Annotated in this window: 111 protein-coding genes, 2 tRNA genes, 2 other RNA genes and 1 CRISPR repeat array (2 of these 116 cut by a window edge); of the genes, 89 read left to right on the forward strand and 26 right to left on the reverse strand. The window is 51.4% G+C overall.

Going from position 1 to position 115,343, the window contains the following annotated elements; genetic code table 11:
- The 14 genes from recJ to AACZ64_RS01405 all read left to right on the forward strand — a co-directional run.
- Positions 1-209 carry the 3' end of a single-stranded-DNA-specific exonuclease RecJ gene (gene recJ / locus AACZ64_RS01340; RefSeq protein WP_293614399.1) on the forward strand. 1,522 nt of this gene lie to the left of the window's left edge, so the window shows 209 of its 1,731 coding nt (coding positions 1,523-1,731); its start codon lies off the left edge, out of view; the stop codon is at positions 207-209.
- Between the two features lie 72 nt (positions 210-281).
- Complete coding sequence (locus AACZ64_RS01345; protein WP_293614398.1) at positions 282-1,256, forward strand: WYL domain-containing protein; 975 nt, start codon at positions 282-284, stop codon at positions 1,254-1,256.
- Between the two features lie 95 nt (positions 1,257-1,351).
- The gene (locus tag AACZ64_RS01350) at positions 1,352-1,702 is read left to right on the forward strand and encodes a hypothetical protein (protein WP_293614397.1); all 351 of its coding nucleotides are present in this window, start codon (positions 1,352-1,354) and stop codon (positions 1,700-1,702) included.
- A 189-nt stretch (positions 1,703-1,891) separates the two neighbouring features.
- On the forward strand, positions 1,892-4,129 hold the full coding sequence (locus tag AACZ64_RS01355; protein ID WP_293614396.1) for a CRISPR-associated endonuclease Cas3'': 2,238 nt from the start codon (positions 1,892-1,894) through the stop codon (positions 4,127-4,129).
- 37 nt (positions 4,130-4,166) lie between these two features.
- Complete coding sequence (gene cas5c, locus AACZ64_RS01360; RefSeq protein ID WP_293614395.1) at positions 4,167-4,844, forward strand: type I-C CRISPR-associated protein Cas5c; 678 nt, start codon at positions 4,167-4,169, stop codon at positions 4,842-4,844.
- Positions 4,841-6,715, forward strand: a complete 1,875-nt coding sequence (cas8c, locus tag AACZ64_RS01365; protein WP_293614394.1) for a type I-C CRISPR-associated protein Cas8c/Csd1 — start codon at positions 4,841-4,843, stop codon at positions 6,713-6,715. Before cas5c ends, cas8c begins: the two co-directional genes overlap by 4 nt.
- On the forward strand, positions 6,712-7,581 hold the full coding sequence (gene cas7c / locus AACZ64_RS01370; protein WP_339639615.1) for a type I-C CRISPR-associated protein Cas7/Csd2: 870 nt from the start codon (positions 6,712-6,714) through the stop codon (positions 7,579-7,581). The genes cas8c and cas7c overlap by 4 nt, the downstream gene beginning before the upstream one ends.
- Before the next feature lie 160 nt (positions 7,582-7,741).
- Positions 7,742-8,011, forward strand: coding sequence for a ribbon-helix-helix protein, CopG family (locus tag AACZ64_RS01375; RefSeq protein ID WP_339639616.1), 270 nt, complete (start codon positions 7,742-7,744; stop codon positions 8,009-8,011).
- Between the two features lie 310 nt (positions 8,012-8,321).
- Positions 8,322-8,936 (forward strand): CRISPR-associated protein Cas4, encoded by a 615-nt coding sequence (cas4, locus tag AACZ64_RS01380; RefSeq protein ID WP_293614391.1) that lies wholly within the window; start codon positions 8,322-8,324, stop codon positions 8,934-8,936.
- A complete protein-coding gene (gene cas1c, locus AACZ64_RS01385) occupies positions 8,933-9,949 on the forward strand; it encodes a type I-C CRISPR-associated endonuclease Cas1c (RefSeq protein WP_293614390.1) in 1,017 nt (338 codons plus the stop codon). The genes cas4 and cas1c overlap by 4 nt, the downstream gene beginning before the upstream one ends.
- Positions 9,950-9,953: 4 nt before the next feature.
- Positions 9,954-10,247 carry a CRISPR-associated endonuclease Cas2 gene (cas2, locus tag AACZ64_RS01390; protein WP_293614389.1) on the forward strand — a complete coding sequence of 98 codons (294 nt, stop codon included), beginning with the start codon at positions 9,954-9,956 and terminating at the stop codon, positions 10,245-10,247.
- A gap of 176 nt (positions 10,248-10,423) precedes the next feature.
- A CRISPR array of direct repeats spans positions 10,424-12,848; the repeat unit is 32 nt; unit sequence GTCGCGCCCATCACGGGCGCGTGGATTGAAAC.
- 181 nt (positions 12,849-13,029) lie between these two features.
- Positions 13,030-13,278, forward strand: a complete 249-nt coding sequence (locus AACZ64_RS01395; protein WP_293613606.1) for a type II toxin-antitoxin system Phd/YefM family antitoxin — start codon at positions 13,030-13,032, stop codon at positions 13,276-13,278.
- A complete protein-coding gene (locus tag AACZ64_RS01400) occupies positions 13,275-13,700 on the forward strand; it encodes a type II toxin-antitoxin system VapC family toxin (protein ID WP_293613607.1) in 426 nt (141 codons plus the stop codon). Before AACZ64_RS01395 ends, AACZ64_RS01400 begins: the two co-directional genes overlap by 4 nt.
- Before the next feature lie 120 nt (positions 13,701-13,820).
- Positions 13,821-14,309: a hypothetical protein gene (locus tag AACZ64_RS01405; protein WP_293613608.1), complete on the forward strand. Its 489-nt coding sequence runs from the start codon at positions 13,821-13,823 to the stop codon at positions 14,307-14,309.
- A gap of 92 nt (positions 14,310-14,401) precedes the next feature.
- Here the strand turns inward: AACZ64_RS01405 and AACZ64_RS01410 are convergent, their stop codons facing one another.
- From AACZ64_RS01410 to AACZ64_RS01420, 3 genes are all read right to left on the reverse strand, one after another.
- Positions 14,402-14,773: a hypothetical protein gene (locus tag AACZ64_RS01410; RefSeq protein ID WP_293613609.1), complete on the reverse strand. Its 372-nt coding sequence runs from the start codon at positions 14,771-14,773 to the stop codon at positions 14,402-14,404.
- Positions 14,774-15,106: 333 nt separating this feature from the next.
- Positions 15,107-17,005: an ATP-binding cassette domain-containing protein gene (locus AACZ64_RS01415; protein WP_339639618.1), complete on the reverse strand. Its 1,899-nt coding sequence runs from the start codon at positions 17,003-17,005 to the stop codon at positions 15,107-15,109.
- A gap of 69 nt (positions 17,006-17,074) precedes the next feature.
- Entirely contained in the window at positions 17,075-17,689 is a 615-nt protein-coding gene (locus AACZ64_RS01420) for an arylesterase (RefSeq protein WP_339639619.1), read from the reverse strand.
- A gap of 69 nt (positions 17,690-17,758) precedes the next feature.
- On the opposite strand from AACZ64_RS01420, the gene AACZ64_RS01425 reads away from it, so the two are divergent.
- Both AACZ64_RS01425 and AACZ64_RS01430 read left to right on the forward strand, forming a co-directional pair.
- Entirely contained in the window at positions 17,759-18,448 is a 690-nt protein-coding gene (locus AACZ64_RS01425) for an ABC transporter ATP-binding protein (RefSeq protein WP_339639620.1), read from the forward strand.
- A complete protein-coding gene (locus AACZ64_RS01430) occupies positions 18,445-20,952 on the forward strand; it encodes an FtsX-like permease family protein (protein WP_339639621.1) in 2,508 nt (835 codons plus the stop codon). The genes AACZ64_RS01425 and AACZ64_RS01430 overlap by 4 nt, the downstream gene beginning before the upstream one ends.
- A gap of 5 nt (positions 20,953-20,957) precedes the next feature.
- Here AACZ64_RS01430 and AACZ64_RS01435 read toward each other — a convergent pair whose 3' ends face one another.
- Positions 20,958-21,338: a hypothetical protein gene (locus AACZ64_RS01435; RefSeq protein WP_293613613.1), complete on the reverse strand. Its 381-nt coding sequence runs from the start codon at positions 21,336-21,338 to the stop codon at positions 20,958-20,960.
- A 253-nt stretch (positions 21,339-21,591) separates the two neighbouring features.
- Between AACZ64_RS01435 and prfB the strand changes: the two genes are divergently transcribed.
- The 3 genes from prfB to AACZ64_RS01450 all read left to right on the forward strand — a co-directional run bounded on the left by prfB (position 21,592) and on the right by AACZ64_RS01450 (position 25,644).
- A protein-coding gene (prfB, locus tag AACZ64_RS01440; protein WP_293613614.1) for a peptide chain release factor 2 occupies positions 21,592-22,687 on the forward strand; the annotation gives its coding sequence in 2 pieces (ribosomal slippage) (positions 21,592-21,663 and positions 21,665-22,687; 1,095 coding nt in all).
- A 45-nt stretch (positions 22,688-22,732) separates the two neighbouring features.
- Complete coding sequence (gene lysS / locus AACZ64_RS01445) at positions 22,733-24,259, forward strand: lysine--tRNA ligase (RefSeq protein WP_293613615.1); 1,527 nt, start codon at positions 22,733-22,735, stop codon at positions 24,257-24,259.
- 191 nt (positions 24,260-24,450) lie between these two features.
- Complete coding sequence (locus AACZ64_RS01450) at positions 24,451-25,644, forward strand: GGDEF domain-containing protein (protein ID WP_293613616.1); 1,194 nt, start codon at positions 24,451-24,453, stop codon at positions 25,642-25,644.
- A 24-nt stretch (positions 25,645-25,668) separates the two neighbouring features.
- Here AACZ64_RS01450 and AACZ64_RS01455 read toward each other — a convergent pair whose 3' ends face one another.
- The 4 genes from AACZ64_RS01455 to AACZ64_RS01470 form a co-directional block, all read right to left on the reverse strand.
- Positions 25,669-28,458, reverse strand: coding sequence for a valine--tRNA ligase (locus AACZ64_RS01455; RefSeq protein WP_293613617.1), 2,790 nt, complete (start codon positions 28,456-28,458; stop codon positions 25,669-25,671).
- Between the two features lie 92 nt (positions 28,459-28,550).
- A complete protein-coding gene (locus AACZ64_RS01460; protein ID WP_339639622.1) occupies positions 28,551-28,991 on the reverse strand; it encodes a hypothetical protein in 441 nt (146 codons plus the stop codon).
- Positions 28,992-29,043: 52 nt separating this feature from the next.
- Positions 29,044-29,469, reverse strand: a complete 426-nt coding sequence (locus tag AACZ64_RS01465) for a DNA polymerase III subunit chi (RefSeq protein WP_339639623.1) — start codon at positions 29,467-29,469, stop codon at positions 29,044-29,046.
- On the reverse strand, positions 29,466-30,953 hold the full coding sequence (locus AACZ64_RS01470) for a leucyl aminopeptidase (protein ID WP_339639624.1): 1,488 nt from the start codon (positions 30,951-30,953) through the stop codon (positions 29,466-29,468). Before AACZ64_RS01470 ends, AACZ64_RS01465 begins: the two co-directional genes overlap by 4 nt.
- Positions 30,954-31,060: 107 nt before the next feature.
- Between AACZ64_RS01470 and lptF the strand changes: the two genes are divergently transcribed.
- Positions 31,061-32,188 (forward strand): LPS export ABC transporter permease LptF, encoded by a 1,128-nt coding sequence (gene lptF, locus AACZ64_RS01475; RefSeq protein ID WP_339639625.1) that lies wholly within the window; start codon positions 31,061-31,063, stop codon positions 32,186-32,188.
- Positions 32,185-33,273: an LPS export ABC transporter permease LptG gene (lptG, locus tag AACZ64_RS01480; protein ID WP_293613622.1), complete on the forward strand. Its 1,089-nt coding sequence runs from the start codon at positions 32,185-32,187 to the stop codon at positions 33,271-33,273. The genes lptF and lptG overlap by 4 nt, the downstream gene beginning before the upstream one ends.
- A gap of 27 nt (positions 33,274-33,300) precedes the next feature.
- On the opposite strand, the gene AACZ64_RS01485 is transcribed toward lptG, so the two are convergent.
- Positions 33,301-33,804, reverse strand: coding sequence for an RDD family protein (locus AACZ64_RS01485; RefSeq protein ID WP_293613623.1), 504 nt, complete (start codon positions 33,802-33,804; stop codon positions 33,301-33,303).
- A gap of 305 nt (positions 33,805-34,109) precedes the next feature.
- Positions 34,110-34,757: a phasin family protein gene (locus AACZ64_RS01490; protein ID WP_293613624.1), complete on the reverse strand. Its 648-nt coding sequence runs from the start codon at positions 34,755-34,757 to the stop codon at positions 34,110-34,112.
- A gap of 142 nt (positions 34,758-34,899) precedes the next feature.
- Between AACZ64_RS01490 and AACZ64_RS01495 the strand changes: the two genes are divergently transcribed.
- Together AACZ64_RS01495 and AACZ64_RS01500 are read left to right on the forward strand one after the other, a co-directional pair.
- Positions 34,900-35,547, forward strand: a complete 648-nt coding sequence (locus tag AACZ64_RS01495) for a TetR/AcrR family transcriptional regulator (protein WP_293613625.1) — start codon at positions 34,900-34,902, stop codon at positions 35,545-35,547.
- 66 nt (positions 35,548-35,613) lie between these two features.
- Positions 35,614-35,889 (forward strand): polyhydroxyalkanoic acid system family protein, encoded by a 276-nt coding sequence (locus tag AACZ64_RS01500; RefSeq protein WP_293613626.1) that lies wholly within the window; start codon positions 35,614-35,616, stop codon positions 35,887-35,889.
- Between the two features lie 30 nt (positions 35,890-35,919).
- On the opposite strand, the gene AACZ64_RS01505 is transcribed toward AACZ64_RS01500, so the two are convergent.
- From AACZ64_RS01505 to AACZ64_RS01520, 4 genes are all read right to left on the reverse strand, one after another.
- Complete coding sequence (locus AACZ64_RS01505; protein WP_293613627.1) at positions 35,920-36,795, reverse strand: ankyrin repeat domain-containing protein; 876 nt, start codon at positions 36,793-36,795, stop codon at positions 35,920-35,922.
- A 95-nt stretch (positions 36,796-36,890) separates the two neighbouring features.
- Entirely contained in the window at positions 36,891-37,328 is a 438-nt protein-coding gene (locus AACZ64_RS01510; RefSeq protein WP_293613628.1) for an RDD family protein, read from the reverse strand.
- A 167-nt stretch (positions 37,329-37,495) separates the two neighbouring features.
- Positions 37,496-39,052: a cation:proton antiporter family protein gene (locus AACZ64_RS01515; protein ID WP_293613629.1), complete on the reverse strand. Its 1,557-nt coding sequence runs from the start codon at positions 39,050-39,052 to the stop codon at positions 37,496-37,498.
- A 154-nt stretch (positions 39,053-39,206) separates the two neighbouring features.
- The gene (locus tag AACZ64_RS01520; RefSeq protein WP_293613630.1) at positions 39,207-39,380 is read right to left on the reverse strand and encodes a hypothetical protein; all 174 of its coding nucleotides are present in this window, start codon (positions 39,378-39,380) and stop codon (positions 39,207-39,209) included.
- A 500-nt stretch (positions 39,381-39,880) separates the two neighbouring features.
- On the opposite strand from AACZ64_RS01520, the gene AACZ64_RS01525 reads away from it, so the two are divergent.
- Positions 39,881-41,242, forward strand: a complete 1,362-nt coding sequence (locus tag AACZ64_RS01525) for a tyrosine-type recombinase/integrase (protein ID WP_293613631.1) — start codon at positions 39,881-39,883, stop codon at positions 41,240-41,242.
- Positions 41,243-41,293: 51 nt separating this feature from the next.
- Here the strand turns inward: AACZ64_RS01525 and AACZ64_RS01530 are convergent, their stop codons facing one another.
- Positions 41,294-41,509, reverse strand: a complete 216-nt coding sequence (locus AACZ64_RS01530; protein WP_293613632.1) for a hypothetical protein — start codon at positions 41,507-41,509, stop codon at positions 41,294-41,296.
- A 154-nt stretch (positions 41,510-41,663) separates the two neighbouring features.
- Positions 41,664-42,083 (reverse strand): hypothetical protein, encoded by a 420-nt coding sequence (locus AACZ64_RS01535; RefSeq protein WP_293613633.1) that lies wholly within the window; start codon positions 42,081-42,083, stop codon positions 41,664-41,666.
- A 578-nt stretch (positions 42,084-42,661) separates the two neighbouring features.
- Here AACZ64_RS01535 and AACZ64_RS01540 point away from each other — a divergent pair.
- The 18 genes from AACZ64_RS01540 to AACZ64_RS01625 all read left to right on the forward strand — a co-directional run bounded on the left by AACZ64_RS01540 (position 42,662) and on the right by AACZ64_RS01625 (position 60,929).
- Entirely contained in the window at positions 42,662-43,042 is a 381-nt protein-coding gene (locus AACZ64_RS01540; RefSeq protein ID WP_293613634.1) for a BlaI/MecI/CopY family transcriptional regulator, read from the forward strand.
- Positions 43,043-43,047: 5 nt separating this feature from the next.
- A complete protein-coding gene (locus tag AACZ64_RS01545; protein WP_293613635.1) occupies positions 43,048-43,992 on the forward strand; it encodes a M56 family metallopeptidase in 945 nt (314 codons plus the stop codon).
- A gap of 9 nt (positions 43,993-44,001) precedes the next feature.
- The gene (locus AACZ64_RS01550) at positions 44,002-45,375 is read left to right on the forward strand and encodes a TolC family protein (protein ID WP_339639626.1); all 1,374 of its coding nucleotides are present in this window, start codon (positions 44,002-44,004) and stop codon (positions 45,373-45,375) included.
- Positions 45,376-45,393: 18 nt separating this feature from the next.
- Positions 45,394-46,635 (forward strand): HlyD family efflux transporter periplasmic adaptor subunit, encoded by a 1,242-nt coding sequence (locus tag AACZ64_RS01555; protein ID WP_293613637.1) that lies wholly within the window; start codon positions 45,394-45,396, stop codon positions 46,633-46,635.
- Between the two features lie 9 nt (positions 46,636-46,644).
- Complete coding sequence (locus AACZ64_RS01560; protein ID WP_293613638.1) at positions 46,645-49,782, forward strand: CusA/CzcA family heavy metal efflux RND transporter; 3,138 nt, start codon at positions 46,645-46,647, stop codon at positions 49,780-49,782.
- 19 nt (positions 49,783-49,801) lie between these two features.
- Complete coding sequence (locus tag AACZ64_RS01565; protein ID WP_293613639.1) at positions 49,802-50,710, forward strand: HupE/UreJ family protein; 909 nt, start codon at positions 49,802-49,804, stop codon at positions 50,708-50,710.
- A 25-nt stretch (positions 50,711-50,735) separates the two neighbouring features.
- The gene (locus tag AACZ64_RS01570) at positions 50,736-51,089 is read left to right on the forward strand and encodes a DUF6488 family protein (RefSeq protein WP_204997503.1); all 354 of its coding nucleotides are present in this window, start codon (positions 50,736-50,738) and stop codon (positions 51,087-51,089) included.
- A gap of 2 nt (positions 51,090-51,091) precedes the next feature.
- The gene (locus tag AACZ64_RS01575; protein ID WP_268905419.1) at positions 51,092-51,430 is read left to right on the forward strand and encodes a hypothetical protein; all 339 of its coding nucleotides are present in this window, start codon (positions 51,092-51,094) and stop codon (positions 51,428-51,430) included.
- Between the two features lie 61 nt (positions 51,431-51,491).
- Positions 51,492-52,142 (forward strand): hypothetical protein, encoded by a 651-nt coding sequence (locus AACZ64_RS01580; RefSeq protein WP_293613640.1) that lies wholly within the window; start codon positions 51,492-51,494, stop codon positions 52,140-52,142.
- Between the two features lie 840 nt (positions 52,143-52,982).
- Positions 52,983-53,849, forward strand: a complete 867-nt coding sequence (locus AACZ64_RS01585) for a phage integrase N-terminal domain-containing protein (protein WP_293613641.1) — start codon at positions 52,983-52,985, stop codon at positions 53,847-53,849.
- Between the two features lie 339 nt (positions 53,850-54,188).
- A complete protein-coding gene (locus AACZ64_RS01590) occupies positions 54,189-54,533 on the forward strand; it encodes a hypothetical protein (RefSeq protein ID WP_293613642.1) in 345 nt (114 codons plus the stop codon).
- Between the two features lie 150 nt (positions 54,534-54,683).
- Complete coding sequence (locus AACZ64_RS01595; RefSeq protein ID WP_293613643.1) at positions 54,684-55,499, forward strand: hypothetical protein; 816 nt, start codon at positions 54,684-54,686, stop codon at positions 55,497-55,499.
- 62 nt (positions 55,500-55,561) lie between these two features.
- Entirely contained in the window at positions 55,562-56,314 is a 753-nt protein-coding gene (locus AACZ64_RS01600) for a TIGR03759 family integrating conjugative element protein (protein ID WP_293613644.1), read from the forward strand.
- The gene (locus AACZ64_RS01605; protein ID WP_293613645.1) at positions 56,311-56,847 is read left to right on the forward strand and encodes a transglycosylase SLT domain-containing protein; all 537 of its coding nucleotides are present in this window, start codon (positions 56,311-56,313) and stop codon (positions 56,845-56,847) included. Before AACZ64_RS01600 ends, AACZ64_RS01605 begins: the two co-directional genes overlap by 4 nt.
- The gene (locus AACZ64_RS01610; protein WP_293613646.1) at positions 56,848-57,342 is read left to right on the forward strand and encodes an integrating conjugative element protein; all 495 of its coding nucleotides are present in this window, start codon (positions 56,848-56,850) and stop codon (positions 57,340-57,342) included. It begins immediately after the preceding gene.
- Positions 57,339-59,396 carry a type IV conjugative transfer system coupling protein TraD gene (gene traD, locus AACZ64_RS01615; RefSeq protein WP_293613647.1) on the forward strand — a complete coding sequence of 686 codons (2,058 nt, stop codon included), beginning with the start codon at positions 57,339-57,341 and terminating at the stop codon, positions 59,394-59,396. Before AACZ64_RS01610 ends, traD begins: the two co-directional genes overlap by 4 nt.
- A gap of 5 nt (positions 59,397-59,401) precedes the next feature.
- On the forward strand, positions 59,402-60,130 hold the full coding sequence (locus AACZ64_RS01620; RefSeq protein ID WP_293613648.1) for a TIGR03747 family integrating conjugative element membrane protein: 729 nt from the start codon (positions 59,402-59,404) through the stop codon (positions 60,128-60,130).
- A gap of 457 nt (positions 60,131-60,587) precedes the next feature.
- The gene (locus AACZ64_RS01625) at positions 60,588-60,929 is read left to right on the forward strand and encodes a helix-turn-helix transcriptional regulator (protein WP_293613649.1); all 342 of its coding nucleotides are present in this window, start codon (positions 60,588-60,590) and stop codon (positions 60,927-60,929) included.
- A gap of 109 nt (positions 60,930-61,038) precedes the next feature.
- On the opposite strand, the gene avs4 is transcribed toward AACZ64_RS01625, so the two are convergent.
- Entirely contained in the window at positions 61,039-65,751 is a 4,713-nt protein-coding gene (avs4, locus tag AACZ64_RS01630; protein WP_339639628.1) for an AVAST type 4 anti-phage nuclease Avs4, read from the reverse strand.
- A gap of 165 nt (positions 65,752-65,916) precedes the next feature.
- Between avs4 and AACZ64_RS01635 the strand changes: the two genes are divergently transcribed.
- The 8 genes from AACZ64_RS01635 (at position 65,917) to AACZ64_RS01670 (ending at position 73,254) form a co-directional block, all read left to right on the forward strand.
- Entirely contained in the window at positions 65,917-66,207 is a 291-nt protein-coding gene (locus AACZ64_RS01635) for an RAQPRD family integrative conjugative element protein (protein WP_293613651.1), read from the forward strand.
- 336 nt (positions 66,208-66,543) lie between these two features.
- Positions 66,544-66,930, forward strand: a complete 387-nt coding sequence (locus AACZ64_RS01640; RefSeq protein WP_293613652.1) for a TIGR03745 family integrating conjugative element membrane protein — start codon at positions 66,544-66,546, stop codon at positions 66,928-66,930.
- 10 nt (positions 66,931-66,940) lie between these two features.
- Positions 66,941-67,303 carry a TIGR03750 family conjugal transfer protein gene (locus AACZ64_RS01645; RefSeq protein WP_293613653.1) on the forward strand — a complete coding sequence of 121 codons (363 nt, stop codon included), beginning with the start codon at positions 66,941-66,943 and terminating at the stop codon, positions 67,301-67,303.
- Positions 67,300-67,998, forward strand: a complete 699-nt coding sequence (locus AACZ64_RS01650; RefSeq protein ID WP_293613654.1) for a TIGR03746 family integrating conjugative element protein — start codon at positions 67,300-67,302, stop codon at positions 67,996-67,998. The genes AACZ64_RS01645 and AACZ64_RS01650 overlap by 4 nt, the downstream gene beginning before the upstream one ends.
- Positions 67,979-68,854, forward strand: coding sequence for a TIGR03749 family integrating conjugative element protein (locus tag AACZ64_RS01655; RefSeq protein ID WP_293613655.1), 876 nt, complete (start codon positions 67,979-67,981; stop codon positions 68,852-68,854). The genes AACZ64_RS01650 and AACZ64_RS01655 overlap by 20 nt, the downstream gene beginning before the upstream one ends.
- On the forward strand, positions 68,847-70,199 hold the full coding sequence (locus AACZ64_RS01660; protein ID WP_293613656.1) for a TIGR03752 family integrating conjugative element protein: 1,353 nt from the start codon (positions 68,847-68,849) through the stop codon (positions 70,197-70,199). The genes AACZ64_RS01655 and AACZ64_RS01660 overlap by 8 nt, the downstream gene beginning before the upstream one ends.
- Positions 70,159-70,515: a hypothetical protein gene (locus tag AACZ64_RS01665; protein ID WP_293613657.1), complete on the forward strand. Its 357-nt coding sequence runs from the start codon at positions 70,159-70,161 to the stop codon at positions 70,513-70,515. The genes AACZ64_RS01660 and AACZ64_RS01665 overlap by 41 nt, the downstream gene beginning before the upstream one ends.
- A gap of 3 nt (positions 70,516-70,518) precedes the next feature.
- A complete protein-coding gene (locus tag AACZ64_RS01670) occupies positions 70,519-73,254 on the forward strand; it encodes a conjugative transfer ATPase (protein WP_293613658.1) in 2,736 nt (911 codons plus the stop codon).
- Between the two features lie 80 nt (positions 73,255-73,334).
- Here AACZ64_RS01670 and AACZ64_RS01675 read toward each other — a convergent pair whose 3' ends face one another.
- The gene (locus AACZ64_RS01675; RefSeq protein WP_293613659.1) at positions 73,335-73,910 is read right to left on the reverse strand and encodes a hypothetical protein; all 576 of its coding nucleotides are present in this window, start codon (positions 73,908-73,910) and stop codon (positions 73,335-73,337) included.
- A gap of 80 nt (positions 73,911-73,990) precedes the next feature.
- On the reverse strand, positions 73,991-74,407 hold the full coding sequence (locus AACZ64_RS01680; RefSeq protein ID WP_293613660.1) for a hypothetical protein: 417 nt from the start codon (positions 74,405-74,407) through the stop codon (positions 73,991-73,993).
- Between the two features lie 105 nt (positions 74,408-74,512).
- On the opposite strand from AACZ64_RS01680, the gene AACZ64_RS01685 reads away from it, so the two are divergent.
- The 7 genes from AACZ64_RS01685 (at position 74,513) to radC (ending at position 80,513) form a co-directional block, all read left to right on the forward strand.
- Positions 74,513-74,986 (forward strand): TIGR03757 family integrating conjugative element protein, encoded by a 474-nt coding sequence (locus AACZ64_RS01685; RefSeq protein ID WP_293613661.1) that lies wholly within the window; start codon positions 74,513-74,515, stop codon positions 74,984-74,986.
- The gene (locus tag AACZ64_RS01690) at positions 74,979-75,992 is read left to right on the forward strand and encodes a TIGR03756 family integrating conjugative element protein (RefSeq protein WP_293613662.1); all 1,014 of its coding nucleotides are present in this window, start codon (positions 74,979-74,981) and stop codon (positions 75,990-75,992) included. Before AACZ64_RS01685 ends, AACZ64_RS01690 begins: the two co-directional genes overlap by 8 nt.
- Positions 75,989-77,317 carry an integrating conjugative element protein gene (locus tag AACZ64_RS01695; RefSeq protein ID WP_293613663.1) on the forward strand — a complete coding sequence of 443 codons (1,329 nt, stop codon included), beginning with the start codon at positions 75,989-75,991 and terminating at the stop codon, positions 77,315-77,317. The genes AACZ64_RS01690 and AACZ64_RS01695 overlap by 4 nt, the downstream gene beginning before the upstream one ends.
- Positions 77,318-77,450: 133 nt before the next feature.
- A complete protein-coding gene (locus AACZ64_RS01700) occupies positions 77,451-77,600 on the forward strand; it encodes a hypothetical protein (RefSeq protein ID WP_293613664.1) in 150 nt (49 codons plus the stop codon).
- Between the two features lie 57 nt (positions 77,601-77,657).
- Positions 77,658-79,226: a conjugal transfer protein TraG N-terminal domain-containing protein gene (locus AACZ64_RS01705; RefSeq protein WP_293613665.1), complete on the forward strand. Its 1,569-nt coding sequence runs from the start codon at positions 77,658-77,660 to the stop codon at positions 79,224-79,226.
- A 200-nt stretch (positions 79,227-79,426) separates the two neighbouring features.
- Positions 79,427-79,900, forward strand: coding sequence for a DUF3577 domain-containing protein (locus AACZ64_RS01710; RefSeq protein ID WP_293613666.1), 474 nt, complete (start codon positions 79,427-79,429; stop codon positions 79,898-79,900).
- A gap of 118 nt (positions 79,901-80,018) precedes the next feature.
- Positions 80,019-80,513, forward strand: a complete 495-nt coding sequence (gene radC, locus AACZ64_RS01715) for a DNA repair protein RadC (RefSeq protein ID WP_293613667.1) — start codon at positions 80,019-80,021, stop codon at positions 80,511-80,513.
- A 38-nt stretch (positions 80,514-80,551) separates the two neighbouring features.
- On the opposite strand, the gene AACZ64_RS01720 is transcribed toward radC, so the two are convergent.
- From AACZ64_RS01720 to AACZ64_RS01730, 3 genes are all read right to left on the reverse strand, one after another.
- On the reverse strand, positions 80,552-80,770 hold the full coding sequence (locus AACZ64_RS01720) for a hypothetical protein (protein ID WP_293613668.1): 219 nt from the start codon (positions 80,768-80,770) through the stop codon (positions 80,552-80,554).
- Between the two features lie 7 nt (positions 80,771-80,777).
- On the reverse strand, positions 80,778-81,020 hold the full coding sequence (locus AACZ64_RS01725) for a hypothetical protein (protein ID WP_293613669.1): 243 nt from the start codon (positions 81,018-81,020) through the stop codon (positions 80,778-80,780).
- A 114-nt stretch (positions 81,021-81,134) separates the two neighbouring features.
- Positions 81,135-81,671, reverse strand: a complete 537-nt coding sequence (locus AACZ64_RS01730) for an STY4526/YPO1902 family pathogenicity island replication protein (RefSeq protein ID WP_293613670.1) — start codon at positions 81,669-81,671, stop codon at positions 81,135-81,137.
- Between the two features lie 323 nt (positions 81,672-81,994).
- On the opposite strand from AACZ64_RS01730, the gene AACZ64_RS01735 reads away from it, so the two are divergent.
- From AACZ64_RS01735 to AACZ64_RS01750, 4 genes are all read left to right on the forward strand, one after another.
- Entirely contained in the window at positions 81,995-82,954 is a 960-nt protein-coding gene (locus AACZ64_RS01735; RefSeq protein ID WP_293613671.1) for a hypothetical protein, read from the forward strand.
- Positions 82,955-83,318: 364 nt separating this feature from the next.
- Entirely contained in the window at positions 83,319-84,842 is a 1,524-nt protein-coding gene (locus AACZ64_RS01740) for a hypothetical protein (protein ID WP_293613672.1), read from the forward strand.
- A gap of 144 nt (positions 84,843-84,986) precedes the next feature.
- The gene (locus AACZ64_RS01745) at positions 84,987-86,627 is read left to right on the forward strand and encodes an AAA family ATPase (RefSeq protein ID WP_293613673.1); all 1,641 of its coding nucleotides are present in this window, start codon (positions 84,987-84,989) and stop codon (positions 86,625-86,627) included.
- Positions 86,624-87,730, forward strand: a complete 1,107-nt coding sequence (locus AACZ64_RS01750) for a UvrD-helicase domain-containing protein (RefSeq protein WP_293613674.1) — start codon at positions 86,624-86,626, stop codon at positions 87,728-87,730. Before AACZ64_RS01745 ends, AACZ64_RS01750 begins: the two co-directional genes overlap by 4 nt.
- A 220-nt stretch (positions 87,731-87,950) precedes the next feature.
- Here AACZ64_RS01750 and AACZ64_RS01755 read toward each other — a convergent pair.
- Positions 87,951-88,037, reverse strand: a tRNA-Leu gene (locus AACZ64_RS01755).
- A gap of 219 nt (positions 88,038-88,256) precedes the next feature.
- Between AACZ64_RS01755 and queA the strand changes: the two genes are divergently transcribed.
- The 5 genes from queA to AACZ64_RS01780 all read left to right on the forward strand — a co-directional run bounded on the left by queA (position 88,257) and on the right by AACZ64_RS01780 (position 93,703).
- Positions 88,257-89,309 (forward strand): tRNA preQ1(34) S-adenosylmethionine ribosyltransferase-isomerase QueA, encoded by a 1,053-nt coding sequence (gene queA / locus AACZ64_RS01760; protein WP_293613823.1) that lies wholly within the window; start codon positions 88,257-88,259, stop codon positions 89,307-89,309.
- Positions 89,306-90,433 carry a tRNA guanosine(34) transglycosylase Tgt gene (gene tgt, locus AACZ64_RS01765; RefSeq protein ID WP_293613675.1) on the forward strand — a complete coding sequence of 376 codons (1,128 nt, stop codon included), beginning with the start codon at positions 89,306-89,308 and terminating at the stop codon, positions 90,431-90,433. Before queA ends, tgt begins: the two co-directional genes overlap by 4 nt.
- A 123-nt stretch (positions 90,434-90,556) precedes the next feature.
- Positions 90,557-92,410 (forward strand): protein translocase subunit SecD, encoded by a 1,854-nt coding sequence (gene secD, locus AACZ64_RS01770; protein WP_293613676.1) that lies wholly within the window; start codon positions 90,557-90,559, stop codon positions 92,408-92,410.
- A 9-nt stretch (positions 92,411-92,419) separates the two neighbouring features.
- Positions 92,420-93,343 (forward strand): protein translocase subunit SecF, encoded by a 924-nt coding sequence (gene secF, locus AACZ64_RS01775; RefSeq protein ID WP_293613677.1) that lies wholly within the window; start codon positions 92,420-92,422, stop codon positions 93,341-93,343.
- Positions 93,344-93,490: 147 nt separating this feature from the next.
- Positions 93,491-93,703, forward strand: a complete 213-nt coding sequence (locus AACZ64_RS01780) for a cold-shock protein (RefSeq protein WP_293613678.1) — start codon at positions 93,491-93,493, stop codon at positions 93,701-93,703.
- A gap of 127 nt (positions 93,704-93,830) precedes the next feature.
- Here AACZ64_RS01780 and AACZ64_RS01785 read toward each other — a convergent pair whose 3' ends face one another.
- Both AACZ64_RS01785 and AACZ64_RS01790 read right to left on the reverse strand, forming a co-directional pair.
- Positions 93,831-94,412: a transglycosylase SLT domain-containing protein gene (locus AACZ64_RS01785; protein WP_293613679.1), complete on the reverse strand. Its 582-nt coding sequence runs from the start codon at positions 94,410-94,412 to the stop codon at positions 93,831-93,833.
- On the reverse strand, positions 94,409-96,130 hold the full coding sequence (locus tag AACZ64_RS01790) for a proline--tRNA ligase (RefSeq protein ID WP_293613680.1): 1,722 nt from the start codon (positions 96,128-96,130) through the stop codon (positions 94,409-94,411). Before AACZ64_RS01790 ends, AACZ64_RS01785 begins: the two co-directional genes overlap by 4 nt.
- A gap of 85 nt (positions 96,131-96,215) precedes the next feature.
- Here AACZ64_RS01790 and AACZ64_RS01795 point away from each other — a divergent pair, with 85 nt between their 5' ends.
- From AACZ64_RS01795 to nadA, 21 genes are all read left to right on the forward strand, one after another.
- On the forward strand, positions 96,216-96,644 hold the full coding sequence (locus tag AACZ64_RS01795; protein WP_293613681.1) for an HIT domain-containing protein: 429 nt from the start codon (positions 96,216-96,218) through the stop codon (positions 96,642-96,644).
- A 143-nt stretch (positions 96,645-96,787) separates the two neighbouring features.
- Positions 96,788-97,066 carry a zinc ribbon domain-containing protein gene (locus AACZ64_RS01800; RefSeq protein WP_272981525.1) on the forward strand — a complete coding sequence of 93 codons (279 nt, stop codon included), beginning with the start codon at positions 96,788-96,790 and terminating at the stop codon, positions 97,064-97,066.
- Positions 97,067-97,122: 56 nt separating this feature from the next.
- Entirely contained in the window at positions 97,123-98,898 is a 1,776-nt protein-coding gene (gene aspS, locus AACZ64_RS01805) for an aspartate--tRNA ligase (RefSeq protein WP_293613682.1), read from the forward strand.
- Between the two features lie 90 nt (positions 98,899-98,988).
- Positions 98,989-99,735, forward strand: coding sequence for a YebC/PmpR family DNA-binding transcriptional regulator (locus AACZ64_RS01810; protein WP_293613683.1), 747 nt, complete (start codon positions 98,989-98,991; stop codon positions 99,733-99,735).
- 77 nt (positions 99,736-99,812) lie between these two features.
- Entirely contained in the window at positions 99,813-100,124 is a 312-nt protein-coding gene (locus AACZ64_RS01815; RefSeq protein ID WP_293613684.1) for a hypothetical protein, read from the forward strand.
- A gap of 139 nt (positions 100,125-100,263) precedes the next feature.
- Entirely contained in the window at positions 100,264-100,782 is a 519-nt protein-coding gene (gene ruvC / locus AACZ64_RS01820) for a crossover junction endodeoxyribonuclease RuvC (protein WP_293613685.1), read from the forward strand.
- Positions 100,783-100,815: 33 nt separating this feature from the next.
- Complete coding sequence (gene ruvA, locus AACZ64_RS01825) at positions 100,816-101,418, forward strand: Holliday junction branch migration protein RuvA (protein WP_293613686.1); 603 nt, start codon at positions 100,816-100,818, stop codon at positions 101,416-101,418.
- Between the two features lie 23 nt (positions 101,419-101,441).
- Positions 101,442-102,479: a Holliday junction branch migration DNA helicase RuvB gene (gene ruvB, locus AACZ64_RS01830; RefSeq protein WP_293613687.1), complete on the forward strand. Its 1,038-nt coding sequence runs from the start codon at positions 101,442-101,444 to the stop codon at positions 102,477-102,479.
- On the forward strand, positions 102,476-102,877 hold the full coding sequence (gene ybgC, locus AACZ64_RS01835) for a tol-pal system-associated acyl-CoA thioesterase (protein ID WP_293613688.1): 402 nt from the start codon (positions 102,476-102,478) through the stop codon (positions 102,875-102,877). The genes ruvB and ybgC overlap by 4 nt, the downstream gene beginning before the upstream one ends.
- Positions 102,878-102,895: 18 nt before the next feature.
- Complete coding sequence (tolQ, locus tag AACZ64_RS01840) at positions 102,896-103,570, forward strand: protein TolQ (RefSeq protein ID WP_293613824.1); 675 nt, start codon at positions 102,896-102,898, stop codon at positions 103,568-103,570.
- Positions 103,570-104,007, forward strand: coding sequence for a protein TolR (tolR, locus tag AACZ64_RS01845; RefSeq protein WP_293613689.1), 438 nt, complete (start codon positions 103,570-103,572; stop codon positions 104,005-104,007). Before tolQ ends, tolR begins: the two co-directional genes overlap by 1 nt.
- A 5-nt stretch (positions 104,008-104,012) precedes the next feature.
- On the forward strand, positions 104,013-104,732 hold the full coding sequence (locus AACZ64_RS01850) for an energy transducer TonB (RefSeq protein WP_293613690.1): 720 nt from the start codon (positions 104,013-104,015) through the stop codon (positions 104,730-104,732).
- A 42-nt stretch (positions 104,733-104,774) separates the two neighbouring features.
- Positions 104,775-106,022: a Tol-Pal system beta propeller repeat protein TolB gene (tolB, locus tag AACZ64_RS01855; RefSeq protein ID WP_293613691.1), complete on the forward strand. Its 1,248-nt coding sequence runs from the start codon at positions 104,775-104,777 to the stop codon at positions 106,020-106,022.
- A 31-nt stretch (positions 106,023-106,053) separates the two neighbouring features.
- Positions 106,054-106,563 (forward strand): peptidoglycan-associated lipoprotein Pal, encoded by a 510-nt coding sequence (gene pal / locus AACZ64_RS01860; protein WP_293613692.1) that lies wholly within the window; start codon positions 106,054-106,056, stop codon positions 106,561-106,563.
- 110 nt (positions 106,564-106,673) lie between these two features.
- Complete coding sequence (locus AACZ64_RS01865; protein ID WP_293613693.1) at positions 106,674-107,453, forward strand: tetratricopeptide repeat protein; 780 nt, start codon at positions 106,674-106,676, stop codon at positions 107,451-107,453.
- Between the two features lie 66 nt (positions 107,454-107,519).
- Positions 107,520-108,170 (forward strand): 7-carboxy-7-deazaguanine synthase QueE, encoded by a 651-nt coding sequence (gene queE, locus AACZ64_RS01870; RefSeq protein WP_293613694.1) that lies wholly within the window; start codon positions 107,520-107,522, stop codon positions 108,168-108,170.
- The gene (gene queC / locus AACZ64_RS01875; protein WP_293613695.1) at positions 108,171-108,863 is read left to right on the forward strand and encodes a 7-cyano-7-deazaguanine synthase QueC; all 693 of its coding nucleotides are present in this window, start codon (positions 108,171-108,173) and stop codon (positions 108,861-108,863) included.
- A 47-nt stretch (positions 108,864-108,910) separates the two neighbouring features.
- Positions 108,911-108,986: transfer RNA gene (locus AACZ64_RS01880), tRNA-Lys, on the forward strand.
- Positions 108,987-109,017: 31 nt separating this feature from the next.
- Positions 109,018-109,146, forward strand: a non-coding RNA gene (locus AACZ64_RS01885) — RtT sRNA.
- 31 nt (positions 109,147-109,177) lie between these two features.
- A non-coding RNA gene (locus AACZ64_RS01890) (RtT sRNA) lies at positions 109,178-109,306 on the forward strand.
- 457 nt (positions 109,307-109,763) lie between these two features.
- Complete coding sequence (gene nadA / locus AACZ64_RS01895) at positions 109,764-110,837, forward strand: quinolinate synthase NadA (RefSeq protein WP_293613696.1); 1,074 nt, start codon at positions 109,764-109,766, stop codon at positions 110,835-110,837.
- A 45-nt stretch (positions 110,838-110,882) separates the two neighbouring features.
- Here nadA and AACZ64_RS01900 read toward each other — a convergent pair whose 3' ends face one another.
- Complete coding sequence (locus AACZ64_RS01900) at positions 110,883-112,349, reverse strand: M48 family metalloprotease (protein WP_293613697.1); 1,467 nt, start codon at positions 112,347-112,349, stop codon at positions 110,883-110,885.
- Between the two features lie 202 nt (positions 112,350-112,551).
- On the opposite strand from AACZ64_RS01900, the gene AACZ64_RS01905 reads away from it, so the two are divergent.
- Both AACZ64_RS01905 and AACZ64_RS01910 read left to right on the forward strand, forming a co-directional pair.
- Entirely contained in the window at positions 112,552-113,622 is a 1,071-nt protein-coding gene (locus AACZ64_RS01905; RefSeq protein ID WP_293613698.1) for an AI-2E family transporter, read from the forward strand.
- Positions 113,623-113,645: 23 nt separating this feature from the next.
- Positions 113,646-115,343: the 5' portion of an insulinase family protein gene (locus AACZ64_RS01910; RefSeq protein ID WP_293613699.1), read on the forward strand. It continues 1,131 nt past the right edge of the window; the window shows 1,698 of its 2,829 coding nt (coding positions 1-1,698); it begins with the start codon at positions 113,646-113,648; the stop codon falls past the right edge of the window.

The raw sequence follows: 115,343 nt of genomic DNA on the forward strand, positions 1-115,343 counted from the left end.
AACAGCGCATCGTCGGTGAAAAACACCTCAAACTGGTACTGGCAACCGACGCGTCAAGAAGTCAGCTAATCGACGCCATTGCGTTCAATGTCGATACCGACTGCTGGCCCGACCCGGCAGCCGACCAGGTCCGGCTGATTTATAAACTGGATATCAACCTGTGGCGGGGCAGGGAGTCCATGCAGTTGTTGGTGGAACACCTCGCTTAAAACTGGCAGGTTGCACTTTGTACTCAAAGGCCATTAAATCGAGAGCAGGATCAACTTCAGGGATGAGTACACATGGACAAATTCGACCGCATTCAGCAGCTCCACCGCATTTTCAAAAACCGTCGCTTGCCGGTTCCCGTTCGGTTGCTGGCGGAAGAACTGGAGTGTACCGAGCGCAACGTCAAACGCCTGTTGGAAACCATGCAGCTGGTGGATGCCCCGCTGGTATATGACGAGTCGGGCCGCGGCTGGCGCTACGAACAAAATGAGGGCGATCTCTTCGAACTACCCGGCCTGTGGCTGACCGGTGATGAGCTGCAATCCCTCAGCCTGTTGCTCAACCTGCTGGAACAGTTGGGCAACGGCATCCTCAACGATGAAATCGCCGTGATTGAAAAAGAGGTCACCAAACTGCTTAAGGCGCGGGGCATTGATCCTAGCGCCTTTGCCGATCAGCTCCGCATACTGCCCATGGCACAGCGCCAACTTCAGGGTAAAGTATTCCACCGGGTTACCGAAGCGCTGTTGCTCAAAAAGCAGTTGCACATCTACTACAGTGACTACCAAGGTATCAACTCCGACCGCTATATCAGCCCCCAGCACCTCGTCTACTACCGTGAAAACTGGTATCTGGACGCCTTTTGTCACCTGCGCAATAGCCTGCGCACCTTTTCAGTGGCTCGTATTATCCGTGCTGACATCCTCAAAACCGACCGAAAGCAAATGGATCGGGAAACCTTGCAAAACCACTTCTCTACCAGCTACGGCATCTTTGCCGGAAAGCCTCGCCATCAGGCAAGGTTGCGTTTCCTCCCGGCGGTTGCCCGGGACATTGCCAGCCAGCAATGGCACCCGGACCAGCTGGGCGAATGGGACGGACGGGACTATCTGCTGACCTTGCCCTATGCCAATGACAAGGAACTGGTGCAGGACATCCTGCGCCATCTGCCCCATGTTGCGGTAGAAGCCCCAGCCGAATTACGGCAGGCAGTGCATCGCCGGTTGCGGCAGGCGCTGGTGATGTACGAAGAAACAGAAGGTGAGTAATAGTGGATGCTGTATATATCACCAGGACGCGTTTTGTCCGGACAAGGCGATATAGTCACAAACAGTGGTAAGTAGATGTCAGGGAGGCGTGTGGCATGACCATCGACAGAGAAGCGGCGAACAACCTCAGGCCGGTTACAAGTGCGGCATGTCTGTTCTCCGTGCCGGGAACGCTGTATCTCACCATTGTGGATGAAAGCCTGCTGGTATTGTTGGCCCTCCCGCTATTTTTTGGCGCCGTCTTTATATTTAGCCTGGTTTTCCTTTTGTTGGTTTACGGCATTCGGGAGATTTTCTCGTCAATATGGATATTAATAGAGGCCTTAATACGGAGTGAAAGACAGAGTTTTTGGCCTAGTGGAAAATCCGGAAGGTACGGTGGCACTTGCGCCCATAAGGAACTCGATTTTGAATTTTGGGTGTTGAGGGAGAATGGAAATGAGTAGTCAGTATGTTGAGCAGATTAGAGAAAAAGATGGCCCCCTGATTGACCATTTACGCGAGATCGGTAACTTGGCTGGGAAGTTTGCTGGGGAAATAGGTCTGCGTGATATTGCCCATTTACTCGGACTTTTACATGACATTGGTGAACTTCGATCAATACTAATTCAAAGCTACAGGTTACTGAATAGGCCATGAAGTTTTACGCTCACTCAACCGAACAGCAAAATAAATCAGATTGGCAGGGGTTGTCAGAGCACCTCACATCTGTGGGCGATCTAGCTGAGGAATTTGCTGCCCATTTTGGCGCGCAAAAAATGGCTCGTACGGCCGGCTTACTACATGACTTAGGGAAATACACCCAAGAATTTCAGAAACGCCTGGAGGGTGGTCCGCGTGTAGATCACTCTGCCTGGGGGGCGCGAGTTGTGTTGGAGCGTTACGAGCAATTAGGGCAGCTGCTGGCCTATACCATTGCCGGGCACCATGCTGGACTTGCTGATGGCAGAGTCGCTGATGATCAAAAGCGTACTAGTCTGGCGGACAGACTGGCAGCCGGGCTGCCAGAATTGTTGAATGATTGGGAAAAGGAAATCGCTCTGCCGTCTTCCAAAGAGCTTAACCTGCCGGAGGGGTTCAAGCCTCGTCCGGATCGAGGGATGTTTCAGCTCTCCCTGCTGGTACGAATGATTTTTTCCTGTCTGGTAGATGCTGATTTCATCGACACCGATGAATTTTATCGCCAGATTGAAGGTAAAGCGCCGCGCAGGGGGATAATCCACCCTGCAATTGAACAATTACGCGAATGCCTGGATCAATACCTTGCAAAGTTCAGGGCAAATTCTGATGTTAATCGTCTGCGTGCAGAAATTCTTGGGCATGTCCGTGGTCGGGCTACTCATGATCCCGGATTGTTTTCCCTGACAGTTCCCACAGGTGGGGGGAAGACACTGGCCTCCCTCGCTTTTGCCCTTGATCATGCCATTGAGCATGATCTGCAACGTGTTATCTATGTCATTCCTTTTACCAGCATTGTCGAGCAGAACGCGCAGGTATTTCGTGAAGCCTTTGGTGACCTGGGTGAGGCCGCAGTACTGGAACATCACAGTGCCTTTTTTGATGATCCGGACAAGGCGCCGGAATCTAAAGAAAAACGAAAGCTGGCTATGGAAAACTGGGATGCGCCGATTGTTGTGACGACGGCAGTACAGTTCTTCGAGAGCCTGTTTGCTGATCGGCCTTCACATTGCCGAAAACTACACAATATTGCAGGGAGTGTCGTAATTCTTGATGAAGCTCAAACATTGCCGATCAAGCTCTTGCGGCCATGTGTCACGCTGCTGGACGAACTGGCCTTGAATTACAAAACAAGCATCGTGCTATGTACGGCAACCCAGCCCGCGTTGAGAGAAGATCAGGGTTTTTCCAACGGTTTGAAGAATGTCCATGAGCTTGCGCCTAACCCTCCCGTACTTTATGAGAAGTTGCGCCGGGTGAATGTGCGTCATATCGGATCTCTTTCTGATGATGATCTTGCAAATCAACTCCGCCAACGGGACCAGGTGCTCTGCATTGTTAATAATCGTCGTCATGCCCGCGCGCTTTATGAAACCATTGCGGATCATCCGGGGGCCCGTCATCTGACGACGCTGATGTATGCCAAACATCGTCGTACGGTACTGGAGCAGGTAAGGATCGAGTTAAAAGAAGAAAAGCCATGTAGGTTGGTTTCCACTTCACTGATCGAAGCAGGCGTGGATATCGACTTCCCGACCGTGCTGAGAGCTGAAGCGGGTCTCGATTCCATTGCTCAGGCAGCAGGTCGTTGCAACCGCGAGGGTCGACGTTCGCGTGAAGCCAGCGAGACGCTTGTCTTTGCTACCAATAACTCGGATTGGGCGCCACCGACGGAGTTGGCACAGTTTGCACAGGTGTTTCGCAGTATTGAGCGTCGCCATGCGGATGACCTGTTAGCGCTGGATGCGGTGCATGATTATTTTCGTGAACTGTATTGGCAGAAAGGAGATGCGGAGCTGGACGCAAAAGGACTACTGGAATTGCTCAGACAAAGCTCACCGGAAAGCTTGCCTTTGGAAAGTCTGGCAAGAAACTTTCAGTTTATAGAAACCTCTATGCGGCCAATCATTGTGCCCTTTGTTCCTGGCACAGATCGACTAATTCCGGCAGTTGCTGAAGCGCTGGATAAACTGGAGTATGCCCCTGGCCTGGCCCGGTTACTGCAACCCTATTTGGTGCAGGTGCCCCAGAATGCATTTAAGGCCTTGCAGAAGTTCGGGGCCATTCATCCGGTTGCAGAAGAGCGTTATGGGGAGCAGTTTATGCGGTTGGTCAATCCAGATTTGTATGACGAGAAATTTGGGCTGCACTGGGATGATCCCGCTTTCATAAAAGCCGAAAGATTGGTTGTATAAGAACGAACTGCAAGCTAGCTAATAAGGAGAGAGCATCATGAGTTATGGAGTAAAACTCCTTGTCTGGGGCGAACGTGCCTGCTTTACCCGCCCTGAAATGAAGGTCGAACGGGTGTCTTACGACGTTATCACTCCGTCGGCAGCGAGAGGCATAGTTGAGGCGATCCACTGGAAACCAGCCATTCGGTGGGTCGTGGACAGCATTCAGGTACTAAACCCGATTTGTTTTGAGTCTCTCCGGCGTAATGAGGTCAAGGACAAGATATCTACGGCCAAAATCAAAAGTGCCATGAACAATACAGGCAACAATTTGCGCTACTTGGTTGACGAGGGAGATAACCGGCAACAGAGGGCTACCACGCTGCTGCGCAATGTGGCCTACATTATCACCGCACATTTCGAGTTGACGGATAAGGCCTCTATGGAGGACAACGAAGGCAAACACCTGGATATCTTCACCCGTCGCGCCCGGCGAGGTCAGTGCTTTCACATGCCCTGTCTGGGGAATCGTGAATTTCCCGCAAGCTTTCAATTGCTCGAGGATGGCAAGGAGCACCCCTTGCCGCACGCAACGCTTCGGGGTGAACGTGACCTAGGCTGGATGCTTCACGACATCGACTTCGCCAACGAAATGACCCCCTTGTTTTTTAGGGCCCAGATGAAGGACGGCCTGATCGAAGTTCCAGCCTTGAGAAATGGTGAGGTCAAGTCATGATCCTGTCTGCGCTTAATGACTATTACGAGCGGCTTCTCTGTAACCCTAACGCTGGGATATCTCCCCCTGGTTGCAGCTCAGAACAAATCAGTTACGCCATTGTGCTGGACCGCGAAGGCTCGGTTGTGGCAGTAGATGATATCCGGGATACGAGCAGCAAGCGGTCAGTCGCAAAGAGACTCATAGTTCCGGCGTCTTTCAAGCGATCCGGAAGCGTATTCAAGCCGTTCTTTCTATGGGACAAAACGAGTTACGTCCTTGGCGTCAGCGGCGTCGTAGAAAAGGCCAAAAAGAAGCAGGAAAAAGGAGAAGACCTGTCTGCGAAGGAAAAGAAGGAACTGAAAAATAAAATAGAACGACTTCCACAGGAGTTTGAATCATTCAAGCGCTTTCATGTCGACGCTCTGAATGGCACCGAAGATGATGGGTTAAACGCATTTTTGCATTTTATAAAGAACTGGAATCCAGAAAAATTCAGTGAGATCGATTTTTTTGGAAAGCACGGGGACGGATTTCTAGACGCTAACGTAGTTTTCCGTCTGGATGGAGACCATGGATATCTTCACGAAAGTCCAGCGGCTAGAGTTCTATATAACCAACCCGTAGCTTCTGGCAAGGAAGAAAAAGCTGCGATGTGCCTCATAACAGGGGAGACAGGCCCGATAGCCCGGATTCATGAATCAATAAAGGGAGTTAAGGATGCACAAAGCTCAGGAGCATCTATTGTCTCCTTTAACAAAGAGTCATTCACTTCTTATGGCAAAAATCAGGGAGAAAATGCCCCTGTCTCTGCCAAAGCTGCGAGCGCGTATATCACTGCACTGAATTATTTGCTTAAAAGTGAGCGGCAACACATCCAGATCGGTGATGCCACAGTAGTATTCTGGGCTGAGGCATCAAACAACGAAGATGCTTCAGTTGCAGAGGATATCTTTGCTGCCTTTTTGAATCCGGAAGATGATGACCTTAGAGAAGCTGGAAAAATCCGGGACGCCCTTGAGCTAATCAAGCTGGGCAAGCCCTTGAGCAGCCTGGATGTCCGGCTCAGGGCTGAAACCCGCATATTTATTCTTGGTTTGGCTCCAAATGCCTCGCGTCTTTCTATCCGCTTTTGGGAAACCGATACACTGGAAGCCTTTGCAAAACGGCTGGCCCAGCACTACGAAGATTTACATCTTGAGCCATCTCCCTGGAAAACGCCGCCAGCTATTTGGCGGTTGTTGCTGGCCACTGCGCCCTCACGGGATGGCAAATCAAAAAGTGGAGATGTGCCTCCACATCTGGCGGGCGAGCTGGCGCGAGCCATTTTGACGGGAGGGCGTTATCCCTACAGTCTTCTCGGCAACATCATCATGCGTATGCGTGCGGACGGTGATATCTCCGGCACGCGCGTAGCGCTGATCAAAGGCGTCCTGACCCGCTTCCGGCGGCTGGGCGGAAAAGGAACTAACAACGGAGACCTGCCCATGAGTTTGGATACAAAAAACACCGATCCCGGATATTTGCTAGGGCGCCTCTTTGCGTCGCTGGAAGGCATACAGCGGGGGGCGCTCGGCAAGGAGATTAATGCCACCATTCGTGATCGCTACTACGGCGCTGCATCTGCAACACCGGCCAGCATATTTCCGATCCTGTTACGCAACACTCAGAATCATTTGAGCAAAATTCGTAAGGAGAAGCCGGGGCTCGCCGTGAGCATGGAGAAAGAGGTTGGGGAGATTTTCGGACTACTCGGAACGACTTTTCCCAAAAGCCTGAGGCTTGAAAACCAGGGGCATTTTGCCATCGGTTATTACCACCAATCACAATCCCGCTTTGCCAAGAAAAGCGAACAGGAAGTGATCCATTCTAATGAAGGAGAAGACGCATGAGTGTTATCAGCAACCGCTATGAATTTGTTTATCTGTTTGACGTTGTCAACGGTAATCCAAACGGAGACCCCGACGCAGGGAACCTTCCACGTCTTGATCCCGAGACCAATAAGGGGCTCGTAACCGATGTTTGTTTGAAACGGAAGATTCGAAATTACGTAGCGCTGGAAAAAGAAAACTCTCCGGGCTTCTCGATTTATATGCAGGAAAAATCTGTCTTAAACAATCAGCACAAGAAAGCCTACGAAGCGCTTTCTGTCGAGCCGGAAGCAAAAAAACTTCCCAAAGAGGAAGCAAAGGCAAAAGAGTTGACTGCCTGGATGTGCAAGAACTTTTTTGATATCCGTGCTTTTGGTGCAGTCATGACGACGGAGGTAAACGCCGGGCAGGTTAGAGGACCTATTCAGCTGGCATTTGCCAGTTCGGTAGATCCTATTGTGCCGATGGAGGTCTCTATTACACGCATGGCGGTGACTAATGTAAAAGACCTGGAGAAAGAACGCACCATGGGGCGAAAGCACATCGTGCCTTACGGTCTCTATCGTATGCACGGCTTTGTATCCGCAAAGCTGGCAGAGCGGACAGGCTTCTCCGAAGATGACCTTGAGTTACTTTGGAGAGCATTGGCCAACATGCTTGAACATGACCACTCTGCTGCGCGCGGCGAAATGTCTGCTCGCAAATTGATCGTATTCAAGCATGACAATGCGATGGGCAGCGCACCGGCTCATAAGCTGTTTGACCTAGTCCGGATCGATCGAGTTGATGATGAAGCAGACTCGCCTGTCAGATGCTTTTCTGATTATCGCGTATCAATAGATAGCGAATCCGTGCCCCAGGGTGTCAGCGTGCAAGAGATGTTCTGAGGCGAAGAGTTATCTGAGGCGAGGACTTCATGATGCGGCAAAAATCTACGAACTTGATTTTCAATAAACGGGTTTGCACCGGAATTCAAACCAGAGAAGCAATCTGTAGTCGAATGTAATACACTTGGCTACAGATAAATGCAGACTGGAGGTTAGGTCCATGGCCGTTACAAGTATCCGTCTTCAAGCTGAACTGGAAGAACCCCTGGAGGTGCTTGCCAAGAAACTGGATAGAAGTAAGAATTATCTAATAAATCAGGCACTTAAAGAGTTTATCGCTCAACAGAAATTGGCTGAAAAGCGTTGGCAGGAAACCCTGCCCGCGTTGGAGTCCGTTAGGGCTGGGCGAACGATTCCTGCCGACAAGGTTTTCGAGTGGATGCGTAGTTGGGGTACAGATAACGAACTCCCAAAGCCTAAGTCAGAGTGATTGGCTATGAGACTGCAATTCACGGAAGAAGCCAGTAATGATCTTGAGTATATCCAGGCGTTTCTTATAGACGCCAATGTATCGAACTACCAGGCAATTGTTGCAGATATCATAGAGGCTGCCGATAACCTGTCGGTTTTTCCAAGGATCGGTTTAAAGGTGGTCATTGCGGCATCGCCTCATGAGGTACGAGATTATTATCACAAGGGTTTTTGCCTGCGTTATCTGATAATGCCGATGTGCATCTATATCCTTCGCATATGGCATCAAAGGGAGAATGAGCGGAATCTTTAGCCGCTGAATAGAGTGAATGGACGACTTCATCGCTATTTCCGCACTGCAACACCTTGCCTTCTGTCCCCGACAATTTGCCTTGATCCATGTAGAGCAGGCCTGGGAAGAAAACCGTTTTACCGCCGAGGGCCGGATACTGCATGAGCGGGTGGATTCCGGTCTGGCCGAACAGCGCAGAGGCACTCGATTTGAGCGCGGGGTGATGCTGGAATCGCAACGACACCGGCTTCGCGGCAAAATGGACTTGCTAGAAATCGAATCGGGCGATCCGCCCCGATATTTTCCGGTCGAGTACAAACGTGGTAAGCCCAAGGTGGAAGACTGGGACCGCATCCAGCTCTGCGCCCAGGCGCTGTGCTTGGAAGAAATGCGCCAGTGCAGTATCACTGAAGGTGCATTGTGGTACTGGGAAACCCGGCGTCGCGAAAATATCGCAATAACACCTGCATTACGTGAAGCAACCATAATTGCCATCAGTGAAGCGCACCTGATTTTGAATAGTGGCAAAACTCCCCACCCCACTGCCAACACCAAGCGTTGTCGAGCCTGTTCACTGATCAACATCTGCGAACCAGAAACCTTTCGCAAGGACGGTTCCCGCAAGTACATGGAAGGGATTTTCAACCCATGAAAAAGATGCTCAACTCCTTGTATATTACTCGTCAGGAAAGTTATCTTCACAAGGATCGGGAAACGATTGTTATCAAGAACGGTGACGACAAATTGGGACAATTTCCCTCACTGACAATCGGCAGTATTACCTGTTTTGGGCAGGTGTCGGTATCACCCTTTTTGATGGGTTATTGTGCTGAAAAAGGGATCGGACTCTCTTTTTATACCGAATATGGGCGCTTTCTTGCCAGGGTTCAGGGTAAACAAACCGGTAACGTCCTGCTACGACGTGCTCAATACCGCTGGGCTGACAACCCGGAGAGGGCGGTATCCATTGCGCGATTGATGGTGGCTGCAAAAATTGCCAATTCGCGTTCCGTATTGCTAAGAGAACTTCGCAATCACGGTGAAAACCCTCCACTCTCCCAGGCAGCTGAAAGACTTGCTATTAGCCTTAGACGGGTTAAACACGCAAAAACCGTGGCTGAGGCGATGGGCATGGAAGGCGATGCTGCAGCGACATATTTTGCCGTCTTTAATGAGTTGATCCGTGACAGTGGCTTTGCGTTTGGTGGTCGTATTCGGCGACCACCGACAGACCCGGTAAACGCCCTGCTGTCATTTGTTTACTCCCTGATCACACAAGAGTGCATGTCCGCGTTGCAGGGTGTCGGACTCGATCCTTATGTCGGCTATCTGCATCAGGACAGACCGGGACGGGCAAGCTTGGCGCTGGATTTGTTGGAAGAATTTAGGGCTTCCTGGGCAGATCGGTTTGTGCTCACATTGATCAATCGTAGACAAATTCAGCTAAAGGATTTCATTCAGGAAGCCAGCGGAGCCGTACGTTTGACTGATGATGCGCGAAAGGCACTACTGGTGTCGTACCAAGATCGCAAACAGGCGGAAGTGATGCACCCCTATTTGCAAGAGCAAGTACCTATTGGTTTGTTGCCACACAGCCAAGCCTTGCTACTGGCAAGGCATATTCGTGGTGATACAGAATTCTATACACCTTATTTAGTGAAGTGAGTCTATGTTAGTGCTGATCACTTATGATGTTAGTGTCGTCACATCGGAAGGTAGACGGCGGCTACGCAACATCGCCAAAACTTGCCTGGATTATGGTGTGCGAGTACAGAACTCCGTCTTCGAGTGCGAAGTGGAGCCAGCACAGTTTACTATTCTTAAAAATATCCTTATGGAAATTTTTGACGAGGAAGAAGATAGCCTGCGTTTCTATCTTCTGGGAAAGCGAGGCCACCAGCGCATTGAACACCTTGGGGCAAAACCCGTAGATGACCCCCTTCGAAGTCCACTGATTCTTTAACCCGCTGACCCGCAGTTAACATGAAAATCCGGGTATGTTAGCGATTTGTTATCCTATTGATTAAGTAGGCAATTTTTCTCGTGGTTAATCTCAAGCACGTGGGTTCACTCGATAAGCGAGCGATTAGCGGAATAGATTCACTTTCTTTATGTTTTTTAACAACTTAGAATAAAACGGTCGCGCCCATCACGGGCGCGTGGATTGAAACCCCGGCCTTTTTCAGTGCTGCGCGTTTTTTGTTGGTCGCGCCCATCACGGGCGCGTGGATTGAAACATGCCAAGGTTTAATCCAGCTCCGCTGTTTTTCATGTCGCGCCCATCACGGGCGCGTGGATTGAAACTGTACTTGAATTTGTACTCATTTATGAAACGACCCGTCGCGCCCATCACGGGCGCGTGGATTGAAACTTGTCCGGCAAAGAGATATAACAAAACGATATAAAGTCGCGCCCATCACGGGCGCGTGGATTGAAACTCCGCGATGGTGGCGTCATGGTGTTGAGCCATACGTCGCGCCCATCACGGGCGCGTGGATTGAAACTCAACAATGCCGACCTTTCCGCCCTCCGCAACCAGTCGCGCCCATCACGGGCGCGTGGATTGAAACAAACGTAATGTCCGGGTTGCCCGCGGAGTCGGTTTGTCGCGCCCATCACGGGCGCGTGGATTGAAACTTACCTGCTAACTCCAACACAGGGGCATCGACTGTCAAGTCGCGCCCATCACGGGCGCGTGGATTGAAACTTACAGCCAGGATCTGTTTTTTGAGACGCTGGCGGTCGCGCCCATCACGGGCGCGTGGATTGAAACCCGGATGGACTGGAAACGCTCAGGCGCAGAGAGCAGTCGCGCCCATCACGGGCGCGTGGATTGAAACGCGACGAAGTGACCCAGAAACGTAAGGCGATTGTGGGTCGCGCCCATCACGGGCGCGTGGATTGAAACCTCATGCATCACCCACCAACACACAGCGGCGCTGAGTCGCGCCCATCACGGGCGCGTGGATTGAAACAAGTGGAATGAAACCCAGGTCAAATTACGGGAAGTCGCGCCCATCACGGGCGCGTGGATTGAAACAACCTGTCGATATCAAAAGGCAAGCGCAAGGGTTGTCGCGCCCATCACGGGCGCGTGGATTGAAACAGAGACATTGATCTGGATATGCTGGTAGACAGTGGTCGCGCCCATCACGGGCGCGTGGATTGAAACATGAATACCAGCCAATGGGTGCGAGCGCAGCGCCGTCGCGCCCATCACGGGCGCGTGGATTGAAACAACTCATATTGCATAGCTTGACCTCGCTATAGTGGTCGCGCCCATCACGGGCGCGTGGATTGAAACGGATGCTGTACTCGCCAAAGCCATCACGCCAGCTCGTCGCGCCCATCACGGGCGCGTGGATTGAAACTCATTCTGTCATTCATAAAATTGTCATACATATCGTCGCGCCCATCACGGGCGCGTGGATTGAAACACTACTGTTGCAGAGATGCAAGAAGCATTGAACTGTCGCGCCCATCACGGGCGCGTGGATTGAAACGCTGTCGAGGTCGCCAACACATACCCTGCGGTGGGTCGCGCCCATCACGGGCGCGTGGATTGAAACTGGTTTGTTGCTGTGGAATCAAAAGCGCCACACGGGTCGCGCCCATCACGGGCGCGTGGATTGAAACCGCCACGCTCAGGAAAATAGACACCCTGCAAGAGCGTCGCGCCCATCACGGGCGCGTGGATTGAAACTGTTGTCATAGTCAGGCCAGTGGCCGCCGCACACGTCGCGCCCATCACGGGCGCGTGGATTGAAACCTCTGTGGTTGATGAAAGCGACGTATTAGCAGTTGTCGCGCCCATCACGGGCGCGTGGATTGAAACTCGGCATTGTCTATACTCCAGCAAAAAGCAGCCCGTCGCGCCCATCACGGGCGCGTGGATTGAAACTCGGTCAGGTCGTGGTCAGCCGTGGTCGTCATGGTGTCGCGCCCATCACGGGCGCGTGGATTGAAACACCAGTTGCCGGAGCGGTGGTAATGTTTATCTGAGTCGCGCCCATCACGGGCGCGTGGATTGAAACAAACGATTTTTTGATTGAGTCCCACTTATATGCGGTCGCGCCCATCACGGGCGCGTGGATTGAAACCTGCCTGCCCGCCGTTTGTGTGTGAGATTAAAAGGGTCGCGCCCATCACGGGCGCGTGGATTGAAACACAACGACCCGACTGTTATCTGGGCCGGTGTGCAAGGTCGCGCCCATCACGGGCGCGTGGATTGAAACCGTGCCTGTCTTTGTACTTTTCCACCCTTGCACCGTCGCGCCCATCACGGGCGCGTGGATTGAAACGTCGAGAAGCGCATCGTTCGCCCTGCGCCGTAAAGTCGCGCCCATCACGGGCGCGTGGATTGAAACTTTGATAGTTTCAGCGCATCTCGGATGCACAACGTCGCGCCCATCACGGGCGCGTGGATTGAAACGCAACACCCGGCGGCCAAAAGCGCTTTTCTCCAGTCGCGCCCATCACGGGCGCGTGGATTGAAACCGTCTGATCTTCCTGACTGGAACCAAGGTAATCCAGTCGCGCCCATCACGGGCGCGTGGATTGAAATTCCAGAATAAAATCCTGACCGGCTGGCGTGTTGGTCGTGCCCCCTGCGGAAAACACTAGTGGTCTTGCGGTTTCATTACCAATTAAGGAGAAGTATCTGACCATCGGCCTGAAACACAGGTTGGATAATTAGTTGATTGGCACTATCATTCTATCTAGACAGTCTAGATTGAGGACCAAAGATGACAGCATGGCAATTACAGGATGCTAAAAACCGCTTCAGTGCTCTGGTAAAAGCGGCAGAGAACGAAGGACCGCAGGTGGTTACCGTTCATGGTAAGGACAAGGCGGTATTACTCTCGGTCGAAGCCTACCAGCAGTTGATACAGCGCAAAGGTAGTTTGCTGGACTTTTTTCAGAGTTCTCCGTGGGCCAAAACCGATATTGAAACTTCCCGCTCTGGGGATACAGGCCGGGAAGTCGAGCTGTGAATTATCTGCTCGATACCTGCCTCCTGTCTGAGTTGTGCAAACCCGAACCGGATGCCGGTGTGGTGGCATGGATTGCCGATATTGAGGAGACCAGACTGTTTATCAGCGTTCTGAGTTTGGGCGAAATCCAGAAAGGCGTCGCAAAACTGGAAAATGGTCGACGCAGGAACGCATTGCAGAACTGGCTCGAACAGGACTTACTGTGTCGTTTCACACAGAGGGTTTTACCTTTTGAGCTCGATATGGCGCTGGAATGGGGGTTGGTCAGCGCGGCGAGCGAAAGCCGGGGCAGGCCGGCTCCGGTTATCGATGCTTTGCTGGCAGTAACAGCGATAGCTCACAACCTCACCTTGGTGACACGCAATGACAAGGATTTTTCGGATTTTCCAGTGAAAGTGTTGAACCCTTGGGGCCAAAATTAAATAGTTACAAGACCACTAAAAATCATTGGATAACGCCATGGTTTTATATTAATTGTTGTAGCTATTTTTTCCGCTTTGAGTTGATTTTTCTGTCATATTTATCTCATTAAAGGATCGCAAATGAAGTGTTCTATAGGGTCTGTCACTAACCGGACCAAAGTGTTACTGCTACCCGTTGCCCTATTGCTGGCCGGTTTGTTGTTGCTCTCATCACCTGCGAAATCCCAGCCAGAACGGACGCTGTTCGACCGGCTCGGTGGTGTGTATCCGATTGCTTTGACGGTCAATGATCTGGTGGATCGTCTGTATATAAACAAGACGCTGAATGCGAACCCCAGGATAAAAAAGGTTCATGAAAGTATCGGCTCAAGAGAAAGTGCCAAAGTGGCGTTGACGGCTTGGGCGGTACAGTATACCGGCGGTCCGGTGCTGTTCCCTGTTCAGATCGGTGAAGTGGATGACGCACTGAAAATCACCGATGGGGAGTTTGATGTAATTCTCGATGAATGCGCGGTATCGTTCAATAACGCGAAATTTCCACAGCGTGAAGTGGGCGAACTATTGAAATTGGTCGAAGGCTTCCGTTCTCAGGTGGTTATTCAAGGCTGAATAGCCCCGTCAGTCATTGACCTCTGCCCCACTGCCAAGACTGGCAGTGGGACGTTTTTGGTTGTGTTGGTAAGTATTGCCTCTGAGCGTGCTCAGGCCGCCAGGGGTTGATGGCTGCGGGGTGTGGAAAACAGCTCGATCACGTACAGCGCCGTGGTTATGTCCAGTGATGAGGCAAGGGTTTCCACCATACCGGTGGGCAATATGCACACTACGTCGTAGCCGTGTTCGCTCATTCGCAGGCAGTAACAGGAGCTACTGTTTTTGTAGTTCATCAGGCAAAGAATTTCATCCATAAACACGTCGTAGGTGTGTTCCTCGGTGTCCATCACCAGTACGTGATTCTGATGGCAGTAGCATACCCGACCCAAAAAGGTGGCTGTGTGTTTCGATTGGGGGTGCCTCGGGTCCGTTACCTCAACGGTTACGCCCGGGGTTAACAGTTCACTCAGTTGCTTTGACATGGCAATTCCTCCGGTAGAGACGTACTGCCGGAACCCGAATGGCGCTGGCACGGGTGCAGTTGATTGGCACGGTTGTGACACGCGAGGTGCACAGAGTTAGTCGAGCGCCGGATTCGCATCAATCCATCGTTAAAGAACGTACCTGCCAATGGTTTTTTCACTGGCATTGAGTTCATCATGGAGAATATTTTTAGAAAGGGCTGTCTAAAAACCATGCTAAGAAGCATGATTTTTCGTTATGATTATTATAATTATTTCAGATAATTACATTGATAAAACGGCTTTTCTGACCATAAAAAAGCCGTTTTAATTTTGTGAAGCTGTTTCGGAAAACTAACCCTTCATTTCTTCCAGTTCTACCCAGCGCTCTGCGGCTGTATCCAGCGCCTGTTGTTTTTCTGCCAATTGGTCCAGCACCGGCTGGGTTTCGGTAAAAGGGCGGTTAAAAAAGTCCGGGTCTGCTGTCTGCTCCTCCAGCAGCGCTATGTCCTTCTCCAGCTTGTCGATCAGGCCCGGCAGATTGTCCAGTTCCCGCTGGAATTTGTAGCTCAGTTTGACGGCGGGTTTTTTCGCCGCAGCGGTTGAGGTGGTCTCGTGATCCACAAGGTGGCCGGAGGGGTGATCCAGCGTATCGGCGATTTTGAGGTGTTTGCCTCGTTTGACCCAATCGCTGTAACCGCCGATGTACTCTTCAATTTTGCCGTCTTCCTCGAATACCAGCACGCTGGTAACCACGTTATCGAGAAACTCCCGGTCGTGGCTGACGATGATCAGGGTGCCCTGGTATTCCACCAGTTGCTCCTCGAGAACTTCGAGCATTTCCACATCGAGATCGTTGGTGGGTTCGTCGAGCACCAGCAGGTTGGTGGGACGCGTAAACAGTTTGGCCAGCAGCACCCGGTTGCACTCGCCGCCGGACAGGGCGCTGACCGGGGTCATGGCGCGTTTGGGCGAGAACAGAAAGTTGCGCAGGTAACCGATAATATGGCGCTCCTTGCCATTAATGCGAATGTACTCTTTGCCGTCGCCGACGTTTTCGGCAATGGTTTTGCTGGTATCCAGCTCCCGCCGGATCTGATCGAAGTAGCCGATTTCAATATTGGTGCCCAGTTTGACCGATCCTTCATCAGGTTCTATCTGGCCGAGCAGAATTTTCAGCAGGGTAGACTTGCCGACGCCATTATTGCCGATCAAGCCGATACGGTCACCGCGCATGATCTTGATCTTGAAGTTGTCGATCAGTTGTTCATTGCCATAGCCGTGGCACACGCTGCGCGCTTCGATCACTTTGCGCCCGGAGTTCTCGGCGGTTTCAACAGTGATTTTGGCCTTGCCCTGCACATTGACGCGCTGTGCGCGGTTCTGGCGCATGGCCTGCAGGGAGCGCACTCGGCCTTCGTTGCGCGTACGGCGTGCTTTGACGCCTTGGCGGATCCAGGTTTCCTCTTCAGCCAGTTTCTTGTCAAACAGGGCATTGCGGCTTTCTTCTTCTTCGAGGGCCTGCTCCTTGAGGGTCAGGTAATTCTGGTAGTTGCCGGGCCAGCTGACCAGGTGCCCACGGTCGATCTCGACGATTCGTGTGGCCAGCCGCTGTAAAAAATTGCGGTCGTGGGTAATGAAGATGACGGCTCCCTGAAAGCTGCGAACACGGTGTTCTAGCCATTCAATCGTGCTGATGTCCAGGTGGTTGGTGGGTTCATCAAGCAACAGCAGGTCAGGATTGGACACCAGCGCTTTACCCAATGCCACCCGCCTGCGCCAGCCGCCGGATAATTCCGCCAGGGTTTTGTGGGCGGGCAATTCCAGTTGACTGATGATGGTCTCTACCTGTTTGTCCACCTGCCAGCCACCGCCGGCATCAATCTCGGCCTGCAAGTCTTCCATTGCCTGCATTCCCTGTTTGTCCGGACTCTGCTGGGATTGGTGGTAAAACCGGTTGATGAGCGATTGTTGGTCGGCCAGACCTTCCCGCACAACATCCGCAACATTGCGTTCCAGGTCCCCCGGCAGGGCCTGTTCCAATTGGCTGATGCGGAGGTGGCGACGGAAGTGGATTTCGCCGTGGTCGGGCTTGATCTGTCCGGTGAGAATTTTCAGCAGAGTGGATTTTCCCGCACCATTGCGGCCGATCAGACAAATCCGTTCACCGGATTCCACCGTAAGCTGGGCATTGATCAGCAGTGGCACATCGCCAAATTCAATGGAAATATCGTCGATCCGGATCAGAGTCATGAAACAGCTGGCCTGTGGTTTGGGGGGGGGATTCTAACAGAGTTCAGGTGATGGGATATGGGCGCGGACTCAAGGGTCGCAGGGCGCTTCGCCGTTGAGCAGTGGCAGCAATAACCGCATGGCATGTTCGACGATCAGCGGTTGTGCCGTTTCAGTCGGATGAATGCCGTCCGCCTGAATCAGGGCCTGATCTGTGGCGATATCTTCGAACATGAAAGAAATCAGTGGTACGTTCTCCTGGGCGGCGAGTTTAGGAAAAACATTGGCGAACTGATCGCTGTAACGCTTGCCATAATTGGGTGGAATTTGCATGCCAAACAGAATGGGCTGGCTATCATTGGCGCGACTGAGGTCGATCATGGCCCGCAGGTTCTGCTCCATGCGCGGAATCGGGTAACCCCGCAGCCCATCGTTACCGCCCAGTTCGATCAGCACAAAATCCGGCTGGTGTTCGTCAATCAGGGTATCCAGTCGGGACAAGCCGCCACCGGTGGTATCTCCGCTGATACTGGCGTTAATGACCCGATGCTCATCACCCAGTTGATGTTGCATCAGGTCCACCCAGCCCTTACCGGCATCGATACCATAACCGGCACTGATGCTGTCACCCAGAACCAACAAGGTGGCGCTGTGGGCAGGGAGTAGCACAAGCGATAAAATCAGGGCAATACAGTAGCGGATCATGGCAACAAAGTTGAAGGTGACAGATAACTGTTACAGTGTATGGCGTTTGTCGGTAAATGGAAGTAATCAATGATTGAAGCGAATCATATTACCAAGGAAGTGACCACTTCCGAGGGTGTGCTACGAATTCTGGACGATATTAACCTGACCGTGATTGACGGAGAAGCTCTGGCAATTATCGGGCCTTCCGGATCGGGCAAGTCTACGCTGTTGGGGATCCTGGCGGGACTGGATACACCCAGCGCCGGGGTGGTCAGGGTGAACGGGGAAGATATCACGGCCATGACTGAGGAGGGGCGGGCTGCCATGCGTGCCCGCTATGTGGGATTTGTCTTTCAATCATTTCATTTGCTGCCCAGTCTGACGGCACTGGAAAACGTCTCGTTACCATTGGAGTTGCGCGGTGATACCAGTGCCACCGACATTGCCCGCAGTTATCTCGACCGCGTCGGATTAACTGCCAGACTCAGCCATTATCCCCGCCAGTTGTCCGGTGGTGAACAGCAGCGTGTTGCGCTGGCGCGCGCCTTTGCCAGTCGACCCAGAATCCTGTTTGCCGATGAGCCCACCGGCAACCTTGATACGCTTACTGGCAAGACGATCAATGATTTGTTGTTCCAGTTGAACCGTGAAGAGGGTACGACACTGGTATTGGTGACCCATGAGGCCACATTGGCCAGCCGTTGTCACCGGCGTGTGACGTTGCAGGGTGGTCTGCTGGTGGAAAACGACGCGGTGTTGTCAGGTACCCCGGAATGATGGCCTGGAAGTTGTTGTGGCGAAGTTGGCGCGGTGGCCAATTGGCCCTGATTTTCTGGTCGCTGGTCATGGCGGTGGTTGTCGTGACTGCAATTGCCCTGCTGGCAGACAGGGTAGAAAAAGCGTTGGTTAAAGAGTCCAGTCACCTGCTGGCCGCGGATGCTCAGGTTCGCAGTAGCCGTGCTATACCGGACGATTGGTTGCGGCGCGCGGATGATGAGCGCTTGAAAACCGTGCAGATGGCACTGTTTGCTTCGATGGTCTACAGCGGGGAAAACAACCATTTGGCCGCAGTGAAAGCTGTGCAGTCCGGCTATCCTCTACGCGGCCTGTTGACACTGGCCGAGCGCCCTTTTGTAACGGCCCCCGAGTTTTTTGAGTCGGTAAGCCACGGCCCACCCGCAGGTGAGGTCTGGGTGGACAGCCGTCTTCTGCCTATTCTGCAAATGGAACTTGGCGACTCGCTGGAAGTGGGAGGAGTCACGCTGCGTGTCACCAAAGTCATTGTCGAAGAGCCGGATCGCGGTGGCTCTTTCTCCCTGTTTGGCGCCCGGGTGCTGATGAACTGGCAGGATCTGGCGGCATCTGGAGTGATCCAGCCCGGCAGTCGGGTCGATTACCGTTTGTTGCTGGCGGGTGAAGACAGCAATCTGGCCAGCTATCTCGCCTGGGTCGAGCCGCAACTTAACAGTCATGACCGGCTTCTGTCCCCCGATGAAGCGCAAGCGGGTATTGCCGATACGCTGATTCAGGGGCGGCGGTTTCTGATTCTGGCCGGAAGCCTGGGCGTTGTTCTGGCGGGCATTGCTCTGGCTCTGGCCAGTCGCCATTACGCTGTCAGGCAAACAGCGGCTGTGGCGTTGTTGAAAAGCTGGGGGCTGTCTGCCCGCCGTGTACGATCGCTTTACTGGCAGCAGACCTTCTGGTTGGCGCTGGCGGGCTCGCTGCTGGGGCTGGCGATAGGCTGGCTGGTACATGAATCACTGGTCTTGCTGGTGCGCGAATTGCTGCCGGTCAATCTGCCTCAGGCCGGTTGGCGGCCCTGGCTGGTGGGTTTGGCGACAGGCATGCTGTGTCTGGTGGGTTTTGCCCTGCCAGCTCTTTGGCATTTGCCGTCCCTGTCCCCGCTGGCGGTGTTGCGACGGGATGTGCCCGTCCACCCGGTCAGTGCGATGAAGCGACTGGTGATCGGTTTGCTGGTCATCCTGCTGATGTTGCTCTGGTACAGCCAGAGTGTAGCCCTGACGCTGGCAATTCTGGCTGGACTGGCAGTGACAGCACTGGCGGTGATGGGTCCCGGCTGGCTGTTATTGAATCTGGCCCGACGACTGGGTAACCGGGCCGGCAGTATATGGCGGCTGGCCCTGGCCAACCTGTGGCGTCGCCGTGGACAAACACTGGTGTTGCTGACCGGGTTTGCCGGAGCCATGGCGATTCTGATGACGCTGGTGATGGTGCGTACCACCTTGATGGAGCAGTGGCGCTGGCAGCTGGCCGAAGATGCGCCCAATCACTTTCTGGTCAATGTGGCTCCCCACGAACTGGATGGCGTGAAACGCCTGTTGGCAGACAACCAGCTCAGTTCGGTGGGCTGGTATGCCATGGTTCGCGGGCGGATAACGCTGATTGATGGACAGCCGCCTTCCGATGAACTGGTGGAGCAAAATAATGCCCTGCGCCGTGAACTGAATCTGAGTTGGACCGATCAGTTGCCCGAAGGCAACAGGGTGGAAGAAGGGCAGTGGTGGGAAGAGCTGACACACTTCGCTGAACGCCATGGCGAGAATGTGGCACCGGTATCGATTGAAGAGGATCTGGCCGGTGAAATCGGGGTGACGCTGGGCAGTCGTCTCACCTTCAGTGTGGGCGGACTCACCTTCGATGGGGTGATTACCAGTATCCGCAGCCTCAACTGGGACACCATGACCCCCAATTTTTACGTGCTGTTTCCCGATGGGTATCTGGAAAAGTATCCGCGAATTTTCATGACCAGCCTGTATTTGCCCCCGGAACAGAAACCGTTCGTCAATACACTGCTCAGTCAATATCCCACGGTATTGGTGATTGAGCTGGATATGGTGATTGAACGGATTCGCTCCATGGTGACCCAGGTGACCCATGGGCTGGAGTTGATGACGCTGCTGATTCTTGGCTGTGGGGTGTTGGTTATGCTGGCCACAGTGACATTGTCGATGGCCGAGCGGCTGGAGGAAAGTGCCATTCTGCGAACACTGGGCAGCACGGCCCGGCGCATATTGACGGTGCAGGCGGTGGAGTTCGGTGCGCTGGGGGCGCTGGCCGGGCTGCTGGCCGCCGTTGGTGCAGAGTTGGCATTGTTTCTGTTACAGCGGCGTATGTTCGAGGCGCCCTTTGGGCTCCATGTCGAACTGTGGCTCTGGGGCCCGTTGGCTGGGGCGCTGCTGATTGGTGTGCTCGGTGTGCTATACACACACAAGGCGGTTCGTCGACCGCCGCTACAGGTGCTGGGTCATCTCGATATCTGAAACCGCTAAAACAGCATTTTGGCACCGAGGTAACTTTCGTGCTCTCCCGCCTGTGTTGCCTGCTGTTTGTGCAGTGACGGCTCCTCCCCGTACTGGATGAATAGCACAGGCCGGGGTATTCCCTCGTCGCCGGAGGTGGCCCAAAGGGATGCGACTTCCCACAGAATTGACCATTGCACGGCGAGGAAGAAACCCTCTGCAATAGCTCTATTATCGGGCGCATGATGGACACCTTCATCACGGTTTAGCCGGATTTTCCAGGTGTCATGAACTTCGCGCTGGATAGGTGGCAGCGCACCAATGTACTGCCAACCGTGAGTGTCCGACAATGCGGGCAATGAGATAAATCCGGTTAGTACAAGAAACGTCAGAGTCGGGAGTTTCAAGGGGCGTCTCCATATTATTGTTATGGGCATTTTTATAAGTAACGTATTGATATAAGCAATCCCGGAGGGTCGCCTGCTGCCATCCAGTTAGTGACAAAATTGTCATCTGTGGAGGTTTGTACGCAAGCAAGTCGATTGTGGATCGCCTCTGTGATGCGAACCAGGTAAGGCAAACGGACGCATCTCTGGAGAACAGGGCAGGAATCCGTTAGAATCCGGCCTCATTTTTTTCTCAAACTCTTGGCCATTATTCATGGAAATCAGTCCACTTCGTCACGCCCTCGAGGATCTTCAGGTACGCACAGACGTGCTTAGGGGGTATCTTTGACTTTGCCAACAAGAAAGATCGCCTGACCGAGGTCGAGCTGGAGCTTGGCGCTGCCGATGTATGGAATGATCCCGAGCGGGCTCAGCAACTGGGGCGCGAGCGCTCGTCACTGGAACTTATTGTGACAACCATCGAAACACTGGACAGCGGTATTGCCGATGCCAAAGACCTGCTCGATATGGCGGTGGAGGAGGACGATGCCGGCGCTGTGGCGGACATTGAATCCGAAGTGGAGCAGCTCACCGCGCAGCTGGAAAAACTGGAATTTCGTCGGATGTTTTCGGGTGAAATGGACCCCAATAATGCCTTTCTGGATATTCAGGCCGGTTCCGGTGGAACCGAAGCGCAGGATTGGGCTGAAATGCTACTGCGTATGTATTTGCGCTGGGGCGATGAAAAAGGCTTTAAAACCACTCTCGAGGAATGTTCTGCAGGCGAAGTGGCCGGTATCAAGAGTGCAACGATTCTTTTTGAAGGTGAATACGCGTTTGGTTGGCTTCGCACCGAGACGGGCGTGCATCGGTTGGTGCGTAAGTCACCGTTTGATTCCGGCAATCGCCGCCATACCTCGTTCAGCTCGGTGTTTGTTTCTCCGGAAATCGACGATGATGTGGAAATTGATATCAATCCTGCCGATGTCCGGACGGATACCTACCGGGCCAGCGGCGCCGGTGGTCAGCACATTAACAAGACCGATTCGGCGGTGCGCCTGACCCACGAACCAACCGGTGTGGTGGTGTCCTGTCAGAGCGAGCGATCCCAACACCAGAATCGGGACAAGTGTTGGAAAATGTTGCGCGCCAGGCTGTATGAGCGGGAAATGCTGAAACGCAGCGAGGCCGCTCAGGCCCTGGAGGACAGCAAGTCGGATATCGGCTGGGGCAGCCAGATTCGCTCCTATGTTCTCGATGACCAGCGTATCAAGGATTTGCGCACTAACGTCCAGACCAGTAATTGCCAGGCCGTGCTGGATGGTGATCTGGATCGCTTCATTGAAGCCTCACTCAAAGCCGGTCTGTGATAACCGCACCTGTCCCGGTCCGGCCCAACCCATGTGGTAGATTCCATGACTGATACACCCAAAAACACCACCGACCAAGCAGAAGAAAACAGGTTGATCACCGAGCGTCGCGCCAAGCTGGCTGTTATCCGGTCCGAAGCCGAGGCCGTCGGTGGCAACCCGTTTCCCAATGATTTTCGTCCCGCAAATCAGGCGGCATCGCTACAGGCCGACTATGGTGAAGAGTCCAAGGAAGCCCTTGAGTCCCGCCATTACCAGGTCAGTGTGGCCGGGCGTGTCATCCGCAATCGCGGTGCCTTTATGGTGTTGCAGGATGCCTCGGGAACCATTCAGCTTTATGTCACCAAGGAGGCGCGCAGTTTTGCCAAGCGTCTCGATCTGGGGGATATCGTCGGGGTCGCCGGTGCACTGCACAAGTCGGGCAAGGGCGATCTTTACGTCAATATGGAGCAATTCCAGTTGCTGACGAAGGCGTTGCGGCCGCTGCCTGACAAGTACCATGGTCTCGCCGACCAGGAGCTGCGCTATCGCCAGCGCTATGTGGATCTGATCGTCAACCCGGAGATTCGCGAACTGTTCCGCATCCGCTCGAGTGTGATTGATTTTATTCGTCGCTATCTCAACAACCGGGCGTTTATGGAGGTGGAAACCCCCATGCTGCAGGTGATTCCCGGCGGTGCTACGGCTAAGCCGTTTGTCACACACCACAATGCGCTCGACATCGATATGTATCTACGGGTCGCCCCCGAATTATATCTTAAGCGGCTGGTGGTCGGCGGTTTTGAGCGGGTTTATGAGATCAATCGCAACTTCCGTAACGAGGGGCTCTCGACCCGTCACAACCCCGAATTCACGATGCTGGAATTCTATCAGGCCTATGCGGATTATCACGATCTCATGGATCTGACCGAAGATATGCTGCGCAGTCTGGCTGTCGAGGTGCTCGGTAGTCCCGAAGTTGTCAGCACGGTTAAAAACGCCGAGGGCGAGGTGTTGCAGGAAACCCGTTACGACTTTGCCAAGCCTTTCCGTCGCCTGTCGGTATTCGATGCCATTCTCCACTTCAATCCGGATGTCAGTGCAGCGGCACTCTCCGACCCGGAAGGCGCCAGGGAACTCGCTGAGCATCTCGATATTCCCCTCAAGGACAATTGGGGGCTGGGCAAGGTACAGATCGAAATTTTCGAAAAAACTGTCGAGCACCGCCTCGATCAGCCGACCTTTATCACCGAGTATCCCACTGAGGTGTCGCCACTGGCCCGTCGCAGTGACCGGAATCCTTTTGTCACCGAGCGTTTTGAGTTTTTCGTCGGAGGTCGTGAGATCGCCAATGGCTTTTCCGAGCTGAACGATGCAGAGGACCAGGCGGCGCGTTTTCGTGCCCAAGTGGCAGAAAAAGAGGCTGGGGATGACGAGGCAATGCATTATGATGCAGATTATATTCGTGCACTCGAGTACGGTCTGCCACCCACTGCTGGTGAAGGAATCGGTATTGATCGTCTGGTGATGCTGCTCACGGACTCGCCTTCGATCAGGGATGTGTTACTGTTCCCTCATATGCGCCCTGAGTAGTTTTCTCGGGTTCCTTGCGCCGCCCTTGCCAGGGTACGACCCCCACGAGATGTTGCCTGCGGGGGTGAGCGTGAATGACACTTTGAATAAACCGCTATGATATCAATAGTCGGAAGTGTTTTGAGTGCGATCAATAATTCCGTGACATCCGTTTTTCAAAATGGGTGTATGTTCAAGGAGATCAACGGGTTATGGCGGGGAAGTCAGGCTATCAAGAAAAGCTGGACTGGTGCGATAAAATCAATCGCGCCCCGCAGCGTGCTGCGGCCCTTGCAGAGGCGCAGTGGCAGTCAGTGATCATCGGTATTCTGATGCTGACCGGCGGGCTGGTGATGACGGCCCTGTCGCTCTGGGATATCTATGCGGACCTGGGTCCGGTATGGACAAATCTGGTTACCCTGGCAGCCGGATTGATCATCACCTTCTTCTATATTCTGTTGCTCAACAAGGGCGGCACCAGTGCTCGACTGACCGTCGTCATACTCCGGTTGACCCTGATTATCATGGTCTTTTTACATTTCTTCTGGTTGTTGGTCGAAGATGTGGAATGGTCCGGACTGCTTTGGTGCCTGGTGATGTTGCCGCTGTTTTTTCATCTGCTTGGCTACCAGCGGGGTTTAATTCTGGTATTGCTGCTAATCAGTGGCACCACATGGCTGCTGTTCTGGCCATCCGCTTTCTATTCATCTCCCCATTCGACAGAGATTCTGTTTCGGTTCTGGGCTGCTTACCTAATCCTGGCCTGGATTTCCTTTTCAGTGGAGTATATCCGTCACCAGACCCGACAACGATTGCAGGCTACCTGGCGTGAACTTGATATACAGGCCTGTACGGATGAATTGACCGGCCTGGCCAATCGACGCGGTTTGCGGGAGTATCTGGGCAAGCAGGAGCAACGCAGTACCCAGGGAGAGGGTAGTTATGCCGTGATTCTTGGCGATATGGACGACTTCAAGCAGATTAATGACCGCTACGGCCATGATGTTGGGGATCGGGTGTTGTCGACCGTGGGTAAACTTATCAGCAGTTTGGTCCGGGAAGATGATCTCGCCGCTCGCTGGGGGGGTGAGGAGTTTTTGTTATTGCTCGCAGATACCGATGCTGAGGGTGCGAAAGTGCTGGCTGAGAAAGTTAGAGACTGTGTGGCCACCAGTAAAATTCTGGTGGATGGCGAGTCGATTGACCTTAGCATGAGCTTAGGGGTTGCTGCCCAGCAACAGGATGCTCCTTTATCGGCTTCGCTGAAATCTGCCGATGCTGCCATGTATGAGGCCAAGCGTCGGGGTAAAAACAGTGTGGTCATGACGAACCAGTTACCATCGAGCATGGGAAATGGAACCCATCAGGATTCACCGGTGGCGATCACTGATCCGGTGAATACCTGAGACGGCAGTAGAGGGTAGGGGGCTTCAGAGCGCATTGATGGTGGTGCACTGCTGTGAGAGTTTATCCAGCGTAGCCTCCATGTCGGCCATTCTTTCCCGCTCTTTGGCAACGACCTCGGCCGGTGCTTTGCCGACGAAGTTTTCATTGCCAAGTTTATTCTGTACTTTTTCCAGCTCTCTCTGCAGTTTGTCAATTTCCTTGTTTAGTCTCGCGAGTTCCGCATCCTTGTCGATCAGCCCTGCCATAGGAACCAGAATTTCCATATTGCCCACCAGTGCCGTGGCCGACATGGGTGCCTCATCACCTGGCTCCAGCCAGGTGATGGCTTCGAGATTCGCCAGTTTGGCGAGAAACTGGCGGTTGTCGTTCAACTTGCGCAAGTCATCGGCAGAACCATTGTTGAAATAAATGGGCAGATGTTTTGCCGGTGTGATATTCATTTCACCGCGGATGTTGCGGATACCGATGATTACCCTCTTCAGCCATTCAATATCTGCGATGGCGGTTTCGTCGATGCGACTGTCGTCGGCCTCGGGATAGGGCTGCAGCATGATGGTGTCGCCCTTGGCACCGGCAAGCACCTTGATTTGCTGCCAGATTTCTTCGGTGATGAAAGGCATCAGCGGGTGGGCCAGCCGCAAGGTGGCCTCCAGCACCCTCACCAAAGTGCGACGGGTGCCCTTTTTAAGGGCTGGAGCGGCGTCGTCGTCCCACAATACCGGCTTGGACAGTTCCAGATACCAGTCGCAGTACTCGTTCCAGAAAAATTCGTAGATAGCCTGTGATGCCAGATCGAGCCGGTAATGGTCGATAGCCTCTGTAACGGCCTTCTCGGCCTGTTGCAGGCGACCGATGATCCAGCGATCCGCCAGGCTCAGTTGATAGTCAGTGCTGTTGTCCTGACCGCAGTCCTGATCCTCGGTATTCATCAGTACATAGCGGGCGGCATTCCACATTTTATTGCAGAAATTGCGGAATCCTTCAATCCGGCCCACATCGAAATTGATATCCCGGCCGGTGGAGGCCAGCGAGTAGTAGGTGTAGCGCAGAGCGTCTGTGCCATAGGGGGCAATCCCGTCCGGGAATTCTTTGCGGGTCTGTTTTTCGATCTTGGAGGCGTCTTTCGGGCGCATCAGTCCGGCCGTGCGCTTCTTCACCAGCGATTCAAGGTCGATACCGTCGATCAGATCGATAGGGTCGAGCACGTTGCCCTTGGACTTGGACATTTTCTGGCCATGGCTGTCGCGCACCAGGCCGTGCACATAGACCGTGTGAAACGGTACTTCCTTCATGAAGTACAGGGTCATCATGATCATTCTGGCCACCCAGAAGAAGATGATATCGAAACCGGTGACCAGCACGCTGCTGGGGTGGAAAGTCCTCAGGAGCTCGGCGATATTCGGGTCGTTATCAGCATTGGGCCATCCCAGGGTGCCAAAGGTCCACAGTCCGGAGGAGAACCAGGTGTCCAGCACGTCCTCGTCCTGTTTCAGGACAGTCTCGCCGAGGTTGTGGCGTTCGCGCACGTCTTCCTCGCTGCGGCCCACGTAAACATTGCCCTGATCGTCATACCAGGCGGGAATGCGGTGGCCCCACCACAATTGCCGGGAAATACACCAGTCCTGAATATCGCGCATCCAGGAGAAGTACATGTTTTCGTACTGTTTGGGCACGAACTGGATACTGCCGTCTTCCACGGCACTGATAGCCTTTTCTGCCAATGGTGCAGCTTTTACGTACCACTGGTCGGTGAGGTAGGGCTCGATCACCACCCCGGAGCGGTCGCCCCGGGGTACTTTTAGTTTGTGGTCGTCGACCTTTTCCAGTAGCCCGAGAGCCTCCAGGTCAGCGATGATACGATGGCGGGCCTCAAAGCGGTCGAGGCCGCGATAGGCTTCCGGCACCTGGTCGTTGAGCTGGGCATCGTGGTTAAAGATGTTGATTATTGGCAGGTCGTGGCGTTGGCCGACTGCGTAGTCGTTGAAGTCGTGGGCTGGGGTGATTTTGACACAGCCAGTGCCGAATTCGCGTTCTACGTAGTCGTCGGCAATAATCGGGATTTCGCGATCCGCCAGGGGCAGGGTGACGGTTTTTCCGAGGAGATGGGTATAGCGTTCATCGTCGGGATTCACTGCCACGGCAGTGTCACCCAGCATGGTTTCCGGACGGGTAGTGGCGACAATCAGAAAGCCACTGCCGTCGGTCAGCGGGTATTTGAAGTGCCAGAGGTGACCGTTTTCCTCTTCGGCAATCACTTCCAGGTCGGAGATGGCAGTGTGCAGTGCCGGGTCCCAGTTCACCAGCCGCTTGCCGCGGTAGATCAGGCCGTCCTCATAGAGACGAATGAACACTTCCTGAACGGCTTTGTAGAAGCCGTCGTCCATGGTGAAACGTTCCCGGGACCAATCCGGCGATGCGCCCAGGCGGCGGAGCTGTCGGGTGATGTTGCCGCCGGACTGGGCTTTCCACTCCCAGACTTTTTCGATGAATTTTTCGCGACCCAGGTCGTGCCGGGAGACACCTTCGGCTTCCAGTAGACGCTCCACGACCATTTGGGTCGCAATGCCTGCGTGATCGGTCCCCACTTGCCAGAGCGTGTTGTTGCCCAGCATGCGATGATAGCGAATCAGGGCATCCATGATGGCTTCCTGAAAGCCGTGGCCCATATGTAGGCTACCTGTGACATTCGGTGGCGGAATCATGATGCAGTAGGGATCTGCCTGGGGGGCTGAGCCGGGTTTGAAATAACCCTGCTGCTCCCAAGTCTGGTACCACTTGGATTCAATATCTTGGGGACTGTAGGTCTTTTCCATGCGCTCTCGTAGGGGTTTTTGGCAGAACATGACACCCCATGGCGGATATTGCGGGGCAAATAAACGTAAAGGCGGGGATTATAAAGGGCCAGCTAGCCTGCGTCGACGTGGTTTTCGTCACCTTCCCGGGAATCGGAACTGAGTGTCAGGCGCAGTTTTTCCCGTAGCCGGCGCTCCAGGACGGGCAGGTATTCTGCAATCAGTTCATCCAGCAAATCCTCCAGCTCCACGCTGGCTGCTGCCGGGGTCGAATGCCTCGGTTGGTCGGCAGGTTCGGCCGGTGATGTCAGCGGGGTTTGGGGGCTTTGAAAAGTAGTCGGGTGGCTGGCCGCTTGAGGTGGATTTTGTTCACTTTCTAGTAATGGTTCAGTGAGAATCGGGATGTCCAGCTCGAATGGGTCGTCGAGGTCGTCGAGAGCCTCATCCAGCATGGGAATGTTCTGCTGAACCTCGGGACTGTCGTGGAGGGTGTAACGCAGTTGATCGAGTTCCTCGATCAACGTCTTGCGCGGGTCTTTGGGCTCATGATTCATGGCGCCTACCTCTGGCTGCCAGCAAGGTGATCCGCATTTCTGGTGATCAACACTATTTTTTGTTGCTCAGGTCGTGAAAGTTTAGTGGATAGCCGCGGTGTTTATAAAAGCTGAAACGCTCACGTTTCAACTCTATTATCCGCTGATCATCGTAGACGATCTCAATGGCTTTCTCAAAGCGCGAAAACCATCCCGGTGTCTCTTGCGACAGGTTGATCAGCAATCCGTGGTGCTCACCGGGGTCATCATCGTGATTGATGGCGATGGCTGAGACCGGTTTTGACTCTATGGCGTGAGGCAGAAAGGCGGTCGGCCGGAACGACCAGAGTAAGTCGTCGAGTTGCCGGGAAACATCCTCGTCACCTGTGTGAAGCAATACCTGTAGGTCCTGCTGAAAAGCTTTTTCCGTCAACTGGCAGGCCAGCATCAGCGATTCATGGAAACCGCCATTGATCTTGTAAAAATTGATACTGGTCATTGGCTGACCTGTTCAGCCAGAAATTCCACCAACAGGGGAACGGGGCGACCGGTAGCACCCTTGTTGGTGCCGCTATTCCAGGCTGTACCGGCGATATCTAGATGCGCCCAGCGATAATTTTTGGTAAACCGTCCCAGAAAACAGGCCGCCGTGATGGTGCCCGCCTCCCGCCCACCAATATTCGCCATATCGGCAAAATTGCTTTTCAGCTGTTTGTCGTATTCATTCCACAGGGGGAGTCGCCAAACCCGGTCACCGCTGGTCTGGCCGGCGTTTTCCAGTGCCTGTGCCAGAGAGTCATCATTGCTCAGTAGGCCGCTGGCATGACTGCCCAGTGCCATGACGCAGGCGCCGGTCAGTGTCGCAATATCAATCACGAAGGAGGGTTTGTAGCGCCCGGCGTACGTGAGCGCATCGCAGAGAATCAGGCGGCCCTCGGCATCGGTATTGAGCACCTCAATGGTTTGTCCGGACATGCTGGTAACCACATCACCCGGCCTGGTGGCGCTGCCACTGGGCATATTTTCGACTGCCGGGATGATGCCTGTGACGTTTAAGGGGAGCTTGTACTCGGCAATTGCCGACAGCGTGCCAAGAACGCTGGCGGCACCGCACATATCGTATTTCATTTCATCCATGCCGGCTCCCGGTTTGAGGCTGATGCCACCGGAATCGAAAGTTACCCCCTTGCCCACCAGTACAATCGGTTTGCCGCGGGTTTTGTCCCCCTTGTATTCCAGCACAATCATTTTCGCTGGTTGCTGAGTGCCTGCAGTCACCGATAACAGCGAACCCATGCCGAGTGCTTCCATCTGTTTTTCGCTGAGGACCTTGCAGTCAAGGTTGGGATATTGCCCCGCCAGCTCCCTGGCGTGACTGGAAAGGTAACTGGGCGTGCAGATGTTGCCGGGCAAGTCACCCAGTTCCCGGCTGCGGTTGACACCGTTGGCGATGGCACTGCCGAGGAGCAGAGCCTGTTTCACCGGGCCTATTCCCTGTCTGGATGGGCATGCCAGGGACACCTTGCCCAGGGTCGCAGGCTTCTTTTCCCTGGACTTGAACGGGTTGAACAGATAGGCCGCTTCCCCCAGTTTGCGCGCCAGCTGCTGAGCCAGCCAGGGGCGCTCGCGACCGGTTATGGCGATACCTTCGAGTGAGATGGAAGCAGATTTGATCGGCAACTTGGTCAATTGGCCGGCCAGAGCGGACAAGGCGTTGAGGCAGGTTTGCTCATTGAGTACTTCTTTGCCAGCACTGAAGATGAGCAGGCGTTCAGCCGCCAGGCCCTTGGGCTCATTGATCAGCTGCATGGCGCCATCGGCATATTTGATGTCGCCTTTTTTGATCAGTCGCGCTATCAATCCCTCCATAGCCTGGTCAATCTGTTGGAGGTCAGGGCAGTCGAGCCCCTTCGGGCCATAGGCAACCACAAGACACTCGGTTTTGCGGGTGGTGAGCTGACCGACAAAGGTATTAAATTCCATGATATCTCCATTGATGGGTAGGGAGTGCGAGACAATAGCAGTGTAATTCTGGATAATTGGATGAACAACTCCAATGCTAGTCCGCCGAGCATAACAGGAACCCACACTTGCTGATATTTCGCTACATTGCCAAGGATCTACTGATTTCTACATTTGCTGTCAGTGGGGTTTTGTTGATCCTGGTTGCCAGTGGCCGGTTTGTGAAGTATTTGGCCAGAGCGGCAGCAGGTGAAATGGATGCCGGCGTGCTGCTGGCCATTATCGGTTACCGCCTGCCGGGCTTCCTCGAATTGATTCTGCCGCTGGCTTTCTTTCTTGGCATATTGCTCAGTTACGGTCGGCTTTATGTGCAGAGCGAAATGACGGTGATGAGAGCCTGTGGTATGAGTGTGCGCAGGTTAGTGGTTTACACCATGATTCCGGCAGTGTTCGTCGCGGCTATTGTTGCCTGGCTGAGTCTGGATGTCAGTCCCTCCGGGATGCAAAAAGCCGAAGCCCTGTTGCTTGCCCAAAAGGAGCGCGGCGAGCTGGACGGCTTGATAGCAGGGCACTTTCATCCCCTGCAGGGTGGTCGGGGTGTCACCTACACCGAAGAGGTGACCAAGCAGAAAGAAATGCAGGACGTATTTCTGGCGGAAAACAATCCCGACGCCGTCGAGGGTAAACAGCTGGTATTGGTGGTTGCGCCCACCGGGCACGTCCGTGTGAGCCCGGACCCGAAAGAGGCAAATTTTCTGGTGCTTGAGGACGGCTACAGAATTGAGGGTGTGCCGGGCAATGCCGATTATCAAATCACCCGGTTTGAGGAATATGGTCAGCGGTTGAGCAAGCCTGAAGAATCGAGGAGCAGGGACAAGGTGGATACGCTGGCAACTGGTGCTTTGATGAGTTCGACGCTTCCGTCCCACGTTGCCACTCTTCACTGGCGCCTGTCTGTGCCGGTGCTGGTTCTGGTGGTGGCATTGCTGGCGATTCCTCTCAGTAAGACAGATCCCCGCCAGGGGCGATTTGCCAAGACCCTGCCGGCAGTCGTCCTATACATGATTTACCTGGTCTCCCTAAGCGGTGCCAGAGGATTGGTGGAGGACGGCAACACTGCGGCACTCGTGCTGATGTGGGGAATCCATATCCTGTTTCTGGGTATTGCTGTGCTGTTGTTTAACTGGTCTGTCGTGGGCGCCCTGTTTACGCGACTTTCGGGTGCTGCCAGAAAACCGGCGGGAATACGGTCATGAAATTAAATGCAGGCTATCAGTCGATGAGGCGTCTGTCCTCTTATGTTATGGCATCGGTATTGTCGGCAATTGCCATGGTTCTGTTGGTTATCGTGACGCTGGATGCGGTGGGCGCTGTTATCGATGGGGTGGACGATATTGGTAACAAATACACTTTTTTTCAGGTGGTTATCTATGTTGCGTTGACCTTGCCAGCGCGGATTTACGAGCATATTCCGATGGCATCCCTGATTGGCTGCCTGGTTGGTCTCGGTGTGTTGGCCAATAATTCTGAATTGGTGGTGATGCGATCGGCCGGGGTTTCCCTGTTGCGTATTGTCTGGTTTGTGAGCCGGCCGATCCTGATGCTGATTTTTTTGGGCGCACTGCTGGGTGAATTTGTGGTTCCCTACACGGACCAATATGCCGAGAGCCGGCGGATGGTCCTGAAAGGAGGGGAGAGTTCTCAGGAGACCAATATTGGTATCTGGAACAAGGAAGGTAATGAATACATGCATTTCAATGCTGTGTATCCCGGCGGTGTTTTGTTCGGGGTGACCCGCTATGAGTTTGATGATCAGCACCGGCTCCAGAGAGCGAGTTTTTCCGAACGGGCGACTTACCAGGGTGACCATTGGCTGGAAGAGCGGGGAGTCATCACCCGCTTTCTGGATGACGAAGTGGAAACCGGTGAATTCACCACACGTCTCTGGGACAGCAAATTGTCACCTGAGCTGCTCTATCTGATTATCCTTCCGCCGGAGTCACTGGCCATTCGGAGTCTTTACGATTACACCGAGTATCTGGAAGGGCAGGGCCAGGATGCGTCGAAATATCAATTGGAGTTCTGGCGCAAGGCGCTACAGCCGTTGACAATAGTCAGCCTGGTGCTGATTGCCATTTCCTTTGTGTTTGGTCCACTCCGGCAAGTGACGATGGGCTACCGGATTTTTGCCGGGGTTCTGGTAGGGCTGGTGTTTAGCACTGCCCAGGATCTGCTGGGACCCGCGAGTGTGGTCTTCGGTTTCCCCCCGCTATTGGCGGTAGTCATCCCGACACTGGTGTGTGCTGCTATCGGGTTGATCCTGCTGCGCAGGGCAGCCTGATCCCCTATTGTTAGGGCTTCCCCAACGTCAGTTGGTGACCGGGTTTTTTTTGCTCCGTTTCGGTGGTTTCGGTAATACAACCGTTCGTGTATGGCTCCATTTATCATGCAGGCAGTCGCCGTTACGGCTCACCAGGCACCATAGATAACCAATGCCGAACACGGCAAAGGACAGTGGTGCTAACAGCGTACGTATCCAGCAGGCTTGCCAGGAGGGGGTATCCCCATTTTGAGCGATGAGCTGAATTCGCCAGGATTTCATGCCTAGGGTTTGGCCTGAACGACGCCAGCACCATACAAAAAACAGCCCACAAAAAAACCACCATCCCAGCATGATCAATAATTGCAATGAGCTGTGTGGCGCCTGCATGGTGTCGTCACCAAACAACCTGCGCAACAGCAACAGTACAACACCGTAGGCGAAACTGATGCCCAGCAGCAAAAAACTGTCATAAAGCATTGCCATCAGGCGCCTTGCCAGATTTGCGGAGGGGAGCGTGGTGAGTGTGGGAGAGGTCAAGGAGCACTTCACTTATGTCAGTTAGGGTGTTGGCGAGTTTATGATCACCACTTCAGGTTGCTAATCATTAATGCTCAGCGGCCGCATTCTAGCAAAACAGCATCAACTCGACATCGATAACTGAGATCAATTTCTTCCACTCACCTGATCAGAGAGGGCTCCATAATCCATCTCACTCCGCACGCGATCGCCGTCGTTGGTATCGGGTTGTGATTTGGAGCAAAAAAAGGCTGCCGGTGAGGGCAGCCTGTCAATAAGGCCTATGGGATTGGCCTTGGGCACTAGTTGCTCTTGCGAGCAAGGGGGTAAGACAAATATTAAGCGCCAGTAGTGGGGCTATCCGCTTTCGGTGTTGTGGTCGGTGCTGGTGTTGTCTCAGCACTGGCGGGCTTGCTGGCTGCGGGAGCCGGTTTAGCTGCTACCGGCTTGGCGGCCGCTTTTTTAGCGGGTGCCTTTTTGGCTGCAGGCTTTGCCGCTGGCATAGCCGTTGCTGTTGACTTGGCCGTTAGCTTGTTGACGGTGCGAATCAGTTCGTCCACTTTGGTATTCAGCTCGGCCAGCTTGTCGTCGTTGTTGTAGAACGAAGGCATGGATGGCATTGTCGGCATCACCATTTTGGACGAGACTTTTTCACGAATTTCGTCGATTCTGGAGCTGACATTCATATTGATGCCGTCTTTGCGTAGGTCTTTGCCCCGCTTCTTGATCTTTTCACCCTTGGCTTTCAGTTTGTCGCCTGCTTCCTTGAATCTGTCGCCGGTTTTGTCCAGTCTGGATTTGGCGTCTGACTCAATTTTTGTGCCACGGGCAACCAAGTCGTCAAAATAGCGACGGGTCTGATCGCTCATTTTTTCATAGCCGTCATGAATGTTGTTGAGGCCGTGACCATAGGCGCCGAGTCCGGCCAGCCAGATCTTGCGTGCCAGTTCTTCAGTTTTGTCGATAGTGTTTTTAAGTTCTGCCATAGTAATATCTCCGGTAGCAGTTGAATTCGTGTGTTTACGCTTAATTTCATGCCACATTAGTGATAATTTTTAGAAAACGCATACTAAAAACCAGGTTTTTACGAAATAGTGGAATTTATTTTGCAACGCAGTCGGAATGCTGATGAAAAGACGTGATCATATTCTGTTGGTGAGCCTGGATCTGTTTAATCGCGAGGGCGAAACCAACCTCACTGCAGTGGATATTGCCAATGAGCTGGAAATCAGCCCCGGCAACCTCTATTACCATTTCAAGGGAAAGGAGGAGCTGGTTACGGAGCTCTATGAGCAGTTTGAAGCCGGTATCGAAACTTTGCTACAGGACTCTCGCAGCGCGGATGCCAGTCTGGAGGAGCACTGGCTCTACCTGTATGTGATGCTGGAACATATCTTCAACTACCGCTTTTTTTTCCGTAACACCACAGACCTGTTGCACAAGTATGGCGGTATAGATAAGCGGTTCGGGAAGTTGGTGGAAAAGCAGTATCAGTGGATACACCAGTTGTTGGATAGCCTGCTGGAGGAAGGGTTACTGGCGGATAGAACGATGATTGCTAGCCGTATAGATCAGCTGGCTGACAACATCATGCTGATCTTCACGCACTGGTTTCAATTTCAGAACCTTCGCAAAAAATCACTAGACCAGCACCAGTTCATTCAGGGCGCCATTTTGCAGATTATGGCACTATTGGCACCTTATCTGGGTGAACAGCAATTGCAGTTTATGGAAACCTGCACGGAGCTTTCTCTCCGCGAGAAGCAGTGTCAGTAATACAGCATTTGGCCAGGTCCGGACAAATAACAAGGTTTAGCAAAACAACAAAAAAGAGAGAGGTAGATGAGTCATATTCAGTTGGAACGCAATCACACCATGGAGAAAGCACAGGTTCGCACCATGACGGAAGAGCTGGGACAAAAACTGAAAGCCAAGCACGGTGGTGATTATTGCTGGGAGGGCGATACGGTTCATTACAAACACAGCGGTATTGATGCCAAAGTGAGCTTTGATGACAAAACCGTCAGAGTGGATGTAACGCTCGGCCTGTTGATGAGCGCCTTTAAAGGAATGATCGAGTCAGAAGTCACTAAATATCTGGATGAAAAGTTTGCCTGAGTACTCCGCGCATTTATTTCAGGTCGGGGGCTAGTTCTGCGTCGCACCGACACTGACCAGATATTCAGTGACCTGTGTATTGTCGCCGTAGTGGGCCCACTTTAGCGGCGTTTCAGCTCCCCGGCAGGTAGCGTTGATCAGGGCGCCGTTGTTCACCATGTATTTGACCATGTCGACCGTCCCGTCCTGCGACAGGTAGTGCAACGCTGTGCAGCCGTCACTGTCACCCTGGTTGATATCGACGCCCTGATCCACCAGGTATTTCACAACGTCGATTTGCTCCGTCAACGCTCCGTAGAGAATTGCCTGGTTAATCTGGCTTTGCCGAGCCTGTCCGCTGTCCACGAAGGCTTGGAGGGCTTTCAGGTTGCCGAGGCGCGCCGCCATCTTTAAAGCGCCACTGTTTTCGCCTGCCGCAAAGGTCCCGCCGTTTGCCAGAAGCAGGGCTGCCAGATCGTAGTTATCCTGGTAGGCCGCGAAAAACAACGAATCATTGCCCGGTTTTGCCCCATGGGTAATCAATAAAGCCGCCATTCGAACAGTGTTTTTCTTGATCGTCTGATTCAGGGAGCTGGCCAGTTCACCGGCTGGAAAGACCTGGTCAGCTCCGTAACGGGACAACATCACATAAAGCCCGTAGTTGCCGCTGGTGCTTGCGTGTTTCAGCGCGTCTCGGAAATCAACATCGCTGATTTCTGCGAAAAAGCCTGCATCCTCGAACAGATAAGCTCCGTCATGGTTCCGTCTGGTGGTTGCCTGTTTCAGGCCGGCCAGAGTAACCGGGATATTCCGGCTGGCCAGCTCTTCTCTGGCGGCCGTTTCCGCTGCTGAATTTGCGGTCTGTTGTGAACAGCCAGAAAAAACTGTGGCCAATAAGGCGGCTATTAGAACTCGTAACAGATTCATCGGGTTCTCCGTCTCAGGAGCGAAAAAAGGATAAGTTAACACTGCCAACACAGACCGGACAGCAGCGAGTTCCAGCGTTAAATACTGTCTTCAAACTAAACGGGTTCTTTGCCTGTATTGCGGATAACGACAGTGCCGGCCAGCTTGTCATGCCAGCCCTGTTTGCGCTGGTCTACGCCCACCCAAATAAACCCAAGGCATAGTGGAACAGCGGATAAAATATACGCAAAGTATCTGCCGATAGCCTGGCCGGTACGCATTTTTCCACCGGTGGATGCATCGACGATTTGTAATTTCATGGCCATTTTGCCGGGCGTGCCGAGATAATGTAGCCAGAACCATATTGTTGCGACAAATGGCACAACATAGCCAAGCATAACGTCCCAGAATCCGTATATGAGCTTATCCCCTATCCAATACTCTTCACCGTAAATAAGGCTTAATGGCACATATAAAACAATCGCCATGATCACTAAATCAATGAGCAGTGCGCCAAATCTAATCCAGAAACCTGCGTATTCCTTATTTTCCATAAAGCAAAAACTCCTTAATGTGATTTAGTGGTTAACGGTTTTATATCACGTAAATACATTGTGCGACATTCAATACTGGATTCGCTTTTATAGGGCTTTGACAAGAAGTTTTGGTATGTCTGGCTTCTTTCGGGAAATTCTGCCTGGTTCTTCTTATTCTTGCCGTATCAGCCCGTTTCGCCCTTGCGCATTGCCTCTGCTGTATGCTCTGCCAGACTGATCCCGGCTTGATTCATCGTCAAATAGGTGTAGTTTGCACCCGCCTCGCGGATCTGCTCCTGATGCGAGTCATGCAGGGCGTGCGAGACGATAGGCCCGGTGAAACCGCGCTGGCGCAGGGACCGGGCGGCGATCAGCTTGGCCTCAAGATCGTCCATAGCCAGGATTGCCGCCTTGATCTGTCCAAAATGGCAACTGCGCCAGAAATTGCTGTCTTCTGCATCGGCGAACATCACGTTGCGTCCCGCCTCTTGGTGCGCTTTAGCGGTGTAGGTGTCAGCATCAAGGCCCAGTGGCTTGAATCCATCTTGTTCGATCTGGTGGTAAGCGGCGCTACCGGTCCGGCCCATGCCAAAAATCAGTACATCGGCGTCGCCCATTTCCTTTGGTTGCTCGTCAGGGTGGATGGTGTCGCGTTCATACCGACGCAGGTTGGCTTCGTACTGTTCGTACAGCGGATGTGCGAAGCGATTGAGCGGCGCCGATATCACGAAAGAAATTGATACGGCAATGGCCAGTGGCACGAGGTATTCGGGCAGAACACCCGCCGCTACGATCAACCCGAACTCGGAATATGCGGTCAGACTAAGCGCAGTCAGAAAGGCGCTGCGTGCGCGCAGCTTGAACGCCACCATCAGCGCGAAGAACAGCGCCCCCTTGAGCGAAAGCGCGATACCAACGGCCACGGCAAAGACCATCGTGTCCCAATCCGGTAGACCGGTCAGTCCGATTTGCAGGAAAAACCCGACAAGGAAAATTTCCTTGAGCGACCAGAGCGATTCGCCCAATTCCTTTGCGCGGCTGTGGGTGGACAGCAGCACCCCCATCACCAGCGCGCCGATTTCCGATGAAAGGCCCATCGCCTCAAACCCCATGCCGCCGATCACCAGCGACAGCATCATGCCCATCAGCACCAGGAGCTCATCATGGCCTGCGAAATCCAGCAACTGATGCAGTACCGGGCGAAGTAGCGGCAAAGTAAAAACCAGTAGCGCCCAGATATTCGGTGTCTGGCCCGACCAGACCGCCAGCACCACCAGCGCGATAATGTCTTGCACGATCAGGATGCCGATGGCGGTGCGACCGTGAAAGGCGCCCAGCTCGCGCTTGGTTTCCAGCAGTTTTGCGGCCAGCACGGTTGACGAGAACGACAGTGCGATCGCCAGCAAAAGTGCGCTGTTCCAGTCCAGTCCCATGAATAGTTTCAACCCCGGCAGGAAGACAGCGGTGGAAATCGCGAAATGCAACAGTGCCCCGCCCACTACCTGCGGCTGCGCGATCTGTTCCAGCTTGAGCTTGAGCCCGACAGTGAAAAGCAGCATCAGAACGCCCAGATGCGCCACATGGTGCAGCGTTTCCCCGGTGTACGCGGGCAGGCCAAGCGGCGGCCCGAAGATATTGATGGCAAACCCCGCTGCCAGAAAGCCAACCAGGGGCGGCAAGCCAATCTGACGGACGGCCAGACCGAAAAAGAAGGCGAAACTGATGGTGATAACTTCAAACACTGCGCGGTCTCCGTTTCAATGACTTGATTTCGATGTCAACCTTACTGTGAAACACCGCATAGCGATTCTTTATCATTCGGGGCCGCGCAATGCTGAAGCTGTGCGGCACAAACGAGTGCCTTGTCAGCCCAAAAAGGGTCGAGAAAAATCGTTATCAGTATAAATTCCGTTGAAATCCCACAAACACATCCCGAATATTTTTTACTTCACCCAGTTTGTTTACCGCATCGCGGATGCTGTGATATTTCAGCTCGATCAACTGCGGCAGTTTTTCGAGGTCGAGTTCACCGACGCCACGTTCGACGTAATGGCCGAGTACAATTGGCACCAACTGGCTGTTTTTGTGATTGTTTTCTGGGTAACTGTCTGGGTTATGAGCGTCGCTCGAGTATAAGCGGCGCTTTGGATTTGGCAACCTCACGATATATTGCCTTGGATCAGCTGGGGATGCTGAAATATCTACCCTTGAGTATATAAGAGGGTTTTTTGTAGGGATGGGGAATTTTCGGCGGGATTAAAGCAGGGTTGAGGTATTTTAACCCATTGATTTTTAAGTGGTACCAGAGGCCGGACTCGAACCGGCACGCTTTTAAGGGCGGGGGATTTTGAATAATTCAAATAAGCTTGTTTCCTAGCGTCACCCGATGTTTAGGCAAGTTACCCGTTGTTTCTTCAGGTTGTTGTAACATCCTGAAAAATAGGGATATTATTTAACTAGGCATCTTTTTGACGTTACTCGAAAGATGCCTGGGATTCTAAAAGTTTCGCCCATTTGTCTCCCAGTTGCATCCCTAATTTTAGCTATAGAACCATATGCAGGGAGATCCCATGGGAGCAATATCCGCTAACCGTATCAAGTTTTCCAAGCCCAATCTACGGGCTGTGGAGAAGCGAATCAACCAAGGTGGCTTTAGCAAAGAACTATATATTTACGATGCTGATAGCCACCTCGCAGTGAGAGCAAAGCCTAATCAATCCTACGCCGAAAGCGTTTTCTGCCTGTATGCGCGTATTCGACCCCGCGGTGCAGCAAAAAGCAAAATGTATAAGCGCCAGATAATGAAAGTCGGGGATGCACGCAATGCCGAAATCAGTCTGGCACATCTGCGTAAACGCGCAGACAGCCTGTTTCTGGAAATTCAGGAGGGGCGCGACCCCAAACAACTTGCGTTAGAGGAACAGGCAAAACAAGAAGCCGAGAAACAGCTCGTTGGGGCCAAGCGCGCTCTCAGAGATATGATCTATGGTACGCCGATGGACAATGGCGAAGATCGCATGCGCGATGGATTTATTGCTGAGCGACGCCCTAGTAAACGATACCAAAAGGAAATTAAAGATAAGTCCAATAGCTTGCTTTTTGATCTGCTTGATGAGCCTTTATACAGCATGACGCCTGAACGGGTAAAAGTTGTTTATCTGAATATGGTGCCCAAAGGCCAGACACAGCTAAATAATGCAATGCGTATATTGCGCTCTATTTGGAACTGGGCTCAGTCCAAATATGATGATTCCGGGCTCTTCGTGCGAAACCCAGTGAGCCGCGCGATGAAGCAGCTAGGTATCAATATCAACCGAACCAATAGGCGCTCTGTTCGTTTGGATGAAACTGAGTTCGGAACCTACCTTCGATCAGTTCTTAATCTTAGGCACCATGATCATACCTCGGCGCTACGCAATGGCCGAGATGCTTTACTGTTCATGCTTTTCTCAGGTGTCAGATTGATGGGTACGATGACGCTCCGCATGGCCGATATTGACTTAGAGCGTTCGCAATTCACCATCATTAAAAAAGGCGGCGAGCCAGCAACTTTGCCCTTAAACTCCGTGACCGAAGCCATTGTAAAGAATCGGCAAGGGCATTTACCCGCAGATGTGGAATATCTATTTCCTGGGGTTAGCTGCCGAGGCCACTACTGGGACACGAAGGCCGTTCGAAAGATTGTGCAAGAGGAAACTGGCATCGCGGTGACGAATCACGACCTAAGACGCACTTACAAAACCATCGGCGCTGAATTGGCCATTAACCACATATTGATTGATGAATTATGTTGCCATGCGCGAGAGGGGGTCAATGCACACTATATTCATCCGTCCATGAGTGCATTACGTGATGCTAGTCAGCGTATCGCAGATTATATTTTGGAGGGGGCGGGTTTTGATCTGGTCGTAGAGCTACTTGAGCAGTGGTAACTAAGCTATCAGTTGGCAGGTTCCCCAGTAGTCACAGTATCAATCCAGTTTTTAGATGAAAACATCCTTTTGACTGGATGCTGTTGATTGGTCTTTGAAGCTAAGCACTTCTGATTCCAAGTAAAACACCTTACCGAAGCGTTTGTACCAAGGTAAACCGGGATGTTCGGCAGTGCAACGCCACTTCTTCAGCGTCATGGGCGATAAAGATAATAGCGTTGCTGCTTGCCGAGTGGTTAGTTCTTTGTCATGTTCAACTATTTGCACTAGCGTGACTCCCGTATACCGAGCGTAAACTCTAGCAACCTCAGTCCCGACTCGCTGCTACTAATCTTTCAGTGTGAAAATAAAGTAAATTACTTGGCTAACCACATCCCAAAGTTTCGTAATCTGACAATAGAAAAAGCCACCTGAAGGGTGGCTAACTCAGCGAGTGGCGCTGTTCAATCAAATTGTTCAACCACTGCCGAAGAAAACTATTGAGTTCCTTCCGCAGTTGAGGGTAGAACTTCCCTGGCTCTGGAAAGACTTGCTGATAGATGGGAGGTAGCGACATTTCAAAAGTGAAGGCCTCCACCATCCGTTGAGATGGGTAGACAAGCACCACTATTTCAGGGTCTTTACAGACATCGCCATTCTGTTCGAAGTAATGCCCCATTGATACCGCAATACCTGAATCATTGCCGGACGCACCGTCCAAATGCGGCAAGCGCTCCACCACCCAGTCCATCAAGCCCGCCACCTCACTGCGACGGCATTCTTCAGATACAACACCGTCCTTAGCAACAACCCCCAGCTTAACTAGTCGGTCATAGTTGGTTTCATAAATCGTCTTTCTCATGAAATTTTCCTCACTTGTTAATTATCGAGCGCAGTGCCCGCCTGCGCTCCTGACCCGCTGGCGAAGCGCGGGGGTAGCAGATGGCCAGTGGCTCACCGGAAGCCGCAGCTAAGTGAGTGAGCGAAGCGAGGGAATCTGAACGGGTGAGGAAGCGCGAAGCCTTGCACTTGCCAGGCGCGAGGGGCAGCGCCCCTTAGCAAGATTTAACCGATTCTCTAGTAGCTGCTCAGCCGCCTGGAGGGCGGAAGCGTTAGGGAGTGAGAGGGCGGCAGTTCCGCGCAGCGGAATGAGCGATTAGCGAACCCGGAAACGACTGGCCAACGCCCAATATTATTTCAGTGTTTTCGACTTAACGTGGCGAAATGTCGAGCACGAAAACCGCTGCCCTTGTTGGTCATATTTATTGGGCTGAGGTGGCCAGATTGGCTTTTATGAATGTTCGATAACGAGCTTATTTGATGTGATTCATACTCGTAATTCTAGTCAGACTTTAGGATGTGAGATAAAACCTATTGACGGTCGGTTTTATATGGGCAATAATCGTCCGCATATCCAAGCATTAATTTGAAGGTTGTTCTGTGAATCTGGGAGAACTCGAAAAAGCGGCTTTACAGTATTTCTGGAGCCATGAAGAAGCGGATGCCAAGCAGGTGCATGCCTACTTTGAGACGAAGCGGGGCGGGTCTTTGAATACCATTCAGAGCACACTGGATCGCCTGTTTAAAAAAGGCCTGCTCAAGCGGGAAAAGCAGGGCTATGCCTATGTGTACCGCCAAGCCATGAGCAAAGACGCTTTTATCGGCGAGCTGGTTGCGGATGTGACCAAGGATTTCTTCAAGCCCACCGATAATGCCCTGCACGCGGCGTTTACCTCCATGTCATCCAGCCTCTCCGATGATGAACTGTCGGAGCTGGAAGCTCTGATTGAACAACAACGCAATAATACCCGCTCGGAGTAGCTAGCGTGATCATTGGTGGCCTGGCTCTGTTTCTTAATTTTTTTGCTGTGGCGACGCTCGCTTTCTTTTTTGGCGTGGCAGCGGTTAGTGCTGTCGGCTTATTTCGTACTCCCTTGCAATCTATCGATGCCAGCGGTCGGCGCCGGTTGCTATGGCTGGCGGTGTCTACCCCTTGGCTACTTGCCTTGGGGGTATCCGTCTTCTTCCTTTTGTCACTCTCGGTTGATGTGTCCTGGGTCGGGCAGTTGATGCACTGGCATCACGTCAACGCGTTTAATTTTTATAGCTGGCATGCTTATCCCTCCCTGTTGTTGTTACTAATATTTGTTGCCGTTGCGGTCAAGACCTATCGCAGTACAGTCACTCACCTTAGGGCTTATGGCTTGCTGAAGCTGGCGCTGAATGACGAGCAATTACTGGAGAGCCAGGTGCCACAGGCATTTTCGGCGGGTTTTCTGGTGCCTGAGGTATTTATCAGCACCGGCTTGATTGATCAGCTGGAGAAGAACGAACTCCAGATTGTGCAGCAGCATGAGCAGGCCCATGTTAATCGCCGTGATTCCCTGAAAAAGCTTGTATTCAGCTTTCTATCTTCATTCTTTCCCTCGCGTGTTGCTCAGCCGATGCGCCAGGCGATGTCATTGTGTATGGAGCAGTGTGCCGATGAATGTGCGGTGTCTCAGGGGACGAACCGGGCCGATTTGGCTATGACATTACTGAAAGTTACCAAACTGATGCGGGCCTACGGCGCGACCGGGGATATGGCCTCTCTGAAGTGCGCCTTTGGTGACAGTGAGGTTAAGGCGCGGGTAGCGTACCTGATGCTGCCTCAACCGGCCCGCAGCGTACCGTTAGTGTTGATGATGGCGCTGCTCAGTGTCATTGCCTTGTTGTGTTTGCTCAGCGTGGATAGTGTTCACCACGTCATCGAGACTCTGTTTACTCACTAGGAATACCTTATGAAGAAACCACCTGTTCTGCCATTTTTAAAACCGATTGTTAGTCGGTTTTATCGAGTGGTGCTGCCGGTACTCAAAGTACCTTTTTTTTCGCCTAAGAAACCGATTGCGGGTCGGTTTTATGTAGGGGGTAGGATATCAATCAGTACGATGCTCTGTGCGTTGATAGTTTGGCTCCCGGTATCTGCGCAGGCACAAACCGAGCGCATGGCGTCTATCACGATGCAGGACGCACTCACGAAAACGCTGCTGCAACACCCGGAGTTACCCGGTTATCGCGAGCTGCTGAAAAGCGCTGATGGTTATATCCAGCAGGCGGGCATCGGGGAGCGACCGGAATTGAGTTTCGTTGTCGAAGATGCTTTTGGTTCTGGTGATTTCAATGGCATCGACAATGCCCAGTCCACCTTGAGCTTGAGCTGGCTGCTAGAGGGGGAGTTGCTGGACAAACGGACCCTCGCTGCTCGCAGTCAAAAAAATACCTTTATCGCGCAACAGGAAGTCAAACGCCTGGACATCGCGGCGGAAACAGCCCGCTACTATCTGGCCGCGTTGTTCTTCCAGAAAAAGAAACAGCTGGAGCTTGACGCGATTACCCAGCTTGAACGTGTGCAAAGCGAAGTAGCCAAGCGGGTGAAGGCTGGCGCGGCTCCGCATGCAGATTTATATCGCGCACAAGCTAACCTGTCAGAGAAAAAACTGGTACTCAATGACGTCGGCTATGAGATCGACTCCGCCATCCAGAATCTGGCTGCCCAATGGGGCGAGTTCCAGCCGGACTTCGCCACTGTTCAGGGCAGTTTGGATGTGCCGGATCAGCCTGTGAACTTGTTTGCCATTCGTGAGCGCTTGGCGCAGAACCCCAATATCCAGCTGTTCTTGAGTGAGGAACGACTGGCCCAATCGAAAATTGATATTGCGAAGACTGAAGCTAAGGCACTGTGGCGCGTCAACGCGGGGGTGCGCCGTTATGAGGCCACTAATGACTACGGCGTGGTGGCAGGTTTTAGCGTTCCATTGGGCAGTCGCGACAGGAACAAAGGCAAGGTGAGTGCTTTGTCGGCCCAGCAGGCCGTCTCTCGGGCTAACGCCGAGGCAATGCGTATCCGCATGGAGGCCCAACTGGCCAACTATGTGCGTTCCTTCGAGCGTTATCAGGGTTCTGAAGCGGCGCTTAAGCAGGACATTATTCCGCGCATTGAGCGTGCGCTAAAGGAGGCGGAGAAGGCCTACAAACTGGGCAAGTACAGCTTTGAAGAATGGAGCTCGGCCCAGCGGGAACTTCTTGCAGCCCAGGCTGCCTTGCTTGACCTGCAATTCAAGGCCCACCTGAACCGTGTCGAAATCGAGCGCCTGGCCGGTGTGGCCATCTGAGTCTGAGGAGAAATTTTAATGAAACGATTAATTCAACCCGGTGTTGCCATGGCCCTGTCTCTGATTGTGACAGGCACTGTGATGTCAGCGCCAGCCTATGCCGTCGAAAACCAAGAGGCGGCGGCTTATGAAGAAGTGGAAAAGGGGCCGAACAATGGCCGCATGCTGAGACAGGACGGCTTTGCCATTGAGCTGGCCATTTTTGAAGATGGCGTGCCGCCGGAATTCCGGGTCTGGGCCACCCTGAACGGCCAGCCCCTCAGTCCCGATGAGGTCAAGGTTCGGGTCGTGCTCGACCGCCTGGGTGACGTGCAGGACAAGATCGGCTTTTACCGCCAGGAAGACTACCAGCGCGGTGACATGGCGATCTACGAGCCCCATTCCTTTGCAGTGGCACTGAATGCCGAATACCAGGGCAAAACCTATCGCTGGGCCTATGACAATTTTGAGGGCCGGGTGGATATTAAGGATGACATCGCCGCAGCTAACGGTATCGAAACGGCGAAAGCCGGTCCGGGCACCATTCACCAGACAATCACCGCTTATGGTGAGTTGATCAATCCGGTTGAAAACACACGCGACATTGTGGCGCGCTTTGCCGGTGTTGTTAAGAAAGTGCATGTCAAGCTGGGTAGCCAGGTGAAGAAAGGCGATTCACTGGTAACCATTGAAAGCAACCAGGGCTTGAATGCCTACACCATTAAAGCACCGATTGACGGCGTGGTATCCGGCCGTTATGTCAGCGCCGGAGAGCAAACTGACGGGCAGACCTTGCTGCGCCTGATCAACAATCGAGAATTAGTTGCCGAAATTTATGTATTTCCACAGGACCGCTCGAAAGTACGGATGGGTAGCCCGGTGGTGCTGGAAGTCGACGGCGTTGAGCAACCGGCTGAAGGTGTCATTAGCTACATCGGGGCAGAAATCATCGAAGGGCAGGGCTTTCCGGTACGGATAGCGATTGATAACGCTGCGGGTGTATTCAGCCCAGGCGCTTTTGTTCACGGCCGTATTACGGTTGCCCGTTACGATGTTTCGCTTTCGGTCAAACGCGATGGCATCCAGGCCTTCCGCGATTTTCAGGTGGTTTACGCCAAAGTGGGTGAAACCTATGAAGTTCGCATGCTGGAACTCGGTGCGCAGGCCGGTGAATGGGCCGAAGTGCTGGGCGGGCTTGAGCCTGGTACCGAGTACGTGACCAGCAACAGCTATGTCATCAAAGCCGACATCGATAAGTCCGGCGCGTCCCACGATCACTAAGAGGTTCTTATGTTAGACATGATACTGCGGTCATCGCTGAATGGCCGCACGCTGATAATGGTCGCGGTGCTTTTCCTGTGCGCATTGGGGGCATGGAATTTTACCCGCCTGCCGATTGATGCGGTGCCGGATATCACCAATGTCCAAGTGGTGATCAACACCGAAGCGTCCGGTTATACCCCGCTTGAAGTCGAGCAACGGGTCACCTTCCCGATTGAAACCGCGATGGCCGGATTACCGAATCTTGAATACACGCGCTCGGTGTCCCGCTATGGCCTGTCCCAGGTAACGATCATTTTTAGTGACGATACCGATATTTATTTTGCCCGCCAGTTAGTCAATGAACGGCTATCGACGGCCAAGGCTAAGCTGCCTAGTTCAATGGACCCGGAGTTGGGGCCGATTGCTACGGGGTTGGGTGAGATCTTTATGTTCACCGTCGATGCCGAACCCGGTGCAACCAGGGAAGACGGTTCATTGATCACGCCTACCGATTTGCGGACCGCTCACGACTGGATTATCCGTCCACAGCTGTTGCGAGTACCCGGTGTGGTCGAAGTCAACCCAATCGGTGGCTTTAAGCGTGAAATCCAGGTGGCCATCAAGCCGGAAAAACTGCTGTTTTATCAGGTTACCCAACAGGAATTGATCGCGGCGATTGCCGAGAACAATGAAAACCGTGGTGTTGGTTTTGTCGAGAAAAAAGGCGCTCAGCTGTTGCTGCGGGTACCGGGGCAGGCTGGTAGTTTGGAGGCGATCGGCAATATCCTGGTGCGTACATTTGATACGGTGCCGGTACGGGTGAAAGACCTGGCCGATGTTCAGGAAGGCAAGGAGCTGCGCTCGGGTGCCGCCACCCAGAACGGTCGCGAGGTGGTGATGAGCACCGTCTTTATGCTGGTGGGTGAAAACAGTCGCACCGTTGCCAAAGGCGTGGCGGAAAAACTGCAGGCCGTTAATGCCAGTCTGCCGGAAGGCATTGTGGCGACAGCGGTTTACGACCGCACCAAGCTGGTGGACAAGACCCTGAAAACCGTGCAGACCAACCTGCTGGAAGGTGCGCTGCTGGTTATTGTGATCCTGTTCTTCCTGCTGGGCAACGTGCGCGCGGCACTGCTGACTGCGGCGGTTATTCCCATCGCCATGTTGATGACTATCACTGGTATGGTGCAGACAAAGGTCAGTGCTAACCTGATGAGCTTAGGGGCGTTGGACTTTGGTCTACTGGTCGATGGCGCTATTATCATTGTTGAAAACTGTCTGCGGCGTCTGGGTATAGAGGCTAGAAGCGGCCGATCTATGTCTTTGGCTGAGCGGCTCGAAGTTGTTTATAGCGCCACTAAGGAAGTGATCAGACCAGCGCTGTTCGGTGTGTTTATTATCACCGCTGTGTACCTGCCTATCTTCTCGCTGACCGGCGTAGAAGGCAAGATGTTCCATCCGATGGCGCTGACCGTAGTGATTGCACTGAGTGCAGCCATGCTGCTGTCAATTACCTTTGTGCCAGCGGCCATCGCCTTCCTGTTCAAGGAACCGGTGGAGGAGAAGGAAAACAAAACCTTCCACGCTCTTCAAAACGGGTATGAAAGTTTGTTGGTGAAAGCCATCAAGGCCCGCTGGCTTGTGGTTTCCCTTGCAGCAGTGTTGGTGCTTATCTCGGGCTGGGGTGCGACCCGCCTGGGCAGTGAGTTTGTGCCCAATCTTGACGAGGGCGATATTGCCATGCACGCGCTGCGGATTCCCGGCACCTCGCTGTCGCAGTCAATCGAGTTTCAGCGTGTGCTGGAAGAGCGGATCAAGGAGTTGCCGGAAGTCGAGCGGGTATTCGCCAAGATGGGTACCGCTGATGTGGCTACCGATGCCGTGCCACCCAGCGTGGCGGATAATTTTATCATCCTCAAGCCCCGCTCCGAATGGCCCGACTCCGGCAAGCCGAAGGCGGATATCGTCAAGGAGCTTGATACGCTGGTCAGCGATATACCCGGTAACCGTTACGAGTTCCTGCAACCGATCCAGATGCGTTTTAACGAGCTGCTGTCAGGTGTCCGTGCAGAGCTGGCGATCAAGGTATTTGGCGATGACCTCGACAAGCTGGCGGAAGTGGGCGGCGCAATCGAAGAGGCCATTGGTGCTGTCGAAGGCATCGTGGATATCCAGGTGGAGCAGACCAAGGGTCTGCCATTTCTGACGATAGTGCCGCGCAGTGATGAGATGGCGCACTACAAAGTCACTCTGCGCTCTTTGCAGGATCAGCTGGCAGTTGCTATCGGCGGCCAGGTGTCGAGCCTGTTCTACGAAGGTGATCGCAGTTTTGACATTACCGTCAGATTGCCCGAGCAACGTCGCAGTGACCTCGACAGCCTCGGCTCGCTACCGATACAAGTTAGCGGCGAACGCTATGTGCCCCTGAATGAACTGGTCGACTTTGACTACGTGGACGGCCTCAACCAGGTCAACCGCGAAAACGGCAAGCGCCGTGTGGTGGTCACCGCCAATGTCCGGGGCCGTGATCTGGGTTCTTTTGTGGAGGATGTGCAGGCAGCCGTGAAGAGTCGTGTGGATATCCCGGCCGGTTACTGGGTGGAGTACGGCGGCACCTACCAGAGCCTGCAATCAGCCTCCAACCGCCTGATGGTGGTGGTGCCCGTCACGCTGGTGATGATCGTCGGCCTGTTGCTGCTGGCGCTGCGCTCTTTCAAGGATGCCATGGTGATCTTCACCGGTATTCCGCTGGCGCTGACCGGTGGTGTATTGGCGCTGGCCTTGAGGGATATTCCGTTCTCTATCTCGGCGGCGGTTGGCTTTATCGCGCTGTCGGGTATCGCCATTCTCAACGGGCTGGTGATGGTGTCCTTTATCCGTGAGTTGATTAAGGATGGTATGGGTATCGACGAGGCCATTGTCAGCGGTGCGTTGACCCGCCTGCGCCCGGTGATTACCACGGCTCTAGTGGCTTCACTGGGCTTTGTACCGATGGCCTTGAACACCGGGATTGGTTCTGAAGTGCAGCGCCCACTGGCCACGGTAGTCATCGGCGGTGTGATCTCGTCAACCCTGTTAACCCTGTTTGTCTTGCCTGCGCTGTACCGCATGTTGCAGCGCCCCGCAAAAATCATTTCTCAACCTGAAACCCCCGTTACTCAATAATTGGAGGATTAAACGCCTTATGTACAAGTTGTTATTAGTCGCCGTTGCCGTTCTGGCCAGCACCCTGGCCTTCGGGCACGGCATGTCGGCGGAAGATCAAGCCAGAGCGCTGAACGCCAGTTACTTCGAGTTTGTAGAACTCGGTGCTATCCATATGATCACCGGCTATGACCACCTGCTGTTTCTGTTCGGGGTGATGTTCTTTCTGACCCGGTTCACCGAGATCGTCAAGTTCATCACCGCCTTCACCATTGGTCATTCGATCACGCTGGTGTTTGCAACCCTGGCAGGTATTAAGATCAATTACTTTTTGATCGATGCCGTGATTGCACTGACGGTGTGTTACAAGGCCTTCGATAATCTGGATGGTTTCAAGCGCTACCTGAAAACCCAACCGCCCAGCTTGCTCTGGATGGTGTTCGGTTTCGGATTGATTCACGGCTTTGGTTTGTCAACTCGCCTGCAGCAGTTGCCACTGGGTGCGGAAGGGCTGGTTGGCAAGATCCTGGCCTTCAATGTTGGTGTCGAGCTGGGCCAGATCGCCGCACTGGCCATCATGCTGGTCGTCCTATCTGCCTGGCGCACGCGCAAGAGTTTCACCCGGTTTTCCGCAGCGTCTAATGTTGGCCTGATGGCGACCGGCCTGTTCCTGCTGATGTTCCAACTGCATGGTTATATGCACAGCAAATACCCGGATGATTTCCCGCTCAACAAGGACGATCACTCCCATGTACATGAGGATATGGCGGAGTTGGATTATCCGAATCGTCCGGCAGCACTAAAAAATTTGTTGGACACGGGAACAGGTAAGAAACCGAATGTGCCGACTGCCAGTGCAACTACTGATACCAACACAGCTATTGATATCAATCCAGCTCGGGATAAGACCCAACACAGTCACGACGGTAACTCTTATCACAGCCACTGAATGATACGTCAACAGGAGAAATTCAATGAAGCTATACAAAACCGTACTGATTCTATTTTTGATGTCAGCCTCTTCCCTGGGGATGGCCCACGGCGGGGGTCACAAACAAGTGAGTGAAGATCAGGTTGTCGAGATTGCCCAGCGAGCCCTCGGGCAGCTGTCGTCGGTGGAGCATGGTCTGGCTATCGGCAAACTGAAACCGACCTGGGCAAAGCTTGATGCAAGCAATATCGAAATCGTTGAACGCGGTCGCGGCTACTTTGTCGTCAAGGCCTATAACCCGCAGGAGAGTGACACCACTTACATGCTGATCTCCGCTGCGGGTGAACTGTACGACGTTAACGATACGGGCAAGTTTTCCGGTGTGAATAAGGAGTAGTTATGGAGGCGATAATCAAGGTCTTTGCCGCCGCACTCATTATTGCGTTTACCTCTTGGTTATCTGGAAAGAAACCTGAGTTGGCAGGCTTTATTATCGCCCTTCCCATGGTTTCTATCCTGGCACTGCTGTTTTCCTACCTAGAGCATCGAAGCGCTGACACGTCCATCACCCTGGCCAAGAGCGTGATGGTGGGGGTACCTGTGTCCTACCTGTTCTTTATGCCTTTCTTTTTTGCAGAGAAATTCGGTTGGGGTTTTTGGGTGCCTTATATCACAGGGCTCGGTTTGCTTGGTATCGGTTACCTCCTACATAGCTACATTATGAACCTTATCGGCTAGTGGGTGTGTGTCATGGGAGGTAAGCATTATTTTTTATTTTTCGCATTGATGTAGAGCCACTATGAAACGCTATCTAATAGCTACGTCTATTTTAGAAAATGACATCCTGAGAATTGCGGATGAGGTCGATCAAGTCCTCATGGCGGGAGTCGATGTTATTCACATAGAAAGTAATTGTATTGATTCTCGATCTATAGGCTGCAAAATCTCTAGGGCATTGCGAGACCACGGAGTTAAATGTCCGATTGATATACACTTAATCGGAGAGACATCATCAGAGTTGATTGAGTCCTATGTGAAGGCCGGTGCTACAAGTATAACGATATGCCCAGAAACCGTAGCCAGTATCGATCAGTCGCTAATTCAGATTAAAGATGCTGATTGTAATGCCGGATTAGCGCTTCCTTATCCCTTTATTCTGTCCGAATATAGCCACTATCTGGATTCAATTGATCAGCTACTTTTTCTGTTAGGTGATAAAGAGTTGATGTCGGATGTACTCATTGATATCGCGAATGTAGACAGTATCCGTAATAAAACTAACGATAGGTTTCGCGTGCAAGCTAAAGGTGGTATTACAGCGTCCAATGTAGGCGCGTTAGCAAGAGCAGGTGTAGATACTTTTATACTGGATAAGGTCGCATTTTCCGAGCACGATTACTATACGGGTGTTTCAATGCTACGGAAGAGCATTGCTCAAGGACTAGCTTAGGTAAAGTAGGTTACCCCGATGTTATTCGATGTCAGTTTACGGCTGAAGTTTTACTAGCGGGAGTGCCCTCGTCACTACATTTCTCTGTAGTGACGAGGGGCGCGAAGCCACGGTATATCTGGGGTAGATAAACTTTTCCGACATGATGAAACAATTATAGGGGTATTTTTCCGAGGATTTGGGAATACTTCGCCCTAACAACGTGTGGCTATTGCACACTCAATAGCGCCCCGGCTCGGCTAGAGCCAACCTCAGCGCCCATGCAGTCGATGGGCTTCATTAACCCAATAGAGGAGAAAATCACTGGCATAAAACGTAGTAAACCGGATGCGTTAAGACTAAACGGTACTGTATCCCACTGGAGACTGGTGCTGTTGGTAATAACCGTTACGGGCTTTGAGGGAGTGGTGTCCCATGACGTTCGGCAACTCGCTATTTGTGTTGCCTCTCCATTAGTCGCAGCTAATGGACAGTCATAAACACTGACCAAATGCGATTACACCGTTTGTTTTTGCAGTGATGCGAGCCGTTCTGAACAGTGAGCTGTCCGTTTTAGCCTTGTTGCTCTCCGTTTTGAACAGTTGCTTGTCCGTTACCAGAATCTCAGTCATCGTTCAGAACGGTTGCCTGTCTGTTTTAACGGTCAGTTTGAACGACAGACTATCACTAAGAAAACACATCAAGCCCGGCCTTAGCACTGACGGACTCTCAAGAAAAAAGGCATCGTGAAAAACGATGGATTGGCTAATTTACTTTTTTGTGTGAAAGGTTGATTGCCGATTTAGTGACAAGCCTCAAGCAATAATTCTCGCCAGTATTGATAACAGCGAGGACATTGTCGTGAGGGATCTGAATTATCAGCTCAAGAATCTGTGTGAGCATAATAAAGACGGCAGCCATAATACCCAGGGCAACCGCCATCAACTGTTACAAACGATGGCGAATCATCTGTTTGAACTGGGGTATCGGCGAATGAATGCTAATTCCCTAAAACCCAAGCACGTCGATGCACTTATTGCGCGTTATCTCAATGAAGGTTTAGCCGAAGGCACGATTAAGAATCGGTTATCAGCACTACGCTGGTGGGCTGAGAAAGTCGGCAAGCCTAATATCATCGCCAAAGACAATGCCCACTATGGTGTTGAGTCTCGCGTGTTTGTCACCAACGTATCCAAGGCTCGTGATCTGGATCGAGAGTTACTGAACAAGATCACCAGCGATCATGTACGCATGAGCTTGGAACTGCAAAAGGCCTTCGGGCTTCGCCGTGAAGAGGCCATCAAGTTCATCCCCGAATACGCCGACCAAGGAAATCACATCCGTTTGAAAGCGACCTGGTGTAAAGGTGGTCGTGAGCGAACCATTCCCATACGCAACGAAGAGCAGCGCGACGTACTAAATCGTGCGCGATTGTTGGCTGGTCGTGGCTCGTTGATTCCCAGTCATTTGATGTATGTCGATCAAATGCGCATCTACGAAGCCGAAACGAATAAAGTCGGTTTGCACAAAATGCATGGCCTGCGCCATCGCTACGCACAAGAGCGGTATCACGAACTCACGGGGTGGTTGGCTCCAGCTTGTGGTGGCCCGACACGGGATGAGTTATCTGAGGATAACAAGTTAGATGACGCGGTGGCTCGCTTAGCCATCACACAAGAATTAGGGCATGGCCGCGAGCAAGTCACAGCGGTCTATCTCGGTCGATAACGCTGAAACTATGGGTGTGCTCATTGGGCTTTGCCCAGGCCGCACGGCCTTCCCACCCTCGCCGGGAGCAGGGGTTGCAGCGCGACTGCAACCCCGCTGGAAAGGCTGAGAGTGATACAGGCATAAAGGACTACTCGGCTAACGCCTGCGTTCCTCCTTGACGCTGAATTCTCAACAGTGAAAACCCTGTGGCTATTGCAGTCTCAATAGTACCCGGCAGAGTTTCTGCCACCGCCAAGGTATAGCTACCGACTTCGGTTGCTGGTTGTACCACCCCTACGGGAGAGATGATGTCCCGTGGGGTCATCTTTCTCTTCTTTACTCACTGTTAGGAGAAAGATGATGGAATACTTGGAAATGCGTGGAGAGGTAAAGCTGAAAGATGATGCCGACTTGCCAGTCGTGAGCCAGGTTTTAAGTAAGTTAGTTGAAACCGAGTTCGTCGATGCTGGCTATATCGACATTCGTCGCAAAGATCCGGTACTCAGTATCCATGCTGAGGGAACGATCTCGGAAAGCTACAGCCTCCGAGCGCAATTGAAAAAGCTGCAAAATCAGTTATCAGAGACATCAATGATTGGAGTCACCAGTGAACGATGGGAAACCCTCGTGGTACTGAAACACTCTGAGCGAGTATCGGCGTTAAGTCTCGAACCTTACGATCTTCTGGTTGTTGCCCAGTAACCCCCCGGAAAAGGTCTGACATTAGTCAGGCCTTTTTCATTTTTACCATTCAGCATTTTTCTTTCTTTTCTCTCTGAAAGGTTTTCGCTCCAAATCACTTTCTCAGGCTCGTACCTTATCCATCGTCTTATGAAATGATTGGAGTGGTTTATGTCAGCAGCCAGCGTTATTCCAGCCTCTGTGCTCAGTCTTGTGCTTCTTGCACCATCGCTACAGGCGATGAACACAGCAGATGTAGTGTCACAGGGCGCCGTTAAAGAAAGCCGCTATGTATTACATCGAGTTGGGGCAACCTCAGAACAAATGGATGTGATGCAGACCGTTGTGAGAACAACGATTCCCGATCAGATCAAAACAGTGGGTACGGCACTAGAATATTTGCTAAAGCCCTATGGCTACCAACTCGATGATGAAGGTGACGAGACAACGCAGTTAGATTTTTATGTGCTGCTCACTCGACCATTACCAGAGCCACATCGAACAATTGACCCGATGACGCTGACTGATGTTCTGAATGTTCTGGGCGGTGACAGTTTTGAGGTGGTCATTAACCCGGTACTGCGCACGGTGCATTATCGCTTAAAACCAGGGCTTCAGAATTATGTGGGCGAGACAGATAGGGAGAAAGCACAAGCCATTTGGTTTGAATCTATTGAACCCGAGCCAGATATAACACAGAAAGCCCCTTTGCCTATGACTGTGTTTGGTTATGGGCCGGTCAAGCCTGGGGATACGTTAAGCGATATTGTCCTGCTATTCGACATGACGGATTTCACTTTGGATCAAGTTTTGGTTCATGCTTTTCGGGCTAACCCCGATGCCTTTGCCAATGGCAATATGAATCACCTAATCGTCGGTGCATATCTGAGTATTCCCCCGTTGAACAGTGATTCGCTGCCACCCATCGAAGCCAGTCGCTTGGTGGATGAGCATTGCCATCTTTGGTTGCAGCAGGTTCAACCATGAAAACTATCTCGACGATCTTACTCCTAGTTTCCATATCCGGTATAGCTATAGCGGCTGAACCAATGAGCGCCGTTGATAAATCGCAAACCCAAGTTGCTCATACGCCTGCCGTGCAAACTCCCGACACAAAAACTATCGCACAATATTGGTCACTCGGTGTGAAAGAGTATCAGCGCTACCAGGAATTAATGCGTGGGCCGTTGGGTCATTGGAGTCCAACGATTGACCCCTTGCTGGCGCTGGGTATGTTCGCACAAACACCGGCGCAGCAACGACGTTATGCCGAGTTATATGCCCGCCAGGAATTTGAACTGACCGAACGTACCCTGCGTTTTCAGCAAGTTTATCGCGTTGCCTTTCAGCGTTTGTATCCGAATGTGGATACTATCGATCAGCGTTTGATCGCACCATATCGACTGCACCAACAGCAAAAGGAATCAGCCAAAGAAGCACGCTGGTTGGCGAAAAAACAATTTCAAAATGGTGATCGCGTAATGGTGTTTGTGCCAGCGCGTTGCGATCAGTGTTCCTCCATGATTCCCCGGTTAATGAGCCTGGTCTCAGGTACCCGAAATGCCAGCATCGACGTGTATGTTCGCAACGCATCCGACGATGACGCAGTTCGGGCTTGGGCTCAGGCTCACCAGATTCATGCAAAGCAGCTTGGCGATAACGCACTAACCCTGAATCGTGATGAAGGTTTATGGCAGCGCTTGAAAAGCCGCTCTTCAAACAATATCAGTGCTGACATTCCGATTTACCTGAAACGAAATGGCCAGTTTTTTCAGTTACTGGCAGAGGATTTGGGGCTATGAGTAAATGTGCGATTCGGCAGTTAGTGGTGGGCGCGACCCTCATGCAATCCATTACCGCGACGGCTCTGGATGAGTTGCCTGTAGCGTATATGGTGGTTGCCAAGGCTGCCAACGTCCCAGCCGATATATTGTATGCCGTGGCTTTAGCGGAAAGCGGGCGATCTTATAACGGTGTGCTGTTGCCCTGGCCGTGGACGTTGAATGTTGAAGGCCGGAGCATTTTTTGTGAGTCACAGGACGAAGCCATTGCCTTGGCAGCAGAAGCGATAAACCGCAATCAATTGGTTGATTTAGGACTAACCCAAGTGAACTGGCGCTGGCACCAACAGCGTTTTAGCCGTGTCGATGATGCGCTGGTTCCCATGCTGAACCTGAAGGCGGGTGCAGCGATTCTCCGTGAGCAATACGAACTAAGCGGCGATTGGTGGCAAGCAGTGGGACGCTACCACGATCCAGGTGAAGACGATGAGTCGTTGACCAGCGCTGAACGCTATCGGCAACGGGTAAAACAGCACTGGCGGAGGTCGTTCTGAATGAGACGCCTGATGCTGGCTATGTGTTTGTTGTGGGCTCAAATGGTACAGGCCGGTGGCCCTCTGACAGTTATCTATGATTCGGGCGATACCCTGCCTATTGCGCCGTATTTACCGGTGCGTGCCTCGCCCAAGTCTACGGAAGCTAAGTCTCCCACGGGCAAAATGCCTTTTCAGCTACCCATTCGTACACCATCGATGTCGCCCGGAAAAGTCGAGGTCACGGTGAAGCCTTTGCGGTATTTGCAGCAACCCCTGTTTCTGATGGGCTCTGATGAGCACTCAAAAGCATGGCTGGCGGCAAAACGCGACCAGCTCATTAAGCTCAACGCAGTGGGATTGCTGGTGCAGGCCGATACATTGAAAGATATTAAAGATATGCAGGCCATTGCCAAAGGGCTGCGCCTGATCCCCGCTTCTGCGGAGAGCTTTGCCAAACCGCTGAATTTAACGCACTACCCGGTATTGATCTCGAAGCATGGCTGGGAACAATGAGCGACCGCTATGAGGTGGAAGTCTTATTGCGCCCGCCTGTGGAGCTGTCATCTTGTCTGGTATCGCTGTGTTCAGCGGGTGTTGTACTCAAGGCACCACAGTTCCTAATGATGCCGCCCAGTGTGGCGGTAGTCAGTGCAGTCTGTCTGGGTGTGCTGGGGATTTGGCGAGGTCGCCAGGCTTGGCGGGTATTGAGCTATCAGCGGCATTTACGCCGTAGTCCGCGCTATGTAATGGCATCGTCACAGGTGCCAGTCAGCCGCTCGGTGCTGTTTCTGGGGCGTGGCTTTCGCTGGACGCAGACTCACACCGAGCGACTGTATGCCGCTCGTGACCGCCGGGCGGAGCACTACCTGCAACCCAGTGCGTTTAAGCAGTGGGTGAGGCGCAAGGAAATTGAATGGGAGCGTGCGCCCGTTCTGCGACAATTGGCGCGATGGACTGCAACAGACTCGCCGCTGAACCCCGTCCGGCCACCGCCTGCCAGTGGCGGAGATGCAGTGATTCATGGTGTAGGTATTGGCGGAGAAAGCAATGCCACCATGCCGCTCTCGGATCGAGTAGGGCATATGGTGGTAATTGCTCGAACCCGCCACGGCAAAACCCGGCTGGCGGAACTGCTGATTACCCAGGATATTCACCGTAAAGACAATTGCGTTATCGTACTCGACCCCAAAGGTGATGCGGATTTACTGAAGCGTATCCATGTGGAAACGCGAAAAGCGCAGCGACCATTATTAATCTTCCATTTGGGCTACCCGGAATTGAGCGCCCGCTACAACGCCATCGGCTCGTTTTCGAGAATAACTGAAGTGGCGACCCGTATTGCCAGCCAATTACCGGGGGAGGGCGATGCAAGTGCTTTTAAAGAATTCGCCTGGCAGTTTGTGAATGTGATCGCAGTAGCCTTGGTCGCTTTGGATGAGCGCCCCGATTTTCTGAAGATTCGCCGCTATATCACCGATATTGACCCTCTGTTGATCCGTTATGGTCACTACTGGTTAAGCCAACACGGTAATGAACAATGGCAGGAGGAATTGGCCGAAATCCGAAACGCCATTAACGTCAAATCCTTACCACGGGTCGAGCAAGGTAAAGACCCTGATGCCATTGCGCTGGTGCGTTATCTAAAAACTCAGGTGGAATTTGATCAGGTTTTGGAAGGTCTGATTTCTGCGTTTCGCTATGACCGGGAGTATTTTCAGAAAATTACCGTAGCGGTTAAGCCTTTTCTGGAAAAGCTCACCACGGGCAATATCGCCGCGATACTGGCTCCAGACTTATCCGATGAGCAAGACCAGCGCCCCGTATTGGAATGGGCGCACGCCATCCGCGAACAAGCCATTGTGTATGTTGGCTTGGATGCACTGACCGATCCTGAAGTGGCGAGCGCTGTGGGTGAGTCAATGTTTAGCGATCTTACCAGCCTGGCGGGGCATATCTATAAACACGGTATTGGCGACAACCCAGCACAGCAGAATCGTAAACCGCCAAATATTGTGATCCACGGGGATGAATTCTCCGATTTAATCGGGCCGCAATTTAAAACGCTGATTAATAAATCCGGTGGTGCGGGGTATGAGCTGAACCTCTATACCCAAACTTGGAGTGACCCCATCGCCGAGCTGGGCAGCGAAGCGAAAGCCGGACAGCTTGCTGGCAACATCGGTACGGTAATGATTATGGGGGTTAAAGAAATCGCCACCTGCGAGATGTTCACTAAGCAGCTACCGGAGGTCAGTGTTAGTGAAATCATGGCAGTTTCCGGTGTGACGGATAACAGCGACCGAGAAGGTGGAGTGAGTTTTACTTCTAATAACCAGGATCGGGTGAGTATCAGCCGTGTTCCTATGATCTCACCTGCGGATATTGTGGCCCTACCCAAAGGGCAGGCTTTTGTACTGCTCAAAGGTAGCGAGTTATGGAAAACCCGTATTCCCATGCCTTCAAAAATCGATGACGAAGAGCTACCCGATGACCTGGGTGAAATGCTCCGCCTAATGCGACAAGGTTATACCTCAGTTACGGACTGGGGTAGTTATCATGGACGTTGAGTCGTATGGCTAAGTCTTCAGAGTATCGACCACCACCGCGCAAAGAACCTGGCCTGATCGGTAAGACTATATCCAGTACCGTGGCATTGGTCGTCTGGCTGGTGCTGGGCCTTCTTATTTCCATCATCATTGAATGGATGGGTATGATCTGGTTTTGGCCAGAACAAGGTGCCGATCATGCGAAAGTGGTATTAAATAGCGACCAAGACTACCTCAATACCCAACTCTACGAACACTCGCTCAACACTAAGTATTTAGTGGCAGAAAATGCCAAAATCGTAGTAACGTGGATTAAGCAGCAAACAGAATTCAAAGCACATTCACCTAGCTTCAATCCGAAATCAAATAGCACCATAAGCGCCGTCGGCGAATGGGGCAGCAAGTATTATCAAAAAGTTAAACCTTACCTTGAGGCCGCAAGTACCGTTGCGCAAACCTTTGTGATTCGTCTGACATTGATTGTGTTTTCATTGCCGGTCTTTCTGTTGGCTGGCCTGATCGGTGCCGTTGATGGACTGGTTGAGCGAGACCTCCGGCGCTGGGGCGGAGGGCGAGAAAGCAGCAATGTCTTTAATCTCGCTAAGCGATCCGTCGTTCCCGCATTTGTGGGAGCTTGCGTGATCTACATCAGCTTGCCGTTTAGCATTGATCCGATCATCATCCTTTTACCGTTCGCGATGCTACTTGGGCTAGCGGTGCGGATTAGCTTTGAGAGACTGAAGAAGTACTTCTAGCGGTTTCTCGATGCCAAATATAGCCCTCCGATAGCAAGGCCTCCTAGAGCTAGAGCCTGTTTTACTTGTGTGCTTTTAGCAATGCCCGTAATAAGCTCGCGCACGAAGTGTTCACAGTTGTATTGAAGAAGGTCGTATTTCACCCGGTTAATACAACTTCTTGCTTTGGCAAGTATTAAGCTCGGTGCTGTGCTTATCTCAATGCTGTGAACTTCAAATTTCCTATTCCCGACGACTTGATCCCATGACTCTTCCTTAACGGTACCATTTCGCCAAGTGTTGGATATTAGCATTGGTTTGCCATCCCTCGTTCTATCGGACATAAGTGCCCAGTGCTTGTACAGCCCCATATAGACAATAACTACCTGTAACATTACAATTCCCCATAATTGATAGAATATTAAAATTGCTAAAATAGCAAATATGAGTAAATCACTAACTCTATGGTGTTGTCAATATGCAATCTGGAATTGTATTTGATCAGGTGGTTGGGGCTGTGTTGGCTCACTACCGTAAAGCTGCTGGCTTGAATCAGGGTGAAGCAGTGGAGGGGTTGAGCTTAGGGCCGTCCAGTTTATCTAGGTTGGAAAAAGGCGATTATTCTCTCAGCATGGAGCAGCTCTTTGAGTTGTCGAGGCGCTACAATGTGCCTATGGCAGAAGTGACGGCCAGTATTGAGCAAACCTTCGATAATGCGATAAAGAACGGTATAGCTGTAGAAACCGAGAAAAAATCTAATACCGGGTTGTTGTTGTTAGGTGCTGCTGCAATAGCGGCTTTGGTAATTGCAAATAGATAGGCGTGAATAGAAAAGAGACAGTTTTACTCTCAGCACTATTTGATCTGGGAGACAAGATTCGTTCTCTTTTTACCTTGTAGGGTCGCAGGCAGCGCACCTATATATGCAATCAAGTGATGTCTTCGCGCAGCAAGTAACCAACTACTGAGCCATTTTCTATTAGGTAGTCCAAAATACATAATAGCGCGGCATTTACTTTTGTATTTCGCCTCGCTTTCTCCCGATTTAAGAATATATATTTCCTTGAGGCTTTTTCCAAATACCATATTGTATTATCGCGGTAATCTCTTGATAGAGAGGTTTTATTGTCTCTGATGGCGCTTGATAGCCAAAAAATACCTGAATTTAAGTATGAGCTGCCTAATCCACAGAGTAGTTTGGCTAAGCTATACAGATAAGCCTCATTGCCACCGATTTTCTCTGTTAGATCTTCAAAAAATATCTTTCTTTCAGATGTAAGGGCTTTCCAGCTTGTTGCATCATCTTTCCAATGGGTGGATGCAAGCATGTAGGCTTCAATAACTCTATTTGAATAATGGTAAGAAGGTCTATTAAGTGCTGAAGAAATAATACTGTCTTTAAATAATTCCCATACCTTCCAAAAGTTATCTGATCTTCCCGTTTGGTCCTCAGAAATAACAAATTCCTTTAGTAGATCGGCTATCCCTTCACTAGCCAAAAATTCGTCAGTAAATGGTGTTAAACACTCAGAAACGTCATCAACGGCTAAATGTAGAACGTATTTTGTATACCATTTCAGGAAATTATGTTTTGTTAGATAATCAATTCGATCATCTCTGTCATCAGACAATATCTTTCTAGCAACTAGATCAATAATAGATTTAGCAAAGGGTATTTCTTTTTGGCAAGCAGTCGGGAGGGGTATTATTTGGAATGCGATAGATAGTGTTTCTATGTCGTAACTATCAAGATCATTGATAATGTGGTTAGTTATTAAACCATTATCGATCTCTTCAAATATGTCTGATGTATTCTCGAAGAAGGAGTCCCAGAATTTTCTTATATTTAAATTATAGTTGCCATTCTCATGCTCTGTTTTACGAAACTCCTCGAACAAAGTTTGGTGTATTCTAGCTAATACCAAATAGCCAATATATATTGAAAGCGCGGCCTCATAATCATCTGGCCAGATAGCTTGTACAGAATTAATAGCTACTGAGTTAAATCTTATTCCACCCATCATGCCTATGGGGTCATTTCGCATCAATGCAAGAATAAGTAGAGCTTTAATATCCGACCTATCTTCGGGAAAGTTCTGATGCAGCACGGGGAGTATAGATATGGCTGGTAGAACTCCGTCAATCGTCTGGTACATATAGCCTTCCTTGGTAAAAAGGCTGGCATAGGACAAGACAACTTCTCGGCAAAATTGTAAGGAATCAGTATCTAGTTTATCAATGAAATCTCTGAGCAATACCGTGACAGTATCGGAGGGCAAGGAGCGGCTAAATACAGCGGAAATCGACTCTTTTCCGCTTGTTATGTCTAACCAAACGTTCTTAGCTTCCTCTAAAGCGAGTAATGGGTCTTTTTCATAGTCTTCATACTTCTTATAGCTTTCTCGGCCATACAGTCTATCACTGGCCCACACCATCAGCCGACTGTTTTTATAAGGTTCACTTGATTCCTCTAGAGCGGCTTCACTATATTCCCGAAGTTCGTCGTCAATCTCTGGGTTTAAATCAATATAGAAGCCGTCCTCAGTTTCTTTGGCTTCAGGAGACATCTTTCTTCGATCCATTCGAGCCAGGTAAAGTCGCCACGTTTTATCGTCATCGCTCTCTTCATCTTTAGCTGGAAGTAGTGCATAGTGAGCATCGAGTATTCGCCATATTTCCTCGGATCTAGCTATAGACTCCTCTTCACTTATTTCTTCTCTTCGAAATAACTGATATTGCAGCATGATATGTTCTAAGCCAAACTTTCGGTGGGGATCATCGCATGTGTCTATTCTCTCATTCTCATGGATTTCATTATCTCGGTTAATGCCAAAGCTGTCTTTTAGAGAAATTAGTTGAGACTTATGCGTTCTATCTAGGACATAACGGTTTGTATCATATCGAAATAGTTCTTTTGTTTGGAAAAGCACTTTGGCGACATTAAAGGTCTTGTCTGGGAGTGCTGTAACAACACTAACTACTATTGATGTCAATATTGCTGAATTAGACCTAGATAAGATGCTTAGTAATACCTTCTCAAGTCTTTCGTTAGGGGTGTTTTTACCTCGCTCGACAAGGAATTTTTCCAAAGCCATGTTCATGGATTCTAGGATGTCAGGATTGACCTGGGTTCCTCGGTACACACACCACAGGCGGTTGGACATATATTGATCGATATATGTGTCTTCATTAATCCAAACAGGTACTGTTTCGTATTCATTCTCTGCCAATTTCGATTTGACATATTTCTCGGCGGCATAGTTTGAAAACTCGATAATAAAATCTAGGGTCTTGTATAAACTTGCCTCTAACAAACTATAAATAGGTGTTTGATATACGCTGGCAGGAAAATAGCCTTGGCTGTCATGCTCTACACCAAAATAATGATCAATGTCTGGGCCTGGAGAATAATAAGGGTTTTCTGGGGGGACGTGAGTCCAGTACAGTCGGGCTAAATCAATAACTTTTTCAGGGAGTACTTGAGCAACATTATTGCACTCCATTTTTGTCAAAATATAACTGCATAACGAATTGTAAGGAGAATTGTGATTGCGCCACTTGTTACTCACAACCAAATCAATGACTGTTGAAAGCTCTTGCTTAATTTCTTCAGCGCTAAAGATGATTGTATGAAGGAGATTTTTGGTGAAGTCATCATCCCTAATGTAGGTGTCGTTCTTTATTGTTGATTCGTAGTATTGCAATGATAATAAGCCGGAAAGCCTCGTAGTTTCACCGTGCCTACTTGTGCTATTCCAATCGTTTAACACCGGGAGTACAAAATTAATTGCGTTTTCTAGAAATGTATCTTTATTTTCCCAAATAAATTGAATCAGAGAAGTCCAGCCACCACCTTTGGGCTTGGTCAGGACATATTCCATGGAAAGGATATTAATGCTCTTCAGGCCAATTCTTTCAAAAATTTCAGTATTAACTTCTTTGCAGCCTATGCGTATTAACAAACATACTTTTTTAAGTAGGGAAAAATCATCAGTTAATAGTTTTTCTTTATATGATTTGAAGAAAAAATCAGAGTTGCTTGAAAGTAATATGGCTATAATGATTTCATCTAGCCATATTTTTTCGATAGAGTTAGACGTTATTGACTCGTTTATGAATGAAATTATTTCTTCATTTTCATCAGACATCTTGTCTGAAAGCCACTTCCTAAAGGATCGCCTTACTGGTAGGGATTTTCCAATTTCGGTAAAAAAATCTGATGATGTAGCACATCCTAAAAAAGAAGATTCTAGGCGTTTATCTAAAGCCCATTCTTCATAGATGTCATGAGTAACAAAATAGCCATGCGGAGATTCATATCCTAAGATTCCATCCGAAATTAAGCTGTCAATAACACTTTGATTGAATGACGTTGAGCCTATTGGGATAAAGAAGCGACCACTATTTGTCCGCCGAATACAAAAATCAACAAAAATTCTTTCTCGCTCAGGATTGTTTTTTGTAATAACTCTTGGCCATAATGAGTTCTTGAACCCAAGATAGTCTAAAGACTTATTCTCACTGTAATGCCTAAGGTATTCCTTCAAATACATAGGTACAGAAATTAGGCTGATTAGTTTTTGGTCGGTTGGAAGGTCGAAACTATATTTATCCGATAGCTCACTTAGCTCTGTTAGGTTGAGAGGGGTTAAGCTTATAGTTTCGTATCCACATTGATAAACTTCGATAAATTGGAATGCAAGATCATTGAGGTAATTGTTTCTAGTGGTCAACCATACTTTCCAACTGTTCTCTAGAAGCCCTGTAACAAACTCCCTGAAAGGATCTGTATTTTCTAGCGACAGAAGATTTTCAGCAGAGTCGATTACTACTATTTTTTCGTCTGTTCCTAGATGAGCACTCAAGAAGTCATCTAAGGAGACGCCAGATAGAACTTCCTCAACCTTATTAGATTGGAACTCAGTAGCTTTAAAAACATAAAAAGCTGAATCTTTATCTCTATTCTTATAAAGATACTTTATGAGGGCTGTCTTTCCTGTTCCGCCTTCACCACTAATTATCGCAGCTCGGTTATCACTTGAATTAATATTAGTGAGTTCACTTGATCTATCGATTTCAACAGCTTTGCCATAAAAATCTATATTCTCAGATATTTTTTCTAGTAGTCTTTCAGTATGGGAGGCAAGGTTCTCTAATAGATCAAAGACATTGTCAGATTCTACAAAAAAATGAGAGCATATTTTTTTGTTTTCATCTGCTACGAAAGGGGACTCGAAATAGCTTCCGCATCTCCATTCAATTGCTATTGATAGCTTGGTCGACTCCTTTTCTATTTCCTTTTTTCCAGAAGGTTCCTTGCCTTTATATTGCCCCCATTCTGAATTTGTATAAAACACAATTTTAGTGATATTGGGGTAATCTCGTTTAGCTTTCTTCAGCATTTCGAGAATATCTTCTTTGTGATCAGATAATGCTGTGCTGTAAAACTTAGCCTGCCAACCAAGTGTGTCTTCACCATCGATAATTGGGTCTGTTTCAATAGCTGATTGGTTCTTATATCTAAAAATACCTGTCCTCTTTCCATGTTCCTTACAAAAAAGTAAGTAACATAGCCACTCAAAGTGAAATTGAGGATTATCGGAGAATTTGGATTTAAATATATTCCAGTCTGGTTTTATCAATTCAACATATCTCTCGTTTGTACATTTTCGGCTAGATATTTCAAATTTATATATGCTTTGAAATAGTAAACCTCATAGATTAACTTTCTTTCTAGCCTGAAAGCTTTTCCGTAGTTACAACTCAAACTATCTCCGATCATAGCTCCACCAAACAGGAGAATGATCATGCGCTATAGAGCACTTGTAGGCATTATCTCAGCCGCCATCGCCACTAGCACTTATGCAGTAACCGATCAGGAACGCACGGTGCTCCAACGACTGTATTCTGAATTAGCCGTTATTAGCAATATCGTTGAGGAGGCCGAACAATCAGTCAACCAGAAAGACCGTCAGCAGGTTGATTACGTGCAACTAAAAGCTGATTTGCAGCGTATTCAGGAGGGGGTTGGCGATATTTTGAACAATCAGCGCCGTGAACCGCGATCCCTGCCTTCGATCTCCGGGGAATACCGCTAATGGCGGTATCTGCCTCCCAGGAAGCTGCTTTTACCGGGGCAACCCTCGGTGTACCCATGAGCAGCTTTAATTTGACCATTTTACTGATCTTTTACTCAGTGCTCTACATTTGGGCAGTTTGGGTCATTTATACCCAGTGGAAAGCGTGGTCGAGGCGCAAGATCGATTTCTATGATTTCCTGATTCGGTCGGTTAGACCGATATTCCTAACCCTGGTCTTAGGCTTCCTACTTCAATGACCTGAGAAAAACACCGACTTTTTAACCCTCGTTTTTGGCTCCGCCACCGCGACAGCAACAACGACACACATTTGGCTAACAATATAGGAGAACGCCAATGAATGTCTTAACTGTCCTGTCGCGCTGCAAGCGGCAACGCGCCTGTCAATTTTTCAAATCTCGCTGGCAACTGCTCTGGCTTGGGTTGCTAGCGATTGCAGCCCAGGCTCAGCTTCCTACGCCAGTCAATCCATCTAACGGTGCGCCCAATGGTAACTACCTGCAATTTATGGAGGGATGGACGGGCGATGCCGTTGATTATATCGCGCTGGCGATCTCTGGCGCTGGGTTTCTGTGGGTAGGCTGGATATTACTGTCCAAATTTAACGAAGCCAGAAGCTCGAATGATCCCGATTGGGGTTCGGTAGGTCTAACGGCGGTGATTGCGGGTGCGTTACTGGCCGTCGTGTCGTTCTTCCTGAACGAAGCCGTAGGCATTATCTAGGAGCGGGGCCATGCCTATGGAACGCAATGAGCTACTGCCGCTACGCCTGAACGCTGAGCCGTCGATATTTCGGGGTTGCTCACTTTCTGAATTAATGATGCTGGTGACAACGGGTGCGGGAGTATTGGTGCCTGCCAGTATCATTATCTGCGGGCTATTCGGCTATTTGATGATGGGTGTGGGCATTGGCCTATTACTCGTTATCGGTTGGGTGGTAATTGGTGCCACTGTGCTGCAAAAGCTCAAGCGTGGTCGTCCGCTGGGTTTTTACCAGTTGCGGCTTCGCCTATGGCTGGAAGACTGCCAACTGATAAAGTCGCCGTTCATTCGGCAAAGCCGGGTTTGGGATGTGGGCCGGAGGATTCGGCCATGAAAGAGCTATTATCCCTTCGTAATAACCAGGCGCGTAACCGGCTTATTGCCACAACTGATCATATACGCTCACTGCGCATAGCCATCATATTTCTAGCGGTAGTAATTGCTGCCCTGTGGTGGCGAAATGGTGTCCTGCAGGAAACGCGGCGACTCTATATTCCCCCCGATCTGACACAAGGCATGGTGACGCAGTTCGACAATGTGCCAGCACCCTTGGTGTACACCTTCGCCTATTACATCTTTCAGCAATTGAATCGCTGGCCGTCTGATGGTGAGAAAGACTACCCGCAACAAATCTACAAGTTGCAGGGCTTTATGACACCAAGCTGCCGGGTAGCCCTCGAAGCCGATATGAATGAAAAGCAACGCTTGGGCGAACTTCGTCAGCGTGTGCGCAGCATCCAGGAAATTCTCGGTCACTCTTACACCCGCTCGCGGGTGACATTTGAAAGCGGCACCTCTTGGCTTACCTGGCTCGATGTGAATGTTATCGAATCGATCAATGGTCATTCCGTTAAAGATGTCCTATTGCGCTACCCGATGCGGGTAGTGCGCTTTGATGTGGATAAGGAAGTGAACCCTTGGGGTCTGGCGCTGGATTGTGACGCATCCATGCGGCCCGAACTGTTGAGTGAACAGCAGGTTGGTCAACCCTTTATGCCGGAGATGAGTCATGCCGTACCAGAGAAGTAATGCAATATCGAAAATCGTGGCCGTGCTTGCCATGCTGTGGGTGGCCAACTCAGCCATAGCGGATCAGTCCCCAGCCGTGGAGCGGGTTGTCTGGGATAAGCGACCGATCGCGGTACATATACAGCACAATCAAGAGCGCATCATTCATTTCCCCGGTGATGTTCGATATTGGCTACCCGATAGCTTAAAGCGCAAGTTGTCTGTAGTCGCCGCTAACGGCGTTTTATATATCCGGGCAATGGAGCCTTTTCCGGCCACTCGCATTCGCATTCAGGGCTTGGTGGATCAGACCATCTATCTGCTCGATGTGACAGTCAATGATTCGGAGTCAGCCAGTGACGAGCTGGTGGTGATGAAGCCCGAGGCAGTGACCAACCGGGCTAAAGATCAGACCGCAGTGCGTCATACAGAAGATTGGCGAGTGCGTTTAACCCGGTATGCTGCACAGCAGCTTTACGCTCCAGAGAGGTTGCTGCGTGGTGACAGTCAGATCAAACGTATTCCAATAGATGCCCAAAAACCTGTACCACTGATACGTGGCCAGCGAATCGATGCGCAGCCTCTCGCCGCTTGGCAAGGGGGCGGTTTTACAGTAACGGCAATCAAACTACGCAATGTCACTGGCCAAAACCTCCATTTGAATTTCTCCGATAGTAACAAGCCCAATACAATCGACTTGGCTCATTCACTGCGAGGTGGCTGGCTAACTGCCGTCACCCAGCATGATTTCTTGGGTGTAGCAGGCAAAGAGACCGATACCACTACCTTGTACTTGGTATCGGATCGCCCCTTTATCGAAAGCTTGGGTGTTGCCCCTCAACCTAACGGTGAATTTGAGGAGGCGACCGATGGCTGAGAAACGTATGAATCCGCTATTGATCGGCGGCGCGGTAGTAGCTGTATTGTGTTTGTCCTTGGTGATGTGCTCTGAGAGCAAAGTCAGCCACCAGCCTATCGAGCAGGTGCCGGGTTATGATCCTGCTGCCAAGCGTGAGGATGGCGATACCCAAACTGACACTATTCGCGCATTGCAGGCTTATGCCCGTGAAGCGGTCAGCAAAGCCGATGCCTTGCATGAGTCTACAGAAGACAAGATGGAACAAGTGCTGGAAAACCGGCAGCAACTCTCAGCACTGACTCATTCCAGTGAAGACGCACAGCAACAACTCGCGGATACCAAAGCAACTATTACCTCGCTCGAGCAAACGCTGGCGAGCTTGCAACGTGAGCTGGCCGATGTGCGCGGTGAGCAAGCGTTGGCAAAAACGCCATTAAATGAAGAAGGTCTCCCAATAGGTTTTGGTTTTGATGAACAAGGCGTATTGCGAGACGACCCCAATCAGGGGGAGTGGTTTAACCCTCTCGATTGGGCTGAACCAGAATCAGAGGGTGGCGAGAGCAGTCGTTTTACCGGCTTGCTGCAAGGCCCAACGGTGAGCGCAGAACCTGTCGAGGAACAGGCATCGGCATCTAAGCCCGAGGTAGTGATTGAGCCGGTGTATACCTTACCGAAAGATGCCACGCTCACCGATGGCCTAGCGCTGACTGCGTTAATTGGTCGCATCCCCGTCGAGGGGCAAACGCCTGATCCGTACCCCATAAAAATCTATATAGGCAGAGAAAATCTGTTAGCCAATGGTCACGAATTGCCGGAAGTTGAAGGCATGATATTTAGTGGCCTGGGTTTTGGTGATTGGAACTTGTCTTGTGTCAGCGCCCGGCTGATGTCTGCCACGTTTATTTTTGAAGACGGTTCCATTGTCAATCACAGCAGCGCGGGTCAGCCCTTGGGTTATATCTCTGATCCCAGCGGTGTGCCCTGTGTTGCCGGGCGCTTTGTCACAAATGCACCAGCATTTCTATCGCAACGGGTGGGGCTTGCTGCTCTCGGTGCAGCGGGCTCGGCCTATGCCGAAGCCCAACAGCAGCGCCAGACCTCAGCACTCACGGGTACGACAACCAGTACGGTGAGTGGGAATATCAACAAGCTGGCTGCGGGAGAAGCAGTGCAATCGGCCACCGATGAAGTCAGTGAATGGCTTTTGGCCAGACAGAAACAAAGTTTCGATGCGGTGGTGGTGAATCCTGGTGCGGCAGTATCCGTGCATCTGGATCGTAGCCTGCCGTTGGATAAGAGTTCGATTATTAGGAGGTTGCGATATGCACAAGACGATACGCACGCTCGCACTGATCTTGATTAGCACAGGGTTAATCAGCGGCTGTGCCAGCTCTAAAAGCCGGGTGTTTGGAAAAGACATGCCAAGCATGAAGGTTATTCACGATAGTAGGTTTCAGAAAGAAGATGCTGTTCCATTAGAAAAGCCCTTACGTGAAGTGCAGTTGAAAGAGCCAGTAACTGATTCAGATTTTCAGTGGTTACCGAACCCCACATTAACTATGTATGTGTTCCCACATTTGAGTAGTGCAGGACATCCGGTGCCCGGATACAGCACGTTTTTTAGGCTTTATACCCAGGATCATATTGCCGCGCCGGGTGAAACTAAGGGTTGGGAGTAATTCATGTTGACGGGTAAAAAGGATAAGCAAGCCAGTCGTTTGGTGACGGATCAAGATATTTCCAATTTGTACCGCCGTCCAGAGTCATTATCGGATTGGCTACCGTGGGTTGATTTTGATGAAGCGACTCAAACATTCACTCTGGAAGACGGTTACAGTGCGGCCGCCATGTTTGAGATTGTGGGTGTATCTACTGAAGCACGATCAGAGCGTTTCTTAGAAGAAGTGCAGACCAATATTCAGACGTGCATAAACCACACGATTCCTGCCCACGATAACCCTTTTGTGTTGCAGTGCTATGTGTCCGATGAAGATTCATTGTCCGCTTTAGCCAAAACGCTCGGTAAGTACGCCAGCGAAAACCAAACCCAATCGAACGCTGAACACCGGCAGCTCACCAGTAACTTTGTGGGCCGGATGCAACGCCACTTCAAACACGTTACGCACAAAGGCGGACTATTTGAAGATACCACGGTAACGGGAGGTGACTGGCGCGGAAAGGTTCGACGCGTGCGGGTATTTTTGTACCGCCGCCGAGACACCAAAGACCACTACAACATTGATCCCGTCATGGAAATTAATCAGGTAGCTGAGCGATTTGTGACTCAGATGGTTGCCTCGGGCATAGGTATTCGGCGCTGCAATGATCAGGATTTATATGCCTGGCTGTTACGCTGGTTTAATCCCACGGCTGATATTACAGGTGGTGACCTGGATGCCTTGACGGAGCTGACCGAATTGCCCAAGCCGAAAGATCGGCCCTTTGGGCATGACCTGTCCCAGTTACTGTTTCTCTCCCAGCCGGAATCCGATCAAGAACACGGTGTGTGGTGGTTTGATGACATGCCGCATCGGGCCATTGCTGTTGATGCTTTGCGGCGTAAACCCTTTCCTGGTCATTTCACCGGCGAGCGTCGCATTGGTGACAATCTCTATGCCCTGTTCGATAAATTGCCCGAAGGCTGTGTTTTGGCGATCACCATCACGGTAATGCCACAAGACAATGTTGAAAATCATATTGTGCAAATACTTAATGCCGCCAAAGGTGAAACTGCTGAGGCGATGGCGGCAGAACAAGATGCAAAAGAAGCTTTGAGGTGGATGTCACACGGTGACTATTTGTTGCCCACGACGATAACCTTATTTACTCGTGGTAACGATTTGGTTGAGCTGCAAAAGCGCACCAATGAAGTCAATGCGCTATTGCTGGCCAATGGCCTGCATCCCATTCGAGAAAAAGATGAGTTGCTGCCACTGGATACCTACATTCATCAGTTACCCATGAATTACGAGCCCAAACGGGACAAACTGAGCCGTAAAAGCCGCTTAGTGTTTTCCAGTGATTTGGCCAATTTATTGCCGTTCTATGGTCGTAGCAAAGGTACGGGGAATCCTGGTTTGGTGTTTTTCAATCGGGGCGGCGAGCCACTAACCTTTGATCCACTCAATAAAGCAGATCGTGCCAAGAATGCCTTTGGCCTGGTGCTGGGGCCACCGGGGTCGGGTAAATCTGCCTTGATGGTGTATATCTTGTTACAGGTCGCAGCGATCTATGGGGCGAGAATCTATGTAATCGAAAAAGGCGGTTCCTTTAAGTTGTTTGGTGACTACTGCAAGTATTTTGGCTTGTCGGTCAATCAAGTGACCCTCCACCCCAAAGAAGACGTTAGTTTGCCACCGTTTTCTGATGCCTATGAAATGTTGGAAAAGGAGGCGGCGAAACAACGCACCCTGAATAGCGAAGCCTCACTGGATGCCTCAGACAGTGACGATGAAGATGACGAAGAACGCGATCTTCTTGGAGAAATGGAGCTGAAAGCCCGCATTATGATCACGGGCGGCGACAGTAAAGAAGAAGCCTTAATGTCACGGGCTGACCGTCTCACTATTCGACAAGCTATCATCAAAGCCGCGCAAGATAAATTAGCGTCCGGCAGCAAAGAAATTGTACTCACTGAGGATGTTGTGGCGGCGCTCAATCAGATTTCCCTGGAGGAAGATAGTACTCCCAAACGCCGCGAACGCGCCAAAGACATGGCCGACGCGATGGCATTGTACTGTTCTGGCACTGCCGGACATTTCTTTAATCGACCCGGTAAAGCCTGGCCGGAAGCCGACGTCACTATATTGGAAATGGGACTGCTAGCGAATGAGGGTTATGAAGACCAACTTGCCCTCGGTTTTATGGGCTTAATGAACCAGATCAATGGCGTCGTTGAACGCGAGCAGTATTCACATCGCCCTACCTTTGTCTTGGGAGACGAAGCTCACCTAATTACCACTAATCCGTTACTGGCTATATTCCTGGTTAAGATCGTCAAGATGTGGCGGAAGCTGGGTGCCTGGTTGTGGTTGGCGACTCAGAACCTAGAAGACTTTCCCGATACAGCTAAGAAGCTGCTAAGCATGTTCGAGTGGTGGATAGCGATGGTTTGCCCGAAGGAAGAAATCGAACAAATATCACGTTTCAAAGACCTAACCGACGAGCAAAAGCATATGCTATTGGCTGCTCGTAAAGAGCCGGGTAAATACACTGAGGGCGTGGTGCTGGCCGACACCCTTCAATGCTTATTCCGCAATGTGCCACCGCCATTGGCGTTAGCCTTGGCCATGACAGAGAAACATGAAAAGCAGCAGCGAGCTGAAATCATGCGATCCCAACATTGCTCTGAGCTAGAGGCGGCTTTTGCGGTAGCCAATGAGCTGGTCGATAGGGCCTTTGCTATTTCTAAAAAATAGGGCTTGTTTATGGTTTATGACCGGAGTAGGGGCGCCTGGTAGTAGACATTGACGCTTACTACAGCCAAGTGACTTCGGCACTACTTTGAATATTTATCGTACTTTGTTGCAAAATATTCTTCCTTTAGCTCGCCGCTTGAAAGAACGCGACTCTCTTTATTCAATTCTTTGCCAATAAAATCTGCTATCGATTTGATCGTTTCTGATGTGCTTTTCATCCAGTCGTCAGATCCTACTGTATCACCATATAATTTTTCATTGTTTCTCTTGAAGTCCATTACGTCGAGTCTATACCTAAGGCCAACTGGTAAATTATGTAGCTGCTTACATAAAGTATCGGTTCTATCTCGGTCTTCTTCGGGAAGATGCTCCAGAGCTTTGCCGATTAGTTTCTCTATATGGTGTCGGTAATTTTCGACCTTCTTTACCAGTTTCTCTCCCTGTTTATCTGAATGGCAATAATAAGTAACTACAGACTTCAGTGCACTTTCCATTGCCATTCTTAAATCGATAAAACATTTCATCCTACGGGACTTTGAAGAATAAAACTCGGGCGACTCGCTGGCTTCACAGACTATATATCGTGCATGCAGATCAATTGCATCATGATAAAAGTGATTTGCAACTTGTACATGTGTAGGCCTGGTTGATTCCATGATCTCTCCTTAGCACTTCGGGTCCCGGCATTGGGAAAAATTGAAGCGCAGGGTAAATTTTGTCCGAAAGCCTGCGCTTGCTAGGCATGATCCCTAAATTCATCGCAATCGTCCGGCCAATCGCCTCTGCAGAATACGACCATACCAGGCCTAGAAATTCTGGATGATATTGCTTGCAAGTTTGCAGGTGGCTCTAGCTCATAAATTAGTAGTGACTCAATATCAGACAGTAGCTCTGAGCTATAGCGATTTCCTTCTGGTAACCACAGCTCCCCTACTAATAGACCCATGCTGTCTAGGTCAAACTCACTTTTGAAATAGTCAAAGATGTCTTCTTTATGTCTCCCTTGAAGCCGTTCTTTTACTGAGCACCGGTCAGCCTTGCCTATGTATAAAATTTCTTCGGTATCCGGATGCACATATGCATAAAGAACTCTGTGCAGGTCAAGCTCTTCATTACCATCAACGACGTATTTCCATGCGATTTTAATATCCATATGCGCCTTACTAGAACTTATTTTTAACACTGAAAGCTTTTCCGTATTAACACCACTTTAAAAATCCGATGATTGTGTCATCAAATCATTGGAGGTTAATACAGAGTGATTACCGTAGCTAGATTGGTCATTTTCGTCAGTTTTATGGGGTTAGCTTGTACGGGAGTACAGGCTGCGTCAAGTCTGTGGCCTGATTCAGTGATAGTCATTACCTCTGATCAATATCTAGTATCTACACCGGATACCTTAAAGAGCTATATCCCCCAAATAACTCTATTGAACCTGGATAGTATTTCCCAGGTAGAAAGCCGTTTGAGCCAAGGTCTACCAGTTAATGAAAAACTGGCAATGGCTGAATTTCACCGGCGTGTTGAAGACATCGGTAAAGCTCGGCTTGAATCAGAGCTGCGCAGTGCTTACAAAGCGGTGGGTGCGGCTATGGCCTACAGTTTGGATCGCTATCCCGCGATTATCTTCGATGAGAAAGTGGTGGTTTATGGGTTGACCGATTTATCCCAAGCGCTCGAAAAGTACCGGCAGTGGCGATTAGATTCGGGCGAGGAAACTATCCATGAATAGGCTGCCCGTCATTGCCTTATTGCTTATAACGGCATTCAGTAACCCGGTTCGTGCATTCGATGCAGAACCTACGACACTGACATTGAGCGATATTACTCAGTCGATGACGCTCGACCGATCCTGCCTAAACTACTGCATTACCGGCGTATGTGTCTGGCTTCGATGCAGTATTTACGAATGCTCGATAGAAACCAGTATTCGTGTCCGACATTACAACCCCGATCTGATTGTCAGTGTGTTTGATAAACCCGGCGATAACCCCTGGCGGGAAGCGGAAGCAATTTTTGGTGATATAGAACGGCAACTAACGGATTCCATTGTGGCACTTTTTCATGGTGCCGAAGCTGGCGGAGGTCATCGCGTTGAAGGTGGACATACTGCTACTGACCAGAGCCTCCGGTTTAAAGAAGTAACGGCCATTGGACACCCTTTTAGCTCCATCACCGATTTTATAGCCAATAGCGGTTATTACTGCCCATCGGAAGCCGAATCGTTTCAACCTTACTTATCATCTTCCCTTGATGCGTTGACCTGGCGCTTGGGTTTACCTGAGCTGTTGTACCTACACAATCTAATTCCAGGCCGTCGTGTGGTGGGGGCTGGTATTCAGCAGCAGTGGGGTGCGGTGTGGCCGCGTACAGGCTTTATCAATCAAAAGGACGATACCAAAGCGTCCGCTGTAATTGCGCAACGTGCGGGGAACATCGTTACGCAAACGCGGCAACCGCATGTTTATACCGCACTGGATGGCAATGGCTATAACCGTACCTGGCTACCAGGTGAACTGGTCGAGAATGACCCTGATACAGGTGTTTGGCAAATGCTGGCACCGAAGATGGATGCCCAGTGCTATGTATTCGGTGAAAACGATGTGTATCGGAGGGCATGGTCATCTGGCCGCATTGCTCATGACAATCGCTATGCCTTTTCCTTATGGCGGCCTTATCAGTGTTGTGAAGAGCAGGGTGCCTACTTGTTTACGGTGCCATTGGAGATTTGCATATGAAGATTATTAAACATTGCGCCATAGGATTCTTCTTCGTTACAGGCGCTCATTTAGCCTTGTCGGAACCAGCGCCTAACGACGACAGCCTGTTTTACTACAAAATTGGCGGCGGTCGGGACATAGCCATTCCTCCCAGTCTGAACATTACTACTATAGATTTGTCATTGAATGCGTCCGCTTCTGCGTTGTCCTGTAGTGGCTTTGACCCGCTTGTGGCGATTGAGAGTTCGCTGGATAACCTGAGAAATGGTGTCGATAACGCCGTGAATGCGTTGGAATTGGCGGCATCAGCGGCCATAGCGAATCTACCGGGCTACATCTTACAAAAGGCCAACCCTGGCCTTTATGACTTGTTTCAGAATGCGTTACTACGCGCAAACGAAGCCTTCTCACTAGCGACCAAAAGCTGTGAGCGCATTCAGTACGAAATAGCCAATGGCACTAACCCCTATGCCGAGTGGGTAACGGTGAGTTGGGGTGACTCATGGAAGCGCTCACTGGGAGTTGGCAGTGCCAATATTCACGATGCCGTTGATGATGCAGAAGACGCTCATAACGATGGCATTGAATGGGTGGGTGGCCAACGGCGAGGTGGGCAAGATCAGCCGCCGATTCGTGTGCTCACCGATGTGGCTTCCGCAGGGCTGAATATTCTGTCACAACGGCCACCGGAAACTACGGCCAATTTGCCCAGTTCAGCGCCACTGGCAGATCATTTTTCTGGGCCGAATGCTGTCGATGAGTGGGTTAATAATGTACTCGGTGAAGTCGAAATAGGCATTTGCGATGGGTGCTCCAAGGGCGCTCGCTCCGGCAAGGGGTTGATTCCTTATATAGAACAAACGACCGAAGACATACTGCCTTTGTTGGTGAGCCTGGTTGCGGGCACTACACGTCCGACGCGGGAGCACCTTAATGAGGTAGAAGCTCCAGGTGTTGCGATCACCTTGCAAGTTATTCTGGCTATTCGCCAACTCCCGGCACAAGAGCAATCGATTGTGATTCATAAGCTGGCGCAGGAGGTCGCTGAAGCCAGGGTTATGGAAGAGGCGATGATTATACGGCGGCTGTTACTGGCAGGTCGGAAAGAGGGTTACATCGCATCTAATAAAATTGCACAGAAAGAGGTGCAGATCGCTCTCGATGAGTTAGAGGGAGAAATACAAAACGTCATCTTTGAAAAAGATGCGCGCAATAAGTTTCTCACCTCAACTGTGGTCGAACTGCTGTTGCGTGATAATGCCGAGCGTCAGTCATCCCTCACTACACCTGCCTCTACGCCTGAAGATCCTCGTCCGCTGAGTAATGGTGGTGTAGAGCCATGATAGAACTGGCTTCACATAAGCTGCGATGGCGCTGGTTATTCACCTTAATCTCCTTGGTCGTGCTCCTTATGGCTGGGGTTATCGTAAGTCTATTGGTCAGCTCAACTGATCTTCCCAGTCATGAATTTGACGAATGTGGCTTGTTGATATGGCGATTAATAGCTTATTCGTTATTGATTGGGTTGTGGCCTTACTTGATTCAACATCTATTGAAAAGAATCAAGATAAAGGCAACGCAAATACCATCGCGACTGCCTCTTGCGGTGCTGATCGTTCTTTATGAATTGCTGATTGTACAAAATCCATTGCAGGCTTTATTGAGTCTTGGGAGTGCATGGTAATGGCAGTTGATAGCACACTCGAACTCTACACTACCTTATTTGGCTGGTTTTTCTATAACAGCATCTGGGATGTACTCGTCGCAACGGGCATGGTTTTTTTGCCTTTTCTGGGGATTTTGATTGATACCATCATTCGATCCTATGCCGGGGAAGATGCAGAAGAGGCTGGTAATACCACCTTGCGGATTATTGAGGTGGAGTTTTTTATTGCCTTCTTCGTGATTCTGATTGCGGCGGTTCCGGCAACGCCGTTGAATGCCGTTGATTTATCGTTTACGCCACGCGCTGTCATTGGCACGCCTGCGCAACCCGTAGCGACCGTGGCCAATTCACGCACGACTTATGGTGGTGGTATTTCTTTCAATGGAGCACCAGCTAACGTCAATGTCCCCGTATTTTGGTTTGCTGTGATGAGCTTCAGCTCCGGTTTTAATCGTGCCGTTATGGAGGACGTACCACCTACACTGGATTACCGTGGCTACGCCAATGAGCTGCGGGATGCAACTATCAAAGACCCAGAGCTGCGCCATGAAATCAACGACTTCTTTCGTGATTGCTTTATTGAAGCGCGCTCAAAGTATCTGACTGAACGGCCAGACAGCGCTGCGATTGATGCACTATTAAACCAGTATGGCGACACCGATACCGACTGGATCGGCTCACATGTCTTTCAGGAAATAGCCGGATACTACGATAGCCTGCGGTCAGATTCGATCAGGGAAGGTTTTCCCTGGTCGGCGCTGCGGGATGTGGAATGGGATGCCAGTAATCACCCTGTGTATGGCAAGCCCTATTGCAATGAGTGGTGGCCTAGTATTCAGCAGGCAGTGTTGAATGATTTGGGTGATATTGATCTGCAATCGGCAGCAGCGGAGCCCGGCTGGGATGCCGTACAACGGCGCGATGTCATTACACAACTAGCACTGATTAACTCACCACCGCGTTGGACAACGCGAGGCTATGACTTTGCCTATGGCAACACGGTGGATTTCGAGGTGGGTGAACAAAGCGGTATCTTTGTGGCCGTGCAGAATGCCACTCAACAGGGATTGGCGGTGTACGGTTTGGGTAAAGCATCCATCTCCTTTGCTGCCTTTCTCCGTGTGTTTTTGGAAGCCGCGCCCATGATTCAATCGTTAGTGCTAATGGGGCTTTATACGCTGTTACCATTTTTTATTCTGATCAGTCGCTATAAGTTTTCTTTACTGATCATTGGAGCACTAATCTTGTTTTCCGTGAAGTTTTGGACGGTGCTGTGGTTCTTTGCCTGGTGGGTTGATCAGAATCTAATACAAGCTTTTTATCCTGATCCTGGAAGTGTAACCACACTGTTTAGCACTGATCTGACGTTAAAACGCATCATCCTTAACTTTCTAACGGGTGGCCTGTATTTGATTTTACCTATCCTGCTTTCTTTATATCTCGGTTTGGCGGGTATCCGTGCTGCATCACAGTTGGAAGGTGCCACACAAGCTTTGACTCGTGGCACTTCAGCGGCGGGCAATGTCAGCTTACGAAAACCCAGTTTTAGGAATCGGTCTACGGGTAAAACCAAAGGTGCTAAATGAAAACACTAGAAACAGCATTCACCAGTGGCTATTGCTGCCTCAATAGCACCGCCATACCACGATCACTGCTTTCAGCAGGGTATGCAGTTGTCTCAACCGAGATGCTGGCTGATCAGCTTGTTCACTCACCCAACCGGGGAGCTTGTTACCCCATTGGGTCAGCAACTCCTTTTCTCACTCATTGATTTAGGAGACTTGCTATGAGTAAAACAACCAAAAATGAAAAAACCAACTCTGCCGCCGCAGAGGAAACCCGATACTTTAACGAGTATGCGAATGGCATTGGCTATCTCAATGCTATCCGTGACATTAGCGGCGAGGGTAAACCTCCCCGTTATGCTGCTCAAGTATCGGTTATCCAGGGGCCTGCCGACAACGTGCATTATGAATATCATGATCTCATTGTTGGAGCAGAAACCGCGCTCGGTGTCATTCTTGAAAACCGAGAGGCCATTGAATCAGACGATGCGAAAGTGTTGATCCGGTTCAACATGGCGAACCCTCGTGCCAAAGCATTCATCTATAAACAAGGTGAACGTGCCGGTGAACTGGGTTCTGCTATTGGTGGATTCCTGACGCGCATCCTGACTCTGAAAGTCAATAACGAACTCGTCTATGAAGACGACAGAGTGTTTGATGATCAGACTGGATCGCAGCAGGTCGCAAATGGATAGTTAACCACCAGGACGACGAGCTAACACCTTAGCTTGTCGTCCTTTCCTTCTTTATGGGAACCACCGTTCCCATAAGGAGTTGGCTGTGTTCCCACGCTTATATCTTGGGAGAACAACCATGGAAACCAACCATCAATCCAGTGAGCAGTACCCACTGAATACGGCACTGGAAGAAGAAAATCAGATCATCGCTGAGGCCAAGCAGTTACTCTATAAACGGATGACCAATAGAAAATATGATCAGTTTACATCTCCAGGTGCTGTAAGAGATTACTTACGCTTTCATCTGGCGGAGCGAAAACATGAAGTTTTCTATTGCCTGTTTTTGGATAGTCAACATCGGCTACTTGATGATAGGGAACTGTTCAGAGGTACCATTGACGGCTGTAGTGTCTACCCTAGAGAAGTCGTTAAGGCTACTTTAGAAGTCAACGCAGCGGCTGTCATACTGGCTCATAATCACCCATCAGGGGTGGCTGAGCCGAGTTCCGCAGATCGACAGATTACGGATCGGCTTAAAAACGCATTGGCATTGGTAGATGTTCGAGTGTTGGATCACTTTGTGGTCGGCGATCAAGATGTCATATCGTTTGCCGAACGCGGATTGATCTAGAAAATTGCTCTTAGCCCATGACACTACCGTGTCATGGACTATTTCTGCAGCCTCTCCTGGTAGATGCCGTCATATCGCTTAACAGGATCAATTTCGCCTGTTCGGTAGTTGTACCAGACATTGGTGTCGGATTTCTCTTCGACATCAGGCTCAAAATCTAGGGCGCTGAAAGCAAAAGATACCATCCGCCAACAGACTGAGAGTAGCCCGGTGCATAACGCAAATAGAAGAAGGAAAGACTTTTTGGCGTATTCCATGGTTTACCTACTCCTTCTCTGGGCGTTTGAATATACAGGTAATCTCTGCGCCGCCTTCCGTACAGTTGACCAGCTCCCAGCCTTTAGCGCCCAGTTTATTCATCGCCTGGGATAAGGCAGAGTCGTTTCCCATCAGCGGGTAGGTCTTGACAAGATAGCGCCAGTTAGTGGAATCAGCATGCGCTGGCAAGAAGAATGATGACAGGAGCAATAAGACCGCTGCCAGGTGAATGAGACGTTTTCCAGACATTATCCTCTCCTTAGAAAATACCGAGAAGCCGATAGTGCCTATGATACGCCTATGAAAAGCGGGTTAAAAGTGACTTATCAGTGATTTGAGAATTGGCGCAGGTGGCTCGATTAGCTACTTATCCAGGTACGGTTTCAATGCACCCCAAATCATGTGGAGATCAATGCCAGCTTCCTCTGCAACTTTGATAAATCTCAGCCGTTCCTCAATGTCCTGGTGGGTATCCCACAATTTCCAGATTCGTAGCTCAGTGGCTTCGTCACAAGCTGGTGGCCTTCCCGTGCCAACGCCACGAATGCTCAAGGCACTGCGACGGCGTGAAAAATCGGCAGCGTGCGTGCCAAACAACCGTTGCATCAACGCCAAAGGTGCGCCCATAAACAGGTATTTGTCTTCTAGCTCTTTTTCATCTCGCAGAATCTCTAGCTCCGAGAGTTGACGTTGTAACGCGGTAGTATCGACTTGAATAACTAGGAATCGATGGGCGCGATGAATTAGAGAATGCTGCTCCGCCAGATTTAGCTTGGCCATGATGTCAATTATTTCGTCTGGCAGATTGCTGGTTTTGAAGTGTATAGAATGTAGCGTACCTGATGATGAAACTAGTTTTTTAGCTGCTGCTTGAGCCATTTTCTCTTCAAAGCTGGGCATAGTCGAGACTCCTTCGTCCTTGAAATAACAGAACACATCTAATTCATTGATATGTTCAGCGTATAGACAACAAAAGAGTGAGACCTTTAGAAACTTTTCAAAAACAAAAGAAAATTATGTAACTGAGCTATCAGTCACTAGTGAAATACTGAAAATGTGAGTGCTGTCACAGTATGAGCGCAATTACACTGCGAGTGCGAGAAAAATTCCTGTTGCTAAGGAGGAATAATAATTTATTTTCTAGTCCGAAAAGTAATTGCTAGTTCGACATCAAAGGTAGAAACAAAATGATAATTTAAGCTTCAAGCAGAAGATTTCCTTACATGCTCAAACTTATTTGGTTCGTCCAGACGGTGTTTTTCCTGGTTAGCATGTTGCTGACGGGGCTATTTGCGATGTCGCTCTCCGGAGCTGATTTTGATAGTGTGATGAATCCTAGAGAGAGTGAACAGGCCATATTTATGGCGGCTTTGTTCATTTTTATTGGCTGCTGTATTGATATTGGAAAATATCTATTCTGGGTTAATCGACAAATTAGTCGATACTTCAAAGTGCTCAGCCTTGTTTTGATGGTTTTCTCCTGGCTTGCCAGTTGTGCCTTTTTTATCTCCTCCGAGATGCGGCTAATTAAAGAAGCGCAGCGGCGCTCACCTGAGTATGTAGCACTTCAGCAAGAAATTGACGGTCTTCAGAAAAATATCGCTATTGAAGAACAGCTGTTGAACAAGAGACTCGGAAGCAGCTATCACAAACAATGGGAACAGGCTCAAAATAGCGCGGCCAGGATAGCTGGATTTCAGGCAGAGATAGCAGAGAAGCAATCAGCATTATCACAGGTGGGATTGTCAGCAACAGAGAGCCAGCTTGAAACCACCAAGCTCTTTATCGGCATTAGTCGCACTCTGAATATCAGCCTAGATTCTGCCAGAACTTTTGGCTATGCGGTCTTAGCTCTGCTGTTGGAGGTTAGTACTTTGGGCATGATTAGCTTGGCTGGTGCTGAGAAAAGAGCTAATAGCTTGCCCAGCTCCCGTGCTGATGAGCCTGATCTGCAACCCGGTGATGATACTGTCGTCGATGAGGAATATAGGCAGAAATTGGCTCAACTCACTTTCGACATACTAAACGGCAAGATTCGGCCCGTTCTGCGAGTTATCAAGAGTGCTGACTATGACCTTAGCCTGGATCAGATTCGGGCGGTGCTGCGTGATCTACATGCCACCGGAATTCTCGATACCGACATCCGCAATAGCTACAAGCTGTCAGAAAGAGTGACAAGCTAGCATGATGCCAGTCTACACAAGGTGCACTATGGGCTCCCAAATAGCCCGGAGTGCTGGAGCGTTAGGGATTGAAAGGGCGTCAGTTCCCCCTCGGGGAATGAGTGACTAGCGAACCCGGCAAAGCCCGTAAACGCCATTGTGTGTGGGTAGAGCCAGATTGCTATGCCTATACCGATCGAGTGTGAAATAACAGTTGAGACTGTCCATAGCGGACACAGGGCTAAATCAGATAGGATTTTCTCTTCGTAACCCATTGATCTATAAGAATAAATTTTACCCTTTCTACAACTCGAAAAATATCGCCTGACCGATAAAAATGTATTATAAATAGAGCAGTGTGACATTACCCTAAAGAGAGCATCATTTGACTGCCAATGTTAGAGACCTTTTAAACAAGGTGGGGCCATGCCTGAGCTCCAGGCTGATTCAGATCATGGTTGATCAGGGCGCAACCCCAGAGGCTGCCCGGAAAAGAGTCGAGAGGGCTAGTGGGGTCATACGTTTATCAGGTGTTCGATTCGAGAAGAATGCCAAATTCATCTATCTTGACAACCAATATGGTGACGCTAGGTTTTGGGGGGCTTTAGAGGTTGCATTCAAAACCAACGGTAAAGCCTATTGGGCTGTGATGGTGGGGCTAAAACGAAGAGGTGGTGCTTGCCCCAAATCGCTTTTTCCGCGTATCTGTGGTGCGCCGATCAGACGCCAAAAACAGCTGTCACCGGAGATTATTCTAGAACGTCTGATCAGCATCCATCTGCTCAAGGAAGTTCAGGATGACAAGAGTGGCGAGATATGGATCAGTTTCAACCCCCACTGCTATAACGTCCTAGCCCCTTCCTTAGAGCAGCGGGCCATCGCTATTACAGAGAATCTCGCCATTGCGGCGATTGCCGATTGGGCAAGAAAGCTGGGATTCGGCAGTTACGCCAAGTTCGCACTACGCAATGATGAAAAGCCACCTGTTGTCTCGGGAATAACCTGGGATGTCAGCGCGCCATCCTATGTTAGACCATTAGTTTCAGCCCCCAATGGTGAGATCAAACCAGGATTCTTTGTCTGTGATGTCAGTCTTGGCCACCAGATCAGTGATGAAGAGGTGGAGGTATTTGTTCGCAAGTACGATATGGCAGCCTCCCCATCCAAAGTAGCGCCCATCATGGGGTTTCTGGTGGCTGATGGGTTTGCTCAAGCTGCTTATGAACGAGCGAGAAGCGTGGGCATCATAGCTGCCACCACGTCGCAGTTATTTGGGCAGGATGTGGCAAAAGCCCTGAATGATTTAATTAAAGTGTTGAGCGACACTGGCAAGACTGCAGCCATTAACCCGGAACACCTTGAAAACGTAATGAACCGTTTGACGAGGATTGAAGGGGCAAGCGCCAACCTTCGGGGGAGTCTGTTTGAACTGGTGGTGGGCAACCTACTGGTTGCGGTCACAGGAGGCTATCTAACCGTTGGGTATAAGATATCCAACATTGCCGAACTGGATGTATTGGTGGATCTTGAGGAAGAGGGACGATCCATTATCGTGGAATGTAAAGCTAAAATACCTGGTGCGATGGTCAGCTTGGAGGAGGTAAAGCGATGGTACAGCAATCGAATACCCTTGATTAACGAAGCGATCCGGCCATATGGTATTAACTATGTTGACCGAAAATTTGAGTTTGAGATATGGACCAATGGCACCTTTCATCCTGCTGCCATTGAATGGTTGGAGCAACAGCAGACGGAACTAGATAAACATACTGTTGCTTGGCGGGATGGTGCTGCTATCAAGCAATACTCCCAGCATGACAATGTTAGCCCACACACGCGGGGGATATTGAGGGATTATTATTTCAACAATCCCAGGACATCAATTTATCCGGCAGACATAGAGGGCTGAGATATATTGGGCAATCGCGTGATTTTTCTAGTAAAACCATCGCGGTTTGGCATAAGACATGTACATATAGAGTCTTTCGGCTATTGTGTCATCTAATTGTTAGCTTTTTATCTCTAAATCACACCTCCACCAAGGATGGAAAAAATGCAAATTGATCAACTAGTCTTACGCAACTTTAAGGGCTTCAAGGGGAGGTTTTCGATTGGCTTGAACCCCGGCATGAACATTATCGTTGGGGATAACGAGGCGGGTAAATCCACTATTATTGAGGCAATTAATCTAGCGCTGACTGGGTTGTTTAATGGTCGGTACTTAAGAAATGAATTGTCTCAGTATCTGTTTAATGAATCGGCAGTTAGTGAGTACATTGCGAGTTTAGCGACAGATGAGCCAGTTTGCCCGCCTGAAATCCTGATCGAACTGTATCTTACTGGGGGAAATGAAATCGCTTTTTTGGAAGGCGATTTGAATTCTGAGGGAAAGTACTGCAGCGGTATCTCACTTAGAATCGCTTTTAATGATGATTACAAAGCCGAGTATGAAGCTCTGATCGGTACGGGTGATGTTAAGACACTTCCCATCGAGTACTATCACGCGGTTTGGAAAAGCTTCGCACGAGAGACAATCACTACTAGAAGTATCCCAATAAAATCGGCTTTGATAGATTCAGCGGCTGCGCGGCACCAGAATGGCTCCGATATCTATATTGGTCGTATAGTTAAGGAATTGCTCACCCCAGAAGAAATCGTTAGCGTTTCACAGTCTCATCGTAAGATGAAAGAGAATTTCATGGATGATGCCTCTATCGATGCTATTAATAAAAAAATAACTGAAGCCAGCAAGATTACCGATAAGGAAGTCAAGATAGCGGTTGAACTGTCTTCACGTAACGCTTGGGAGAGTGGTCTCACCACCTACTTGGATAATATTCCGTTCCATTTCGTCGGCAAGGGTGAACAGAATGTTGTTAAAACTAACCTGGCCTTGTCACACAACAAAGCTAGGGAAGCCAATGTTCTCTTGCTGGAAGAGCCTGAAAATCACTTGTCTCACTCTAAACTCAACCAGTTGGTGAAAACGATCAAAGCAAATCAGGCTGAGCGGCAAATCATCATAACTACACATAGTAGTTTTGTCGCTAATAAGCTAGGGCTGGATGATCTAATACTGCTAAGCGATAAAAATACCTTGAAGTTAAATGAGCTATCCAGCGAAACAAAGCTGTTTTTTGAAAAGATAGCGGGGTACGACACTTTACGGCTGATTTTGTGTAATAAGGCGATATTGGTAGAAGGGGATTCAGATGAACTAGTCGTGCAGAAGGCGTATAGGATTCAGAATGAAAACCGGTTGCCAATAGAAGATTCGGTTGACGTGATTTCCGTAGGCGTATCGTTCTTACGATTTCTAGAAATAGCTGAAAAACTGGATAAGCCTGTATGTGTGGTTACAGATAATGACGGCGATGTTGCTGCGCTGGAGAAAAAGTACACTGATTACCTTGGTGAGAACGCTAAAGATCATATCAAAATTTGTTATGACCATGACGTGGATGGCGGTGATCTCGTGATCGGCCAAAAGGCTTTTAACTACAATACTTTGGAACCAAAGTTGGTGAAGGCAAACAGTCTTGAGGCAATGAACTTAATACTCGGCAAGGATTACAAAACTGTCGATGAGCTTCATAAGTATATGAAGGGCAATAAAACTGAGTGTGCCTTGAAAATTTTTGAGACAACCGGGGCTATCAACTATCCGCAGTATATTCTGGATGCCCTTGAATGAATAAGCTCATTATTGCTTCTGCAGGATCGGGAAAGACTACGTTTATAGTTGATGATGCAATAACTCAGGCCAAACAAGGAGTTCGCGTCCTAATTACGACTTTCACGGTCGCCTGTGAGCAGGAGATTCGCGATAAAGTAGTCAATAAGCTCGGTTTTGTTCCCGACGAAATTAGCATTATCACGTGGTTTTCCTTCCTGTTAAACCATGGTGTCAAGCCATTTCAAGGTCGTCTATTCGAATATGATGCCAGAGGGATGATCCTGGTAAATGGGAAGTCAGGCTTCCGGTTTAAAAACAAAAAAGGTCAGCCTATCTACTGGGGGGAAAAAGATTTCGATAAATTCTACTTCAGTCGAGATAAAAAGGTTTATTCTGATAAATTGGCTCAACTTGTATTGCGCTGTAATGAGGTTTCGGATGGTAGAGTCTTTGATCGCATTTCAAGGTGTTTTAATAGTATCTATGTAGATGAGGTTCAGGATTTGGCTGGTTATGATTTAGAGATTCTTGATGCTCTTTTTAAATCAAATGCTGATGTAACGGTAGTAGGTGACCCTAGGCAGGCAACCTATTCAACGGTTAATGCCAGGAAGAATAAAAAGTACGCTAAAGCCAATATTGTTAATTTCTTTGAAGATAGCAAGCTGGAAATTGATACTGACGAAGTGTCTCTCACTACTAATCACCGATGCCATAGTAGCATCTGTCAGTTCTCCAATCGGCTTTACCCTGATCTTCCGCAAGCTAAACCTGGACAGGGTGAGCCTACGGGTCACGATGGAATTTTTGCGCTAGATGAGAAAGAGCTGAATCAGTATCTAGCTGATTACAACCCCATGCAGCTTAGAGATAATGTTAAAAAGAGTGTCAATGACGACTACCCGGTTTTGAATTTTGGTAAATCGAAAGGCCTAACATATGAGAGAACTGTCATTTACCCATCCGGGCCTATGTTGAAATGGCTTAAGAACCCTGAAGAGAACTTGACTCAGGTGGCTCGTTCCAAATTCTATGTTGCTCTAACCCGTGCGAAATACAGTGTCGCCATCGTGCTAAAGGCTAGTGATATAGCCAAAATTGATGGGTTGGAGAAATATTAGGCACAGGCACCTTTAAATTGTTCGGGGCAGTATTTGAGGACTCGGGGTCTATAGTTGCTCGGAATCAGCGCACGGGTTGGATGTTTGGAGGTTGCGGGGTGTGACTGAAGTTTCTAGAGGTGGAGATTGATTACTCAGTATTGTATCCCAGATGCATCCCAAGGCAGTTTTCGCTTGTAAGAGGTGAAAATAATCCGCTGCATCTACGGAAGGGGGGAGTTGGTACCAGAGGCCGGACTCGAACCGGCACGTCCTCGCGGACAAGGGATTTTGAATCCCTCATGTCTACCAATTTCATCACTCTGGCACTGAGTGCAAGCTTACAGATTTTTTCCTAGGATACAAAACAGCTTGCTTATTTTGAATCCCCTGTGTCTACCAATTTCACCACTCTGGCACAGGGGCGCGATTATAGCAGTGGTCCCCGGAGAAGCAATAGAGCGGTGTGCCTTTCATTGATGGGTACACTGGTTCTGGCGGTGGATTTCCATTACCCTTGCGGCCTTTTACAAGCCTGCCCAAACGTATGCGCCGAGACCACTTCGACTATTATTTGCCCGATGAGCTGATTGCCCGTCAACCGGCCGCTGAGCGCCGTGGCAGTCGGCTGCTGGTGGTGGATGGTGTGACGGGCGCGCTGCAGCATCTGCAGTTTCCGGCGGTCTGTTCACTGGTGAATCCGGGTGACCTGCTGGTGTTCAATGACACCCGGGTGATTCCGGCTCGATTGTTTGGCCAGAAGGAATCCGGCGGCAAAGTGGAAATGCTGGTGGAGCGCCTGTTGGGTGGCCGGCGATTGCTGGCTCACCTGCGGGCGAGCAAATCACCAAAGGCGGGCACCCGGCTTCAGTTTGAGGGAGGTGCGGAGGCCGAGGTGGAAGGTCGCGATGGCGATCTGTTCCAGCTGCTTTTTCTCGGTGACAGAACGGCGCTGGATATCCTTGAAAGCCACGGCCATATGCCTTTGCCGCCCTACATTGATCGCGCCGATAACCCGGCTGACCGGGAGCGCTATCAGACGGTGTACGCTGAAAAGCCCGGTGCAGTAGCCGCGCCCACGGCGGGGCTGCACTTTGATCAGCCGCTGCTCGACCAGCTTCGCGCAAAGGGGGTGGATTTTGCCTTTGTCACGCTGCATGTGGGAGCGGGCACCTTTCAGCCGGTGCGGGTTGACGATATTCACGATCACCGAATGCATTCTGAGGTGATCGAGGTCTCGGCTGAAGTCTGTCAGCAGGTGAGGGAGACTCGCGCCCGGGGCGGTCGGGTTATTGCGGTCGGAACCACCAGCGTACGATGCCTGGAAAGTGTCGCCGCCGGTGGCCAGATACAACCGATGACCGGGGAGACGGATATTTTTATCTACCCCGGTTATTCGTTCAAACTGGTGGATGCCCTGCTGACCAATTTCCACTTGCCGGAATCGACGCTGCTGATGCTGGTGAGCGCCTTCTCCGGGTACACACGCATGATGAACGCCTACCGGCAGGCGGTGGCGGAGCGCTATCGGTTTTTCAGTTATGGCGATGCCATGTTTTTGACTCGTAATCCCGCCGCCACAGAGGACACTCCCCAATGAGAAACAGCTGTTTTATGTCCTTTGAGGTGGCTTGCCTCGATGGCGAGGCTCGTCGTGGCAGAATGACTTTCCCTCGCGGCACGGTTGAAACACCGGCATTTATGCCGGTGGGCACCTGTGGCACCGTCAAGGGCATGTTGCCGAGGGATGTTGAGGCCACTGGTGCCCAGATCCTGCTCGGCAATACCTTCCACCTGATGCTGCGCCCCGGCACTGACGTGGTAATGGAGCACGGCGGGTTACATGAGTTTATGCACTGGCCGGGACCAATCCTGACCGACTCCGGCGGTTTTCAGGTGTTCAGCCTCGGGGCGATCAGCAAGATTTCCGAGCAGGGCGTGGCTTTTCGTTCACCCATTGATGGCAGTGCCGTGTTTCTCGACCCGGAGACATCCATTCGGGTACAGCAGCAGCTCGGTGCGGATGTGGTGATGATCTTTGATGAGTGCACCCCTTACCCGGCAACCGAACAGCAGGCCCGTGCCTCAATGGAGCTTTCACAGCGCTGGGCGAAACGCAGTAAGGATGCCCACGGCGACAATCCCTCTGCGCTGTTTGGTATTGTACAGGGCGGCATGTATGAAGACCTGCGCGACGCCTCCCTGGCCGGTCTCGAGTTAATCGGTTTTGACGGCTATGCCATCGGTGGTTTATCGGTGGGTGAACCGAAAGAAGATATGTTGCGAATTCTGGATCATCTGCCGCCGAAAATGCCCCGGGACAAGCCCCGTTATCTGATGGGTGTGGGCAAACCGCAGGATATTCTCGAAGCCGTGCGGCGGGGTATCGATATGTTTGACTGTGTGATGCCTACCCGCAATGCGCGCAATGGGCATTTGTTCACCAGTGCCGGTGTCGTGAAGATCCGTAACGCGGTGCACCGGCACGATACCCGCCCGCTCGATACGAACTGTGACTGCTATACCTGCCAGAATTTTAGCCGGGCCTATCTGCATCATCTGGAAAAGTGTGGTGAAATACTCGGCGCTCAACTGAACACAATGCACAACCTGCGCTATTATCAGACGTTGATGGCCGATATCCGTCGGGCAATCACCGATGGTGATCTCGACGAATTCACTGTGCGTTTCTATGCCCAGCAGGGGCTGGAGCCGCCTGCTTGAGGTTTGCTCATTTGCCCCAATATGTGAGGGGTGCTCGATATTTTCCGCCGTTTCTGACAAGGGCGCTGCTTCCACCCTATAATGGTCAGCCTTTCGATCAGGACTCAATAAAAGACTAGTGATATGAACCGTTATCCGTTATGGAAATACCTGTTGATCCTCTTTGTTATTTTGTTGGGAGTGGTTTATGCCCTTCCCAATCTGTATGTGCCTGATCCGGCTGTACAGGTCTCCGGACAGAGTAGTGCGACCGTGATTGATCAGCAATTGCTGGATCAGATGGAGCAGGCTCTCAAGGATGAAGGTATCGAGTACTTCGGTGCAGAGAGCACTGGTGAAAACGCCCTCATTCGCCTGAAAGAGCGGGATCAGCAGTTACCGGCCAAAAGGGTTATTCAGCAGGCTCTCGGTTTTGATTACGTGGTGGCGCTGAATCTCGCACCCACAACGCCGGAGTGGCTTGCTGCGCTGGGGGCACAGCCGATGAAGCTCGGGCTCGACCTCAGTGGTGGCGTGCATTTTCTGCTGGAGGTCAATGTTGACGAAGTGGTTGGCAAGCGCATGGAGTCTGCGGTTCGGGAGATGCGCGGTGCCATGCGTGAGGAGAGGCTGCGCTACCACACGGTGAAGCTGGAGGACGGGACGATTATCAGCAAATTCCGCACCGAAGAAGAACGGGATGAGGCGAACCGGATTCTCCGTCGCGACTTCCGCGACCTGACCGCACAGCTCACCACGGAAGACGCTTTGTTCACTATCCGATCCACGATGTCGGAATCCGCGATCAGGGAAGTTGAGGATTACGCACTGAACCAGAATCTGGTGACCCTGAGAAACCGGGTGAATGAACTGGGGGTGTCCGAGCCCATCGTACAGCGTCAGGGTCGTAACCGAGTGATGGTGGAGCTGCCAGGAGTTCAGGATACGGCTGAAGCGAAGCGGATTATCGGCAAGACCGCCAACCTTGAGTTCCGTCTTGAAGCCGAGGAGCAGAACGTGGTCACGGCGGAAAAATTTGAATTTCTGAATGACAAATCGCGTTTTCCTGATGCCTGGCTGGAGCGCACGGTGGTGATTACGGGTGATCACGTGTCGAACGCGTCGGCCTCCTTCGATGAAAATGGCTTCCCGCAGGTGAATATCACGTTGGACAGTGATGGCGGTGCCCGTATGCACCGGGTTTCCCGCAAGAATATTGATCGCCGTCTGGGTGTGCTGTTTATCGAGTACAAGACCCGTACGATCTATACCACCAACGAAGACGGTGAGCAGGTTGCGACGTCTGAGCGCTATGTTGAAAAGAAAATTATCAGTCTGGCCACCATTCGCAGTGCGCTGGGCAAGACCTTCCGTATTACCGGTCTGGATAATCCCCGCGAGTCCTCGGAGCTGGCACTGCTGCTCCGTGCCGGTGGCCTGGCGGCACCCATGTATTTTGTCGAAGAGAGGACCATTGGTCCCTCGCTGGGTGCCGAAAATATCGCCCTGGGGGTTAAATCGGTCACCATTGGCATGGCGATAGTGCTGATTTTTATGCTGTTTTACTACCGGGTTTTCGGTATCTTCGCCAATGTGGCGCTCGCCCTCAATCTGGTCATCATGGTTGCTGCCATGTCTCTACTGGGCGCAACCCTGACCCTGCCGGGGATCGCCGGTATTGTGCTGACGGTGGGGATGGCAGTGGATGCCAACGTACTGATTTTTTCCCGAATCAGGGAGGAGCTGGCCAATGGCCTGCCACCCCAGTCCGCCATCAATGCCGGCTACGACCGGGCTTTCGTATCGATTCTGGATGCCAACCTGACCACCCTGATTGTCGCGGTGATTCTATACGCTGTTGGTTCCGGGCCGGTGCAGGGTTTTGCTGTCACCCTGTCGATCGGTATTTTGACCTCGATGTTCACCGCAATTCTGGGTACCAGAGCGCTGGTCAATCTGGTCTATGGTGGCCGTACCATTAACAAAGTCTGGATTTAGGAGCTCACCATGACAACGCTACGGATTATTGATTTCATGGGCCAGCGCAAGTTGGCGGCGATCATCTCCATTTTGTTGGTGCTGGGTTCGCTGGTTTCCCTGTCAGTGAAAGGCATCGTGCTGGGTCTCGATTTTACCGGTGGCACCCAGATTGAAGTGGGCTACCCACAACCGGCCGATTTATCGGTGATTCGCGCACAGCTCACCGAGAGCGGCTTTGAAAACCCCACTGTGATCTACTTCGGTTCCGAGAGTGATGTGCTGATTCGTATGCAGGGTGAGCCGGCAGCTGGATTGTCCGATCAGGTATTTGCTGCACTGCAAAACAACACCGACAGCGAGATCGAAATGCGCCGGGTGGATTATGTGGGCCCCCAGGTGGGTGATGAGCTTCGCGAGGATGGTGGTCTGGGTATGCTGGCTGCCCTGGCTGTGGTGATGCTCTATGTGGCCATCCGCTTTCAATACAAGTTCTCCATTGGTGCTGTTATTGCGTTGGTTCACGATGTGGTGATTACTCTCGGCTTTTTCTCGATTACCGGCCTGGAGTTTGACCTCACAGTCCTTGCAGCTGTGCTCGCCGTCATCGGCTACTCCCTGAATGACACGATTGTCGTGTTTGACCGAATACGGGAAAATTTTCGCCTGTTGCGAACGGCAGAGGCGAAAGAGGTTATTAATGAATCGCTCACCCAGTCGTTGCAGCGCACATTGCTCACCTCGCTGACCACAATTTTTGTGCTGCTGGCGCTGTTTATCTTTGGCGGGGAGCTGATTCACAATTTTGCAATTGCACTGATAGTGGGTGTGGTAATCGGTACATATTCCTCCATTTATGTGGCGGCAAATATGCTGATGGCATTGCGGATGACCAGGGAGAATTTGCTGCCGCCCGAGGTGAAAGAGGGCGAAGAATTTGATGGACTACCCTAGACCTGATGATGGGTTTCGTGGCGTATGTCAAGGTATTTTTGCTTGCGCGTTTTTGTAAGCCGTTTTAAAGTGCGAATTGCGGGTCTTTAGCTGCCTGTATATTTACACCGCCAACCGAGGTTGGCACTAAGTGCTTACGAGGATGTTATGTCAGATTTAGTTACCGGTACCGTTAAGTGGTTCAATGAAGAAAAAGGGTATGGCTTTCTTGCTCAGGAAGGTGGCAAGGATGTCTTTGTACATTTCAGTGCTATTAACGGTACAGGCCGTCGCACACTTTATGAAGGGCAGCAGGTTTCTTTTGAGGTGACCGAAGGTCAGAAAGGCCCTCAGGCACAAAACGTGACTGTTGTTGCCTGAGGCGGATGCCTGAGTTTAACCAATAAAAATGCCAGTTAGCGCTGGCATTTTTTTGTGTTTTCTTTATAGGTCTTATCCAGAGGTTTTTGTTTAAAAAATCTCCGGGGTGTCATTTTGTTGTTTGTTTCTAGCGCCAGTTATCCCAGGCCACCATCACTCTCTCGGGGTACCAGGTTTTGCCATAGCTGCCATTATAGCGAGCGAGCGCCAGTGCGAGATTGCCATTTTCCTTGTCCAGATAATACTTGAGAATGGTGCAGCCATAGCGCAGATTGGTATCGATGTTGATCAAGTTATCATCCGCCCGACCGATTTCGTGTTTCCAGAAGGGCATGACCTGCATCATACCCTGAGCCCCGGCACTGGAGACTGCGTAGGAGTCAAAATGACTTTCCACCTGAATGACAGCGAGAACCACTTCCGGCGATAGTTCTGCCCGCGTGGCGGCCTGATGGATTTTGCGCAGCAAGTCGAGTCGCTCCTCGCTGTCAGGAATATACCGGGCAAGCTGGGTGGATTTTGCCATCAGCCATACCTCGGCATCGAAACGATCCTCAAAGCTATCGGCCTGTTCCACGGTCTTTTTCAGCAGGGCCAGCAGAGCCTGATCCACTTCCTGTGGATCGCCTGCGAGGGCAGCACTCAGCCAGAGAGCGGTGGTCGTCAGTGCCAGCCACCGCGCGACTCTCTGGCCGACCGAGGCGTTCATCCGAGGGCCTGTGCCAGAAATTCGGGTAGTTCCGTTACCGCGATTTGGCAGCTTTCCCCGCTGCGACGGTTGTAATATTCCATCTGACCCTGTTCAAGCCCGCGGTCACCCACGACGATGCGGTGAGGGATACCCATTAACTCAATATCTGCCAGCATGACCCCCAACCGGGCTTTTTCTTCATCCATTAACAGCACGTCAAAACCTGCCTGTTGCAGATCAGCATAGAGCGTTTCGCAGGCATCGCGAACCTGTTCGGACTTGTGCAGATTGATCGGTACCACCGCGACCTGGAAAGGGGCCAGAGCATCGGGCCAGATGATGCCTTTTTCATCGTGATTCTGCTCTATGGCAGCGGCCACAACGCGGCTCACGCCGATCCCGTAGCAACCCATCAACATGACCTGCTCTCGGCCTTCTTCGTTGAGTACCCGGGCATTCATGGCTTCACTGTATTTGGTGCCCAATTGAAAAATATGCCCCACTTCAATACCGCGTTTGATCTCCAGTGTGCCCTGGCCATCGGGGCTGGTGTCACCGGGGACCACATTGCGAATGTCCTCGACCTGTAGCGGCGGACAATCTCTCTCCCAGTTGACACCGGTGAGATGGTAATCATCGCGGTTTGCACCGCAGACAAAGTCGGCCAGATGGGCCGCGCAACGATCCACAATGGTCGGAATGTTGAGCCCTACCGGACCGATAGATCCCACAGAACATCCCAGTATGGCTTTTACCTGTGCTTCGCTGGCAAAGGTCAGTGGTGATGCCACGCCCTGCAGTTTCTCGGCCTTGATAGCATTGAGTTCGTGGTCGCCCCGCAGTACCAGTGCCACCAGTGCGGTGGTGCTTTGATTGGGGTCCCCCAGTACGATCAGGGTTTTTGCGATCTGTTCAGGTTTTACCCCGAGAAACCGGCTGACCTGTTCAATACTGTGCTGGCCCGGTGTAGCCACTTCCTGCTTGTCTGCCGATGCAGTTGGCCGGCTGCCGGTCGGTGCCACGGCTTCGGCCATTTCCACATTGGCGGCATAGTCGCTGGCGTTGGAGAAGGCAATGTCGTCCTCTCCCGAGGCTGCCAGCACATGGAATTCATGGGAGTGGTTGCCGCCAATGCTGCCGGTATCCGCCAGGACAGGTCTGAAGTCGAGGCCGAGGCGACTAAAGATCGCTGTATAGGCCGCATGCATGGTGTCATAGGTCTGTTGCAGGCTGGCCTGATCCGCATGAAAGGAGTAGGCGTCTTTCATCAGGAATTCCCGTGCGCGCATGATGCCAAAGCGGGGGCGGATTTCATCCCGGAACTTGGTCTGAATCTGATAGAAGTTGGCGGGCAGTTGTTTGTAACTGCGCAGCTGGTTGCGGGCCAGGTCGGTAATGACTTCCTCGTGGGTTGGGCCCAGGCAGAAGGCGCGGTCGTGACGATCCTTCATTCTCAGCAGTTCCGGCCCGTACTGTTCCCAGCGACCGGACTCCTGCCAGAGTTCCGCCGGTTGGGTGACCGGCATCAGGACTTCCATGGCACCGGCCTGGTTCATTTCTTCTCGGACAATGGCCTCCACTTTGCGCAGCACCCGCAATCCCAGAGGTAACCAGTTGTAGAGCCCGGCGGCCAGCTTGCGGATCATGCCGGCGCGAATCATCAATTGGTGGCTGATGACTTCGGCATCGGCCGGGGTTTCTTTTTGGGTGGCGATCAAAAACTGGCTGGCACGCATAGTTGATTCTTTGTCTTGGAGGTGAGTGTAAAAACCGCTATTTTACGGTGGAGCCCGCTTTGGGTACAGGACAAGAGGTTGTTAAATGTTTGAGCTCGATTCTGCGTTGAAGGCTGACACGATAATTATGGGTGACTTTCCGTTGTGCCGGTTGTTGCTTCACCGCGATGCCAATTATCCCTGGTTTATTCTGGTGCCTCGGATTGCCGATGTGACAGAAATTTATCATTTGTCAGAGCAGGATCAATATCAGCTGATACGCGAATCCTCTCTGTTGGCGGAGACATTGGTGGATGTGTTCTCCCCGGACAAGGTCAATATAGCGACCCTGGGCAACCGGGTGGCCCAACTGCATGTGCATCATATCGCCCGCTATAAAATGGACGGCGCCTGGCCTGACCCCATTTGGGGACGGTTGCCGGCACAGGAGTATACCGGGAAGTTGCTTGCTGCGCGGGTCGATCCACTTGTCAATGTGCTCGTCGGGGATGACTTCACAGCCTTGCACAAATAGCTTTTCCGGCAGATTTTTGCGCATTGTGTTGGCGGTAGTCCGGATTCAGGCATTATCCAATCTTCTAGCCCCCTGGTTACTGGGGTATAATGCGCCGCTTTTATCAGGGGCGTTCTGCCCGCTCTAGAATCAGGGTATTTAGTATGCCGATTTACAGTTATCAATGTCAGGCCTGCGGTCATGTGCTGGAAGCACTTCAAAAAATCAGTGACAAACCATTGACGGATTGTCCGGTTTGTCATCAGTCGGAATTGAAAAAACAGTTGACGGCTGCGGGCTTCCGGCTGAGTGGCAGTGGCTGGTATGAAACGGACTTCAAAAAAGAGAAAAGAAAGAATATTGCCGGCGACCAGCCCTCGGAGAGCAAGGCAAAACCTGAAGCAAAACCCAAAGAGGCTGCCGGTTCCACCCCCGCTGCCTGAACCAATACCACCGGAAGCCCCGCCCGGCCTCCATCGATTAACAACGGGAAGACATAATGCGGACAAGTTATTGTGGTGTGCTCGGCGCCGAACACATTGATGAGGAAGTCACCCTTTGCGGTTGGGTGGATCGTCGACGCGACCACGGGGGTGTGATCTTTGTCGATTTGCGCGATCGTGAAGGTATCGTGCAGGTCGTGTTTGACCCGGATTGCGGCGAGCATTTTGCTCTTGCCGACCGGGTTCGCAGTGAGTATGTGCTACAGGTGACTGGTCGGGTTCGCGCCAGAACCCCCGAAACCGTCAACCCGGAAATGACTACCGGTCAGATTGAAGTTTATGGTCTGGCTGTGCAGATACTGAATTCCTCTGAAACGCCGCCTTTTCCTCTGGATCAGCACAACAAGGTGGGCGAGGAAGTACGGCTCAAGTATCGCTATCTGGACCTGCGCCGGCCGGAAATGCTCAGCAATATGCGGTTCCGCTCCAGGGTGACCAATATTATTCGCAACTTTCTCGATCAGCGGGGATTTCTGGATATTGAAACCCCGATCCTGACCCGGGCCACGCCGGAGGGCGCCCGCGATTACCTGGTGCCGAGCCGCACCCACGAAGGCAAGTTCTTTGCGCTGCCGCAGTCGCCACAGTTGTTCAAGCAGTTGCTGATGGTGTCGGGCGTGGACCGTTATTACCAGATCGCAAAATGTTTCCGTGACGAAGATCTCCGGGCGGACCGCCAGCCTGAATTTACCCAGGTTGATGTGGAAATGTCGTTTACCTCGGAAGCGGAGATCATGGCCATCAATGAGGAGATGATCCGCACGGTTTTCCAGGAAGTGCTCGAGGTGGATCTTGGGGATTTCCCCTCCATGCCTCATAGCGAGGCCATCATGCGCTATGGCAGCGATAAACCGGATTTGCGGATTCCCCTCGAACTGGTGGAAATCAAGGATCTGATGACAGAGGTGGATTTCAAGGTATTTTCCGGGCCGGCCAATGATCCAAAGGGCCGCGTTACGGCATTGAAAGTGCCGGGTGGCAACGAAATCAGTCGCAAGCAGATAGATGATTACACCAAGTTTGTTGGTATTTACGGTGCCCGGGGACTGGCCTATATCAAGGTCAATAACAGGGACGATCTGGAGGAAGGGCTGCAATCCCCCATCGTCAAGTTTCTGCCGTTGGACGTGCGTGCTGCCATACTCGATCGCACCGCTGCTGAAAATGGCGACCTGATTTTCTTTGGTGCAGATAACCACCGTGTTGTCACCGAAGCATTGGGTGCCCTGCGCTGTAAACTTGGTGCAGACCTGAATCTCTACACCTGTCAGTGGGCGCCGTTGTGGGTGGTCGACTTCCCGATGTTTGAAGAAGATGGAGAGGGCGGTTGGACCTCCCTGCATCATCCTTTTACCCGGCCGGCCTGCTCGGTGGAAACGCTCGAGGCCGACCCGGAAAAAGCCCTGTCGATTGCCTACGATATGGTGTTGAACGGCACGGAGCTCGGTGGTGGTTCGATTCGTATCCATAACCCCGATATGCAGCATGCGGTCTTTAAGGTGTTGGGTATCAGTGAAACAGAAGCGGATGAAAAATTCGGTTTCCTGATCGATGCCCTGAAGTTTGGTTGCCCCCCCCATGGCGGGTTGGCATTTGGTTTGGATCGACTGATCATGTTGATGACCGGTAGTCATTCGATTCGGGATGTGATCGCTTTCCCGAAAACCCAGACAGCGGCCTGTGTGATGACTGATGCGCCGGGTGGGGTTGATAATCGGCAATTGCGTGAACTGAATATTCGTTTGCGGGAGAAAAAACCGGCGGATAACTGATCTATTCCGCAGTGCGCTGACCGGCGCAACACGATAAAAAACGACTGTTGGTGAAACGACTACAGCTCGGAACGATGGGAGATTTTTGTTATGGCAGGTCACAGCAAATGGGCCAATATCAAGCACCGCAAGGCAGCGCAGGATGCCAAGCGCGGCAAGGTATTCACCAAACTGATTCGTGAGCTGGTTGTGGCTGCAAAATCCGGTGGACCTCTGCCGGAAGACAACCCCCGGCTCCGCGCCGCAGTGGACAAGGCGCTCGGTAATAACATGAAGCGCGACACGATTGATAAAGCCATTGCCAGGGGTGCGGGTGCCGGTGAAGGCGATAATTATGAAGAGGTGACCTACGAGGGTTACGGGGTCGGTGGTATCGCCGTGCTGGTGGACTGTATGACGGATAACCGCAATCGTACGGTTTCCGATGTGCGCCACGCCTTCACAAAGCGCGGTGGCAATCTGGGCACGGACGGATCGGTCGCCTACCTGTTTAAACGTACCGGTCAAATCAGTTATTCCGCCGGGGTTGATGAAAACCGGTTAATCGAAGTGGCCCTGGAAGCGGGCGCAGAAGATGTGGTGACCAATGACGACGGTTCCATGGATGTGCTCAGCGCATGGGAAGACTTCAGCGCAGTCAAAGAAGCCCTGTTGGATGCCGGTCTTGAGCCGGAAAACGCAGAGGTCACCATGCTGGCATCCATTACTGTTCCAGTTGACCTGGACGGTGCGGAGAAATTGCTGGCGCTGGTGGATCATCTGGAAGATCTGGACGATGTGCAGAATGTATATACCAATGCGGATATTCCCGCGTCGGTGATGGCTGAGCTCGGCTGATGATCGGTTGGGCCAGAGAGTAAACCCGGGTGTATCCCGATATTGTTAACAGAACGAGTAATCACAGGAGAGACAGGATGAAAGTACTTCAGAAAACTGACGAGTACACCATTTATCAAAAACGCTCAGGTCGCTATGCCGTTGAAGGCGCTGACAAGAAGATCATTAATGGTGACGAAAAAGTCAGCATTCTGATCGCTGCGGGTGTCGTCAAGCAGGCAGTTGCCAAACCCGCGCCCGTAGAAGAGCCAGCTGTTGACGAGGCCCCCGTTGAGGAAGCCCCGGCAGAAGCAGCTCCAGAAGAAGAGGCTGTGGCAGAGGAAGCGCCTGCTGATGAAACACCCGCAGAAGCAGCTCCCGCTGAATCGGCAGATGAGGAAACCAAATAAAAGTTGTTGTGTGAATGCAAAAAAGGCGGCTGGCAACAGCCGCCTTTTTTAGTGGGTACAGTGACGATGGAGCCGTTGGCTCTTGTTTTTTCAAGCGATTAGGATACTGTGACAATATACAGTATTTCGGGCGATTCCCATGACACTGATTCTCGGTATAGACCCGGGTTCGAGAAAGACCGGTTTTGGCCTTGTCAACGCCGTTGGTTCCCACGCCGAGTATGTTGCCAGTGGCATTATCCGCCTGCCGGATGGCGCGCTTCCGGAGCGTCTCAAAGTGATCTTTGAGAGTCTTTCCTGCATTATCGAAGAGCACCATCCTGAGACAATGGCCATTGAGGATGTTTTCTTTGCCCGTGATCCCAGGGCTGCGCTGAAGCTCGGGCAGGCCCGTGGCGCAGCCATTGTAGCGGGTGTTGCCGCGGGGTTGTCGGTGGCTGAGTATGCTGCGCGGTCAGTCAAGCAGTCGGTGGTTGGCAGTGGCGCGGCTGGCAAGGAGCAGGTGCAGCATATGGTCACACGACTGCTGAAGTTGCCTTCGGCACCCTCTGAGGATGCTGCAGACGCGCTTGCAGTGGCGCTCTGCCACGCGCAAACAATCCGTACCACGGCTGGATTGCCCCCCGATGTTCGTTATGCCAGGGGGCGGTATAAATAATATGGCGAGTCCTATAAAGAGAGGAATTGCGAGGTGATCGGAAGAATTCATGGCACATTATTGGAGCGCAAGGCACCGGAACTGCTAATTGATGTGCAGGGTGTCGGCTACGAAGTATTGGTGTCACTCAATACGTTTTTTGATTTACCGGTACCGGGGCAGACGGTGACTCTCCATACGCACTTTGTGGTGCGGGAGGATGTGCAGCAACTTTATGGTTTTGCCGATACTGTCGAGCGCGAGTTATTTCGCAGCCTGATCAGGGTCAGTGGCGTGGGGCCGAAAATGGCGCTGGCCATTTTATCCGGAATGACGGCGGCTGATTTTTCCCATTCAGTACAGCATAACGATACCGCGACCCTGGTGCGATTGCCCGGCGTCGGTAAAAAAACAGCCGAGCGTCTGATTGTGGAAATGCGGGATCGTCTCAGTCATTTTTCCACTGATTCGGCGGACTCCCCCGTCACTGGTCAGGCAGCACGACAAACCGATACGGTCAGGGAGGCCGAGAGTGCACTGATTGCACTGGGTTACAAGCCCCAGGAGGCGGCCCGGATGATAACGGCTGTAGCCAGTGAAGGGCAATCCAGTCAGGAATTGATTCGCCTTGCCCTGAAAAGCATGGTTAAAAGCTAGCCCGTGCAAGATATACTGCCCCCATGATTGAGAACGATCGCCTTATATTCCCAGAAGCTTCCGTCCAGGAGGAGCGCTTTGATCGTGCGATTCGTCCCCTGAGTCTGGCCGACTACGTCGGGCAGCAGGCGGTGCGTGAGCAGATGGAAATATTTATCGGTGCCGCGCGCAAGCGTGGTGAGCCACTGGACCACACACTGGTCTTTGGCCCCCCGGGTCTGGGCAAGACCACGCTGGCCCATATCATTGCCAACGAAATGGGTGTAGATCTGAAAACCACCTCCGGTCCAGTGCTGGAGAAAGCCGGTGATCTGGCGGCCCTGATGACCAACCTGGAGCCGGGGGATGTGTTGTTCATTGACGAGATTCATCGTCTGAGTCCCGTGGTGGAAGAGGTTATCTACCCGGCCATGGAAGACTACCAGCTGGATATCATGATCGGTGAAGGACCTGCGGCACGTTCCATCAAGCTGGACTTGCCTCCCTTTACCCTCGTTGGTGCAACGACCCGGGCGGGGTTACTCACGTCGCCGTTGCGCGATCGTTTTGGTATCGTACAGCGCCTCGAGTTTTACTCAGTGGATGAGTTGAGCACGATTGTCGCGCGCTCTGCGGATATTCTCGGCGTGGCCATGGGACAACAGGGCGCTATGGAGGTTGCCCGCCGAGCGAGGGGTACACCCAGAATAGCCAATCGCCTGTTGCGTCGGGTCAGGGACTACGCCGAGATCAAAGCAGATGGCAAGATCAGTGCGGAGGTAGCCGATCAGGCGTTGAATATGCTCAATGTGGATGCCAATGGTTTTGATCATATGGATCGACGGCTGATGTTAACCATCATGCAGAAGTTTGATGGGGGACCTGTGGGGGTGGACAGTCTGGCCGCCGCGATCAGCGAAGAGCGGGGAACGATCGAGGATGTACTGGAACCGTTTCTGATCCAGCAGGGATACTTGATGAGAACCACTCGGGGTCGAATGGTTACAAGCCTTGCCTACCAGCACTTCGGTTTGAAAAGTCCACAAAAAATTGACCAACAACTGGATTTCATGGAGAAATGACCAGCGAATATTGTCTACCGATCCGCGTGTATGTGGAAGACACCGACGCGGGCGGGATTGTCTACTACGCCAATTATCTGAAGTACCTTGAGCGCGCCCGCACTGAACTGATGCGGTCGTTGGGTTATGACAAGCCGGCGCTGTTCGAGGGTATGCAGTTTGTGGTCTGTTCGGTGGAATTGAAGTACCGGCAACCGGCAGTATTGGATGACCAGATTGTTGCCACGGCCAAACTGGTCGCCGTGAGCAGAACTTCATTTACCATCGCCCAAAAAGTGCTGAGAGATGAGCAGGTTCTGGTCGAGGGGGTCGTAAAAGCGGCCTGTATCAATCATCAAACGAAGCGACCCACGGCCATCCCGGCCGAGATGTTGCAAACGTTGCAAGCCGCTATTTAACAAGAAAACAGGAGTTACCTGGTGACCGAACAATTATCACTCTGGAGTCTGATTGCCGATGCTTCCCTGCTGGTGCAATTTGTCATGGCGCTGTTATTTTTTGCTTCGATCATCTCCTGGGTAATGATCATCCAACGGGGGCTATACCTGAGAAATGCGGGGATTAATCTGCGCAAATTCGAGGATAATTTCTGGTCCGGGGTAGACCTTAATCAGCTCTATACGGATATTGGTGGCAGAGGTGCCGCTGAAGGTCTGGCGAGTGTATTCCGTGCCGGCTTCCGCGAGTTCAATCGACTGGCCCAGCAGGCTAATGTAGATGCGGATACGGTCATTGAAGGCACCGAACGGTCCATGCGAATTGCCCTGTCCCGGGAGGAGGAGCGACTCAATCGGAATTTACCCTTCCTGGCCAGCGTTGCGTCGGTGAGTCCCTACATCGGTTTGTTTGGCACGGTATGGGGGATCATGAACTCCTTTCGCGGGCTGGCAACAGTGCAGCAGGCCACCCTGGCTACGGTTGCGCCGGGTATCTCTGAGGCCTTGATCGCCACCGCCATGGGCTTGTTTGCCGCGATTCCGGCGGTGCTGGCCTACAATCGCTATTCAGCGTCGGCGGATAGTATCTACAGCGGCTATCAAACCTTTGCCGAGGAGTTCTCCAGTATTCTGCACCGCCGGGTACACGGTTAATGACTATCAGGACTCCCAAGCATAAAAGACGGCTGGTGGCTGAGATCAATGTGGTGCCCTACATTGATGTGATGCTGGTATTGCTGATTGTCTTTATGGTGACAGCCCCCATGTTGATGCAGGGGGTCAAGGTGGAGCTGCCACAGGCCCCGTCCGCACCGCTTGACGACAAGGATCTGGAACCCCTCATTGTCTCTGTGAAGGCCGATGGGACTTACTATCTGGACCTCGGCAACGGCAAGAATATTGAAGAGCCGCTCACCTCTATTATTGAAAAAGTGCAGAAGGTGATGGGTGTGCAGCCGAAGACGCCCGTGCTGGTCTGGGGTGATGCAAAAGTGGATTATGGCACGGTGGTCGGGTTGATGAGTGAACTGCAGAATGCCGGTGCGCCCTCTGTCGGGCTGGTTACCGAGCCGCCACCGGGGAAAAACTAGCTACCGTGTTCTCCGGCAAAGTCTCTTCGTTTACCGTTGCCGTTTTGGTGAGCCTGCTGTTGCATGCTTTCATCGTGGCGCTGATGGTAGTGCATTGGGAGCCAGAGAGGAAACAACGAAAAATTACTCAGCCGAAATATGTTCAGGCAACGTTGCTCAAGCTGGAAGAAAAAGCCAAACCAAAACCCAAGCCCCCGGTGCCTAAAGCGGCTCCCAAGCCGGCTCCCAAACCGACCCCGAAACCGGCTCCTAAGCCCAAGCCCAAACCAGCGCCGAAGCCGACGCCAAAACCGGAACCCAAACCCGCGCCAAAACCGGAACCGAAACCAGAGCCCAAGCCGCAAATAGATAAGCAGCAACTTGAACAGGCACTGGCCAGTGCCCTGGCCGAGGAAGAGGCATTTTTGGCGGCCGCGAACGATGAGGAGTTGGCCAGCAGTTACGCGGATTACATTTTTGAGCGTCTGGCCGCCAACTGGAATCGTCCACTCAATTCCCGTCGCGATATGGAGGTTGAGTTGCTGGTGCAACTGTTGCCCAATGGGCAGGTAGTTCGTGTTGATATTGTCAGATCCAGCGGTAATGAGGCGTTTGATCGTTCTGCCGTACAGGCGGTGCTTAAAGTGGACAGGTTCGAAAAATTGCAGGAACTACCAACGAAGGTGTTCGAGACGTATTTTCGTAAATTGCCATTAATTTTCAGACCAGATGATTTGAGGTTATAAACAGTGAGGAAAACCGGGTTTCTACTAAGTTTGTGCGTGTTTATGACGTGCTGGCTACCGTCAGCATTTGCTGAATTCACCATCGAAATTACCCAGGGCGTTGACAATCCGACCCGTATCGCCATTTCACCGATGACGCTCGGCGGTCGGGCGCTGCCTGAAGATATCAGTAACATCGTTTCAGCGGACCTGGATCGCAGTGGCCTGTTCAATTCGATACCCCGGCAAAACATGTTGTCATTTCCCGCTCGTGAGAATGACGTCTACTTGCGTGACTGGCGGGTTCTCGGTGCAGAATATCTGGTGGTTGGCGATGTGACCGATCAGGGGGGCAGTTACAAGGTGACGTTCAGCCTGATGGAGGTGGCTGGAGGACGCAAGCTGTTTACCAAGGCGGTGGATGGAAAAGCTGCACAGTTGCGAGATATCGCCCACCACATCAGCGATCAGGTGTATGAAACTATCACCGGCATCCCCGGTGCTTTCTCTACCCGCATTGCCTACGTGAGTGCTATTCCCAAGAACGGAAAAATGTCATTTCGCCTGATGGTCTCTGATGCGGATGGTGCCAGAGAACGTTTGCTGTTGGCATCAGACGAGCCGATTATGTCGCCGGCATGGTCCCCGGATGCCAAGGAGTTGGTGTATGTCTCTTTTGAAACAGGTCGGCCGGCCATATTCCGTCAAAATCTTGCCACGGCTGCCCGTGAGCAGTTGACCAACTTCCGGGGGCTCAACGGCGCACCCTCCTGGTCACCCGATGGTCGAAAACTGGCTCTGGTCTTATCAAAAGACGGAAATCCCGAACTTTATACGCTTGATTTGATGACGCGAAAATTTACGCGCGTGACCACGCACTTTGCGATTGATACTGAACCAAACTGGACTCCGGACGGAAAATCGCTAATTTTTACCTCAGATAGGGGCGGAGCGCCACAAATTTATAAGTTAACCATTGCCAGCGGGCAGGTAGAACGCTTAACCTTCGCAGGGTCGTACAATGCCAGACCAAGACTTGCTCCTGATGGGCGCACTTTAGTTATGGTGCACCGCGATAAAGGCGATTTTCATATCGCTTCACAGGACCTGGTTACGGGCGACCTGAGAGTTTTAACACAAACGTATCTGGATGAATCCCCTACAGTTGCCCCGAATGGTGCTATGTTGATTTACGCAACCAAACAAGGCAGCAAGGGAGTACTGGCAGCTGTTTCGCTGGACGCGGGTGTGAAATTTTTACTGCCAGCAACTGTCGGCGATGTCCGAGAGCCTGCCTGGTCACCAAAATAAACAAGCTACATTTTAGTTACAGGAGAATAAAATGAAAAATCAACTGCTCAAGTATGGCGCTTTAATTACCGTTGTGATGGCGCTGTTATCGGGCTGTTCCTCGACCGGTACAGATACAACAGATACAGCGAGTGCCGGCACGTCAGTACCAAGCAGTCAGGTGTCTACAGGTTCGGTATCAACTGACGGCGTTACTGCTACGACATTGGGTACCGATACTGCTGTGCCACGGGTATTCTACTTCGAGTTTGATCGCGCGGTCCTCAATGCCGAATCTACCGCTGCGTTGCGCCTCCATGCAGAATGGTTGCGTGGCAATCCGGTCAATGTTCGTCTGGAAGGCCATGCTGACGAGCGTGGAACCCGCGAATACAACATGGCGCTGGGTGAGCGTCGCGCCAATGCCGTTCGCGATTTCCTTATTTCAGAGGGTGTGAATGGCAATCTGCTGGAAGTGATCAGCTATGGTGAGGAAAGCCCCGCTTCCCTGGATAGCAATGAAACTGCCTGGGCGTTGAATCGTCGCGTAGAAATGAAGTAATCGCGCTTCAGGCGCTGTTGCTGTTTTTTGCAAACGTCCGGTGTCCAACCACCGGACGTATTGTCTTTCTTGGGTAGCGTTTTCCCGTGCCATCGGTAGAGGATATCCCCATGCGTGTGACTGCAGTAGGTATTATTCTTTTCTCTTTCCTGCCCATTGTTGGTTTTGCCGCTGCACCCGTCTCTGAACTGGGTGGCCAGCCCCAAGCTACCTCTCCCAGAGTTGCCCCTGTTCCACCTACTGAACCTGCTCAGACACCCACCTTTAATGGGGGAGCTCAATATCAGATGCAAATGTTGCAGGAAGAAGTTCGTACTCTTCGGGGTATGGTGGAAGAATTGAGCCACGAAATCCGTCAGTTAAAGTCCCGTCAGCTGGATGACTATATGGACCTTGATCGGCGGCTCAGTGCTATTGCAGCCGGTGACTCGTCGGTGACCCCCACCCCAAATCGGGCTGATGGCCCTTCAGCTGAGAGCCCCTCTGCTAACAGTCCCGTTGCCGAAAGTGTCAATTCCGGCACGGATGAAGCAAAGCACTACAGCAATGCCTATGACCAGTTAAAAGCGGGCAAGACTGAAGATGCCATTGCCCTTTTTAAAAAACATCTCACCGATTATCCAGATGGCAAGCTGGTGGCCAACGCGCATTACTGGCTGGGTGAAATTTATCTGCTACAAAACGATCTCGATGCTGCCCGTCAGGCTTTCTCTGCCGTGGTAGAGCAGTATCCAGCAAACCGTAAGGCCTCTGACGCCGCCTTCAAACTCGGCCAGGTGTATTTCCTTATAGGTGATAAAGCGAAGGCCAAATCCCTGCTGGAAGCCTCCGCTGCGGGCAATGATAACGCCGCAACCCTGGCAAAACGCTACCTGGATCAACACTTTTAATCGGATGGCCTCCTGATTTTACAAATGTCGGTTAAACTGCGGCATTGATGACATGCAGTACCTCCCATGAACCCAACGTCTGTTCGCATTACTGAAATTTTCTATTCTCTCCAGGGCGAGTCGTCCACGGTTGGCCTGCCGACGGTTTTTGTGCGACTGACCGGTTGTCCGTTGCGTTGTCATTACTGTGACACGGAATATGCTTTCTACGGTGGCGAGCGTCGCTCAATCGAGCAAATTCTGGAAGAGGTGAGTACTTTTAAAGCTTCGCGGGTGTGTGTCACCGGGGGCGAACCGTTGGCCCAGAAGTCCTGCCTGTCTCTGTTGACAGCGCTTTGTGATAAGGGTTACCAGGTGAGTCTGGAAACAGCGGGTGCTTTATCTATCGCTGAAGTGGACCCTCGAGTGACCAAGGTGGTGGACCTGAAAACCCCTGCCTCTGGTGAGGTGAATCGCAACCTGTATGAAAATATTGCTTACCTGAAACCCTCCGACCAGATTAAGTTTGTAATCTGTGACAGGCGGGACTACGAATGGGCCCGGATGAAGCTCGACGAGTTAAGTCTGCCGGGCTGTGTCACTGACATCCTGTTTTCTCCGAGTTTCGGCCAGCAAGATGCCACTGAGCTGGCAGAGTGGGTGCTGAACGACAGGTTGCCGGTCAGGTTTCAGCTTCAATTGCATAAGTTGTTGTGGAAAGATGCCCCGGGACACTGAATGACTGTGAACGAAAATAACAGAGCCGTCGTGCTGGTATCCGGCGGACTGGACTCAACGACGGTACTGGCGCTGGCAAAAAGTCAGGGGTACAGCTGCTATACCCTGAGCTTTGATTATGGACAACGGGCTCAGGCAGAACTGGCCGCCGCCCGGCGCTGTTCTGAACAGCTGGGTGCCGAGGAACACAAGGTTATTAAACTGGATCTGAGGGCCATTGGTGGCTCTGCCCTGACTGATGACCGAATTGATGTGCCCGAGGAGCAGACCAGCGGCATTCCCGTGACTTATGTGCCAGCCCGCAATACGGTATTTCTCTCCATTGCATTGGGTTGGGCAGAGGTGCTTGGGGCGCAGGATATTTTTATCGGGGTCAACGCGGTGGATTATTCCGGTTATCCAGACTGTCGTCCCGACTACATCGAAGCCTTTGAAAAAATGGCTAATCTCGCCACCAAATCAGGGATTGAAGGGCATTACCTGCGAATCAACAAACCGCTGATTAATCTCACCAAAGCAGAAATTATCCTTCAGGGCACGTTGGCGGGTGTTGATTATGCAGAAACGGTCTCCTGCTATCAGGCGAACGAGCGAGGTTTTGCCTGTGGCCGATGCGATAGTTGCCGGTTGAGAATATCGGGATTTCAGGACGCCGGGTTGCCAGATCCTACCCGTTATATCGGTACAGAATAAACACTTGATTTTTGACTCCCCATAAGTAAGATATGCGCCTCTTCTGAGGGTCGTTAGCTCAGTTGGTAGAGCAGTTGGCTTTTAACCAATTGGTCGCTGGTTCGAATCCAGCACGACCCACCAAATTCAGAAATGCCGGGCTTGTCCCGGCTTTTTTGTGTTTGCCTGTTGCTGGATGAGAACAGAGGTTCGAGCCGAGCGGCGTAAGCCGTGAGACAGCGCCACCGTCGGTGGCGTCCCGTAGGGCGAGCGCAAGGCGCGAGTAATCCAGCACGACCCACCAAATTCAGAAATGCCGGGCTTGTCCCGGCTTTTTTGTGTTTGCCTGTTGCTGGATGAGAACAGAGGTTCGAGCCGAGCGGCGTAAGCCGTGAGACAGCGCCACCGTCGGTGGCGTCCCGTAGGGCGAGCGCAAGGCGCGAGTAATCCAGCACGACCCACCAAATAAATAAAAAGGCCACCCTACTGGGGTGGCCTTTTTATTTGTAGGCGATTTGTTGTGCACTCGTTCGTTAAAGCGTGGTTCGACAAACTCCGTCAGGAGTTTGAGCCGAGCGGCCACAGGCCGCGAAACCCCTAGGGGTGAAAACAGTGACAAACTGTTTTGAGTCAATCCAGCATGACCCACTAAATTCAGAAATGCCGGGCTTGTCCCGGCTTTTTTTGTCTGTGCGTAGGGTAGCGAATAGCCGTGCTTGAACCGCGCGCAATACCGGCCATAGCCAATCTCGGGTGGCGGAGTGGTGATGTTGCATTATTTTAAGCGGGCCTGCGGATTCGGGTCGTGAACGGCGGTTGTTTGTCAGGGTCAAAGTGATCAGACACACTCAGTCAAATTGGCAACAGAGGGATCCAGTATCTATGGTAAAATTCTTGCGTAGTACTTAATTTCGGTTTTTTATGAAAGATCCAAAACTCCATATTGCCAGCGATTCTGATCACCGTGAGGTGGTCGAACAGTACTTGGGTAAACTGCATGAAGAGCCTCGCTACACGCCCGAGCAAGAGGCCGCATATCGGACTTCGATCAAGCGGCTGTTGAAAGAGCGCAATGCAGTTATCGTGGCACACTACTACACAGATCCGGTCATTCAGTCTTTAGCCGAAGAGACGGGTGGGCTGGTCTCGGACTCTCTGGAAATGGCCCGCTTTGGCCATGATCACCCGGCTTCCACTCTGATCGTGGCCGGTGTCAGGTTTATGGGTGAAACTGCGAAAATTCTGAATCCGGAAAAAACGGTATTGATGCCTACACTGGAGGCCACCTGTTCTCTGGATATCGGCTGTCCTGCGGATGATTTCCGTGTTTTCTGCGACAAAAACCCAGACCGCACCGTGGTGGTCTACGCAAACACCTCGGCGGAGGTAAAGGCGCGTGCGGACTGGGTGGTGACGTCCAGCATTGCCCTGGATGTGGTGGATTACCTGGACAGCTGTGGTGAGAAGGTTCTCTGGGCACCCGACAAGTATCTGGGCAGCTACGTGCAGAAAAAAACCGGTGCGGACATGCTGTTGTGGAATGGCAGTTGTATTGTCCATGAGGAGTTCAAGGCCCGGGGGGTGCTCAGTATCAAACAGCTCTACCCCGATGCGGCTATTCTGGTTCACCCTGAATCCCCGGAGGCCATGGTGGCCATTGCCGATGTGGTGGGATCCACTTCACAGCTGATTGAGGCTGCCAGGATCCTGCCCAACCAGCAGATGATTGTTGCCACGGATAGCGGTATTTTTTACAAGATGCAGCAGGCGGCGCCGGATAAAGAATTGATTATTGCGCCCACTGCCGGTGAGGGAGCCACCTGCCGTAGTTGTGCCCATTGTCCCTGGATGGCAATGAATCATCTGGAGAATCTGATGGAGTCCCTTGAGCGCGGCACCAACGAGATTCATGTGGATTCAGCGGTTGGCCGGCGCGCAATGGTGTCGCTGCGGCGGATGCTGGCCTTTCGCGAGCAGCAGTTGGCCGAGTCGTAACCCCCTGCAGCGCCGGGCAGACTGCCTGATTTGCGGCTGCCAAGCCTAGAAGTTTTCCATCTTTTCCTGCAAATCGGCCAGATCTCTCAGCTGCTGGTCAATAATGGCTGTCTCCTGATAATCGTGGACCAGCAGTTTTCTGGCATAACCCAGTTGTTCCCTGGCCTTGTCAAATACTCCGTTGAGAATAAAATATTGTGCGCGAGCCTTGTGTACTCCAGCGATATCGCCCGCCAGGCCACTGACTTCCGCCAACTGAAACCAGACATAGGGTCGATCGGGGTAGCGTTGGGCCAGCTCTTCAAGTACTTTTTCAGATTCGGTGAACTGGTTGGCCTTCAGGTAAACTTCGGCCAGCATCATCCTGAGCGCATAGCTTTTCGAGTTGTGGCGCAAAAGATTTTGCGCTTTCTCGATGGCCGAAATATATTTCCCTTCCCGGCGGTCAATTTCGATATCAGCCAGCAGGTAAGTGAGTCTGTCGGGCGAAGAGGCGATTAATTGATTCAGGTTTTCCCTGGCGTCATTAAAGTTAGCCAGCCCCATGTGAGCCAAAACCAGGCCGTAACGAGAGGCATCCTTGTTGAGGCTATCGCCTTCCAGTTCGCTGTTGAAGCGGTTGAGCGATGCCGCCGCATTTTTTTCGATGGCAATCAGCGCTCGGGCACGCATCAGGTGATATTCAATATTATCGGGATAATGTTTTAACGGAAATTGACTGACGCGGTTTTTGGCGTCTGCAACGCGGTTTTCCGTTAGTGGGTGAGTGAGCAGAAATTCTGGCGGTTTGCTGCCGGTGTAGCGGGTTGCCCGCAGCATTTGCTCGAACATGGCGGGGACCCCTTTCGGATCCATGCCGGCGGCGTAAATTGTCTGGATGCCGAGTCGATCGGCTTCTTGTTCATTTTGACGGCTGTATCGCATGGCACTTTCCATGCTGTGCGCCTGGCTGGCGGTCATAGCGGCCATCCCGGCATCGCCGCCCACGGTGGCGGCTATCACAAGACTGGCCAGCATAGCAGCCATCGTGGTGGTTGCGTTCTTACGCTGTTGTTCGACCCGTCGGGCAAAATGCCGTTGGCTGAGGTGAGCCAGCTCATGTGCCAGTACGGAGGCAATCTGGTGTTCAGTCTTGGCGTAGCGGAATAATCCCGTGTGCACGCCAATAACACCACCAGGAACTGCGAAGGCGTTCATCGATGGATTATTGATCGTCACCAGTGACAGGCGGTGATCTTTTAATTCGCTGTGGGCGGCGAGTTGGTAGAGTAGCTCCTCCAGGTAATCATAGAGCTGGGGATCGTTGTATTCGGAGATCCTGCTGCGGTAGGCTCGCAGCCAGGCCTGCCCGAGTTCAAATTCCTGTTGCTGTGAGATAATGGCCGAGGCAGTGTCGCCCAGGGCTGGCAGTTCAATATTTGCGCTGTGTGCTGGTGCGGTCAGCAGCGCGGTCAGTATTAGCCGGTTCAGAAAAAACATGATGGAGCGTATGTGCACTGCTTGAATATCCATTAATACGTGAAAGTGATGCGTGTGAGAGTGACAATTTCTCTGGATAGTAACGTAACTCTATGACCTAATTCATGCGGATTCGTGCGTTTTCATCTGAAAAAACCAACCACATCGCAGATGTTTCACCAGTCCTTGATGCTCTGGTAATGATTTCGTAATCTGAATTTTGTAATTTTTTAATTGCCCCGACAGGAAAAATGCTATGTGGAAAGTGCTTGGCACTTGGGTCGACCGCTACTTTGGTGAAGAAGAAGCGGTATTGCTGGCTTTGATGCTGGTGATCGCGTTGATCGTTATGGTCACCTTTGGCCAGATTCTGGCCCCTTTTGTTGCAGCCATTATTTTTGCTTTCCTGCTCCAGGGTGGTGTCAATCGCCTGGTTAGATGGAGAGTACCCCGTCTGGTTGCGGTGGTGCTGGTATTCCTGTTGTTTGTCGGTGTATTCCTCACGATTCTTATCGTCGTCCTGCCACTGATCGGACGCCAGGCCGCCAATCTTGCCAGTGAAATTCCGGACATGATACGGCACTGGCAAAGTGTTCTGCTGTTGCTTCCCGAAGAGTATCCTCACCTCATTTCAGAGTCCCAGCTAAAAGAGTTGCTGGGTCAGGCATCAAAGGAAGTGGCGAGTATGGCAGAGCGGCTGGTGAGTTTTTCTTTCAGCACCTTTCCCAGCCTGGTCATCATGATGGTCTATCTGGTACTGGTTCCACTGCTGGTATTTTTCATGCTGAAAGACAAAGATGAGCTGTTGGACCTGCTCGCCTCTATGCTGCCTCAGGAGCGGCCTGTCATGTGGCGGATCTGGCATGAAATGAACCTGCAAATGGCCAATTATGTGCGCGGCAAGGCCATTGAAATACTGGTGGTCGGGCTGGTCAGCTACGTCTTTTTTCTTTTCATGGGATTGCAATATGCTGCTCTGCTGGGACTCCTGGTGGGGTTGTCAGTAGTGATACCCTATATCGGTGCGATGATCGTCACTTTTCCAATCGCCGCCGTGGGTTACTTTCAGTGGGGGTTTGGTTCGGAACTGCTCTGGCTGATGGTGGGTTACGGGATTATTCAGGCGCTGGATGGTAATGTGTTGGTGCCACTACTGTTTTCGGAAGCCGTTAACCTTCATCCCATTGCGATTATCCTCGCGGTCCTGGTGTTTGGCGGCCTGTGGGGCTTCTGGGGGGTGTTTTTTGCCATTCCCCTCGCCACGCTGGTCAAGGCACTTTATAACGCCTGGCCGCGAACTGATTTGCCGAACCCGTTGTCGGAGTAACTTTACCCATAAGATGGAATTCCATGAAAAGACTTGTTGTTGTATTTGTCTGTCTGTTTTGTGTTGCCGGAGCTTACAGTGAGGCGACCTCTTTTTCGCCTCAGTCCTCCAGTGATAGTGATATTGCCCGCAGTGAAAATGATCAGTCTGTCTATCGCCATCTGACATTGCCCAATGCGCTTCAGGTCCTGCTTGTCTCTGATCCCGATGCGGACAAGGCTGCAGCGGCACTGGATGTCTTTGTGGGCAGTTCGCATGATCCTGTTCGACGTCAGGGGCTGGCGCATTTTCTCGAGCATATGCTGTTTCTGGGTACGGATAAATACCCCGAGCCAGACGAGTATCAGGCATTCATCGGCCAGCACGGCGGGCAGCACAATGCCTATACGTCCTTCGAGCACACCAACTATTTCTTTGATATTGACCCGGCACATTTTGAGCCGGCTCTGGACCGGTTTTCACGTTTTTTTGTCGCGCCACTGTTTAATGCAGATTATGTAGAGCGTGAAAAGAATGCAGTGCATTCAGAGTACAAGGCCCGCATCAAAGATGATTACCGCCGCCAGATGGATGTCTACAGCCAGGTCGTCAATCCGGCACACCCGGCAGCCAAATTCAGCGTCGGTAATCTGGATACGCTGGCGGATGAAAAGGGCCAGCTTCGCGAGGACCTGCTCTCTTTTTACGAGGCGCACTATTCAGCCAACCGGATGGCCCTCGTGGTTTTGGCGCCACAGCCTCTGGATCAGCTGGAAGCCATGGTCAGAGACCGCTTTGTCAATGTGCCCAACCATGCCAGCCAGCAACCAAAGCATGGCAAACCACTGTTGGAACCGGGTGAGCCGCCGAAGCTGGTCTCTGTTCAACCCGTTCGTGAGATGCGGGAGTTGTCCATCACCTTTCCCCTGCCGGCAGTGGATCAATATCAACGTGAACAACCGCTCGGCTATCTTGGCAATCTGATCGGTCACGAGGGTAAGGGCAGTCTGCTTTGGCTGTTGAAAAACAGGGGCTGGGCCGAGAACCTGCGGGCCGGCCAGGGTATTTCCGATACCAGCGGCAGCAGTTTCAGTGTGACGGTTGGCTTGACACCGGATGGTTACGCAAACTGGCAACAGGTGCTGTCACTGGTATTCCGTCAGATCGATCTGGTTGCTGATGAGGGGATTGCCCAGTGGCGTTTTGACGAACAGGGCGCGCTGGCAAACATGCAGTTTCGTTACATGGAGCAGGATGACCCGGTGCACAGGGTGAGTCGTCTGGCCAATCGCCTTCATCAATACCCCTACACTGAAGTGCTCCGTGGGCCCTACCGCATGGATCTTTATGATGCCGGGCTGATCGCCGACATGGCTTCCCGTATGACAGCCGATAATGCCATGGTGTTATTGGCTGCACCGGAAGTTGAGACCGATGAAGTGACGGCTCTCTATCAGGTACCCTATAAAGTTGAGCCACTACCGGAAATACAAACAGTGGCGGCGGCCACTGATCTGGCGTTGCCTGGAAAAAACCCCTTTATTCCCGAGCGTTTTTCTCTGAAACATCCGAACAAGGCCGCTGAACCAGGATTGGCTGAGCTGTTGGTCAAGCAGCCCGATTACCGGTTGTGGCACTACGCCGATCATTATTATCGGGTGCCCAAGGCGCAGCTTTATGTGGCAGTCAAGACGCCGGCAGTAGAAGGGGTGCGGAATGCGGCAATGATGGATCTGTATTTG

It is taken from the genome of uncultured Porticoccus sp. (genome assembly GCF_963975625.1).
Lineage (GTDB): Bacteria > Pseudomonadota > Gammaproteobacteria > Pseudomonadales > Porticoccaceae > Porticoccus.

Coding starts and splice junctions, on each gene's coding strand:
- AACZ64_RS01345 (WP_293614398.1), top strand. CDS start 282: ATGGACAAATTCGACCGCATTCAGCAGCTCCACCGCATTTTCAAAAAC.
- AACZ64_RS01350 (WP_293614397.1), top strand. CDS start 1,352: ATGACCATCGACAGAGAAGCGGCGAACAACCTCAGGCCGGTTACAAGT.
- AACZ64_RS01355 (WP_293614396.1), top strand. CDS start 1,892: ATGAAGTTTTACGCTCACTCAACCGAACAGCAAAATAAATCAGATTGG.
- cas5c (WP_293614395.1), top strand. CDS start 4,167: ATGAGTTATGGAGTAAAACTCCTTGTCTGGGGCGAACGTGCCTGCTTT.
- cas8c (WP_293614394.1), top strand. CDS start 4,841: ATGATCCTGTCTGCGCTTAATGACTATTACGAGCGGCTTCTCTGTAAC.
- cas7c (WP_339639615.1), top strand. CDS start 6,712: ATGAGTGTTATCAGCAACCGCTATGAATTTGTTTATCTGTTTGACGTT.
- AACZ64_RS01375 (WP_339639616.1), top strand. CDS start 7,742: ATGGCCGTTACAAGTATCCGTCTTCAAGCTGAACTGGAAGAACCCCTG.
- cas4 (WP_293614391.1), top strand. CDS start 8,322: ATGGACGACTTCATCGCTATTTCCGCACTGCAACACCTTGCCTTCTGT.
- cas1c (WP_293614390.1), top strand. CDS start 8,933: ATGAAAAAGATGCTCAACTCCTTGTATATTACTCGTCAGGAAAGTTAT.
- cas2 (WP_293614389.1), top strand. CDS start 9,954: ATGTTAGTGCTGATCACTTATGATGTTAGTGTCGTCACATCGGAAGGT.
- AACZ64_RS01395 (WP_293613606.1), top strand. CDS start 13,030: ATGACAGCATGGCAATTACAGGATGCTAAAAACCGCTTCAGTGCTCTG.
- AACZ64_RS01405 (WP_293613608.1), top strand. CDS start 13,821: ATGAAGTGTTCTATAGGGTCTGTCACTAACCGGACCAAAGTGTTACTG.
- AACZ64_RS01410 (WP_293613609.1), bottom strand. CDS start 14,773: ATGTCAAAGCAACTGAGTGAACTGTTAACCCCGGGCGTAACCGTTGAG.
- AACZ64_RS01415 (WP_339639618.1), bottom strand. CDS start 17,005: ATGACTCTGATCCGGATCGACGATATTTCCATTGAATTTGGCGATGTG.
- AACZ64_RS01420 (WP_339639619.1), bottom strand. CDS start 17,689: ATGATCCGCTACTGTATTGCCCTGATTTTATCGCTTGTGCTACTCCCT.
- AACZ64_RS01425 (WP_339639620.1), top strand. CDS start 17,759: ATGATTGAAGCGAATCATATTACCAAGGAAGTGACCACTTCCGAGGGT.
- AACZ64_RS01430 (WP_339639621.1), top strand. CDS start 18,445: ATGATGGCCTGGAAGTTGTTGTGGCGAAGTTGGCGCGGTGGCCAATTG.
- lysS (WP_293613615.1), top strand. CDS start 22,733: ATGACTGATACACCCAAAAACACCACCGACCAAGCAGAAGAAAACAGG.
- AACZ64_RS01450 (WP_293613616.1), top strand. CDS start 24,451: ATGGCGGGGAAGTCAGGCTATCAAGAAAAGCTGGACTGGTGCGATAAA.
- AACZ64_RS01455 (WP_293613617.1), bottom strand. CDS start 28,458: ATGGAAAAGACCTACAGTCCCCAAGATATTGAATCCAAGTGGTACCAG.
- AACZ64_RS01460 (WP_339639622.1), bottom strand. CDS start 28,991: ATGAATCATGAGCCCAAAGACCCGCGCAAGACGTTGATCGAGGAACTC.
- AACZ64_RS01465 (WP_339639623.1), bottom strand. CDS start 29,469: ATGACCAGTATCAATTTTTACAAGATCAATGGCGGTTTCCATGAATCG.
- AACZ64_RS01470 (WP_339639624.1), bottom strand. CDS start 30,953: ATGGAATTTAATACCTTTGTCGGTCAGCTCACCACCCGCAAAACCGAG.
- lptG (WP_293613622.1), top strand. CDS start 32,185: ATGAAATTAAATGCAGGCTATCAGTCGATGAGGCGTCTGTCCTCTTAT.
- AACZ64_RS01490 (WP_293613624.1), bottom strand. CDS start 34,757: ATGGCAGAACTTAAAAACACTATCGACAAAACTGAAGAACTGGCACGC.
- AACZ64_RS01495 (WP_293613625.1), top strand. CDS start 34,900: ATGAAAAGACGTGATCATATTCTGTTGGTGAGCCTGGATCTGTTTAAT.
- AACZ64_RS01500 (WP_293613626.1), top strand. CDS start 35,614: ATGAGTCATATTCAGTTGGAACGCAATCACACCATGGAGAAAGCACAG.
- AACZ64_RS01505 (WP_293613627.1), bottom strand. CDS start 36,795: ATGAATCTGTTACGAGTTCTAATAGCCGCCTTATTGGCCACAGTTTTT.
- AACZ64_RS01510 (WP_293613628.1), bottom strand. CDS start 37,328: ATGGAAAATAAGGAATACGCAGGTTTCTGGATTAGATTTGGCGCACTG.
- AACZ64_RS01525 (WP_293613631.1), top strand. CDS start 39,881: ATGGGAGCAATATCCGCTAACCGTATCAAGTTTTCCAAGCCCAATCTA.
- AACZ64_RS01535 (WP_293613633.1), bottom strand. CDS start 42,083: ATGAGAAAGACGATTTATGAAACCAACTATGACCGACTAGTTAAGCTG.
- AACZ64_RS01550 (WP_339639626.1), top strand. CDS start 44,002: ATGAAGAAACCACCTGTTCTGCCATTTTTAAAACCGATTGTTAGTCGG.
- AACZ64_RS01555 (WP_293613637.1), top strand. CDS start 45,394: ATGAAACGATTAATTCAACCCGGTGTTGCCATGGCCCTGTCTCTGATT.
- AACZ64_RS01560 (WP_293613638.1), top strand. CDS start 46,645: ATGTTAGACATGATACTGCGGTCATCGCTGAATGGCCGCACGCTGATA.
- AACZ64_RS01565 (WP_293613639.1), top strand. CDS start 49,802: ATGTACAAGTTGTTATTAGTCGCCGTTGCCGTTCTGGCCAGCACCCTG.
- AACZ64_RS01570 (WP_204997503.1), top strand. CDS start 50,736: ATGAAGCTATACAAAACCGTACTGATTCTATTTTTGATGTCAGCCTCT.
- AACZ64_RS01575 (WP_268905419.1), top strand. CDS start 51,092: ATGGAGGCGATAATCAAGGTCTTTGCCGCCGCACTCATTATTGCGTTT.
- AACZ64_RS01580 (WP_293613640.1), top strand. CDS start 51,492: ATGAAACGCTATCTAATAGCTACGTCTATTTTAGAAAATGACATCCTG.
- AACZ64_RS01590 (WP_293613642.1), top strand. CDS start 54,189: ATGATGGAATACTTGGAAATGCGTGGAGAGGTAAAGCTGAAAGATGAT.
- AACZ64_RS01595 (WP_293613643.1), top strand. CDS start 54,684: ATGTCAGCAGCCAGCGTTATTCCAGCCTCTGTGCTCAGTCTTGTGCTT.
- AACZ64_RS01600 (WP_293613644.1), top strand. CDS start 55,562: ATGAGCGCCGTTGATAAATCGCAAACCCAAGTTGCTCATACGCCTGCC.
- AACZ64_RS01605 (WP_293613645.1), top strand. CDS start 56,311: ATGAGTAAATGTGCGATTCGGCAGTTAGTGGTGGGCGCGACCCTCATG.
- AACZ64_RS01610 (WP_293613646.1), top strand. CDS start 56,848: ATGAGACGCCTGATGCTGGCTATGTGTTTGTTGTGGGCTCAAATGGTA.
- traD (WP_293613647.1), top strand. CDS start 57,339: ATGAGCGACCGCTATGAGGTGGAAGTCTTATTGCGCCCGCCTGTGGAG.
- AACZ64_RS01620 (WP_293613648.1), top strand. CDS start 59,402: ATGGCTAAGTCTTCAGAGTATCGACCACCACCGCGCAAAGAACCTGGC.
- AACZ64_RS01625 (WP_293613649.1), top strand. CDS start 60,588: ATGCAATCTGGAATTGTATTTGATCAGGTGGTTGGGGCTGTGTTGGCT.
- AACZ64_RS01635 (WP_293613651.1), top strand. CDS start 65,917: ATGCGCTATAGAGCACTTGTAGGCATTATCTCAGCCGCCATCGCCACT.
- AACZ64_RS01640 (WP_293613652.1), top strand. CDS start 66,544: ATGAATGTCTTAACTGTCCTGTCGCGCTGCAAGCGGCAACGCGCCTGT.
- AACZ64_RS01645 (WP_293613653.1), top strand. CDS start 66,941: ATGCCTATGGAACGCAATGAGCTACTGCCGCTACGCCTGAACGCTGAG.
- AACZ64_RS01650 (WP_293613654.1), top strand. CDS start 67,300: ATGAAAGAGCTATTATCCCTTCGTAATAACCAGGCGCGTAACCGGCTT.
- AACZ64_RS01655 (WP_293613655.1), top strand. CDS start 67,979: ATGCCGTACCAGAGAAGTAATGCAATATCGAAAATCGTGGCCGTGCTT.
- AACZ64_RS01660 (WP_293613656.1), top strand. CDS start 68,847: ATGGCTGAGAAACGTATGAATCCGCTATTGATCGGCGGCGCGGTAGTA.
- AACZ64_RS01665 (WP_293613657.1), top strand. CDS start 70,159: ATGCACAAGACGATACGCACGCTCGCACTGATCTTGATTAGCACAGGG.
- AACZ64_RS01670 (WP_293613658.1), top strand. CDS start 70,519: ATGTTGACGGGTAAAAAGGATAAGCAAGCCAGTCGTTTGGTGACGGAT.
- AACZ64_RS01675 (WP_293613659.1), bottom strand. CDS start 73,910: ATGGAATCAACCAGGCCTACACATGTACAAGTTGCAAATCACTTTTAT.
- AACZ64_RS01680 (WP_293613660.1), bottom strand. CDS start 74,407: ATGGATATTAAAATCGCATGGAAATACGTCGTTGATGGTAATGAAGAG.
- AACZ64_RS01690 (WP_293613662.1), top strand. CDS start 74,979: ATGAATAGGCTGCCCGTCATTGCCTTATTGCTTATAACGGCATTCAGT.
- AACZ64_RS01695 (WP_293613663.1), top strand. CDS start 75,989: ATGAAGATTATTAAACATTGCGCCATAGGATTCTTCTTCGTTACAGGC.
- AACZ64_RS01700 (WP_293613664.1), top strand. CDS start 77,451: ATGTGGCTTGTTGATATGGCGATTAATAGCTTATTCGTTATTGATTGG.
- AACZ64_RS01705 (WP_293613665.1), top strand. CDS start 77,658: ATGGCAGTTGATAGCACACTCGAACTCTACACTACCTTATTTGGCTGG.
- AACZ64_RS01710 (WP_293613666.1), top strand. CDS start 79,427: ATGAGTAAAACAACCAAAAATGAAAAAACCAACTCTGCCGCCGCAGAG.
- radC (WP_293613667.1), top strand. CDS start 80,019: ATGGAAACCAACCATCAATCCAGTGAGCAGTACCCACTGAATACGGCA.
- AACZ64_RS01720 (WP_293613668.1), bottom strand. CDS start 80,770: ATGGAATACGCCAAAAAGTCTTTCCTTCTTCTATTTGCGTTATGCACC.
- AACZ64_RS01725 (WP_293613669.1), bottom strand. CDS start 81,020: ATGTCTGGAAAACGTCTCATTCACCTGGCAGCGGTCTTATTGCTCCTG.
- AACZ64_RS01730 (WP_293613670.1), bottom strand. CDS start 81,671: ATGCCCAGCTTTGAAGAGAAAATGGCTCAAGCAGCAGCTAAAAAACTA.
- AACZ64_RS01735 (WP_293613671.1), top strand. CDS start 81,995: ATGCTCAAACTTATTTGGTTCGTCCAGACGGTGTTTTTCCTGGTTAGC.
- AACZ64_RS01745 (WP_293613673.1), top strand. CDS start 84,987: ATGCAAATTGATCAACTAGTCTTACGCAACTTTAAGGGCTTCAAGGGG.
- AACZ64_RS01750 (WP_293613674.1), top strand. CDS start 86,624: ATGAATAAGCTCATTATTGCTTCTGCAGGATCGGGAAAGACTACGTTT.
- queA (WP_293613823.1), top strand. CDS start 88,257: ATGCGCCGAGACCACTTCGACTATTATTTGCCCGATGAGCTGATTGCC.
- tgt (WP_293613675.1), top strand. CDS start 89,306: ATGAGAAACAGCTGTTTTATGTCCTTTGAGGTGGCTTGCCTCGATGGC.
- secD (WP_293613676.1), top strand. CDS start 90,557: ATGAACCGTTATCCGTTATGGAAATACCTGTTGATCCTCTTTGTTATT.
- secF (WP_293613677.1), top strand. CDS start 92,420: ATGACAACGCTACGGATTATTGATTTCATGGGCCAGCGCAAGTTGGCG.
- AACZ64_RS01780 (WP_293613678.1), top strand. CDS start 93,491: ATGTCAGATTTAGTTACCGGTACCGTTAAGTGGTTCAATGAAGAAAAA.
- AACZ64_RS01785 (WP_293613679.1), bottom strand. CDS start 94,412: ATGAACGCCTCGGTCGGCCAGAGAGTCGCGCGGTGGCTGGCACTGACG.
- AACZ64_RS01790 (WP_293613680.1), bottom strand. CDS start 96,130: ATGCGTGCCAGCCAGTTTTTGATCGCCACCCAAAAAGAAACCCCGGCC.
- AACZ64_RS01795 (WP_293613681.1), top strand. CDS start 96,216: ATGTTTGAGCTCGATTCTGCGTTGAAGGCTGACACGATAATTATGGGT.
- AACZ64_RS01800 (WP_272981525.1), top strand. CDS start 96,788: ATGCCGATTTACAGTTATCAATGTCAGGCCTGCGGTCATGTGCTGGAA.
- aspS (WP_293613682.1), top strand. CDS start 97,123: ATGCGGACAAGTTATTGTGGTGTGCTCGGCGCCGAACACATTGATGAG.
- AACZ64_RS01810 (WP_293613683.1), top strand. CDS start 98,989: ATGGCAGGTCACAGCAAATGGGCCAATATCAAGCACCGCAAGGCAGCG.
- AACZ64_RS01815 (WP_293613684.1), top strand. CDS start 99,813: ATGAAAGTACTTCAGAAAACTGACGAGTACACCATTTATCAAAAACGC.
- ruvC (WP_293613685.1), top strand. CDS start 100,264: ATGACACTGATTCTCGGTATAGACCCGGGTTCGAGAAAGACCGGTTTT.
- ruvB (WP_293613687.1), top strand. CDS start 101,442: ATGATTGAGAACGATCGCCTTATATTCCCAGAAGCTTCCGTCCAGGAG.
- ybgC (WP_293613688.1), top strand. CDS start 102,476: ATGACCAGCGAATATTGTCTACCGATCCGCGTGTATGTGGAAGACACC.
- tolR (WP_293613689.1), top strand. CDS start 103,570: ATGACTATCAGGACTCCCAAGCATAAAAGACGGCTGGTGGCTGAGATC.
- tolB (WP_293613691.1), top strand. CDS start 104,775: ATGACGTGCTGGCTACCGTCAGCATTTGCTGAATTCACCATCGAAATT.
- pal (WP_293613692.1), top strand. CDS start 106,054: ATGAAAAATCAACTGCTCAAGTATGGCGCTTTAATTACCGTTGTGATG.
- AACZ64_RS01865 (WP_293613693.1), top strand. CDS start 106,674: ATGCGTGTGACTGCAGTAGGTATTATTCTTTTCTCTTTCCTGCCCATT.
- queE (WP_293613694.1), top strand. CDS start 107,520: ATGAACCCAACGTCTGTTCGCATTACTGAAATTTTCTATTCTCTCCAG.
- queC (WP_293613695.1), top strand. CDS start 108,171: ATGACTGTGAACGAAAATAACAGAGCCGTCGTGCTGGTATCCGGCGGA.
- nadA (WP_293613696.1), top strand. CDS start 109,764: ATGAAAGATCCAAAACTCCATATTGCCAGCGATTCTGATCACCGTGAG.
- AACZ64_RS01900 (WP_293613697.1), bottom strand. CDS start 112,349: ATGGATATTCAAGCAGTGCACATACGCTCCATCATGTTTTTTCTGAAC.
- AACZ64_RS01905 (WP_293613698.1), top strand. CDS start 112,552: ATGTGGAAAGTGCTTGGCACTTGGGTCGACCGCTACTTTGGTGAAGAA.